The organism is Agromyces cucurbitae (genome assembly GCF_058349945.1).
In genome coordinates this window covers 487,645-600,892 of record NZ_JBYRES010000003.1, presented here as the reverse complement: position 1 = coordinate 600,892, position 113,248 = coordinate 487,645, and the positions used below count along the sequence as shown (strand labels likewise).

At 71.6% G+C, this 113,248-nt stretch carries 102 protein-coding genes, 3 tRNA genes and 1 other RNA gene (2 of these 106 running past the window's edge); 58 read left to right on the top strand and 48 right to left on the bottom strand.

What is annotated here, in order from left to right:
* The 4 genes from cydD to leuS form a co-directional block, all read left to right on the top strand.
* On the top strand, positions 1-813 hold the final stretch of the coding sequence (gene cydD, locus AC3RJ6_RS14060) for a thiol reductant ABC exporter subunit CydD (RefSeq protein ID WP_491427692.1). 819 nt of this gene lie to the left of the window's left edge; only the last 813 of its 1,632 coding nucleotides appear in the window; its start codon lies off the left edge, out of view; it ends in the stop codon at positions 811-813.
* Positions 806-2,497: a thiol reductant ABC exporter subunit CydC gene (gene cydC / locus AC3RJ6_RS14055; RefSeq protein ID WP_491427691.1), complete on the top strand. Its 1,692-nt coding sequence runs from the start codon at positions 806-808 to the stop codon at positions 2,495-2,497. The genes cydD and cydC overlap by 8 nt, the downstream gene beginning before the upstream one ends.
* A gap of 109 nt (positions 2,498-2,606) precedes the next feature.
* Entirely contained in the window at positions 2,607-4,052 is a 1,446-nt protein-coding gene (pabB, locus tag AC3RJ6_RS14050; protein ID WP_491427690.1) for an aminodeoxychorismate synthase component I, read from the top strand.
* Between the two features lie 90 nt (positions 4,053-4,142).
* Entirely contained in the window at positions 4,143-6,716 is a 2,574-nt protein-coding gene (leuS, locus tag AC3RJ6_RS14045) for a leucine--tRNA ligase (protein WP_491427689.1), read from the top strand.
* Positions 6,717-6,797: 81 nt separating this feature from the next.
* Here leuS and AC3RJ6_RS14040 read toward each other — a convergent pair whose 3' ends face one another.
* Both AC3RJ6_RS14040 and AC3RJ6_RS14035 read right to left on the bottom strand, forming a co-directional pair.
* The gene (locus AC3RJ6_RS14040) at positions 6,798-7,244 is read right to left on the bottom strand and encodes a MarR family winged helix-turn-helix transcriptional regulator (protein WP_491427688.1); all 447 of its coding nucleotides are present in this window, start codon (positions 7,242-7,244) and stop codon (positions 6,798-6,800) included.
* 2 nt (positions 7,245-7,246) lie between these two features.
* Positions 7,247-7,582, bottom strand: a complete 336-nt coding sequence (locus AC3RJ6_RS14035) for a VOC family protein (protein WP_491427687.1) — start codon at positions 7,580-7,582, stop codon at positions 7,247-7,249.
* A gap of 112 nt (positions 7,583-7,694) precedes the next feature.
* On the opposite strand from AC3RJ6_RS14035, the gene AC3RJ6_RS14030 reads away from it, so the two are divergent.
* The 4 genes from AC3RJ6_RS14030 to holA all read left to right on the top strand — a co-directional run bounded on the left by AC3RJ6_RS14030 (position 7,695) and on the right by holA (position 12,802).
* On the top strand, positions 7,695-8,555 hold the full coding sequence (locus tag AC3RJ6_RS14030; RefSeq protein ID WP_491427686.1) for a DUF3626 domain-containing protein: 861 nt from the start codon (positions 7,695-7,697) through the stop codon (positions 8,553-8,555).
* Positions 8,556-8,670: 115 nt separating this feature from the next.
* Positions 8,671-9,348 (top strand): ComEA family DNA-binding protein, encoded by a 678-nt coding sequence (locus tag AC3RJ6_RS14025; RefSeq protein ID WP_491427685.1) that lies wholly within the window; start codon positions 8,671-8,673, stop codon positions 9,346-9,348.
* A 1-nt stretch (position 9,349) separates the two neighbouring features.
* Complete coding sequence (locus tag AC3RJ6_RS14020) at positions 9,350-11,752, top strand: ComEC/Rec2 family competence protein (RefSeq protein ID WP_491427684.1); 2,403 nt, start codon at positions 9,350-9,352, stop codon at positions 11,750-11,752.
* A 27-nt stretch (positions 11,753-11,779) separates the two neighbouring features.
* Positions 11,780-12,802 (top strand): DNA polymerase III subunit delta, encoded by a 1,023-nt coding sequence (holA, locus tag AC3RJ6_RS14015; protein ID WP_491427683.1) that lies wholly within the window; start codon positions 11,780-11,782, stop codon positions 12,800-12,802.
* A 349-nt stretch (positions 12,803-13,151) separates the two neighbouring features.
* Here the strand turns inward: holA and rpsT are convergent, their stop codons facing one another.
* From rpsT to AC3RJ6_RS13990, 5 genes are all read right to left on the bottom strand, one after another.
* Positions 13,152-13,412 (bottom strand): 30S ribosomal protein S20, encoded by a 261-nt coding sequence (gene rpsT / locus AC3RJ6_RS14010; protein ID WP_244854288.1) that lies wholly within the window; start codon positions 13,410-13,412, stop codon positions 13,152-13,154.
* 188 nt (positions 13,413-13,600) lie between these two features.
* Positions 13,601-14,956, bottom strand: a complete 1,356-nt coding sequence (gene guaD, locus AC3RJ6_RS14005; protein WP_491427682.1) for a guanine deaminase — start codon at positions 14,954-14,956, stop codon at positions 13,601-13,603.
* A 179-nt stretch (positions 14,957-15,135) separates the two neighbouring features.
* Positions 15,136-15,891 (bottom strand): alpha/beta fold hydrolase, encoded by a 756-nt coding sequence (locus tag AC3RJ6_RS14000; protein ID WP_491427681.1) that lies wholly within the window; start codon positions 15,889-15,891, stop codon positions 15,136-15,138.
* Between the two features lie 2 nt (positions 15,892-15,893).
* Positions 15,894-16,511, bottom strand: a complete 618-nt coding sequence (locus AC3RJ6_RS13995; protein ID WP_491427680.1) for a response regulator — start codon at positions 16,509-16,511, stop codon at positions 15,894-15,896.
* Complete coding sequence (locus tag AC3RJ6_RS13990; RefSeq protein WP_491427679.1) at positions 16,508-17,752, bottom strand: sensor histidine kinase; 1,245 nt, start codon at positions 17,750-17,752, stop codon at positions 16,508-16,510. Before AC3RJ6_RS13990 ends, AC3RJ6_RS13995 begins: the two co-directional genes overlap by 4 nt.
* A gap of 77 nt (positions 17,753-17,829) precedes the next feature.
* On the opposite strand from AC3RJ6_RS13990, the gene lepA reads away from it, so the two are divergent.
* Genes lepA through hemW form a run of 3 tightly spaced genes read left to right on the top strand, consistent with a single transcriptional unit; the run spans position 17,830 to position 21,613 of the window.
* The gene (lepA, locus tag AC3RJ6_RS13985; RefSeq protein WP_491427677.1) at positions 17,830-19,704 is read left to right on the top strand and encodes a translation elongation factor 4; all 1,875 of its coding nucleotides are present in this window, start codon (positions 17,830-17,832) and stop codon (positions 19,702-19,704) included.
* Between the two features lie 35 nt (positions 19,705-19,739).
* Positions 19,740-20,390, top strand: coding sequence for a DUF1990 domain-containing protein (locus AC3RJ6_RS13980; RefSeq protein WP_491427676.1), 651 nt, complete (start codon positions 19,740-19,742; stop codon positions 20,388-20,390).
* A 2-nt stretch (positions 20,391-20,392) separates the two neighbouring features.
* Entirely contained in the window at positions 20,393-21,613 is a 1,221-nt protein-coding gene (gene hemW, locus AC3RJ6_RS13975; protein WP_491427675.1) for a radical SAM family heme chaperone HemW, read from the top strand.
* Here hemW and AC3RJ6_RS13970 read toward each other — a convergent pair.
* Both AC3RJ6_RS13970 and AC3RJ6_RS13965 read right to left on the bottom strand, forming a co-directional pair.
* Positions 21,606-21,986: a DUF4870 domain-containing protein gene (locus tag AC3RJ6_RS13970; protein WP_491427674.1), complete on the bottom strand. Its 381-nt coding sequence runs from the start codon at positions 21,984-21,986 to the stop codon at positions 21,606-21,608. The genes hemW and AC3RJ6_RS13970 overlap by 8 nt on opposite strands.
* A 116-nt stretch (positions 21,987-22,102) precedes the next feature.
* Positions 22,103-22,504, bottom strand: coding sequence for a DUF4870 domain-containing protein (locus AC3RJ6_RS13965; protein ID WP_491427673.1), 402 nt, complete (start codon positions 22,502-22,504; stop codon positions 22,103-22,105).
* Between the two features lie 209 nt (positions 22,505-22,713).
* On the opposite strand from AC3RJ6_RS13965, the gene hrcA reads away from it, so the two are divergent.
* The 13 genes from hrcA (at position 22,714) to leuA (ending at position 36,087) form a co-directional block, all read left to right on the top strand.
* On the top strand, positions 22,714-23,736 hold the full coding sequence (gene hrcA / locus AC3RJ6_RS13960) for a heat-inducible transcriptional repressor HrcA (RefSeq protein WP_491427672.1): 1,023 nt from the start codon (positions 22,714-22,716) through the stop codon (positions 23,734-23,736).
* Between the two features lie 47 nt (positions 23,737-23,783).
* A complete protein-coding gene (gene dnaJ / locus AC3RJ6_RS13955; RefSeq protein ID WP_491427671.1) occupies positions 23,784-24,884 on the top strand; it encodes a molecular chaperone DnaJ in 1,101 nt (366 codons plus the stop codon).
* Positions 24,885-24,894: 10 nt separating this feature from the next.
* The gene (locus tag AC3RJ6_RS13950; RefSeq protein WP_491427670.1) at positions 24,895-25,629 is read left to right on the top strand and encodes a 16S rRNA (uracil(1498)-N(3))-methyltransferase; all 735 of its coding nucleotides are present in this window, start codon (positions 24,895-24,897) and stop codon (positions 25,627-25,629) included.
* Between the two features lie 24 nt (positions 25,630-25,653).
* On the top strand, positions 25,654-26,016 hold the full coding sequence (locus tag AC3RJ6_RS13945) for an HIT domain-containing protein (RefSeq protein ID WP_491427669.1): 363 nt from the start codon (positions 25,654-25,656) through the stop codon (positions 26,014-26,016).
* Between the two features lie 94 nt (positions 26,017-26,110).
* Positions 26,111-27,130, top strand: coding sequence for a PhoH family protein (locus AC3RJ6_RS13940; RefSeq protein WP_491427807.1), 1,020 nt, complete (start codon positions 26,111-26,113; stop codon positions 27,128-27,130).
* The gene (ybeY, locus tag AC3RJ6_RS13935) at positions 27,127-27,588 is read left to right on the top strand and encodes an rRNA maturation RNase YbeY (RefSeq protein WP_491427668.1); all 462 of its coding nucleotides are present in this window, start codon (positions 27,127-27,129) and stop codon (positions 27,586-27,588) included. Before AC3RJ6_RS13940 ends, ybeY begins: the two co-directional genes overlap by 4 nt.
* A gap of 2 nt (positions 27,589-27,590) precedes the next feature.
* Positions 27,591-28,907: a hemolysin family protein gene (locus AC3RJ6_RS13930; RefSeq protein WP_491427667.1), complete on the top strand. Its 1,317-nt coding sequence runs from the start codon at positions 27,591-27,593 to the stop codon at positions 28,905-28,907.
* The gene (gene era / locus AC3RJ6_RS13925) at positions 28,900-29,793 is read left to right on the top strand and encodes a GTPase Era (protein WP_491427665.1); all 894 of its coding nucleotides are present in this window, start codon (positions 28,900-28,902) and stop codon (positions 29,791-29,793) included. The genes AC3RJ6_RS13930 and era overlap by 8 nt, the downstream gene beginning before the upstream one ends.
* A gap of 132 nt (positions 29,794-29,925) precedes the next feature.
* Positions 29,926-31,107, top strand: coding sequence for a sensor histidine kinase (locus AC3RJ6_RS13920; RefSeq protein ID WP_491427664.1), 1,182 nt, complete (start codon positions 29,926-29,928; stop codon positions 31,105-31,107).
* Positions 31,104-31,778: a response regulator gene (locus tag AC3RJ6_RS13915; protein WP_491427663.1), complete on the top strand. Its 675-nt coding sequence runs from the start codon at positions 31,104-31,106 to the stop codon at positions 31,776-31,778. Before AC3RJ6_RS13920 ends, AC3RJ6_RS13915 begins: the two co-directional genes overlap by 4 nt.
* A gap of 120 nt (positions 31,779-31,898) precedes the next feature.
* A complete protein-coding gene (locus AC3RJ6_RS13910) occupies positions 31,899-32,660 on the top strand; it encodes an ABC transporter ATP-binding protein (RefSeq protein ID WP_491427662.1) in 762 nt (253 codons plus the stop codon).
* Positions 32,660-34,057: an ABC transporter permease gene (locus AC3RJ6_RS13905; protein ID WP_491427661.1), complete on the top strand. Its 1,398-nt coding sequence runs from the start codon at positions 32,660-32,662 to the stop codon at positions 34,055-34,057. Before AC3RJ6_RS13910 ends, AC3RJ6_RS13905 begins: the two co-directional genes overlap by 1 nt.
* A gap of 257 nt (positions 34,058-34,314) precedes the next feature.
* A complete protein-coding gene (leuA, locus tag AC3RJ6_RS13900; protein WP_491427660.1) occupies positions 34,315-36,087 on the top strand; it encodes a 2-isopropylmalate synthase in 1,773 nt (590 codons plus the stop codon).
* Positions 36,088-36,201: 114 nt separating this feature from the next.
* Here leuA and AC3RJ6_RS13895 read toward each other — a convergent pair whose 3' ends face one another.
* Positions 36,202-36,888: a trimeric intracellular cation channel family protein gene (locus AC3RJ6_RS13895; protein WP_491427659.1), complete on the bottom strand. Its 687-nt coding sequence runs from the start codon at positions 36,886-36,888 to the stop codon at positions 36,202-36,204.
* Between the two features lie 52 nt (positions 36,889-36,940).
* Here AC3RJ6_RS13895 and recO point away from each other — a divergent pair, with 52 nt between their 5' ends.
* Together recO and AC3RJ6_RS13885 are read left to right on the top strand one after the other, a co-directional pair.
* The gene (gene recO / locus AC3RJ6_RS13890) at positions 36,941-37,762 is read left to right on the top strand and encodes a DNA repair protein RecO (RefSeq protein WP_491427658.1); all 822 of its coding nucleotides are present in this window, start codon (positions 36,941-36,943) and stop codon (positions 37,760-37,762) included.
* Complete coding sequence (locus AC3RJ6_RS13885; protein ID WP_491427657.1) at positions 37,759-38,568, top strand: isoprenyl transferase; 810 nt, start codon at positions 37,759-37,761, stop codon at positions 38,566-38,568. Before recO ends, AC3RJ6_RS13885 begins: the two co-directional genes overlap by 4 nt.
* Positions 38,569-38,610: 42 nt before the next feature.
* Here AC3RJ6_RS13885 and AC3RJ6_RS13880 read toward each other — a convergent pair whose 3' ends face one another.
* The 6 genes from AC3RJ6_RS13880 to AC3RJ6_RS13855 are packed head-to-tail and all read right to left on the bottom strand — an operon-like array spanning position 38,611 to position 42,986.
* The gene (locus AC3RJ6_RS13880) at positions 38,611-40,359 is read right to left on the bottom strand and encodes an ABC1 kinase family protein (RefSeq protein WP_491427656.1); all 1,749 of its coding nucleotides are present in this window, start codon (positions 40,357-40,359) and stop codon (positions 38,611-38,613) included.
* A gap of 52 nt (positions 40,360-40,411) precedes the next feature.
* Complete coding sequence (locus AC3RJ6_RS13875; RefSeq protein WP_491427655.1) at positions 40,412-40,993, bottom strand: PadR family transcriptional regulator; 582 nt, start codon at positions 40,991-40,993, stop codon at positions 40,412-40,414.
* 43 nt (positions 40,994-41,036) lie between these two features.
* Positions 41,037-41,585: a P-loop NTPase family protein gene (locus AC3RJ6_RS13870; RefSeq protein ID WP_491427654.1), complete on the bottom strand. Its 549-nt coding sequence runs from the start codon at positions 41,583-41,585 to the stop codon at positions 41,037-41,039.
* A gap of 31 nt (positions 41,586-41,616) precedes the next feature.
* Positions 41,617-41,790: a hypothetical protein gene (locus AC3RJ6_RS13865; RefSeq protein ID WP_491427653.1), complete on the bottom strand. Its 174-nt coding sequence runs from the start codon at positions 41,788-41,790 to the stop codon at positions 41,617-41,619.
* The gene (locus AC3RJ6_RS13860) at positions 41,787-42,452 is read right to left on the bottom strand and encodes a DsbA family oxidoreductase (protein WP_491427652.1); all 666 of its coding nucleotides are present in this window, start codon (positions 42,450-42,452) and stop codon (positions 41,787-41,789) included. Before AC3RJ6_RS13860 ends, AC3RJ6_RS13865 begins: the two co-directional genes overlap by 4 nt.
* 57 nt (positions 42,453-42,509) lie before the next feature.
* The gene (locus AC3RJ6_RS13855) at positions 42,510-42,986 is read right to left on the bottom strand and encodes an aminoacyl-tRNA deacylase (RefSeq protein WP_491427651.1); all 477 of its coding nucleotides are present in this window, start codon (positions 42,984-42,986) and stop codon (positions 42,510-42,512) included.
* 93 nt (positions 42,987-43,079) lie between these two features.
* On the opposite strand from AC3RJ6_RS13855, the gene dusB reads away from it, so the two are divergent.
* The 3 genes from dusB to dnaG all read left to right on the top strand — a co-directional run bounded on the left by dusB (position 43,080) and on the right by dnaG (position 47,438).
* Positions 43,080-44,249 carry a tRNA dihydrouridine synthase DusB gene (gene dusB, locus AC3RJ6_RS13850; RefSeq protein WP_491427650.1) on the top strand — a complete coding sequence of 390 codons (1,170 nt, stop codon included), beginning with the start codon at positions 43,080-43,082 and terminating at the stop codon, positions 44,247-44,249.
* Position 44,250: 1 nt separating this feature from the next.
* Positions 44,251-45,507 carry a deoxyguanosinetriphosphate triphosphohydrolase gene (locus AC3RJ6_RS13845; protein WP_491427649.1) on the top strand — a complete coding sequence of 419 codons (1,257 nt, stop codon included), beginning with the start codon at positions 44,251-44,253 and terminating at the stop codon, positions 45,505-45,507.
* Between the two features lie 65 nt (positions 45,508-45,572).
* Positions 45,573-47,438 (top strand): DNA primase, encoded by a 1,866-nt coding sequence (dnaG, locus tag AC3RJ6_RS13840; protein WP_491427648.1) that lies wholly within the window; start codon positions 45,573-45,575, stop codon positions 47,436-47,438.
* A 61-nt stretch (positions 47,439-47,499) separates the two neighbouring features.
* Here dnaG and AC3RJ6_RS13835 read toward each other — a convergent pair whose 3' ends face one another.
* The 3 genes from AC3RJ6_RS13835 to AC3RJ6_RS13825 form a co-directional block, all read right to left on the bottom strand.
* Positions 47,500-48,069, bottom strand: a complete 570-nt coding sequence (locus AC3RJ6_RS13835; RefSeq protein WP_491427647.1) for a TlpA family protein disulfide reductase — start codon at positions 48,067-48,069, stop codon at positions 47,500-47,502.
* Positions 48,066-48,551, bottom strand: coding sequence for a hypothetical protein (locus tag AC3RJ6_RS13830; RefSeq protein ID WP_491427646.1), 486 nt, complete (start codon positions 48,549-48,551; stop codon positions 48,066-48,068). Before AC3RJ6_RS13830 ends, AC3RJ6_RS13835 begins: the two co-directional genes overlap by 4 nt.
* A gap of 131 nt (positions 48,552-48,682) precedes the next feature.
* Entirely contained in the window at positions 48,683-50,788 is a 2,106-nt protein-coding gene (locus AC3RJ6_RS13825; protein ID WP_491427645.1) for a hypothetical protein, read from the bottom strand.
* Positions 50,789-51,269: 481 nt separating this feature from the next.
* Here AC3RJ6_RS13825 and AC3RJ6_RS13820 point away from each other — a divergent pair, with 481 nt between their 5' ends.
* From AC3RJ6_RS13820 to AC3RJ6_RS13780, 9 genes are all read left to right on the top strand, one after another.
* The gene (locus AC3RJ6_RS13820) at positions 51,270-52,901 is read left to right on the top strand and encodes an ABC transporter substrate-binding protein (protein WP_491427644.1); all 1,632 of its coding nucleotides are present in this window, start codon (positions 51,270-51,272) and stop codon (positions 52,899-52,901) included.
* 94 nt (positions 52,902-52,995) lie between these two features.
* Positions 52,996-54,090 (top strand): ABC transporter permease, encoded by a 1,095-nt coding sequence (locus tag AC3RJ6_RS13815; protein ID WP_491427643.1) that lies wholly within the window; start codon positions 52,996-52,998, stop codon positions 54,088-54,090.
* A 1-nt stretch (position 54,091) separates the two neighbouring features.
* Complete coding sequence (locus tag AC3RJ6_RS13810; RefSeq protein WP_491427642.1) at positions 54,092-55,165, top strand: ABC transporter permease; 1,074 nt, start codon at positions 54,092-54,094, stop codon at positions 55,163-55,165.
* The gene (locus AC3RJ6_RS13805; RefSeq protein WP_491427641.1) at positions 55,162-56,859 is read left to right on the top strand and encodes an ABC transporter ATP-binding protein; all 1,698 of its coding nucleotides are present in this window, start codon (positions 55,162-55,164) and stop codon (positions 56,857-56,859) included. The genes AC3RJ6_RS13810 and AC3RJ6_RS13805 overlap by 4 nt, the downstream gene beginning before the upstream one ends.
* A complete protein-coding gene (locus AC3RJ6_RS13800) occupies positions 56,859-57,713 on the top strand; it encodes an ATP-binding cassette domain-containing protein (protein ID WP_491427640.1) in 855 nt (284 codons plus the stop codon). Before AC3RJ6_RS13805 ends, AC3RJ6_RS13800 begins: the two co-directional genes overlap by 1 nt.
* A complete protein-coding gene (locus AC3RJ6_RS13795) occupies positions 57,710-58,663 on the top strand; it encodes an NAD(P)-dependent oxidoreductase (RefSeq protein WP_491427639.1) in 954 nt (317 codons plus the stop codon). Before AC3RJ6_RS13800 ends, AC3RJ6_RS13795 begins: the two co-directional genes overlap by 4 nt.
* An 88-nt stretch (positions 58,664-58,751) precedes the next feature.
* Positions 58,752-58,824, top strand: a tRNA-Asn gene (locus tag AC3RJ6_RS13790).
* A gap of 141 nt (positions 58,825-58,965) precedes the next feature.
* Positions 58,966-59,652: an AzlC family ABC transporter permease gene (locus tag AC3RJ6_RS13785; protein WP_491427806.1), complete on the top strand. Its 687-nt coding sequence runs from the start codon at positions 58,966-58,968 to the stop codon at positions 59,650-59,652.
* Positions 59,649-59,954 carry an AzlD domain-containing protein gene (locus tag AC3RJ6_RS13780; protein WP_491427638.1) on the top strand — a complete coding sequence of 102 codons (306 nt, stop codon included), beginning with the start codon at positions 59,649-59,651 and terminating at the stop codon, positions 59,952-59,954. The genes AC3RJ6_RS13785 and AC3RJ6_RS13780 overlap by 4 nt, the downstream gene beginning before the upstream one ends.
* 66 nt (positions 59,955-60,020) lie before the next feature.
* Here the strand turns inward: AC3RJ6_RS13780 and def are convergent, their stop codons facing one another.
* A complete protein-coding gene (gene def, locus AC3RJ6_RS13775; RefSeq protein ID WP_491427637.1) occupies positions 60,021-60,587 on the bottom strand; it encodes a peptide deformylase in 567 nt (188 codons plus the stop codon).
* Between the two features lie 40 nt (positions 60,588-60,627).
* Here def and AC3RJ6_RS13770 point away from each other — a divergent pair, with 40 nt between their 5' ends.
* The 3 genes from AC3RJ6_RS13770 (at position 60,628) to AC3RJ6_RS13760 (ending at position 63,077) form a co-directional block, all read left to right on the top strand.
* Positions 60,628-61,545 carry a DMT family transporter gene (locus AC3RJ6_RS13770; protein ID WP_491427636.1) on the top strand — a complete coding sequence of 306 codons (918 nt, stop codon included), beginning with the start codon at positions 60,628-60,630 and terminating at the stop codon, positions 61,543-61,545.
* A 188-nt stretch (positions 61,546-61,733) separates the two neighbouring features.
* Positions 61,734-62,981 (top strand): glycosyltransferase, encoded by a 1,248-nt coding sequence (locus tag AC3RJ6_RS13765; protein ID WP_491427635.1) that lies wholly within the window; start codon positions 61,734-61,736, stop codon positions 62,979-62,981.
* Between the two features lie 22 nt (positions 62,982-63,003).
* Positions 63,004-63,077: transfer RNA gene (locus tag AC3RJ6_RS13760), tRNA-Ile, on the top strand.
* Positions 63,078-63,120: 43 nt separating this feature from the next.
* Here AC3RJ6_RS13760 and AC3RJ6_RS13755 read toward each other — a convergent pair.
* From AC3RJ6_RS13755 to AC3RJ6_RS13720, 8 genes are all read right to left on the bottom strand, one after another.
* Positions 63,121-64,119: an ATP-grasp domain-containing protein gene (locus tag AC3RJ6_RS13755; RefSeq protein ID WP_491427634.1), complete on the bottom strand. Its 999-nt coding sequence runs from the start codon at positions 64,117-64,119 to the stop codon at positions 63,121-63,123.
* Positions 64,116-65,297, bottom strand: a complete 1,182-nt coding sequence (locus AC3RJ6_RS13750; RefSeq protein ID WP_491427633.1) for a peptidase MATCAP family protein — start codon at positions 65,295-65,297, stop codon at positions 64,116-64,118. The genes AC3RJ6_RS13755 and AC3RJ6_RS13750 overlap by 4 nt, the downstream gene beginning before the upstream one ends.
* Positions 65,298-65,444: 147 nt before the next feature.
* Positions 65,445-66,641 (bottom strand): DNA polymerase IV, encoded by a 1,197-nt coding sequence (gene dinB / locus AC3RJ6_RS13745; protein WP_491427805.1) that lies wholly within the window; start codon positions 66,639-66,641, stop codon positions 65,445-65,447.
* Between the two features lie 157 nt (positions 66,642-66,798).
* A complete protein-coding gene (locus tag AC3RJ6_RS13740; RefSeq protein ID WP_491427632.1) occupies positions 66,799-67,569 on the bottom strand; it encodes a hypothetical protein in 771 nt (256 codons plus the stop codon).
* Positions 67,566-68,774: a globin domain-containing protein gene (locus AC3RJ6_RS13735; protein WP_491427631.1), complete on the bottom strand. Its 1,209-nt coding sequence runs from the start codon at positions 68,772-68,774 to the stop codon at positions 67,566-67,568. Before AC3RJ6_RS13735 ends, AC3RJ6_RS13740 begins: the two co-directional genes overlap by 4 nt.
* A gap of 4 nt (positions 68,775-68,778) precedes the next feature.
* Positions 68,779-69,183: a group I truncated hemoglobin gene (locus AC3RJ6_RS13730; protein ID WP_491427630.1), complete on the bottom strand. Its 405-nt coding sequence runs from the start codon at positions 69,181-69,183 to the stop codon at positions 68,779-68,781.
* A gap of 147 nt (positions 69,184-69,330) precedes the next feature.
* Positions 69,331-69,729, bottom strand: a complete 399-nt coding sequence (locus tag AC3RJ6_RS13725) for a nuclear transport factor 2 family protein (protein WP_491427629.1) — start codon at positions 69,727-69,729, stop codon at positions 69,331-69,333.
* Positions 69,730-69,797: 68 nt separating this feature from the next.
* On the bottom strand, positions 69,798-70,553 hold the full coding sequence (locus tag AC3RJ6_RS13720) for a hypothetical protein (protein WP_491427628.1): 756 nt from the start codon (positions 70,551-70,553) through the stop codon (positions 69,798-69,800).
* A gap of 85 nt (positions 70,554-70,638) precedes the next feature.
* On the opposite strand from AC3RJ6_RS13720, the gene AC3RJ6_RS13715 reads away from it, so the two are divergent.
* Complete coding sequence (locus tag AC3RJ6_RS13715) at positions 70,639-72,399, top strand: bifunctional 3'-5' exonuclease/DNA polymerase (RefSeq protein ID WP_491427627.1); 1,761 nt, start codon at positions 70,639-70,641, stop codon at positions 72,397-72,399.
* Here AC3RJ6_RS13715 and AC3RJ6_RS13710 read toward each other — a convergent pair.
* Positions 72,378-73,031: a PadR family transcriptional regulator gene (locus AC3RJ6_RS13710; protein WP_491427626.1), complete on the bottom strand. Its 654-nt coding sequence runs from the start codon at positions 73,029-73,031 to the stop codon at positions 72,378-72,380. The genes AC3RJ6_RS13715 and AC3RJ6_RS13710 overlap by 22 nt on opposite strands.
* A gap of 227 nt (positions 73,032-73,258) precedes the next feature.
* On the opposite strand from AC3RJ6_RS13710, the gene AC3RJ6_RS13705 reads away from it, so the two are divergent.
* Positions 73,259-73,780, top strand: coding sequence for a DUF3145 domain-containing protein (locus AC3RJ6_RS13705; RefSeq protein WP_491427625.1), 522 nt, complete (start codon positions 73,259-73,261; stop codon positions 73,778-73,780).
* Between the two features lie 187 nt (positions 73,781-73,967).
* Here the strand turns inward: AC3RJ6_RS13705 and AC3RJ6_RS13700 are convergent, their stop codons facing one another.
* From AC3RJ6_RS13700 to aceE, 6 genes are all read right to left on the bottom strand, one after another.
* A complete protein-coding gene (locus tag AC3RJ6_RS13700; protein ID WP_491427624.1) occupies positions 73,968-75,203 on the bottom strand; it encodes a beta-ketoacyl-[acyl-carrier-protein] synthase family protein in 1,236 nt (411 codons plus the stop codon).
* 81 nt (positions 75,204-75,284) lie between these two features.
* The gene (locus tag AC3RJ6_RS13695) at positions 75,285-75,533 is read right to left on the bottom strand and encodes an acyl carrier protein (protein WP_056731598.1); all 249 of its coding nucleotides are present in this window, start codon (positions 75,531-75,533) and stop codon (positions 75,285-75,287) included.
* A 66-nt stretch (positions 75,534-75,599) separates the two neighbouring features.
* Positions 75,600-76,604 (bottom strand): beta-ketoacyl-ACP synthase III, encoded by a 1,005-nt coding sequence (locus AC3RJ6_RS13690; protein ID WP_491427623.1) that lies wholly within the window; start codon positions 76,602-76,604, stop codon positions 75,600-75,602.
* Positions 76,605-76,635: 31 nt separating this feature from the next.
* Positions 76,636-77,556: an ACP S-malonyltransferase gene (locus tag AC3RJ6_RS13685; RefSeq protein WP_491427622.1), complete on the bottom strand. Its 921-nt coding sequence runs from the start codon at positions 77,554-77,556 to the stop codon at positions 76,636-76,638.
* Positions 77,557-77,670: 114 nt separating this feature from the next.
* Positions 77,671-78,879 carry a PucR family transcriptional regulator gene (locus tag AC3RJ6_RS13680; RefSeq protein WP_491427621.1) on the bottom strand — a complete coding sequence of 403 codons (1,209 nt, stop codon included), beginning with the start codon at positions 78,877-78,879 and terminating at the stop codon, positions 77,671-77,673.
* Positions 78,880-78,890: 11 nt separating this feature from the next.
* Positions 78,891-81,617 (bottom strand): pyruvate dehydrogenase (acetyl-transferring), homodimeric type, encoded by a 2,727-nt coding sequence (gene aceE, locus AC3RJ6_RS13675; RefSeq protein ID WP_491427620.1) that lies wholly within the window; start codon positions 81,615-81,617, stop codon positions 78,891-78,893.
* Positions 81,618-81,778: 161 nt separating this feature from the next.
* Between aceE and AC3RJ6_RS13670 the strand changes: the two genes are divergently transcribed.
* On the top strand, positions 81,779-82,249 hold the full coding sequence (locus AC3RJ6_RS13670) for a peroxiredoxin (protein ID WP_491427619.1): 471 nt from the start codon (positions 81,779-81,781) through the stop codon (positions 82,247-82,249).
* 49 nt (positions 82,250-82,298) lie between these two features.
* Here the strand turns inward: AC3RJ6_RS13670 and AC3RJ6_RS13665 are convergent, their stop codons facing one another.
* Positions 82,299-83,000: a hypothetical protein gene (locus AC3RJ6_RS13665; protein WP_491427618.1), complete on the bottom strand. Its 702-nt coding sequence runs from the start codon at positions 82,998-83,000 to the stop codon at positions 82,299-82,301.
* 60 nt (positions 83,001-83,060) lie between these two features.
* On the opposite strand from AC3RJ6_RS13665, the gene AC3RJ6_RS13660 reads away from it, so the two are divergent.
* The 4 genes from AC3RJ6_RS13660 (at position 83,061) to rnpB (ending at position 85,162) form a co-directional block, all read left to right on the top strand.
* Positions 83,061-83,133: transfer RNA gene (locus AC3RJ6_RS13660), tRNA-Val, on the top strand.
* Position 83,134: 1 nt separating this feature from the next.
* Positions 83,135-83,953 carry a Nif3-like dinuclear metal center hexameric protein gene (locus AC3RJ6_RS13655; RefSeq protein WP_491427617.1) on the top strand — a complete coding sequence of 273 codons (819 nt, stop codon included), beginning with the start codon at positions 83,135-83,137 and terminating at the stop codon, positions 83,951-83,953.
* A 37-nt stretch (positions 83,954-83,990) separates the two neighbouring features.
* Positions 83,991-84,728, top strand: a complete 738-nt coding sequence (locus AC3RJ6_RS13650; RefSeq protein WP_491427616.1) for a zinc ribbon domain-containing protein — start codon at positions 83,991-83,993, stop codon at positions 84,726-84,728.
* A 56-nt stretch (positions 84,729-84,784) separates the two neighbouring features.
* An RNA gene (gene rnpB / locus AC3RJ6_RS13645) (RNase P RNA component class A) lies at positions 84,785-85,162 on the top strand.
* 134 nt (positions 85,163-85,296) lie between these two features.
* Here rnpB and ppgK read toward each other — a convergent pair.
* On the bottom strand, positions 85,297-86,049 hold the full coding sequence (gene ppgK / locus AC3RJ6_RS13640; protein ID WP_491427615.1) for a polyphosphate--glucose phosphotransferase: 753 nt from the start codon (positions 86,047-86,049) through the stop codon (positions 85,297-85,299).
* A gap of 49 nt (positions 86,050-86,098) precedes the next feature.
* Entirely contained in the window at positions 86,099-86,962 is an 864-nt protein-coding gene (gene map, locus AC3RJ6_RS13635; RefSeq protein ID WP_491427614.1) for a type I methionyl aminopeptidase, read from the bottom strand.
* An 11-nt stretch (positions 86,963-86,973) separates the two neighbouring features.
* On the opposite strand from map, the gene AC3RJ6_RS13630 reads away from it, so the two are divergent.
* Positions 86,974-87,159, top strand: a complete 186-nt coding sequence (locus AC3RJ6_RS13630; RefSeq protein WP_491427613.1) for an SPOR domain-containing protein — start codon at positions 86,974-86,976, stop codon at positions 87,157-87,159.
* A 43-nt stretch (positions 87,160-87,202) separates the two neighbouring features.
* Here the strand turns inward: AC3RJ6_RS13630 and panB are convergent, their stop codons facing one another.
* Entirely contained in the window at positions 87,203-88,111 is a 909-nt protein-coding gene (panB, locus tag AC3RJ6_RS13625) for a 3-methyl-2-oxobutanoate hydroxymethyltransferase (protein ID WP_491427612.1), read from the bottom strand.
* A 100-nt stretch (positions 88,112-88,211) separates the two neighbouring features.
* On the opposite strand from panB, the gene AC3RJ6_RS13620 reads away from it, so the two are divergent.
* Together AC3RJ6_RS13620 and AC3RJ6_RS13615 are read left to right on the top strand one after the other, a co-directional pair.
* Positions 88,212-89,549, top strand: a complete 1,338-nt coding sequence (locus tag AC3RJ6_RS13620) for a glutamine synthetase family protein (protein WP_491427611.1) — start codon at positions 88,212-88,214, stop codon at positions 89,547-89,549.
* An 8-nt stretch (positions 89,550-89,557) separates the two neighbouring features.
* Positions 89,558-92,572, top strand: a complete 3,015-nt coding sequence (locus AC3RJ6_RS13615; RefSeq protein WP_491427610.1) for a bifunctional [glutamine synthetase] adenylyltransferase/[glutamine synthetase]-adenylyl-L-tyrosine phosphorylase — start codon at positions 89,558-89,560, stop codon at positions 92,570-92,572.
* A gap of 120 nt (positions 92,573-92,692) precedes the next feature.
* Here the strand turns inward: AC3RJ6_RS13615 and glnA are convergent, their stop codons facing one another.
* Positions 92,693-94,117 (bottom strand): type I glutamate--ammonia ligase, encoded by a 1,425-nt coding sequence (gene glnA, locus AC3RJ6_RS13610; protein WP_491427609.1) that lies wholly within the window; start codon positions 94,115-94,117, stop codon positions 92,693-92,695.
* 136 nt (positions 94,118-94,253) lie between these two features.
* On the opposite strand from glnA, the gene AC3RJ6_RS13605 reads away from it, so the two are divergent.
* Positions 94,254-94,688, top strand: coding sequence for an RDD family protein (locus tag AC3RJ6_RS13605; protein ID WP_491427608.1), 435 nt, complete (start codon positions 94,254-94,256; stop codon positions 94,686-94,688).
* A 97-nt stretch (positions 94,689-94,785) separates the two neighbouring features.
* Here AC3RJ6_RS13605 and AC3RJ6_RS13600 read toward each other — a convergent pair whose 3' ends face one another.
* The 3 genes from AC3RJ6_RS13600 to lipB form a co-directional block, all read right to left on the bottom strand.
* Positions 94,786-95,499 (bottom strand): DUF4191 domain-containing protein, encoded by a 714-nt coding sequence (locus tag AC3RJ6_RS13600; protein WP_491427607.1) that lies wholly within the window; start codon positions 95,497-95,499, stop codon positions 94,786-94,788.
* 95 nt (positions 95,500-95,594) lie between these two features.
* Positions 95,595-96,584, bottom strand: a complete 990-nt coding sequence (gene lipA, locus AC3RJ6_RS13595) for a lipoyl synthase (protein ID WP_491427606.1) — start codon at positions 96,582-96,584, stop codon at positions 95,595-95,597.
* On the bottom strand, positions 96,581-97,222 hold the full coding sequence (gene lipB / locus AC3RJ6_RS13590; RefSeq protein WP_491427605.1) for a lipoyl(octanoyl) transferase LipB: 642 nt from the start codon (positions 97,220-97,222) through the stop codon (positions 96,581-96,583). The genes lipA and lipB overlap by 4 nt, the downstream gene beginning before the upstream one ends.
* Before the next feature lie 107 nt (positions 97,223-97,329).
* Here lipB and AC3RJ6_RS13585 point away from each other — a divergent pair, with 107 nt between their 5' ends.
* Positions 97,330-98,997: a hypothetical protein gene (locus AC3RJ6_RS13585; protein ID WP_491427604.1), complete on the top strand. Its 1,668-nt coding sequence runs from the start codon at positions 97,330-97,332 to the stop codon at positions 98,995-98,997.
* Here AC3RJ6_RS13585 and sucB read toward each other — a convergent pair.
* The 3 genes from sucB to AC3RJ6_RS13570 form a co-directional block, all read right to left on the bottom strand.
* Positions 98,994-100,445, bottom strand: coding sequence for a 2-oxoglutarate dehydrogenase, E2 component, dihydrolipoamide succinyltransferase (gene sucB / locus AC3RJ6_RS13580; protein ID WP_491427603.1), 1,452 nt, complete (start codon positions 100,443-100,445; stop codon positions 98,994-98,996). The two genes, AC3RJ6_RS13585 and sucB, sit on opposite strands and share 4 nt — an antisense overlap.
* A gap of 68 nt (positions 100,446-100,513) precedes the next feature.
* Entirely contained in the window at positions 100,514-101,887 is a 1,374-nt protein-coding gene (lpdA, locus tag AC3RJ6_RS13575; RefSeq protein ID WP_491427602.1) for a dihydrolipoyl dehydrogenase, read from the bottom strand.
* Between the two features lie 98 nt (positions 101,888-101,985).
* Entirely contained in the window at positions 101,986-103,458 is a 1,473-nt protein-coding gene (locus AC3RJ6_RS13570) for a leucyl aminopeptidase (protein WP_491427601.1), read from the bottom strand.
* 88 nt (positions 103,459-103,546) lie between these two features.
* On the opposite strand from AC3RJ6_RS13570, the gene AC3RJ6_RS13565 reads away from it, so the two are divergent.
* The 4 genes from AC3RJ6_RS13565 to AC3RJ6_RS13550 all read left to right on the top strand — a co-directional run bounded on the left by AC3RJ6_RS13565 (position 103,547) and on the right by AC3RJ6_RS13550 (position 108,077).
* Entirely contained in the window at positions 103,547-104,473 is a 927-nt protein-coding gene (locus AC3RJ6_RS13565) for a proteasome assembly chaperone family protein (protein ID WP_491427600.1), read from the top strand.
* A gap of 265 nt (positions 104,474-104,738) precedes the next feature.
* Positions 104,739-106,064, top strand: coding sequence for an RNA polymerase sigma factor (locus AC3RJ6_RS13560; protein WP_491427599.1), 1,326 nt, complete (start codon positions 104,739-104,741; stop codon positions 106,062-106,064).
* 7 nt (positions 106,065-106,071) lie between these two features.
* On the top strand, positions 106,072-107,343 hold the full coding sequence (locus tag AC3RJ6_RS13555) for a Mur ligase family protein (protein WP_491427598.1): 1,272 nt from the start codon (positions 106,072-106,074) through the stop codon (positions 107,341-107,343).
* A complete protein-coding gene (locus tag AC3RJ6_RS13550) occupies positions 107,340-108,077 on the top strand; it encodes a type 1 glutamine amidotransferase (protein ID WP_491427597.1) in 738 nt (245 codons plus the stop codon). The genes AC3RJ6_RS13555 and AC3RJ6_RS13550 overlap by 4 nt, the downstream gene beginning before the upstream one ends.
* A gap of 70 nt (positions 108,078-108,147) precedes the next feature.
* Here AC3RJ6_RS13550 and AC3RJ6_RS13545 read toward each other — a convergent pair whose 3' ends face one another.
* On the bottom strand, positions 108,148-108,381 hold the full coding sequence (locus AC3RJ6_RS13545) for a DUF7455 domain-containing protein (RefSeq protein WP_491427596.1): 234 nt from the start codon (positions 108,379-108,381) through the stop codon (positions 108,148-108,150).
* 145 nt (positions 108,382-108,526) lie between these two features.
* Between AC3RJ6_RS13545 and AC3RJ6_RS13540 the strand changes: the two genes are divergently transcribed.
* Positions 108,527-110,605, top strand: a complete 2,079-nt coding sequence (locus AC3RJ6_RS13540) for a DNA gyrase/topoisomerase IV subunit B (protein WP_491427595.1) — start codon at positions 108,527-108,529, stop codon at positions 110,603-110,605.
* A gap of 173 nt (positions 110,606-110,778) precedes the next feature.
* Here the strand turns inward: AC3RJ6_RS13540 and AC3RJ6_RS13535 are convergent, their stop codons facing one another.
* Positions 110,779-113,248, bottom strand: the 3' portion of a protein-coding gene (locus AC3RJ6_RS13535; RefSeq protein WP_491427594.1) for a DNA gyrase/topoisomerase IV subunit A. The gene runs 5 nt beyond the window's last position; only the last 2,470 of its 2,475 coding nucleotides appear in the window; its start codon lies off the right edge, out of view — the gene reads right to left on this strand; the stop codon is at positions 110,779-110,781.

The window sequence follows — 113,248 nt, the reverse complement described above, 5'->3', positions numbered from 1 at the left end:
GCCGGCCTGTTCGTGCTCGTGCTCGCGCCCGAGGTCTTCCTGCCGCTGCGCAACGTCGGCGCGGCGTTCCACGCTTCGGCGGCGGGGGTCACGGCCGCCGGCGACGCCTTCGAGCTGCTGGAGGCGGCCGAGGGCGCGGATCACGACGACCGCCCGCCCGCGTCCGTCGCGCCGGGCGGGGGTGCCGGTCGCCGCCTCGAGCTCGACCGCGTCACCGTGCGACGCGGCGATCGCGTCGTCGTCGAGTCGCTCACGGTCACGGTGCCCACGGGGGCGGTCGCGGCGGTCGTCGGACCGAGCGGCAGCGGCAAGTCGACCCTGTTCGCCGCCCTGCTGGGCTTCGCCCCGTTCGAGGGATCGATCGTGCTCGACGGCGAGACGACCCCCGACGGCGTCCGCGACCGCATCGCCTGGGCGGGCCAGACGCCCATGCTCCTCGCCGGGACGGTGGCGTCGAACGTGCGCCTCGGCGACGAGGCCGCCGACCCCGCGCTCCTCGACGAGGCGCTGCGCATCGCGGGCGTCGACGTGCCCGCAGCGCGCCCGGTCGGCCCCGCCGGCAGCGGGCTGAGCGGCGGCCAGGCGCAGCGGGTCGCGATCGCGCGCGCGGTGCACCGCCTGCTCGCGCGCGACCTGCCGCTGCTCCTGCTCGACGAGCCCACCTCCGCGCAGGACGCGAGCCGGGAGGCGGAGCTCGCCCACGGCCTCGCGCGCCTCGCGGGTACCGGGCGGACGGTGCTCGTCGCGACCCACCGCCCCGCACTCGTCGCGGCGGCCGACCTCGTCATCTCGCCGGAGGCCGCCCGTGTCTGATCGCTCCCGCACCGTGCTCCGCACGAGCATCCCGCCGCTGCGACGACTGCTGCCCGCGGTGCTCTTCGGCATCGCGTCGGGCGGTTCGACGGTCGCCCTGCTCGCGTGCTCCGCCTGGCTCATCGCCCGAGCGGCGGAGCAGCCGCCGGTGCTGTACCTCTCGCTCGCGATCGTGGGGGTGCGCGCGTTCGCCCTCGGTCGCGCGGTGTTCCGCTATCTCGAACGACTGACGGGGCACGACGCGGCCTTCCGCCAGCTCGCCGAGATCCGCACGGGCGTCTTCGAGCGGATGCTGCCGGTCGCGCCCGACGGCATCGCCGACCTGCGTCGGGGGGAGCTGCTCGCGCGCTTCACGGGCGACGTCGACGAACTGCAGAACGTGTCGCTGCGGGTCGTCCAGCCCGTGGCGAGCGCGATCGTCGTGCTCGCCGCGGCCGTCGTCGGCGTCGCGTTCGTCTCGCCCGCCTCGGCGCTCGCGATCGGCGCCTGCCTCGTCGCCGGCGTCGGCACGACGCTGCTCGTGCAACGCGCCGTCGCGTCCCGCGCCTCGCGGCGGCTCGCGCCGCTCCGCGGCGAGCTGCAGGCCGCCGTCGTCGAGCACGCGCAGTCGCTCGAGGCCCTCGTCGCGTTCGATGCGGCCGCGACGAGCCGTCGCCGCATCGAGGAGCTCGGCGACCGGCTCGCCCGGCACACGCGGTCGAACGCCTCGGCCGCCGGGGCCGCTGCGGCCCTCATGACGGCGATCGGCGGTTTCGCCGTCGCCGCGAGCCTCGTCGCCGGGCAGCCGTTGCTCGCCGAGGGCCGCATCGACGGGCCCGCCTTCGCCGTGCTGTGCCTCGTGCCGCTCGCGATCGCCGAGATCGCGGCGGCGCTTCCGCCTGCGACGACGGCATGGCGGCTGGCACGCGTGAGCGCCGAGCGGGTGGCCGGCGCGGTGCCCGACGACGTCCCCGCGGAGATTCCGGCCGCACCCGCCGCGCCCGTTGCGGCTCCGGCGCCCGACGGCCCACCGCGGCTCACGCTCTCGGGAGTCTCCGCGCACTGGCCGGCTGCCCGCGGCGCGGCGCTCACGGGTGTCGACCTCGACCTCGCGCCGGGGGAGCGGGTGCTCGTCCGCGGACCGTCCGGCTCGGGCAAGACCACGCTCGCCCACGTGCTCGTGCGATTCCTCGAGGTGACCGACGGCTCGTACGAGGTCGACGGGGTGGATGCGGCGCGGCTCGACCCGGCCGACGTCCGGCGACTCGTCGGACTGGTCGAGCAGTCGCCGTGGCTGTTCGACGAGGACGTGCGCCAGAACCTGCTCTTCGCCCGGGACACGGCGAGCGACGACGAGCTCGTCGAGGTGCTCGAACGCGTCGGCCTCGCCGACTGGGTCGCCGAGCGCGGCGGCCTCGACGCGACCGTCGGCGAGCGCGGTGCGCTCGTGTCGGGCGGCCAGGCGCAGCGCATCGCGCTCGCGCGCGCGATGCTCGCGGGCTTCCCGGTGCTCGTGCTCGACGAGCCCACCGCCAACGTCGATCGCGAGCAGGCCGACGCGCTCCTCCGCGAGCTGCTCGGCGCTGCGGGCGCGGACCGCACGGTCGTCGTCATCTCGCACACGCCCGTCGACCCGTCGCTCGTCGACCGCGTCGTCGAGATCGACGGCGGGCGCCTGCGCGACTCGGCCCGATCGCGAACGTAGGAGGATCCGCGCGACGCGCCGTCGATCGGGTGCCGGCCCGACGCGACGACGACGGTTCTTCCGACCTCTCGTCCGACCGGCCGCTCGGATCGCGCCCTAGGCTGAGGGGATGCCCCCTCGACTGCGTTCGCGCACGCTGCCGGCGTGGTACGAACCCCGCGCGGTGTTCGCCGACCGCTTCGCCGAGCTCGACCACGTGGTCTGGCTCGACGGCGGCGATGACGACCCGAGCGGGGTGAGCGTGCTCGGCGCCGCGCATGCGGAGAGCCCCGTCGTCACCGCCGACCTCGCGCGCGCGACGGTCTCGATCCGTCGACCGGTCGCGGGCGGCGACGTTGCCGACGAGCGGCGGGGGGCGGTCTTCGAGTTGCTCGCCGACGCCCTCGCGCTGCCGCCCGTCGACCTCGAGCCCGGCGAGCCGGCGCCCGCGCCGATCGGCTGGTTCGGCTGGTTCGGCTACGAGCTCGGTGCCGATCTCGCCGGTGTGCCGGTGGCCGCGGCCGAGACCCCCGACGCGGCCTTCGTCTTCCTCGACCGCGTCATCGTGTTCGACCACGGCGCCCGACGGACGCGCCTCGTCTGGATCGAGTCCGCCGACGCCGACGCGTGGGCCGATGAGCTCGCCGCCGAGCTCTCGAGCGTCGACCCCGACGCCGGTCAGGCGCACGGCGCCGCCTTCGCGTCGGACGTCGGCGGGCGGCATCCGGTCGCCCCGCCCGTCGCCCGCTGGCGGCACGACGCGACGACCTACGCGCGCCTCATCGACGAGTGCCAGGCGGCGATCACACGCGGTGACGCGTACCAGCTGTGCCTGACGAACCGGGTCGACCTCGACGTGCACCCCGACCCGGCGGCGACCTACCTCGCGCTGCGGGCGTCGAGCCCGAGCCACCACGGCGGCTACCTGCGGTTCGGCGAGTTCGCGCTCTGCAGCGCGTCGCCCGAGCAGTTCCTGCACATCGAGCCGTCGGGACTCGTCTCGACGAAGCCCATGAAGGGCACCCGTCCGCGCGACGCCGATCCGGTGCGGGATGCCGCGCTGCGCGACGAGCTCCTCGCGAGCGACAAGGAGCGCGCCGAGAACCTCATGATCGTCGACCTCATGCGCAACGACCTCGGGCGCATCGCCGAACTGGGCAGCGTGAGCGTCGAGGGCCTGCTCGAGGTCGAGGAGTACCGGCACGTGCACCAGCTCGTCTCGACCGTGCGGGCCCGCATCGCGCCGCCCGTGCACGCGCTCGACGTCGTGCGCGCCGCGTTCCCGGCGGGCTCCATGACGGGTGCGCCCAAGCGCAGTGCCATGACGATCCTGCACGGGCTCGAGCAGGGGCCGCGCGGGGTGTACTCGGGCGCGTTCGGATACCTCGGCATCGACGGCGGGGCCGACCTCGCGATGGTGATCCGCTCGATCGTGCTCGCGCCGGGCGGTGCGTCGATCGGCACCGGGGGCGGAATCACCGCGCTGTCGGTCGCCGAGGAGGAGATCGAAGAGACCCGGGTGAAGGCGCGCGCCCTCCTCGCCGCCCTCGGCGAGGCGACGACCCGCGTGGAGTGACTAGTCTTGATATCCGAGTGCGCCGCGGTCCGGCGCGCCCGGAGGACGAGCGGGCGGGAGCCCGCCGAGCGACACACGATTGAGAGTCACGTGGCACACGATCACGACCCCGCGAACGCCGAGCCCGGCGCCTACGACTTCGCCGCGATCCAGGCGAAGTGGCTTCCCGTGTGGGACGAGCTCGAGCCCTTCCGCGCCGGGGCCGACGGCGACACGCGGCCGCGCAAGTACGTGCTCGACATGTTCCCGTACCCCTCGGGCGACCTGCACATGGGCCACGCCGAGGCGTTCGGCTTCGGCGACATCTCCGCGCGCTACTGGCGCCACCAGGGCTTCGACGTGCTGCACCCGATCGGCTGGGACTCGTTCGGCCTGCCGGCGGAGAACGCCGCGATCAAGCGTGGTGCCGACCCGCGCGAGTGGACCTACTCGAACATCGCGCAGCAGAAGGCCTCGTTCCGCCAGTACGCGCCGAGCTTCGACTGGTCGCGCGAGCTGCACACGAGCGACCCCGAGTACTACAAGTGGAACCAGTGGTTGTTCCTGAAGCTCTACGAGAAGGGCATCGCCTACCGCAAGGCCGGCCAGGTCAACTGGTGCCCGAACGACCAGACCGTGCTCGCGAACGAGCAGGTCGTCGACGGACACTGCGAGCGCTGCGGCGCGGTCGTCACGAAGAAGGCCCTCACGCAGTGGTACTTCCGCGTCACCGACTACGCCGACCGCCTGCTCGACGACCTCAACCAGCTCGAGGGCACCTGGCCCGCGAAGGTCGTCTCGATGCAGCGCAATTGGATCGGGCGCTCGGCCGGCGCCGACGTCGAGTTCGAGATCGAGGGCCGGGCCGAGCGCGTGCCCGTGTTCACGACCCGCCCCGACACCCTGTACGGCGCGACCTTCATGGTCGTCGCCGTCGACTCGCCGCTCGCGGCCGAGCTCGCAGGCGGCGCCTCGGCCGAGGTGAAGCAGCGGTTCGAGGACTACCTCGACTCGGTGCGCGCCGAGAGCGACATCGAGCGGCTCGCGACCGATCGGCCGAAGACGGGCGTCTTCCTCGAGCGCTACGCGGTCAACCCGCTGAACGGCGAGCGCCTGCCGATCTGGGCGAGCGACTACGTACTGGCCGACTACGGTCACGGCGCGATCATGGCCGTCCCCGCGCACGACCAGCGAGACCTCGACTTCGCCCGCACGTTCGAGCTGCCCGTGCGCGTCGTCGTCGACACGAACGCGCCGGTGACGGGCGTCATCCCGGTCATCCCGCTCGATGAGCACGGCGACCCGATGCTGCCCGAAGACCTGCCGCCGCTCGATCCGGCCGGTACGGGCGTCGCCCTCACGGGCGAGGGGCGCCTCATCAACTCGGGCCCGCTCGACGGCCTCTCGAAGTCGAACGCGATCCGTCGCGCGATCGAGATCCTCGACGAGCGCGGCACCGGCCGGGCGGCGAAGAACTTCCGCCTGCGCGACTGGCTCATCTCGCGCCAGCGGTTCTGGGGCACGCCGATCCCGATCATCCACTGCGCCGAGTGCGGCGAGGTGCCGGTGCCCGAGTCGGAGCTGCCCGTGCGCCTGCCCGAGGCGGCCGGCCTCGACCTCAAGCCGAAGGGCTCGAGCCCCCTCGGTGCGGCCGAGGACTGGGTGAACGTCGCCTGCCCGAACTGCGGCGGTGCGGCCAAGCGCGACTCCGACACGATGGACACGTTCGTCGACAGCTCGTGGTACTACCTGCGCTACCTCAACGCGAACGACGACACCCAGGCGTTCGACCCGGCGCAGGCCGAGAAGTGGGCGCCCGTCGACCAGTACGTCGGCGGCGTCGAGCACGCGATCCTGCACCTGCTGTACTCGCGGTTCATCACGAAGGTGCTGTTCGACCTCGGGTACCTGAGCTTCACCGAGCCGTTCACGTCGCTGCTGAACCAGGGCATGGTGCTCATGGACGGCTCGAAGATGTCGAAGTCGAAGGGCAACCTCGTCGAGTTCGCCTCCGAGCTCGCCGCCCACGGCACCGATGCGCTGCGCGTCACCCTCGCCTTCGCGGGTCCGCCCGAGGACGACATCGACTGGGCCGACGTGTCGCCGGTCGGTTCGGCGAAGTTCCTGGCGCGCGCGTGGCGCATCGCCGGCGAGGTGACCTCGGCCCCCGGGGTCGACTGGTCGACGGGCGACCGCGCCCTGCGCCGGGTGACGCACCGGCTGCTCGCGGATGCCCCGGGACTGGCGGAGTCGTACAAGTTCAACGTGATCGTGGCGAGGCTCATGGAGCTCGTGAACGCGACGCGCAAGGCGATCGATTCGGGCCCGGGCGCCGGCGACGCGGCCGTGCGCGAGGCGGCCGAGGTCACCGCGATCGTGCTCGACCTGTTCGCGCCGTACACGGCCGAAGACATGTGGCAGCGGCTCGGCTACGAGCCGACCGTCGCGCTCGTGCCGTGGCGCAAGGCCGACCCCGCACTGCTCGTCGAAGACCGGGTCACCGCGATCGTGCAGGTCGACGGCAAGGTGCGCGACCGGCTCGAGGTGTCGCCGAAGATCACGGCCGACGAGCTCGAGCAGCTCGCCCGCGGCTCGGCCGCCGTGGTGCGCACGATCGGCGAGCGCGAGATCGTCAACGTCATCGTGCGCGCGCCGAAGCTCGTCAACATCGCGACGCGGGGCTGACCCCGGCGATCGCGCGGCGGTGCGGCCCCGGGTGCGACGTCGTCGCGATCGCGTGGTCGGCAGCGTCGTTCGGCTACCCGGTCACTCGACCGCCGCGCGGAGGCGCGCCAGGAGGGCGACGGCGTCGTGCAGCTGCGCGGCGTCGACGCTCGCGGCGGTCTGCTCGGCCCAACGACGACGGCGCGGCTCGATGCGGTCGAGCGCGGCACGGCCGCGCGGCGTGAGCTCGACGAGGAACGTCCGCCGGTCGTCGCCGTCGGTGCGCGAGAGGTGGCCGCTCCGTTCGAGGCGCGCGACGCTCTCGCGGACCGACTGCCGGGTGAGGCCTCGCCGTCGGGCGATCTCTGCGGGGGTCGAGGGTCCGCCCTGCAGCGCTCCGAGGATGAGCCAGCGTGCGGCGCTCAGCTCCTCCGAACGGGTGATCTCGTCGCCGACCGCGAGGAGGCGACCCGACAGCGCGAAGACATGGTCGACGAGCCGGGTGAGCAGCACGTCGGGCGGGTCGGGCGGCATGGACGGCTCGGCCATGGTCATCGGCTGAGGCAGACGAGGTGGCCGTCGGGGTCGCGCAGCACCGCCATCCGTTCGCCCCAGGGCTGCTGCGCGGGCGGGTCGACGACGGTGCCGCCGGACCGTGCCCAGCGCTCGCAGGTCGCGTCGAGGTCGTCGACCTGGAAGCCGAGCGCGACGCCGAGGTCGCTCGGACGGCTCGGTCGCTCGTGCAGCAGGATCTCGACGGCCCCGTCGGTCACGCGCGTCATGCCGTGGACCTGCTCGGCGGTCAGGCCGAGCACGTCCCGGTAGAAGCCGAGCGCAGCCTCCACCGACGCGACCGAGACGATGACGCGATGCAGTGCGATCTTCATGCCGCCATTTTGACAAGTACCTGTCGAACTGGTCAAGCTGCCGACGGCGATCGGACCTCGCCGGTCGTGTCACACGGCGTCGACCGGTGGAACCCGCTGCCAGAATGGCGGGATGGAACCGAACCCCGCCGCTTGGCACGACGCCCTCGCCGCCGTCGCCGACCGTGCGAAGCCGGGCAGGCGGTTGCCCGACTCCGCCCGCCTCGTACTGCACTTCCACCCCGACTCCGACCTGCACGGCACGCCGGTGCTCCGCCGGATCCTCGAAGAGGGGCGCTACACCTCGCAGTTCGTGACGGGTACGAGCAACGGCGGGCTGACCGCCGTCCCCGGCGGCGACCGATGGAACTGGGAGAGCCGGCTGTTCGCCGGCGCGTACGACGGGCACGATGCGCGACTGCGTCCGATCTACGGCGCGCTGCTGCTCGACGGCGACCCGTACGGCGCCGCGCCGCGATTCGGCTCGGCCTACCTGCGCCTTCGTCCCGACACCCTGCGGCGCGCGACGTTCACGTACCCCGACAGCGCGTTCGAACCCGAGCTGTTCGGCGTCGCCGACCGGATGGGCCTCATCGACGACTTCTTCGCCGACGAGATCGATGAGCTGCTCAACCGATACATCGAGGCCCAGGTCCACGGCGGCATCTCGGTGCCCGGTGACGTCGAAGCGCTCGTGGTGGACCCGAGCTTCGACGACGATGCGACGCTCGCCCTCGCCGAGGCGGCGGACCTCGCGGTCGAGCGCCATCCCGGCTATCGCCTCGAGCTCTCGATCGTCGAGGCGAATCCCGAGTACCGGGGCGAGGACACGGTCGAGACGGCCCGTTCGATCGCGACCGACGGGGTGCTGACGCCGGCGGTGATCGGTCGCGCGCGGAGCGCCGGCGATCTCGACCCGCAGCTCGTGAAGTACGTCTGGCACCATCTGGCGCGGTTCGGCCGCGAATGGCCCCGGGTGGCCGAAGCGGCCTGAGCGCGGACGGGACGAGCCGGACGACTCGTCCTCGACAGTTGCGATCGCCCGCCGACTCTGCACGTCGGCGGGCGACCCTGCCGCGGCGACCGCCGCTCGCCCATAGCGTGCGACCATGCCGCCCCACGCCGCACCGGATCCGTCGGACGCGCTCGACCCCTCCGCCCGCCGGGCTTCGCCGCGGGTGCGCTTCGGCGTGGGTGCCGCGGTCGTGCTGTTCATCGCGGCGGTGGTGGTCGCCGCGGTGATGTCGTTCGCGGCGTCGGGCGGCGGCGAGCAGGGCGAGGTCGGGTTCGACGGCGGCGGGTCGGGTGCGCCGGCCGGCGCTGATGCGTCGGTTGCGACCGCCGCGCCGCCCGTCGTGCTCGTGCACGTGCTCGGCGCGGTGGCGAATCCCGGGCTGGTCGAACTCGACGAGGGTGCGCGTGTCGTCGACGCGATCGCGGCCGCGGGCGGGCTCACCGCAGACGCCGATCCGGCCGGCGTCAATCTCGCCCGGGCGGTCGCCGACGGCGAGCAGTTGCTCGTGCCGAAGGCGGGCGAGGTCGTGGCCGGCGCGACGCAGGCCGGGGGAGCGGCAGGTGCGGGCGGCGCGGGCGACGGAAGGGTGCACCTGAACACCGCAGGCGTCGCGGAGCTCGACACGCTGCCGCGCATCGGCCCCGCGCTCGCGCAGCGCATCGTCGACTGGCGCGAGGCGAACGGTCCGTTCACGAGCACCGACCAGCTCCTCGACGTCGCCGGCATCGGCGACGCCGTGTACTCGGGACTCGTCGACCTGGTGGCGCTCTGACATGCCTGCGCTTCGGCTCGCGGCACCGGCGTGCGCGGCGTGGATCGGTGCGTGGCTCGTCGTCGCAGCCCCCGACGCCGGGCTCGACCCGGGCCTCGTCGTCCTGGCGGCCTGGGCGTGCGCCGGGGTCGCGCTCCTCGCCCTGCTCGTCACGCGACGACCGCTCCTCGCAACCGTGCTGGTGTGCGTCGCGGCGATCGCGCTGGTCGCGTCGAGTGCGGCGCTCGCGCTCGGCGCACGCAGCGCGTCCCCGCTCGCTGCGGCTGCCGTCGATCGCGAGACGCTCCCCGTCGTCGTCGAGCTGACCGCCGCACCGCGGCGACTGGTGACGATGTGGGGCACCGGCCCCGTCTCGTCCGGTGCGGGTCGCGGCGACGCCGTTCCCACGGGCACCGCTGCGGACGCGGGCGGTGCGGGTGCGCAGGCTCCGCCGCAGACGGCGACGCTCCGCATCGAGGGCCGTCTCGTCGAGGTCGCCGGCCGGGTCGTCCGGCCGGTGGGCGTGAGCGGCATCGTCGACGCGGTGCCCACCGATCTCCAGCTCGGCGCGCGCCTCGCGTTCGACGCGCGTGCGACGAGCTCGCCGAGCGTCGAGGCCACGGCGTTCGACCTGCACGCCGACGGCGCGGTCGCGGTGGAGCGGCCGCCGCCGTGGCTCGCCTGGAGCGGCGACCTGCGCACCCGGTTCGCCCTAGCGGCCGCCGCGCTCGACGGTGACGGCGGTGCGCTCGTGCCCGGTCTCGCGATCGGCGACACGAGCGCCGTCGGCGACGAGCTCGACGACGACATGAAGGCGAGCTCGCTGAGTCACCTCACCGCCGTGTCCGGCGCGAACTGCGCGATCATCACCGCGGCCGCGTTCGCGGCGGCCGCGGCGCTCGGCCTCCGCCGAGGCGCGCGGGTGGTCGTGGCGCTCCTCGCCCTGGCTGCGTTCGTCGTGCTCGTCACCCCCGAGTCGAGCGTCGTCCGCGCAGCCGTCATGGCCGTCGTCGTGCTCGCCGCCCTCGCGGCCGGCCGCCCCGGCGGAGGCGTCGCGGCGCTCGCGCTGGCGGTCGTCGTGCTGCTCGTCGTCGACCCGTGGTACGCGCGCGACTACGGGTTCGCGCTGTCCGTGGCAGCGACCGCGGGCCTGCTCCTCCTCGCGGCACCGCTGTCCCGGGTGCTCGCCCGCGTGATGCCGACCCCGCTCGCGCTCGTGCTCGGGGTGCCGCTCGCCGCCCAGCTCGCCTGCCAGCCGGTACTCGTACTGCTCGATCCCGCGATCGCGATCTACGGCGTGCCGGCCAACCTGCTCGCAGCTCCGGCGGCGCCCATCGGCACAGTGGCGGGCCTCGTCGGATGCCTGCTGCTGCCCGTGCTGCCGTCGGTCGGCTTCGCGGCGTTGCAGGTCGCGTGGTGGCCCGCGCAGTGGATCGCCGTGGTCGCGCATACGGCGGCGTCGCTGCCCGGCGGGCGGCTCGCCTGGCTGCCGGATGCCGCGGGGGCGGTGCTGCTCGCCGGCTGCACGGCGCTCGCGCTCAGGCTCGTGATCGGTCCGCCGCTCGGGCGCAACCGGCGCGTGCTCGTCGCGGCGATCCTCGTGACGAGCGTCGCGGTCGCGGTCGGCCTGGCCGGGGGCGCGCCGCTCGTCGCGCGGGCGATGCGTCCTTCCGACTGGGACGTCGTCGCCTGCGACGTGGGGCAGGGCGACGCGACGCTCGTGCGCTCGGGCGGGGCCGTGGTCCTCATCGACGCCGGTCCCGATGCCGCGGCGCTCATGAGATGCCTCGACTTGTTCGGCGTCGAGCGGCTCGACCTCGTCGTGCTCACGCATTGGGACGCCGACCACGTCGCCGGATCGCCGGCGATCACGGGCAGGGCCGACCTGCTGCTGCACGGCCCGCTCGACGGCGACCGGTCGGCACGCGTGCTCGATCCGCTGGTCGCGGCAGGCACCCGCACCGTCGAGGCGACGGCGGGCATGCACGGCACGCTCGGCGCCTCGGGCTGGCGGGTGCTGTGGCCCGAGCCCGGGGCGACGCCGGGCAACGATGCGAGCGTCATCGTCGACCTGGTGGCCCCGGGCTTCCGAGGCGTCTTCCTCGGCGACCTCGGCGAAGCGGCGCAGGACCGCATGGTGCGGTCGGCGACGATCGGCGACGTCGACCTCGTCAAGGTCGCCCATCACGGCTCCAACGACCAGAGCGGCCGCCTCTACGACGAACTGCACGCCGCCGCCGGCCTCATCGGCGTCGGCGCCGACAACGGCTACGGGCACCCGACGGAGCGGGCGCTCGACCTGCTCGAGCACTCCGGCACAGCGGCCCTCCGCACCGACGAGCGGGGTTCGATCGCGCTCGTGGCGTCGGGCGACGGCTTCCAGGTCTGGAGCGAACGGGGCGGCGACGTCGGCGGCTCCCCGTAGACTTGACGGGCGGAAACGGAGGCACGGGTGGCAGCACGCGGTGGCGCAGCAGCGCGCACGAAGGTCGCGATCCCGCAGCTCGCCTGGCACGCCGTTCGGCCCGCGCCGATCGTGCTGGTGTCCGGTGCCGAGGACGTGCTCGCCGAGCGCGCGATCGGGCTGCTGCGCGAGTTCCTGCGCTCCGAAGATCCCGCGCTCGAGGTGAGCGACCTCGAGGCCGACGGCTACCGGCGCGGCGAACTGCTGACCCTGGCGAGCCCGTCGCTCTTCGGCGAGCCCCGGCTCATCCGCGTGAGCGCCGTCGAGAAGGCGAGCGACGACTTCCTCCTCGACGCGCTCGAGTACCTCGAGCAGCCCGACGACTCGACGACGCTCGTGCTGCGCCACCGCAGCGGCGTGCGCGGCAAGAAACTGCTCGACGCGATCCGGGCGGGCACGGGCGGCGGCGTCGAGGTCGTCTGTGCCGAGCTCAAGAAAGACGCCGAGAAGCAGGACTTCGCGGCGGCGGAGTTCCGGGCCGCCGGTCGCAAGGTGAGCCCCGGCGCGCTTCGAGCGCTCGTCGGCGCGTTCAGCGACGACCTTCGCGAGCTCTCGGCCGCGTGCCGGCAGCTCATCGCCGACGCGCCCGGCGACATCTCCGAGGCCGTCGTCGACCGGTACTACGGAGGGCGGGTCGAGACGAACGCCTTCGCGGTCGCCGACGCGGCGATCGCCGGGCGTCACGGCGAGGCGCTCATCGCGCTGCGGCATGCCCTCGACAGCGGCGCCGACCCCGTGCCGATGGTCGCCGCCTTCGCGATGAAGCTGCGGACGATGGCGAAGGTCTCGGGCTCGCGCGGCAGCGGCGCCCAGCTCGCGTCATCGCTCGGCATGGCGCCGTGGCAGGTCGACCGGGCGCGGCGAGATCTCGCCGGCTGGACCGACGAGGGGCTCGGCGTCGCGATCGAGACGCTTGCCGCGACCGACGCGGCGGTCAAGGGCGCAGAGCGCGACCCGGTGTTCGCGCTCGAGCGCCTCGTGGGCGTCGTCTCCGCGCGCGGACGCCGCTGACACATCGCCCGCGTCGCCCGCGCCCGCTCGTCGGGAGGCCGGTCGCGTCGTCCGTCACGTACCGCCGTCGTCCATCGAGCGTGCCGTCGTGGCCCGTTTTCGGGCGTCGAGTGCACCTTCGGCGCAGTGGGCGGCGTCGACTGCTCGGGTGAGGACTGGGGCGGTCGGCATCGTCCGTCGAGCGTGCCGTCGTAGCCCGTTTTCGGGCGTCGAGTGCACCTTCGGCGTGGCGTGAGCGGGCGGCGTGGCGTGCGCGGGCGGCGCGGCGTGGGGGCGGCGTCGTGCCGAGGCATCCCGGAGACGACGAAGGCCCCGCCGGAGCGGGGCCTTCGTACGGAATTGCTGCGACTCAGAGCGCGGCGGCCTGCTTGGCGATCGCCGACTTGCGGTTCGCGGCCTGGTTCTGGTGGATGACACCCTTCGACACGGCCTTGTCGAGCTTGCGCGAGGCGACGCGCACGGCGGCGGTGGCCTTCTCCTTGTCGCCCGAGGCGATGGCCTCGCGGGCGGCGCGGACGACGGTCTTGAGCTCGCTCTTGACGGCCTTGTTGCGCTCTTCGGCCTTGCGGTTGGTGCGGATGCGCTTGATCTGCGACTTGATGTTTGCCACGTGAAATCTTTCGTTCGTGCGGGTACGGGAGGTGCCGTGAACGGTAGAGGGGCCGCCACGGCGTCTCGTGCGGGGTGGGACCCACACGGAAGCCAACACACAACACTACCAGTTCGCCCGGCGGCCCACCAAAGCGAGCCGGCCGGGCGCGTCGAGGGCTGCCTCGGCGGAGGCGCGCCCGCTGGCCGTCAGTCGTGCAGCGGAACCGGGTCGGTGAGCGCCGACGCGCCCTCGTCACCGAGTGCCGACGACCGCGCGTGCACGAGGTCCCCGCCGACCCACGTCGCCGCGACGTCGTAGGTCGTCGCGAGCGCGAACGTCCGGGCGAGCACGTCGCCCGCCGACTCCGAGCGCGACAGCACGATGTCGAACGCCGAGCCCGGCGCCGGGCGCACGTGGATGGCGTCGAACTGCATGCCGACCCCGAGGTGTCCGACCCCGTCGAGTCCGAGCGCCTCGGCACCGGCGAGCGTCGCGAGATAGAGCAGGTGCGCGGGCTCGAGCTGCACGCCGTCGGCGCCGAGCAGCATCTGCATGAAGTACGCCTGGATGCCGTCCTTGAAGAGGCTGAACCCGTTGCCGGCGCCGACGTCGGTGCCGAGCGCGACCCGCACCCCCGCGTCGAGGTGGCGGCGCAGCGGGAACAGGCCGCTGCCGAGCGCCGAGTTCGAGGTGGGGCAGTGCGCGACCGACGCGCCGACCTCGCCCATGCGCTCGAGCTCGGGCGCCGTCGTGTGCACGCTGTGCGCGTACACCGAGCGGCGGTTCACGAGGCCGTGGTGGTCGTACGTGTCGAGGTAGTCGCGCCGCGCCGGGAAGAGCCCGGCGACGGTCTCGACCTCGGCGAGGTTCTCGTTGAGGTGCGACGTGAACCAGAGGTCGTCGCGCGAGGCGAACGTGTCGCCGCACGCGGCGAGCAGCTCGTCGGAGGCCGACAGCGAGAACCGCGGCGTGACCGCGTACCGCAGGCGACCCCGGCCGTGCCACGCGTCGATGAGCTCCGCCGCCTCCGCCCGGGCGCGGTCGGGCGTCGTGTAGAGCCCGTCGAGCAGCATGCGGTCGCCGACCACGAGCCCGCTCGTGATGCGGAGGCCCGACGACGCGGCCGCGCCGAAGAACTCGTGCATCGCCCCGGCGAAGTGCGAGCCGAAGACGAGGGCGCTCGTCGTGCCTGCCGAGGCGAGCGCGTTCAGGAACTGCGGCGCCACCTCGCGCGCGTAGGCGTCGTCGGCGAAGCGCGTCTCCTCGGGGAGCGTGTAGCGGTCGAGCCAGTCGAGCAGCGGCAGGCCGAGCCCCGCCATCGAGCGCAGCTGCGGGAAGTGCACGTGCGTGTCGACGAGCCCGGGCAGCAGCACGCCGTCGCGCAGGTCGATGACCGTCGCGTCGGGGTGCAGCCGGGACGCCTCGTCGAACGCGCCGCGGAAGCGGACGACGCCGCCCTCGACGACGATCGCGATGTCGGCGTCGTACCTCGCCTCGCCGCCCTCGAACGGGCTGACGGGCGTGTCGACGACGGTCGCACGGTAGAGCTGGGAAGGAACCATCGTTGGGACCACCTTTCGGCCCCGCCTGCTGATGCGAATCGCTGCGCATCGGCCGGCGTTGCCTGACCGATGCATGGTTCGACACTGAATGTGCGGCGCATCGGTTATCCATGCGAACGACGCGCCGACGCCACGCTACGTGCTGCGAGCCCCGAGGGCAAGCGTTTCGGGCCGAGTGGTCATCGACGCCCGCGGGCGGCGCGTCGTCCGAGCTCGGCGACCGCCCCGAGCACGACGGCCGTGAACCCGTCGGCGGCCGTCAGGCTGACGAGGTGCGTCGCCCCGGGCACGACGACGAGCCGGGCGTCGTGCGCCGCACGCAGGAGCCTCCGCTCCTGGAGCCTGAAGTGGTCGTAGCGCCCGTTCACGAACCAGATCGGCACCTCGACGACCTCGAGCGCGGCCACGGGGTCGAGGCGTCCGACCTCGGCGAGCGCGGGCGCCATGACGTCGAGCGCGACGCCGCCGGCGACCACGTCGGCGACCGCATCGGGCGCGAGGAAGAGCGCGGCCGTGGCGTCGTTGAGCCATCGCCCGCGGTCGGGCAGGCGGGCGATGCCCGCGGCGATCGCCCGGTACGCGGCGAGGCCGGGCCCGTGGGGCAGCGTTCCGCAGGCGGCCGCGACGAGGCCGTCGAGGCGATCGGGATGCCTCGCCGCGAACTCGATCGCGAGGTAGCCGCCGAGGCTCAGGCCGACGAGGAGTCGCGGCGGCGCGGCATCCGTGCCGGCCGGAGCGGGGTCGGGGTTCAGCGCCCGGTCGATGGCCTCCATCGCGGCGTCGATCGTGAACGGCTCGCCCATGCGAGTGCCGTGGCCGGGCAGGTCGATCGCGACGGCGGCGAGGCCGCGCGACGCGAGCGCGGCGACCTGCCGCCGCCACATCGTGGCCGAGGTGCGGATGCCGTGCACGAGCACGACGCGGGCGGCGACCATGCTCACCCCGCCCTGATCGCCCCGATCTCGCGCGCCCGGGCGACCGCGGCCGTGCGGGAGCCCACGCCGAGCTTCGTGAAGATGTGCACGAGGTGGGACTTCACGGTGGCCTCGCTGAGGAAGAGCGCCTTGCCGATCTCGCGGTTCGTGCGTCCTTCGGCGACGAGGGCGAGCACCTCGGCCTCGCGCACCGTCAGCCGCTCGCCGGTCGCGCGCGAGGCGTCGAGCTTCGCTGCGAGCTCGGGCGCGAGAGCCCGGTCGCCCTCGGCGGCGGCGCGCACGGCCGCGATGAGCGTCTCGGGCGGCGCGTCCTTCAGCAGGTAGCCGCTCGCGCCCGCCTCGATCGCGCCGAGGATGTCGGCGTCGGTGTCGTAGTTCGTGAGCACGAGCACCCGTGGACCGTCGGGCTCGGCGCGCAGCCGGCGGGTCGCCTCGGCGCCCTGCATCGCACCGGGGAACTGCAGGTCCATGAGCACGAGGTCGACGTGCCGGCCGAGGCGCACGGCGTCCTCGGCGGTGGCGGCCTCGCCGACGACGTCGAGGTCGGCCTCGCGCTCGAGCATCGCGCGGATGCCCGCGCGCACCACGGGGTGGTCGTCGGCGAGGAGGAGCCGGATCATGCGCGCACCACCGGGATGCGGATCGACAGGGCGGTGCCCTCGCCCGGCGCGGACTCGATGTCGAATCGACCGCCGAGCTCTTCGGCGCGTCGGCGGATCGAGCGGAGGCCGTACTCGCCGGGCGCCGTGCCGTCGGTGCCCGCGCCCGCCGCGCGTCGAGCCGCCGCATCGACGTCGAAGCCCACGCCGTCGTCGACGACGTCGAGCGCGACCTCGTCGCCGAGGTAGCTCAGCGTGAGCGAGCACGCCCTGGCATCGGCGTGCTTGACGACGTTCGCGAGCGAGCCCTGTGCGATGCGCAGCAGCGCCGCGTCGACGGCCATCGGCAGCACGATCGGGTCGCCGCTCGTCGCGAAGTCGACGCGCGTGTCGGCGCCCGACTGCCTGGCCTGGTCGTCGACCGCCTCCACGAGCCGGCGGAGGGCGGCGGGGAGGGTCTGCTCGTCGAGCGAGGGCGGCGTGAGCTCGCGGATGAACCGGCGCGCCTCGCCGAGGTTCTCCGCGGCCGTCTCGCGGGCGAGCACGAGCTTGTCCCGCACGCCCTCGTCGGCGACGTCGCGTTCGGCGGCGTGCAGCAGCATCTGGATGCTCGAGAGGCCCTGCGCCAGCGTGTCGTGGATCTCGCGGGCGAGGCGTTCGCGCTCGGCGAGCGTGCCGGCTTCGTGACTGGCGGCGGCGAGCTCCTCCCGCGTCGCGATGAGGTCGAGGATGAGCGCCTGGCGCTCACGGGTCTCCTCGGCCATCGCGCGGTAGCCGAGCCCGATGACGATCGCGACGCCGGCGCTGATGAGCGGGCCGAGGATCGAGCCGACCTCGTAGCCGAGATGGCTCGCCGTGCCCCAGACCGAGATGCCGAAGGTGACGACGACGAGCGGCACCGCGATCGGCGCCGCGAGCACGTGCAGCTCGAGGAAGAAGAGCGGGAAGGCGAGGAAAGCCGCATCGGGCGTGAGCGCCGACATCGCGACCCAGAGCGAGAGCAGCATCACGAGCCAGAGGACGCGGGCCCATGTGGGCAGGTGGCGGTGCGCCGTCGCGACGCCCGCGCCGTAGCAGGCGAGGAAGGCGACGGCCAGCACGGTGATCGGCACCTCGTCGGCCGAGTCGGAGAGGAGCGCCCGCACCACGACGAAGAGCGTGAGGCCGACGACGAGCAGGTGCAGCCCGAGCCGGAGCGCGATGAAGACGGGCCGCAGCGCCGAATCGGTGCTGCGCGCCTCGATCCCCGCGGTCGTGCTCATGCTGCGAGCGTAGCCGCGGCGGGTCGTCCGAGGCATCCGTCGAAAGTCTGAGCCGAAGTCGTGGGAGAATCGACAGGATGTCTCCGAGAGCTGTGAACCCGCCGGTGCCCGCCGCCACCGACCCGTCCGCGATCCGCAACTTCTGCATCATCGCGCACATCGACCACGGCAAGTCGACGCTTGCCGACCGCATGCTGCAGATCACGGGCATCGTCGCCGACCGCGACATGCGCGCGCAGTACCTCGACCGCATGGACATCGAGCGCGAGCGCGGCATCACGATCAAGAGCCAGGCCGTGCGCATGCCGTGGCAGGTCGAGGATGCCTCGGGCCAGAGCCGCGCGTACGCGCTCAACATGATCGACACGCCCGGTCACGTCGACTTCTCGTACGAGGTCTCGCGATCGCTCGCGGCGTGCGAGGGCGCGATCCTGCTGGTCGACGCGGCGCAGGGCATCGAGGCCCAGACGCTCGCGAACCTCTACCTCGCGCTCGAGAACGATCTCGAGATCATCCCCGTGCTCAACAAGATCGACCTGCCGGCGGCCGAGCCCGAGAAGTACGCGCGCGAGCTCGCCGACCTCATCGGCGGCTCGCCCGACGACGTGCTCAAGGTGTCGGGCAAGACGGGCGTCGGCGTCGAGGAGCTGCTCGATCGCGTCGTCGAGCGCATCCCCGCCCCGGTCGGCAACGCCGACGCGGCGCCCCGGGCGATGATCTTCGACTCGGTCTACGACAGCTACCGCGGCGTCGTCACGTACGTGCGAATGGTCGACGGCCAGCTGAACCCGCGCGAGCGCATCCAGATGATGTCGACGAAGGCGACGCACGAGATCCTCGAGATCGGCGTGAGCGCGCCCGAGCCGCAGCCCACGAAGGGCCTCGGCGTCGGCGAGGTCGGCTACCTCATCACGGGCGTGAAGGACGTGCGCCAGTCGAAGGTCGGCGACACCGTCACGACCGCGGTGAAGCCCGCGACCGAGGCGCTGCCGGGTTACACGGAGCCGCTGCCCATGGTGTTCTCGGGCCTCTACCCGATCGACGGGAGCGACTACCCCGAGCTGCGCGAGGCGCTCGACAAGCTCAAGCTCTCCGACGCGGCGCTCGTCTACGAGCCCGAGACCTCGGTCGCGCTCGGCTTCGGCTTCCGCTGCGGGTTCCTGGGCCTGCTCCACCTCGAGATCGTCAACGAACGGCTGCGTCGCGAGTTCGGGCTCGACATCATCACGACGGCGCCGAGCGTCGTCTACGAGGTCACGACCGAAGACAAGAAGACGGTCACGGTCACGAACCCGAGCGAGTTCCCGACCGGTGCGAAGATCGCCGAGGTGCGCGAGCCCATGGTGAAGGCCGCCATCCTCGCCCCGAAGGACTACGTCGGCACGATCATGGAGCTGTGCCAGTCGCGCCGCGGCACGCTGCTCGGCATGGAGTACCTCGGTGAAGACCGGGTGGAGATCCGCTACGACATGCCGCTCGGCGAGATCGTCTTCGACTTCTTCGACCAGCTGAAGTCGAAGACGGCCGGCTACGCATCGCTCGACTACGAGCCCTCGGGCGACCAGGCGGCCGACCTCGTCAAGGTCGACATCCTGCTGCAGGGCGAGCAGGTCGACGCGTTCAGTGCGATCGTGCACCGCGACAAGGCGTATGCGTACGGCGTGCTCATGACGGGCCGCCTGCGCGAGCTCATCCCGCGGCAGCAGTTCGAGGTGCCGATCCAGGCCGCGATCGGTGCCCGCATCATCGCCCGCGAGTCGATCCGGGCGATGCGCAAGGACGTGCTGGCCAAGTGCTACGGCGGTGACATCAGCCGCAAGCGCAAGCTCCTCGAGAAGCAGAAGGAGGGCAAGAAGCGCATGAAGATGGTGGGCCGCGTCGAGGTGCCGCAGGAGGCCTTCATCGCCGCGCTGAGCGGTGACACCGAGACGAAGAAGGACGCCAAGAAGTAGCGCCCGGCCCCCGGGGCGCGAAGGACGAAACACGGATGACTCGCAGAAGCACGTTCACCGACCAGTCGGTCACCTACGGCGCGATCGGCGCGACCCTCGACCCCGACTTCCTCCGCTACCCGCCGGTCGGGCTCCGCCCGGCCGAGGACGCGGTACGGCTCGGTTCGGGCCAGGAGCGGTTCGACCGTTCGGCCGAGGCGCTCATGACCTGGGGCGTCCAACGCGGCGCGGGCTTCACCGTCGCCGACGTCTCCGCGGGCACCGGCGCCCAGTACCCGGGCATCGTCTTCGACCCGACCGGCGCGCCGCTCACCGAGCAGCCGGCCCCCCGCACCGAAGACCGGTTCGGCGTCGACGGCACCCCGTACATCGCCGCGGGCATGACCGCGACGCTCGTCCGCAAGCGCCGGTTCGGCATCGCGAAGACGCCCGTCCTCGTCGTCTACGTGATCGACGAGCCGAACCGCATCGGCTTCGCCTACGGCACGACGGGGCACGGAGCCGAGACGGGCGAGGAGTCGTTCATCCTCGAGCACCGCGACGACGACACGGTGTGGCTCACGATCCGGTCGATCCTCGCGACGGCGGGCGGCGCGCGCGCCGTGCTGTCGCCGTCGACCCGACGGCGCCGCCGCGAGCTCACGCGCCGCGAACTGCGGGCGCTCCACCCCGCGGGCGGCGCGTAGAGGTGGGTTCGGCGCTGCCGCTCGGCGATCCCGCACCGGCCGACGGGATGCTTCCGCCGCAGGCGGCCGCGGGTGCCGCCGACCGCGCGTTCGGCGTCTACGTGCACGTGCCGTTCTGCCGCGTCCGCTGCGGCTACTGCGACTTCAACACGTACACCTCCGACGAACTGCGGGGCGCCCGGCAGGCCGACTACGCGGGCCAGGCGATCGACGAGATCCGGATGTCGCGCCGCGTGCTCGAGGCATCCGGCGTCGTCTCACGGCGCGCCGACACCGTGTTCTTCGGCGGCGGTACGCCCACCCTGCTGCCGGCCGGCGATCTCGTCGCGATGCTCGGCGCCGTCCGCGACGAGTTCGGCCTCGCCGAGGGGGCCGAGGTCACGACCGAGGCGAACCCCGACTCGGTCGGGCCCCGCGAGCTCGCCGAGCTCGCCGCCGGCGGCTTCACCAGGGTGTCCTTCGGCATGCAGTCGGCCGTTCCGCACGTGCTCGCGGCGCTCGAGCGCACGCACGACCCCGAGCGGGTGCCGCAGGTCGTCGCCTGGGCCCGGGAGGCCGGGCTCGACGTCAGCCTCGACCTCATCTACGGCACGCCGGGGGAGTCGCTCGACGACTGGCGGCGGAGTCTCGAGCACGCGATCGCGCAGCAGCCCGACCACCTGAGCGCCTACGCGCTCATCGTCGAGGACGGCACGAAGCTCGCGCGGCAGATCCGCCGCGGCGAGCTCGCCGAGCCGAGCGACGACCTCGAGGCCGACATGTACGAGCTCGCCGACGAACGGCTCGCCGCCGCCGGGTACGAGTGGTACGAGGTCAGCAACTGGGCTCGCGGCGACGAGCACCGCTCGCGGCACAATCTCGGCTACTGGCGCGGCGACGACTGGTGGGGCATCGGGCCGGGGGCGCACAGCCACGTGGGTGGCGTGCGCTGGTGGAACGCCAAGCATCCGTCGGCGTACGCCGACCGACTGGCCTCGGGCGTCTCGCCCGCCGTCGGGCGCGAGGTGCTCGACGGGCCGACGCGGGAGACCGAGCGGGTGCTCCTCGCGACCCGGATCCGCGAGGGCCTCGAGATCGCCTCGCTGCACGCGGGCGGGCGGCACGCCGTCGCGGGGCTCATCGCCGACGGCCTCGTCGACGCGAAAGCCGCCCTCTCCGGCGTGCTGACGCTCACGCGGAGAGGGCGGCTCCTGGCCGACGCGGTCGTGCGACGACTCAGCTGACGAACTTGATCGACAGCGGGTAGGTGTACGGCTGGCCCTGGTTGGCCTTCACCGCGGCGATGATGCTGAAGATGATCGTCACGACCCAGACGGCGATGAGGATGAAGATGCCGATGATCACGAACGTCAGGATGCTGCCGACCACGTAGGCGATCGCCATGGTGATCTGGAAGTTCAGCGCCGTCGCGGTGTGCTCGCGGATGAACGGCCCCTTGTCCTTGAGGATCAGGTAGCCGATGAGCGCGGGCACGAAGCTGAAGAAGATGCCGCCGATGTGGATCAGCGTCGCCCACAGCTTCTCGTCGGAGGGGCTCAGCGGCTTGTTCTGCTCATAGGGATTCGCGGGCGGGGGAGGCGGGGTGCCCTCGGACATGTTCTCTCCTTGATCGGGCCGCCGGACGGCGGCGCAGGGTCGGTGTCATGCTGGCACAGACGAGCGCGCCGCGGAAGGGTTCCCGCGGCGCGCTCGGCAATACGTCGGCGAACCGGCTACTTGATGAGCCGGATCGCGAAGGGGTAGCGGTAGTGCACGCCGTCCTTCGCCGTGAGGTAGGCGAGGATCGAGAACACGATCACCGTCACCCAGAGCGCGGTCGGCAGGAGCCATGCGACGTAGCTCCAGAAGCCGAAGGTCACGAGCAGCAGCACCGAGTTCACGATGACGATCGCGATGTACGCGAGCACGGCGGTGATCTGGAAGTTGAGGCCCTCCTTCGCCTCGACGTTCGTGAACGGACCGCGGTCCTTGAACACGAGCCAGATGATGAGCGAGGGCAGCGGTCCGAGGATGCCGCCGAGCTGGGCGAGCGAGCCCCAGAGCACGTCCTGCTCGTGGGACAGCGGAGCCGCGGGCTGCGGCGCGGCGGCGGAGGGCGGGGTGGAGTCGCTCATGGGCAGGCCTTTCGGGCGGGGTTTCGAGGGGGAGTCCGGGCGCGCCGGAGGATGGGCGGCGCGCGGGACATCCATACGGTAGCGCCCGGCCCGGCACGCGGCAACGACGCCGGGTCCAGACGTCTCACCGGATGTCGCGATATGATTGGCAGTCGGGCCGGTCGAGTGCCAACACTCGTCGGGCGGCGGTGCCGACGAAAGCGAGGGTCATGGTCTCCGAACGCAGTCTCGCCGTGCTCCGCGCGATCGTGCAGGACTACGTCGCCTCGCGTGAACCCGTCGGCTCCAAGACGATCGTCGAGCGGCACGCGTTCGGCGTCTCGGCGGCGACGATCCGCAACGACATGGCCCTCCTCGAAGAGGAGGAGCTGATCGCGGCCCCGCACACCTCGTCGGGTCGCATCCCGACCGACAAGGGGTACCGCGTCTTCGTCGACCAGCTGACCGAGGTGCGACCGCTGACCGCGGCGCAGCGACAGGCCATCGAGACGTTCCTCGGCGAGTCGAGCGACCTCGACGAGTTGCTCGCCCGCACCGTGCGCCTCATCTCGCAGCTCACGAAGCAGCTCGCCGTCGTGCAGTACCCCAGCTTCGCGAGCGCCCGCGTGCGCCACGTCGAGCTCGTCGCGCTCGCGCCGACGCGCGTGCTCTGCATCCTCATCGCCGATTCGGGCCAGGTCGAGCAGCGGCTCGCCGAGCTCGCGGAGCCCGTCGACGACGAGACGCTCGCCTCGCTCCGGCACCGGTTGAACGAGCTCGTCGCCGGCACGACGATGACGGATGCCACCGAGCTGCTGTCGGGCGAGATCGACGCCGTCGACCGCCGTCATGCTGCCGTGCTGCACACCCTCGCCGCGACGCTCGCCGACCAGGCGCGACAGCAGCGCAGCGACCGGCTCGTCGTCGCGGGCGCCGCGAACCTCGTGCGCACCGAACAGGACTTCGCCGGGTCGATCCTCGGCGTCATCGAGGCGATCGAGGAGCAGGTCGTGCTGCTCAGGCTCTTCGGCGAGATGGCGACCGACGAGCACGCCGTCGCCGTGCGCATCGGCCGCGAGAACGCCTCGTTCGGGCTCGGCGAGACGTCCATCGTCTCGAGCGCGTTCGAGATCCCGGGTCGCGACATCTCGCGCCTCGGCGTCGTCGGGCCGACCCGCATGGACTACTCCAACAGCATGGCGGCCGTCCGCGCCGTCGCCAGATACCTCTCCCGCACGCTCGGCGAGAACTGACCCGCCGCCGCCTGTTCCGGCGGCGCAATCGAAAGGACAAGCCCTCCGTGGCCGACCATTACGAGGTCCTCGGCGTCTCCCGCGACGCCACCCCCGACGAGATCAAGAAGGCCTACCGCCGTCTCGCGCGAGAACTCCACCCCGACGTGAATCCCGGCGCCGAGGCATCCGAGCGCTTCAAAGAGGTGACGCACGCGTACGACGTGCTCTCCGACCCGAAGCAACGGCAGCAGTACGACCTCGGCGGCGGCCAGGGCGGCTTCAACGGCCAGGGCTTCGGCGGATTCGGCGACATCTTCGAGACGTTCTTCGGTGCGAGCCAGCAGAGCCGCGGACCGCGGTCGCGCCGCGAGCGCGGGCAGGACGCCCTGATCCGGGTCGAGGTCGGACTCGACGAGGTGATCTTCGGCACCCACCGCGACATCGAGGTCGACACCGCCGTGCGCTGCGAGACCTGCCAGGGCTCGTGCTGCCAGCCGGGCACCTCGCCCGTGACGTGCGACATCTGCCACGGCTCGGGCCAGATCCAGCGCCAGGTGCGCTCGCTGCTCGGCAACGTCATGACGTCGAGCCCGTGCGGCACCTGCCGCGGCTACGGCACGATCATCGCGACGCCGTGCGCGACGTGCCAGGGGCAGGGCCGCGTGCGCGCCCGTCGCACCGTGCCGGTCGACATCCCCGCCGGCGTCGACACGGGCGTTCGCCTGCAGATGCCCGGATCGGGCGAGGCGGGGCCCGCGGGCGGCCCCAACGGCGACCTGTACCTCGAGATCAAGGTCAAGAACCACGACGTCTTCAGCCGCAACGGCGACGACCTGCTCGCCACGCTCGAGGTCGCGATGGCCGACGCGATCCTCGGCACGACGGCGACCATCCCCGGTCTCGACGGCGACGTCGAGCTCGAGGTGAAGGCGGGCACGCAGAGCGGCGAGATCCTCACCGTGAAGGACCGCGGGGTCACGAAGCTCCGCGGCAACGGGCGCGGCGACCTCAAGATCGGCGTGCAGGTGGTGACCCCGACGAAGCTGTCGTCGAAGGAGCGCGACCTGATCTCGCAGTTCGCGGCGTCGAAGAAGTCGCCGAAGCCCGAGCTCAGCCACTTCCAGCAGGGGCTCTTCGCCCGCCTGCGCGACCGGTTCCTGGGCTGAGCGGGCGGCCATGAGCAGCCTGTACCTCGACGAGTCGCTCGACCTCGGCGCGCTCGCGCCGGGCGCAGAGGTGCGGCTGACCGGCGACGAGGCGCGGCACGCCGTGACGGTCGCCCGCATCCGCACGGGCGAGCGCGTCGCGATCGGCGACGGTCGCGGCGTGATCGTGCGCGGCACGGTCGTCGCGACCGAGTCGCGCGAGCTCGTGCTCGTGGCCGAGGAGGTCGTCGTCGAGGAGCGCCCGGCGCCCGCGATCACGCTCGTGCAGGCGCTCGCGAAGGGCGACCGCGACGAGATGGCGGTGCAGGCGGCGACCGAGCTCGGCGTCGACGCCGTGATCCCCTGGGCCGCAGCCCGCTCGGTCTCGCGGTGGGACGGACCGAAGGCCGAGAAGGGTCGCCGCCGGTGGGCGACGATCGTGCGCGAGGCCGTGAAACAGTCGATCCGTGCGTGGATGCCCGAGGTGAGCGAGATCACGACGACCGCGGGACTCGCCGGGCGCCTCGCCGGATGCCGCGTGCTCGTGCTCGAACCGACCGCCGGCGTCGCGCTCACCGAGCTCGAGCCCGACGGCCGCGACGTCGCCCTCGTCGTCGGCCCAGAGGGCGGCATCGCACCGGCCGAGCTCGAGCGGCTCGTCGAGGCGGGCGCCGAGCCCGTGCGGCTGGGCGCATCGGTGCTGCGCACCTCGACGGCGGGACCCGCCGCGATCGCGGTGCTCAGCGTCGCGCTCGGCCGCTGGTGAGCGATCCGTCGGTACGATGGTGGAATGACCGACTCGCGCGCTGAACCGACCGTCTTCGAACGCATCGTCGCGCGTGAGATCCCCGCCCGCATCGTCGCCGAGACCGAGCGGGTGATCGCGTTCCACGACATCGCGCCGCAGGCGCCCGTGCACGTCGTCGTCACGACGAAGACGGGCGACTACCGCGACGTCGTCGAGCTGGCCGCGGGCGACCCCGTCCTGCTCGCCGAGCTCGTCGCCGTCGCACGCGACGTCGCGGGCGACCTCGCCGACGGCGAGTTCCGCCTCGTCTTCAACACCGGTGCCTCGGCCGGCCAGACCGTGTTCCACGTGCACGCGCACGTCCTCGCCGGCCGGCTCGAGGAGGGCGCGCTTGCCGGAGCGTGAACCGGCCGAACGGGCCGAATCGACGACGTCGCCGGGCACCGAGCGCCCCGCGACCGGCGCCGACGAGGAGCGCCTCCGCATCGACGGTGTGCAGATGGTCCGCCTGCTCGGGCCCCAGGACCGCCTGCTCACGTCGATCCAGCGCGAGTACCCGGGCGTCGAGGTGCACGTTCGCGGCAACGAGATCGCCATCCGCGGCGACGCCGACGCACGGCGCAAGGTGCGCCGGCTCATCGAAGAACTCCTGGAGCTCGTGCGCAACGACCAGGATCCCACCCCGACCGAAGTGAGGAGCTCGGCCCGCATGCTCGACGCCGATCCCGACGCGAAGCCCTCGGAACTGCTGGGACAGGTCATCGTCTCCAGCCGCGGCAAGGCCATCCGACCGAAGACCGAGGGCCAGCGGGCCTACGTCGACGCCATCGACGAGAACACGATCGTCTTCGGCATCGGCCCCGCCGGCACCGGCAAGACCTACCTCGCCATGGCGAAGGCCGTGCAGGCGCTCCAGCGCAAGGAGGTGAGCCGCATCATCCTCACCCGCCCGGCCGTCGAGGCGGGCGAGCGGCTCGGATTCCTGCCCGGCACGCTGACCGACAAGATCGACCCGTACCTGCGGCCGCTCTACGACGCGCTCAACGAGATGATGGATCCCGAGCTCGTGCCGAAGCTGCTCGCCTCGGGCACGGTCGAGGTCGCCCCGCTCGCGTACATGCGCGGGCGCACGCTCAACGACTCGTTCGTCGTGCTCGACGAGGCGCAGAACACGACGCCCGAGCAGATGAAGATGTTCCTCACCCGCCTCGGCTTCGGCTCGAAGATGGTCGTCACGGGCGACGTGACGCAGATCGACCTGCCCGGTGGGGCGTCGGGGCTGCGGCTCGTCACGCGCATCCTCGACCGCATCGACGACATCCACTTCGCGAGGCTCACGAGCGACGACGTCGTGCGGCACACCCTCGTCGGGCGCATCGTCGACGCCTACACCGAGTTCGACCAGCGGCAGCAGGCGCAGCGATTCGAGCGCGCCGAGGCCCGCGAGTTCGCGAACCGCGCCGAACGGCGCGGCCACGCCGGTCCCCGCGACCACCTGCCGAGAAAGGGCAAGTCTTGAGCATCGAGATCAACAACGAATCCGCGATCGAGGTCGACGAGGCCGCGATCCAGCGGCTCGCGGTGTACGCGCTCGACGCCATGCACGTCCACCAGGACGCCGAGCTCGCGATCGTGCTCGTCGACGAGGGCGCCATGGAGCAGCTCCACGTGCAGTGGATGGACGAGCCCGGCCCGACCGACGTCCTGAGCTTCCCGATGGACGAGCTGCGGCCCGGCACCGAGGACGCACCGACCCCGCCGGGGCTGCTCGGCGACGTCGTGCTGTGCCCGCAGGTCGCCGAGTCGCAGGCCCGCACGGCGGGGCACTCGCTCCTCGACGAGCTGCTGCTGCTCACGACGCACGGCATCCTGCACCTGCTGGGCTTCGACCACGCCGAGCCCGACGAAGAGAAGGAGATGTTCGGCATCCAGCGCGACATCCTCGTCGGATTCTCCATGCAGGAGCGCCGCCGCTGACCATGCTGCCCTGGCTCTTCCTCGGCGCGGCGTTCGTGCTCGTCGCCTTCGGCGGCCTCATGGCCGCCGTCGACGCGGCCGTCGGCGTGTCGAGCCGGGCCGACCTCACCGACCTCGCGCTCGTGTCGCGCGCCAAGCGGTCGCTGCTCGCGATCGCCGACGACACGGGCGCGCACGTCAACGCCGTCAACTTCGTGCGCATCGTCTCGGAGACGACCGCCGCGGTGCTCGTGACGCTCGCCTTCACGTTCTTCATCGACGACATCTGGCTCGTGCTGCTCTGCGCGGCGCTCATCATGACCGCGGCGTCGTTCGTGCTCGTGGGCGCGAGCCCGCGCAGCGTCGGCCGCGCCCACGCGCCCGCCGTGCTGCGGATCACCGCACCGCTCGTGCACTTCCTGCGCGTGCTCATCGGCCCCTTGGCCGGTGCGCTCGTCTCGCTCGGCAACCGCGTGACGCCCGGCCGGCTGCGGTTCGCCGGCGTCTCGAGCGAGGAGCAGCTGCTCAGCATGGTCGACGAGGCCGCCGAGCTCGAGGTGCTCGAGGAGGGCGACCGCGAGCTCATCCACTCGATCTTCGAGTTCAGCGACACCGTCGTGCGCGAGGTCATGGTGCCGCGCACCGACATGGTGACGATCGACGCGACGGCGCACCTGCCGCACGCGATGGCGCTGTTCCTCAAGGCCGGGTACTCGCGCATCCCCGTCATCGCGCGCGACGCCGACGACGTGACCGGCATCCTGTACCTGCGCGACCTCGCGAAGCTCGGCTTCGAGCGCCCGCTCGACGCGGAGGGGCTCACCGTCGGCGAGCTCGCCCGGCCCGCGACGTTCGTGCCCGACTCGATGAAGGCCGACGCGCTGCTGCGGCAGATGCAGCTCGAGTCGACCCATCTCGCGATGGTCGTCGACGAGTACGGCGGCATCGCGGGGCTCGCGACGCTCGAGGACCTCATCGAGGAGCTCGTCGGCGACATCTCCGACGAGTACGACCGAGAGGCCGCCCAGGTCGAAGACCTCGGCGAGGGGCGCTACCGGGTGAACGCGCGGCTCCCGATCGACGAGCTCGGCGAGCTGTTCGGGCTCGATCTCGACGACGAGGACGTCGACTCGGCGGGAGGCCTCCTCGCGAAGGAGCTCGGCCGGCTGCCGCAGCCCGGCGAGCGCGCGAGCGTCTCGGGCCTCATCCTCGAGGCCGAGCGCACCGAGGGGCGGCGCAAGCGCATCTCGACGATCCTCGTCGAGGCCGACCAGGCCCTCATCGACGCCCATACCGCGTTCGACGGGGGCGAGACCGTGGAGAGGAACCACCGTGACTGAGTACCGCGCCGGATTCGTGTCGTTCGTCGGACGACCCAACGTCGGCAAGTCGACGCTCACGAACGCGCTCGTCGGCGAGAAGGTCGCGATCACGAGCTCGAAGCCGCAGACGACCCGCCGCGCGATCCGCGGCATCGTGCACCGCGAGCACGGGCAGCTCATCCTCGTCGACACCCCCGGCCTGCACCGGCCGCGCACGCTGCTCGGCGAGCGCCTCAACACGCTCGTGCAGTCGACCCTCGGCGACGTCGACGTCATCGCGTTCTGCGTGCCGGCGAACGAGGCGATCGGCCCGGGCGACCGGTTCATCAACGAGCAGCTCGACCAGTACCCGCACGCGAAGAAGGTCGCGATCGTCACGAAGACCGACGCCACGTCGAAGGCGAAGGTCGCCGAGCAGCTGCTCGCCGTGTCCGAGCTGCGCGACTGGGCCGCGATCATCCCCGTGTCCGCGCCGCGCGGCGAGCAGCTCGACGTGCTCGTCGCCGAGCTGCTCTCCCTCATGCCCGAGTCGGGGCAGCCGCTCTACCCGGCCGAGGCGCTCACCGACGAGGACCTCACCGACCGCATCGCCGAGTTCGTGCGCGAGGCGGCGCTCGAGGGCGTCTCCGACGAGCTGCCGCACTCGATCGCCGTGACCGTCGACGACCTCGTCGAGCGCGACGACAAGGACCTCGTCGAGGTGTACGCCAATCTCTTCGTCGAGCGCGACAGCCAGAAGGGCATCATCATCGGCAAGGGCGGCGCCCGCCTCAAGGAGGTCGGCGCAGCGGCGCGCGGGCAGATCGAGCAGCTGCTCGGTCGCAAGGTCTACCTCGCCCTCCACGTGAAGGTCGCGAAGGACTGGCAGCGCGATCCGAAGCAGCTCGGTCGCCTCGGGTTCTGAGGGGCACCGATCTCCGGTGGTCCGGGGGAGCGGTCGCAGCGCGCGCACCGAGACTCGCGACGCCGTACCTCTCGAGGATGATTCCCGGCCGGTGAGCCGGTCGCGGCGCCCGCGAGCACGTACGGTGGATCGGTGACCACCAGGATCAGCCGCGCGAAGCTCACGACCGACATCGTGCTCGCCGGCGTGTTCGGGCTGGCCTGCCTGCCGTTCGCCCTGCTCGGCGGCGTCTACGACCTCGTGCTGCTCGTCGTGTTCGCGGCGGCACTCGCGGTGCGCCGGTACGACCCCGGTTGGTCGCTCGCGATCGCGTGGGCCGGTGCGCTCGCGCAGATGCTGCTGCTGCGCGACCTGCAGCTCTACGACGCGGCCGTGCTGGGCGTGCTCTACTCGACGGCGGCCCACGGCGGACGGGTCGTGAAGTGGCTCGGGCTCGGTTCGGCGGGCGTCGGCGCCGTGTTCGCGACGGCGTACCTCGCGGTCGTGAAGCCGCTCATCAACGGGGCGCCGCAGGATCCGGTGACGACGCTGCTCATGACGGGCGTGCTCTTCGTCGCCTCGATCGCGGTGCTCGTGCTCGCCTGGACGGCCGGCCTGCTCGTGCGGGCCGTGCGCGACACGCGCGAGGTGCGGCGCCGGGAGGAGGTCGCGAACCGTGAGCGCGAACTCGCCGAGTACCGCTACGTCGTCGAGCAGGAGCGCAACCGCATCGCCCGCGACATGCACGACGTCGTCGCGCACTCGCTCGCGGTCGTGATCGCCCAGGCCGACGGCGCCCGGTTCGCGGCCCGCACGCGGCCCGAGTCGGCGGTCGACGCCCTCGGCACCATCGCGGGCGTCGCCCGCGGCGCACTCGGCGACGTGCGGATGCTGCTCGCCGAGCTGCGCCACCACGAGACCGAGTCCCCGCAGCCGGTGCTCGACGACCTCGGCACCCTGCTCGAGCAGGTGCGCGCCGCCGGGCTCGACGTCCGCCTCGACGAGCAGGGGGTGCGCCCCGAGCTCGGCACCGGTCAGCAGATCGCCGTCTACCGCATCGTGCAGGAGGGGCTCACGAACGCACTGCGGCACGGCGACGTGACGCAGCCGGTCGAGCTCCGGCTGCGCTGGGACGAGGGCGGCGTCGCCGTCGAGCTCGTCAACGCGCGCCGCGCCGACGTGCCGCCGCCCGACTCGCACGCATTCCGCCACGGCATCCCCGGCATGCGCGAGCGCGCGCAGCTCGCCGGCGGTACCCTGCAGGCGGTGGCCGGCGACGACGGCGTGTTCCGGCTCACCGCCCGCATCCCCGCCCGCACCGGAAGGACCGCATGACGATCCGCGTCGCCCTCGTCGACGACCAGGCGCTGTTCCGCGCCGGCGTCCGCATGCTCGTCGAGTCGCAGCCCGACCTCGAGGTCGCCGGGGAGGCCGGCGACGGCAGCGCCGCCGTCGCGCTCGCGGCGACCGAACGTCCGGATGTCGTGCTCATGGACGTCCGCATGCCGCTGATGGACGGCATCGGAGCGACCGAGCGCATCCTCGCGGAAGCCGATCGCGACGGCCGCCCCGCCCCGCGGATCCTCGTGCTCACGACGTTCGACCTCGACGAGAACGCGGCCAGGGCCATCCGGGCGGGCGCGAGCGGGTTCGTGCTGAAGGACGCGGATCCCGACTTCCTGCTCGCCGCGATCCGCACGGTGCACCAGGGCAACCAGGTCATCGCGGCCTCGGCGACACGGGCGCTCTTCGCGCATGTCGGCGCCGCGTCCGGCCGGCGTGCGGCGCCGCCCGCGTGGAACGACCTCACGCCGCGCGAGCGCGAGATCTTCGCCCTGGCGGCGCGCGGCCTCTCGAACGCCGAGATCGCGTCGGGTGAGTTCCTCTCCGAGGCCACCGTGAAGACCCACGTCAGCCGCATCCTCGCGAAGCTCGGCCTGCGCGATCGCGTGCAGCTCGTCGTCTTCGCGTACGAGCACGACCTCTCCGACCCCGCGGCCGGGTGACGCCCACGTCGCGAGCGTCGCGGCAGTCGGCAGGCTGATCCGAACGTCATCCTCGAGGATGACGCGGGCAAGCCCTCAGCCGGATGAGGCCGGCCCTGCGGCATCCGTAGCGTCGAAGACATGCAGATCCAACCCTCCGACCTCGGTCTCATCGCCCGCGTCGCCGGCCTCGTCAAGCGCTACGGACAGGGCGCCGGCACCGTCACCGCACTCGACGACGTCTCGCTGGGCCTCCGCCGCGGCGAGTTCACCGCCATCATGGGGCCGAGCGGCTCCGGCAAGTCGACCCTCATGCACATCATGGCCGGGCTCGACTCGCCGAGCGCGGGCCGGGTCTGGCTCGGCGACACCGACATCACCGGGCTCGGCGACTCGGCGCTCACGGTGCTGCGCCGCCGCCGCATCGGCTTCGTGTTCCAGTCGTTCAACCTCGTGCCGACGCTCGACGTGCGCGGCAACGTGATGCTGCCGTTCGAGCTCGACGGCCGTCGCCCGACGAACGACGAGCGGGCCTGGATCGACGAGCTCTTCGCGACGCTCGGTCTCGGTGAGCGGCTGACGCACCGCCCGCACGAGCTCTCGGGCGGACAGCAGCAGCGCGTGGCGATCGCGCGGGCGCTCGCCACCCGACCCGATCTCGTCTTCGCCGACGAGCCGACCGGCAACCTCGACTCGCGCACGGGACGCGAGGTGCTCGGGCTCCTCGCCTCGGCGAGCGCGACCTACGGCCAGTCGATCGCGATGGTCACGCACGACCCGGTCGCCGCGAGCCACGCCGACCGCATCCTGTTCCTCGCCGACGGCCGCATCGTGCGCGACGCGGGACGTTCGACGCCCGAGGAGATCTCGTCGTTCATGCTGTCGATGGAACTGGCGGCCTGATGCGCACCCGGTTCAAGGACCAGTGGCCGACGCTCCTCGTTGCGACGATCGCGGGAACCTTCGGCGTGCTCCTCCTGCAGGTGACGGGCCTCCTGGCCGCGGCGATCCGGGCCGACGACGTCACGGGCGAGAGCGACACCGTCGCACTCATGCTCGGCGTGCTCGCGACGGTGTTCATCGTCATCGCCGTCTACGTGAGCGCGATCGTCACCACGAACACGGTCGCGACGGTCGTCGCGGGGCGTACTCGCGTGATCGCGCTCCTTCGCCTCATCGGTTCGAGCGCCCGCGCCCAGCGCGCCCATATCGCGAAGGAGGGGCTCGTCATCGGCTTCGCGGGTGCGGCGATCGGCATCCTGCTCGGCACGGCATCGGCATACGGCCTCGCCCGTTTCGCGGTCGCGAGCGGGATGCTGCCCGAGACCGAGTACGACTACCTCAACGTCGCGGTCGTGCTGCCTGCGATCGCCGTCGCGCTCACGACCTGGCTCGCCTCGTGGGTCGGCTCACGGCGGGTGCTCAAGGTGCGCCCGGCCGAGGCGATCGGCAACGCGAACCCGCAGAGCCAGGAGGCCGTCGGCCGTCGGCGCGGCCGCAACATCACGGCGGCGGTGCTCGTCGTGGTGGGGGTGGCCATGCTCGCGGTCGGCGTCGTCGTGGGGCTCACCCGTCCCGAGGGCGTGCTCATCGGCATGGTCGGCGGCATCGTCTCGTTCACGGGCGTCGTGCTCGGCGCCGACGTCGTGATGCCGCCCGTGCTGCGGCTCGTCGGGCGCCTGTTCGGTCGCTCGCCCGCCGCACGCCTCGCCGCCGAGAACGCGGTGCGCAACCCCGAGCGCAGCTCGCGCATGACGATCGGCCTCGTCATCGGCGTCACGCTCGTCACGACGTTCTCCGTCACGATGGAGTCGTACCGCGCGATGATCCTCGCCGCCCAGAAGGCGCAGCCCGAGGTGTTCGCGGGCATCGAGCCGATGTTGAACGCGACGATCGCGGTCTTCACGGTGCTCATCGGCTTCAGCGCGCTCATCGCGGCGATCGGTATGGTCAACACCCTGTCGCTCAGCGTGCTGCAGCGCTCCCGGGAGCTCGGCCTGCTGCGCGCGCTCGGCTTCGACCGGCGGCAGCTGCGTCGCATGATCGTCGTCGAGAGCGCGGCGCTCACCGTCGCCGCGACGCTCACCGGCCTCGTGCTCGGCTTCGGGTACGGCTGGGCCGGCGCCCAGGCCCTGCTCGGAGGTGCGCAGGGTGAGCCGGTGTTCGTCTTCCCGGGCATCCCGTGGGTGATGATCGGGGTCCTCATCGTCGCAGCGGGCGTGCTCACGCTCGCCGCGTCCATCGCTCCGGCCCGGCGCGCCATGCGCGTCTCGCCGGTCGCAGCCCTCGCGGTCGACTAGGGGCGTCGCGAGGCGGGGAAGGGCGGGCGGATGCCTCGGGGGAGGCATCCGCCCGCTTCACCGTGCCGCCCGACGAACGTCGCCGAGCTGCGCACGACGTCACACGCGTGCGCGCCCGGCGCGCGGATGTTAGCCTTGTCGCGTGCTTCACGGCCTGCTTCTCCTTAGCTGCCGCAGCGAGTCCTAGTTCTCAGGCCTCCCTCGCTGCGGAGTTCGTCGTCGGCTGAATAGATCCGAAAAGCGAGAAGAGCACCCAAATGCAGAACACCCAGAAGCCCTCGGCGATGCCCGTCCACCGGTACCGCCCCTTCCACGAGCAGATCTCGGTCGAGCTGCCCGATCGCACGTGGCCGTCGAAGCGCATCGAGGTCGCGCCGCGCTGGTGCGCCGTCGACCTGCGCGACGGCAACCAGGCGCTCATCGACCCGATGAGCCCCGAGCGCAAGCGCATCATGTTCGACCTGCTCGTCAAGATGGGCTACAAGGAGATCGAGGTCGGCTTCCCGAGCGCGAGCCAGACCGATTTCGACTTCGTGCGCCAGCTCATCGACGAGGGGGCGATCCCCGACGACGTCACGATCCAGGTGCTGACCCAGGCGCGCGACCACCTCATCGAGCGCACCTACGAGGCGATCGCCGGCGCGAAGCAGGCGATCGTGCACCTCTACAACTCCACGAGCGTGCTGCAGCGCGAGGTCGTGTTCCGCACCGACAAGCAGGGCATCATCGACATCGCACTGCACGGCGCCCGCAAGTGCCGTGAGATGGAGCGCACCGTTCCCGGCACGACCGTCTACTACGAGTACTCGCCCGAGAGCTACACGGGCACCGAGCTCGAGTTCGCCGTCGACGTCTGCAACCAGGTGCTCGACGTCTTCGAGCCGACGGCCGAGCGCAACGTCATCATCAACCTGCCCGCGACCGTCGAGATGGCGACGCCGAACGTCTACGCCGATTCGATCGAGTGGATGAGCCGGCACCTGAAGTACCGCGAGAACGTCATCCTCTCGCTGCACCCCCACAACGACCGCGGTACGGCGATCGCCGCCGCCGAGCTCGGCTACATGGCCGGCGCCGACCGCATCGAGGGCTGCCTGTTCGGCAACGGCGAGCGCACCGGCAACGTCGACCTCGTCGCCCTCGGCATCAACCTGTTCACGCAGGGCGTCGACCCGCAGATCGACTTCAGCGACCTCGACGAGATCAAGCGCACGGCCGAGTACTGCAACCAGCTGCGCGTGCACGAGCGCAGCCCGTGGGCCGGCGACCTCGTCTACACCGCCTTCTCGGGCTCGCACCAGGACGCGATCAAGAAGGGCTTCGAGTCGATGGAGGCCCGCGCCGACGAGGCCGGCGTCGCCGTCGACGACCTCGAGTGGGCCGTGCCGTACCTGCCGGTCGACCCGAAAGACCTCGGGCGCAGCTACGAGGCCGTCATCCGCGTCAACTCGCAGTCGGGCAAGGGCGGCGTCGCCTACCTGCTGAAGACCGACCACGCACTCGACCTGCCGCGACGGCTGCAGATCGAGTTCTCGGGCGTCGTGCAGGCGAAGACCGACGCCGAGGGCGGCGAGGTGTCGAGCGATGACATCTGGCGCATCTTCAACGACGAGTACCTGCCGGCCCCGGCCGACCGACCCGACGAGAAGTGGGGCCGGTTCGAACTGCTGGGCCTGCGCACCGAGAGCGCCCTCGACGGCGTCGTGAACGTGCGCGTGGGCCTGCGCGACGGCGACGAGCGGGTCGACGCCGACGCGAGCGGCAACGGCCCGATCTCGGCGTTCCTCAACGTGCTGGGCGCCGAGGGCGTCGACGTCAAGCTGCGCGACTACGTCGAGCACACGCTCTCGGCGGGCGGCGACGCCCAGGCCGCCGCGTACGTCGAGCTCGAGGTCGAAGGGCGCGTGCTGTGGGGCGTCGGCATCGACGCCGACATCTCGACGGCCTCGCTGAAGGCGGTCGTCTCGGCCGTGAACCGCGCGCTGCGCACGACCGTCGTGGAGCCCGAGCCCGCCCTCGCCGGCGTCTGACCCCCGCGATTCCCGTCCACTCCGTTCCGGGGGTGCATTTCCGCAAGTCGGGCTGCTCGACGGCCCTGAGACCTGCGCACGAGCACCCCCGGAACGAAACGAGGCGAGGGCGCGTCAGCGACGCACGACCGGCAGCACGCCCGTCTCGGTCGCGACCTTGCGACGGTAGAGCATTCGCTGTTCTGGCAGCGAGAGGTCGAAGATCACCGCGAGCCAGCGGATCACGCTCGTGACGACGACGCACACGATGCCCCCGATGAAGAGCGGCACCCCGAACACGTCGAGGAGCGCGAGCACGAGGCATCCGGCCGCGGCCGCGACCGCGTAGAGCGAGCCGACGTGCATGATGGCGACGGGCAGGCTCATGAGCATGTCGCGCAGGATGCCGCCGCCGACCGCGGCGGCGACGCCGACGAACACGGCCGGCAGGATCGGCAGGCCGAGCCCCAGCGCCTTCGACGTGCCGAACGCGCCGAACATGCCGATCACGATCGCGTCGAGTCCGACGATGACGCCGTTGAGCCGCTGCAAGGGCCCCGCGAGCAGCATGCCCACGAGCGCCGCCGCGACCGCGGTGACGAGGTACCAGTTGTTCTGGAAGGCACCGATCTGCACGTTGAGCAGCAGGTCGCGGATGGCCCCGCCGCCGAGGCCCATCACGATGCCGACGATCGCGACGCCGAGCAGGTCGAGCCGCCGCTCGCCGCGGAATCCCGAGGCGAACAGGGCGCCCTGCACGCCGCCGAGTCCGACCGCGGTGAGGTCGAGCCAGAGGGGGATGGTGAACTGGGCGGTTTCCACGCTCACAGTGAATCACGGATGCCCCGCCCCGCAGTGATGGGAGAATCGAAGGGTGCCCGTGTACCGAGATGAAGCCGTCGTGCTGCGCACCCACAAGCTGGGCGAGGCCGACCGAATCGTCACCCTGCTGACCCGGCAGCACGGCAAGGTGCGCGCGGTCGCGAAGGGCGTGCGCCGCACGGGCTCGAAGTTCGGCGCACGGCTCGAGCCGTTCATGGTCGCCGACCTGCAGCTCTACGAGGGCCGCAGCCTCGACGTCGTGACGCAGGCCGAGTCGCTCGGCTCGTACGGCGCCGACATCTCGCAGGACTATGCGGCCTACACGGCCGCGAACGCGATGGTCGAGACCGCCGACAAGCTCACCGAGGCCGAGGGCTCGCTGCAGCAGTACCTGCTGCTCGTCGGCGCGCTGCGCTCGCTCGCTCGGCGTGAGCACGGCCCCGCGCTCACGCTCGACTCCTACCTGTTGCGCGCACTCGCCCTCGCGGGCTGGGCGCCGAGCTTCGGCGACTGCTCGCGCTGCGGGCGGCCCGGCGAGCACACGGCCGTGGTCGTGCAGCTCGGCGGCGTGGTCTGCGACGACGAGTGCGCCCCGCCCGGCACGCCGCGCATCGCCCGATCGACGGTCGAGCTCCTGGGCGCGCTGCTCTCGGGCGACTGGGCGATGGCCGAGGCCGCGCCCGAGCGCGACCGCAACCAGGCGTCGGGCATCGTCGCGGCCTACACCCAATGGCACCTCGAGCGGGGTCTGCGATCGCTGCCCCACGTCAGCCGCGAGGCATCCGCCCCGGCCCCCGGCGTCGCGCCGCCCGAGGCGACCGACCCGAACGAGCTGCCCACCCGACCCGCCGAACCAGGAATGGCCACCACGTGAGTCCCAAGCCCTACACCCACCGCGACGCCGTGCCGTACCGGCCGATCGACTGGACGGGCATCCACCCGCCGGCTTTCCCGAAGGGATCGGTGCCGGCGCACGTGGCGATCGTCATGGACGGCAACGGCCGCTGGGCCAACCAGCGCGGGCTCACCCGCATCGAGGGGCACAAGGCGGGCGAGGCGGCGCTCCTCGATGTCGTCGCGGGCGCGATCCAGGCGGGCGTCAAGCACCTCTCGGTCTACGCGTTCTCGACCGAGAACTGGAAGCGCTCGCCCGACGAGGTGCGCTTCCTGATGGGCTACAACCGCGACGTGCTCCACCGCCGTCGCGACCAGCTCAACGAGTGGGGCGTGCGCATCCGCTGGGCGGGGCGCAAGCCACGCCTCTGGAAGTCGGTCATCGAGGAGCTGCAGTTCGCCGAGCGGCTGACCGCCGGCAACGACGTGCTCACGCTCACGATGTGCGTGAACTACGGCGGGCGCAACGAGATCACCGACGCCGTGCGGCAGATCGCCGACGACGTCGCCGCCGGCCGGCTGCGCCCGTCGGCGGTGAGCGAGAAGCAGATCGCCAAGCGCCTCTACCAGCCCGACATGCCCGACGTCGACCTCTTCGTGCGCTCGTCGGGGGAGCAGCGCACCTCGAACTTCCTGCTCTGGCAGTCGGCGTACGCCGAGATGGTGTTCCTCGACACGCTGTGGCCCGACTTCAGCCGCACCGACCTGTGGCAGGCCATCGAGCTCTACGCCCGCCGCAACCGCCGCTTCGGCGGGGCGGTCGACGCCCCGACCGTCAGCGGCTGAGCCGCGTCGCGGGCCGCCGTGCGCCGGCACGGCGTCGGCGCGTCAGCGCGAGCGCCGCCGCATCCGATTCACGACGCCCGCGAACAGGGCGTGCGCGAGCGGCAGCACCGACAGCGCCATGAGCGTCCAGCCGAGCGCGGGGTTCGCACCGACGAGCAGCGCACCGCCGATGACGAGCGCCGCGAACAGCACCGCCGACACCACCCGGCGCGCGACGCCTTCGAGCCGGTCGAGCCGGCGCTCGAGGCGCGACGTGTCGAACGACATCCGCCCCTGGTCGGCCTTCGTGATGAGGGCGTCGACCCGCTGCGGCATCCCCCAGAGGATGCCGGCGCTCGTCATCGCCTGCCCGAGCAGGTCCTGCGCGAGGCCGCCGCGCTCCTCGTTCAGGAGCTGCCTCGCGTAGGGCTCGACCGCGTCCCAGACGTTGAACTCGGGATCGAGCGAGCTGCACATGCCCGAGGTGAGTGCGACCGCACGGATGAGCAGCAGCAGGTGCTCGGGCAGCTGGAAGGGGAGCGAGCGCATGACGTCGCCGAACTCGACGCCGAAGTCGCGGAACTCGCGGGGGTCGACGTGCTTGAGCTGGGCGAACCCCATGCCGCCGAACCGCTCGAAGAGCTGCGAGAGCGCGCGCTCGAGCTCCGCCGTGTCGGCCGAGGGCATGAGCACGCCGATCTCGTGCGCCGCCGCGATCATGCCGGCGCCGTCGCGTGCGGCGACGGCGATCACGAGGGTGCGCAGTCCGCCGCGCAGCTCGGCGGGCACCTCCGCCATCATGCCGAAGTCGACGAAGGTCAGGCGCCACGGGATGCCGCGGGCCGACGCGTCCCGATCGCCGGCGCCGGCCGCGCCCCCGGCTGCCGCGTCGGCGGCGGCCCGGGTGAGCGGCGTCACGAAGATGTTGCCCGGATGGGGGTCGGCGTGCACGAAGCCGTGCGTGAACACCTGGTCGAACATGACCTCGGCGAAGACGCCCGCCACGTCGGCGGGGGCGATGCCGGCGGCGCGGAGCGCGTCGGTGTCGTTGATCTTGATCGCCGTGACGTCTTCGAGCGTCAGCACGCGGCGGGTGGTCCGCTCCCAGGCGACGGCCGGTGCGTACACCCGCGCCTCGTCCGCGAACGCCTCCGCGAAGCGCTCGGCGTTCTGCGCCTCGTGCAGGTAGTCGATCTCCTCGTGGCTCGTCTGCGCGAACTCCTCGACGAGCGCGGGGGCGTCGACGTGATCGGAGACGACCCGCACGCGCCGAAGCCACCCGGCCACGCGTCGGAGCGCCGCGAGGTCGACGGCGACGATCTGGTCGATGCCGGGCCGCTGCACCTTGACGACGACGTCGGCGAACCCGGTGTCGGACGCGTCGGTCGGCGAGAGCCGCGCCCGGTGCGCCTGGCCGAGCGACGCGGCCGCGACAGGCACGGCGTCGAATCGGGCGTACACCTGCTCGAGCGGCGCGCCGAGCTCGGCCTCGGCGAGCTCGCGGATCGCGGGGAACGGCACAGGCGGCACTTCGTCCTGCAGGCCCTCGAGCTCGGAGGTGATCTCGGGCGGCAGCACGTCGAGTCGCGACGACATGAACTGCCCGACCTTGATCATGAGGCCGCCGAGCTCGACGGCGAGGGTGCGGAAGCGCTCCGCGAGCCGGCGCATGCGGCGTTCGCGCGTGCGGTCGGCGACGGCCGAGAACCCGATCTTCGGTAGCACGAGCTCGTACCACCAGAGCTGCACGAGCTGCCGCGCGGCGAATCCGAGGATTCTGCGGGATCGGGCGCGGTGGGCACCGTCGGTCATGCCGTCATCCTCTCGCAGTGCGACGGATGCGGCATTCCGCGCCGCACCCCGATCAGTCCTCGGCCAGGATCGCGTAGAGCTTGCGCCGCGCCTCGTCGAGCACGGTCACCGCCTGCTGCAGCTGCTCGGGCGTGCCGGTGCGGCCGAGCTGGGCCGCGGCCGCGGCGAGTTCGACGCCGGCCTTCGAGAGCGCCCGGTGCGCGCCGCCCTGCACCGACGGCGACTCCCAGGGTGCCGGTCGGTCTGCGCCGGCCGCCGCCTCGTCGCGCCCGGCCTCGGTGAGCGAGTAGGTCTTGCGCCCCTGGAGCTCGGTGGCGGTGATCAGCCCCTCGTCGGCGAGCAGCTGCAGGGTCGGGTAGACCGAGCCCGCGCTCGGCTTCCACGAGCCGCCGCTGCGCTCCTCGATCTCCTGGATGATCTGGTAGCCGTGCATCGGCTGCTCGGCGAGCAGCGCGAGCACCGCCGCGCGCACGTCGCCGCGGGCCATCCGCTTCATGCCGGGGCGCTGGTCGAACGAGGAGCGGAACTGCTCCATCGCCTCCCAGAGAGCCGCCCCGGGGTTGCCGGGCGCGCCGAAACCCGGTGCGCCGAAGCCGTGGCCGCCGAATCCGCCGGTCGGGCGATTGCCGTTCATGATGACCTCCCGCGATACGCGAACGATACTCAACGATATATCGCTAGCTGTCCGAAGGGAAGGCCTGCGCGAGCCACGCGTCGGCGTCGCTCGGCCGGCGCAGGCGCACGACCTCGAGGGCGGGATTCGCGGCGGCGGCCGACGCGACGAGCGCCGCCCGCGTGCCGTGCGTGCGCCACGCCCAGCGGATGATGTGCTCGGGATCGGAGAAGATCGTGTGCAACGGCGCTTCGACGTTGCCGTTCCAGAGTTCCTCGCGGCGCAGGCGGCGCCGCACGGTTCGCCGGGTCACCTGTCGCATCACGCGCCACCGCGAGTAGTCGAGGAAGACGAGCAGTTGCGCGCGTTCGGCGAGCAACGGCTGCACCTCGCCGTACTGCCACTCGGTCACCCACCCGTCCTGCGCGGTGAACCGGTCGACGTCGTCGACGAAGCTCGGCCTCGGGGTCCAGTCGGCACCGTGGAAGAGGGCGTCGATCTCCTGGTAGGGCAGCCGGGCCGCGGCAGCGATGCGCCGCGCGAGCGTCGTCTTCCCGGCACCGCTCGCGCCGGCGACGAGGATGCGGCGCGGCGGCGCGGGGGAGTCGGACATCCGTCCACTCTAGGCGGGGACGTCCGCCCGGCTACTCCGCCGAGAGGCCCGGGATGTAGCAGACGTCGCCCTCGCAGACCATGGCGCCCGCAGCGCCCGGCAGCAGGGTGAACGGCGACGCGGATGCCTCGGACGCGCCCGCCACGGACGTCGACGCCGCGCTCGGCGCCGTGCCCGCGGCATCCGCCTCGAGCTCGCGGCTCACGCGGCGGCGCCGTCGCGTTCGCCGGCGACCTGGGTGAGCACCTGGCCGAACACCTCGGCGGGCTGCGCACCCGAGACGCCGTACTTGCCCTCGAAGACGAAGAACGGCACGCCGTTGATGCCGTAGGCGCCGGCCTGGGCGATGTCGGCCTGCACGTCGGCGGCGTAGCGACCCGACTCGAGCGCCTCGCGCGCCGCGTCGCCGTCGAGACCGGCCTCCACGGCGAGCTCCACGAGCTCGTCGATGCGGCCGACGTGGCGACCGTCGGTGAAGTAGGCCTGGAAGAGCACCTCGGAGAGCTCGAGCTGACGGCCCTGCGACTTCGCGAAGTGCAGCAGCTCGTGCGCCTTGAGCGTCTTCGTGTGCTTGAGCGCGTCGAAGTCGTAGTCGAGGCCGGCGTTCGCGGCGACGCCCGTGACGTGCTGCAGCATCTGCTGGACGCGGTCGGCCGGCAGGCCCTTGTGCTTCGCGAGGAAGTCGACCTCGCTGCCCTCGAAGTCGACGGGCGTGTCGGGCGCGAGCTCGAACGAGTGGTACTCGATCTCGACGTCGGGCGCCTCGTCGCCGAGGGACGCGATGCCCGCCTCGAGGTGGCGCTTGCCGATGTAGCACCACGGGCACGCGATGTCGGACCAGATGTCGATCTTGATGGGAGTACTCACGATGGATGCGAACGCATCGGGTGCGCCGGGCATTCCCGAAACGGTCGCTCGTCTCCGCTACTCGGGGTCGCTGAGGTCGGCGACCGTCGCGTCGAACGCGGCGATGAGCGCGTCGGCGTCGACGAACAGGCTGCGGCCGTGCTCGCCCGCGCCCATCGACACCCGGCGGCCGGCGACGGACTCGTCGACGTAGACGGGCCAAGCGGTGGTCGAGCCGAGCGGCGTGATCGTGCCGCGCTCGTAGCCCGTCGCGGCGAGCGCGAGCGAGGCATCGGGCAGTTGCAGCTTGTTGACGCCGACGAGGGCGCGCAGCTTCGGCCAGCTGATCTTGCGCCCGCCGGGCACGAGTGCGAAGAGGTAGGTGTCGTCGCTGCGCTTCACGACGAGCGACTTCACGATGTCGCCGGGGGAGATGCCCATGAGCTCCGCCGCCTCCTCGAGGCTTCGCGCGGCCGGCCGCTCGATGATCTCGACGTCGAGGCCTCGCGCCTCCGCGTCCGCCCGCACCCGCTCGGCACCCGTGAGCTCCGTCATCTCGTCCTCCTCAACCGGTCGTCTGCTCGAAATCCTAGGCTCGCAGCCGGCCGACGGGCGCCGCGCCGCAGAACTCTGGGAGAATCGACGGTGATGTCTTCCACCACCCTCACCCGCGGTCCGCTCGCGATCGGCGACCTCGCACTCGACGTGCCCGTCGTGCTCGCGCCGATGGCGGGCATCACGAACACCGCGTTCCGGCGGCTGTGCCGCGAGTTCGGCGCCGGTCTCTACGTCTCCGAGATGATCACGTCGCGCGCGCTCGTCGAGCGCACGCCCGAGTCGATGCGCCTCATCACGCACCACGAGTCCGAGACGCCCCGCTCGATCCAGCTCTACGGCGTCGATCCGAAGACCGTCGCCGAGGCGGTCACGATGCTCGTCGCCGAAGATCGCGCCGACCACATCGACCTCAATTTCGGATGCCCCGTGCCGAAGGTCACCCGCAAGGGCGGCGGCTCGGCCCTGCCGTGGAAGACCGGGCTCTTCCGCGACATCGTCGAGGGGGCGGTGAAGGCCGCCGGCGACAAGCCGCTGACGGTGAAGATGCGCAAGGGCATCGACTCCGACCACCTCACCTACCTCGAGGCCGGCCGCATCGCCGAGGGTGCGGGCGTCGCCGCCGTGGCGCTGCACGCGCGCACCGCAGCCGAGTTCTACTCGGGCCAGGCCGACTGGTCGGCGATCACGAAGCTGAAAGAGACGGTGACGAGCGTCCCGGTGCTCGGCAACGGCGACATCTGGTCGGCGGGCGACGCGCTGCGCATGGTCGACGAGACCGGGTGCGACGGCGTCGTCGTCGGGCGCGGATGCCTCGGGCGCCCGTGGCTCTTCGGCGACCTCGCAGCCGGCTTCCGCGGCGAGCTCGCCGACGGCGACGAGGCGCTCTTCCGGCCGTCGCTCGGGCAGGTGGCGCAGACCTTCCGCCGGCACGCCGAGCTGCTCACCGAGTTCTTCGACAGCGAGGAGCGCGGCTGCCGCGACATCCGCAAGCACGTGGCGTGGTACTTCAAGGGCTACCCCGTCGGCGGCGACCTGCGAGCGCGCCTCGCGACCGTCGAGTCGCTCGCGATGCTCGACGACCTGCTCGGCACACTCGACTGGTCGATGCCGTACCCGGGCGAGGGTGCAGAGGGCCCGCGCGGGCGGGCGGGCACGCCGAAGAACCCGGCGCTGCCCGAGGGGTGGCTCGACTCGCAGGAGCTCGTGGGCCACGACCGGGTGACCCTCGTCGACGCCGAACTCGACACGAGCGGCGGCTGAGGTGGCGGCGCGACTCTTCGGCGGGTACGAGGCCGCCGACACCGAGCGACTGCTGCCCGAGGAGCACTCCTCGCGCCGCAGCGACTTCGCGCGCGACCGCGCGCGCCTGCTGCACTCGAGCGCCCTGCGCCGGCTCGCCGCGAAGACCCAGGTGCTGAGCCCGACGGCGGGCCTCGACTTCGCCCGCAACCGGCTCACGCACTCGCTCGAGGTGGCGCAGATCGGCCGCGAGCTCGCCGACAACCTCGCGCTCGATCCCGACGTCGTCGACACGGCGTGCCTCGCGCACGACCTCGGTCACCCGCCGTTCGGCCACAACGGCGAGAAGGCGCTCAACACGTGGGCGGCCGACATCGGCGGCTTCGAGGGCAACGCGCAGACGCTGCGCCTGCTGACGCGGCTCGAGCCGAAGGTGTTCGGCGCCGACGGGCGCAGCTACGGCCTCAACCTGACGCGCGCGAGCCTCGACGCGAGCTGCAAGTACCCGTGGCCCGAGGCGTCGGGCGTCGCCGACCCGTCGGGCCGGCAGAAGTTCGGCTTCTACCACGACGACGTCGCCGTGTTCGAGTGGCTGCGGGCGGGCGCGCCCGAGCGGCGGCTCTGCATCGAGGCGCAGGTCATGGACCTCTCCGACGACATCGCCTACTCGGTGCACGACTTCGAGGACGCGATCGTGAACGGCTACATCGACGTCGCCGCGCTCGGCGCCCGCGTCGACCACGACGAGCTCGTGAGCTCGATGTACGAGTGGATCGGCGGCGCGATCCCGCACGACGAGCTCATCGCGGCGTTCGACCGGCTCGACTCGCTCGACGTCTGGCTCGACGAGTGGTCGGGCGGTCGCCGCGACCACGCGCGGCTCAAGAACCTCACGAGCCAGCTCATCGGCCGCTTCGCCCACGCTGCGACCGAGGCGACGCGCTCGGCGTTCCCGCTCGCGAGTCTCATCCGGTTCGACGCCGACGTCGTCGTGCCCCGCGAGATCCAGGCCGAGATCGCCGTGCTCAAGGGCATCGTCGCGGCGTTCGTGATGTCGCGCAACACGCGCCAGCCGATCTACCGGCAGCAGCGCGAGGTGCTCGCCTCGCTCGCCGACGTGCTCTACGAGACCGGCGAGCAGCACCTCGACACCGGCTTCGCGGAGGACTGGGCCGCAGCGCCCGACGACGACGCCCGCAAGCGCGTCGTCGTCGACCAGGTCGCGAGCCTCACCGACCAGTCGGCGCTCAGCTGGCACGAGCGGCTCGTGCAGCGCTGACCCCGCCGGTTCCCGACGCCCCTTCGCTCGCCCGGCGAGCTCGACCCACTGAATAGGATGTGACCATGGCCGGCCGGATTCGACAGAGCGATGTCGAAGAGGTGAAGGCCCGCACGAACATCGCCGACATCATCGGCGAGCACGTGAGCCTGAAGTCCGCGGGCGTCGGATCGCTGAAGGGCCTCTGCCCCTTCCACGACGAGCGCAGTCCGAGCTTCAACGTGCGGCCCGGCGTCGGCTACTACCACTGCTTCGGCTGCGGAGAGTCGGGCGACGTCTACAGCTTCCTGCAGAAGATGGACCACGTCACGTTCACGGAGGCCGTCGAGCGCCTCGCGGGTCGCATCGGCTACGAGCTGCACTACGAAGACGGCGGGCCGGCCGCCGACCACGGCAACCGCGCCCGGCTGCTCGCCGCCAACCAGGCCGCGGCCGAGTTCTTCGTCGAGCAGCTCGTGCAGCCCGCCGCCGACGTCGGTCGCCGCTTCCTCGGCGAGCGCGGCTTCGACGCCGAGGCGGCCCGCCGGTTCGGCGTCGGCTTCGCGCCGAAGAGCTGGGACGCACTGACCGACCACCTCCGCGGGCGCGGCTATTCGCCCGAGGAGCTCGCCGCCGCCGGCCTCGTCTCGCAGGGCGACCGCGGCGTGTACGACCGGTTCCGCGGCCGGCTGGTCTGGCCGATCAGAGACGTCACGGGCCAGACCGTCGGCTTCGGCGCGCGGCGCCTGCTCGACGACGACAAGGGGCCGAAGTACCTCAACACCCCCGAGACGGCGATCTACCACAAGGCGCAGGTGCTCTACGGGCTCGACCTCGCCAAGCGCGACATCTCCCGCACGCAGCGGGTCGTCGTCGTCGAGGGCTACACCGACGTCATGGCCTGTCACCTCGCGGGGGTGACGGCGGCCATCGCGACGTGCGGCACGGCGTTCGGAGTCGACCACATCAAGGTGCTGCGCCGGGTGCTCGACGACTCGGGCGTGGGTGAGGTCGTGTTCACGTTCGACGGCGACGAGGCCGGGCAGAAGGCGGCCATGCGCGCCTTCGCCGAGGAGCAGCGCTTCGCCGCCCAGACGTTCGTCGCGGTCGCCCCCGACGGGCTCGACCCGTGCGACCTGCGCCTCGCCCGCGGCGATGCCGCAGTGCGGTCGCTCGTCGACACGAAGGTGCCGATGTTCGAGTTCGTGATCCGGCACACCCTCGCCCGCTACGACCTCGAGACGGTCGAGGGCCGGGTCTCGGCGCTTCGCGCGGCGGCCCCGGTCGTCGCCGACATCCGCGACGCGTCGATCAGGCCCGGCTACACGCGCGAGCTCGCGCGCATGCTCGGCATGGAGCTCGGCGAGGTCACGCGGGCCGTCCGGGGTGCGGCTGGGCGCGGCGATCGCGCGTCCGGGAACGGCCGCGGCGAGGCATCCGCCCCCGCGCCGGCGGCGGCGCCCGACGGGCCCGAACGGCCGTTCTCGATCACCGCCCTGCCGCGCGATCCGTCGACGAGGCTCGAGCGCGACGCGCTGCAGGCGATGCTGCAGTTCCCCGAGCGGGTCGGCGACGACCTGCTGCGCCATGCGGTCGACTGCCGCTTCGGCGATGCGACCCTCGGCGTGGTGCGCGACGGCATCGCGTCGGTGCTCGGATCGACCGATCCCGTCGTGCGCGTCGATCGCGTCATCGCCGAGGTGCCGCAGCCGTTCGCGGGCGTCGTGCAGCAGCTCGCGGTGCTGCCCGTGCCGCAACGCAGCGACGCCGAGCTCGACGCGTACGTGCGCGGCGTCGTCAGTGCGCTCGTCGACCGCGAGCTGCTGCGCCAGAAGTCCGAGCTGCTCGGCCGGCTGCAGCGGCTCGACCGCGCCGACCAGGCGACGTTCGCCGCGCTGCAGCGTGCGCTCGTCGAACTCGAGCAGGAGCGGCGGGCGCTGCGCGAGGAGTAGCACGCGCCGCGACGGCGGCCGGGTGTCCCCGCGGGTCGGCTCGCCCGAGCTGCTCGGCCCGTCAGCCCGCAGCGACGACGATCTCGTCGAGCTCGGCGCGGATCCGGTCGGCGTCGGCGCCCGTCGGCCACAGCTTGACGAGGTGGCCCTCGGCGTCGATGAGTGCCGTCACGGGCGGTTCGGTGACGGCGAACGACCGCCAGATCTGCAGGTCGGGGTCGACGAGCACCGGCTGCGCGACGTCGTGGTCGTCGAGATACCGCTCGAGCGCGGCGGGGTCCTCGTCGCCCGAGACCTGTGCGATGGCGACGTCGTCGCCGTACTCGTCGGCGATCGTCGCCAGCACCGACTGCTGCTCGGCGCACGTCGTGCACCAGCTCGCCATGAACTGCACGATCAACGGTCGCCCGGCGGCGAGCGCTTCGAGGTCGACGTCGGTCCGGTCGACGAGGCGGCCGTCGATCGCGGGGGCGTCGGGTGCCCCGTCGACGGCGGTGTAGGAGGCCTCCGCGGGCGGCGGCCCGGGCAGGCGGTCGGCTCCGCCCCTCGGACCCGCTGCGGCGCAGGCCGCGGTCGAGAGTGCGAGTGCGGCGGCCAGGGCGACCGCTGCGGCGGTCCGTGCGGGTATCATCCTGCTCCTTCGGGATTCGGGGCGACCGACGCGAGCGGCGGTACGAAGATCATGGTCGAGTCGCCGCCGGAGACGTACTCGCCCGCGGTGTCGCCGTCGATGGCGACGGTGTAGTCGCCGTCGGCGAGGTCCGCTGCGTCGAGCGCGAACCGGCAGAAGGTCGGAATGCGCGGCGCGTCGCCGTAGTCGATGTCGTCGACCTTCACCGCGTCGCCGTCCCCGAGGACGACCGAGTAGGCGACGCGGCCGTCGTCGTCGGTCAACGTGAGCTCGGCGCCCCGGTGGAAGTCGAGATACGGACGCGCGCCCGAGCACGTCGCGCCGAGTTCGCGGAGGCTCCCGTCGCGGATCACGAGCTGGAGCGCGTCGGACCGCTCGCCGGCACCGCCGGCGTCGCCCGCGGGGGCGCAAGCGGTGAGCGCGACGGCCGAGAGCGTGACGGTGATGCCGAGCGCCGCGCGCCGGAAGGGTCGGGAGGTCATGGCGTCTCCTGCGCCCGCACCGAGGCGGGCGTCGTGTCGTGGGTGGTCCGACGGGGGAGCGGCGCCGACCGGGGCGACGCGGTGCCGGAACCGGGTTCCGGCACCGCGCGCCCCGATCGGCGCCCGGCGGCTCAGCGCGCGCTGCCCGGTGCGTCGAGCTCGCAGGTGATCGTCTCGGTCGCCGTCGGGTCGTTCTCGCTCGTCGCCGTCACGGTGACGGTCGCGTCGCGCGAGGCGTCGGCTCCGCGCGAGGCGTAGACGGGCAGGGTGATCGTCTCACCCGCGGCCGCCGCGACCACGCTGCTCGGCGTGTGCACCGACCAGCCACGGCCCTCGATCGAGGTCGCGAGACGGTAGACGTCGCTGTTCGCCCGCTCGTCGTCGACGGCGTCGCCGGTGTTCGTCAGCGGCACCTCGCACTGCGCGATCGCGATGCCCTCGGCCTGCGCCTGGCCCTGCAGCGAGGCGAGGTTGCCCTTCACCACGGCCGTGCCCAGATCGACGCCGCGGGCCTGCGGGCCGGCGGAGACGGTCGAGCGGACGGCGACGTCGTACGACAGGATGCCGTCGTCGTCGCGCTGCACGTTCAGGATGTAGAAGTGCAGCCCGTTGGCCTCGTCGACGTACTCGTACTCCGAGCCCGAGTCGTTGCCGGCGTGGAACAGCGCGTCGTTCAGCTGCCGCTGGTCGCCGCGCGTGATCATGATGGGCGTGCCGTCGGGACGGACGTAGTCGACCGTGTCGATGTTCTGCGGGTTCGCGTCGATCGTCCAGATGAACGGATTGCGGTCCTGGTTCTTCGTCTTCGCGATCATCACGCCGTGGTCGGGCTGGAACGAGTCCGTGCCCATCCGGTCGATGACCTCCAGCGTGTAGTTGTCGAACGACCCGCCGTCGCAGTCCCACTGCGCCTTCCGCGTGCAGCTGCCGGTCGAGTTGTCGGCGGCCGCCGAGTCGGGCTTGTCGAAGACCAGGTTGATGCCCATGAGCTCACCCGGGCGCATCACCGCGCGCGAGGTGAGCTCGGTGACGATCGACCCGGCCGCGTCGACGTCGGCCTCCTGCAGGTTGAGGTAGTTCTCCGCGTCGATGATGCCGAGCTTGATCCGGTTGCGCAGCGCGACACCGGCCGGCTGCGAGCCGCCGGCGACCGAGGGGACGCTCCACCGCTGGTGGGTCCCGCCGGGGCCGTTGAACGAGCCTCGTGCGAGCACGTCGAACGGGCCGCTCGTGTCGCGGAGCGGGCCGCCGTCGTCGGCATCCTTGCCGTACGGGTTGCCGTAGTTGTCGGAGATGCCGAGGATGTGCGAGAACTCGTGCGCGAACGTGCCCATGCCCGAGGACTCGGCCTGCGTCGAGTTGCCGGCGCGACCGTTCGACGGGAAGTTCGCGTTCGGCCAGTGGTTGATCGCCGCCTGCCACGACGTCCACGGGATGTAGCGCGTCTTCGCCCAGTTCGCCATCGGCTGGCCGTTCTGGTCGAGCGCCTGGCCGTTCTCGTCTCGCGGCGGGCCGAAGTCGTCGGTCACGTCCTCGGGCGACTCGAACAGCATCTGCCCGAACTCCTCCCAGGTCGACGACTCGTCGTGCCCGGCCGTGATGTAGAACACCTGGTCGAACTCCTTGAGCGGGTCGGGCACGCCCAGGTCGGCGCCCCACAGCGCCAGCGCGTCGGTGCGCAGCACCTTGTCGCACGACTCGCCCTGCGGGCAGAACGCCGGGTTCGGCTTGTTGAAGGAGTCGTTGAGGCCGTACTCCTCGATGTTGCCGGGCAGCTGATACGGGCCGAACGCCTCCATCTGCACGCTCAGCCGGCCGCCCGACTGCTCCATCCAGTAGTCGTTGATCGTGCGGCCGTGGTTGAGCTCGTTCGGCGTGTTGAGCAGGTCGAGGTAGAACTGCGGCACGTCCTCTCGGTCGAGCCCGTTCGCGAGCCCCGAGGGGTCGCCGAACGGGTGCGAGCCCTCGGGCTGCGTGACGAGGAACGGCTGGTTCTCGAAGTCGAGCAGCACGATCGCGCCGTTGAACTGGCGGTCGGACCCCTCGGTGTCGTTCGCCCAGTCGGTGCCGGGGACGCCGACGTAGTCGTCCCACGTCATGTCGTCCATGTTCTCCCAGTGCTGGGGATCGACCGGGTCGAGCACGGCGGGGTCGAATGCGTCCGGTGGTGCCGCCATGGCAGCGCCGTTCGAGACCGTGGCCAGCGTGATGACGCCGAGGGCCGCCGCGACGGCCATACCGCCTCGCCGGAGTCCTGTTCTGCGTCGGTGTTGGTGCGGTGACACGTGAACCTCCCAGATCGTTACTCGCGGGACGATGCAGCCCGCATGCGTCACACATTCAGACGGCACATAGCCGCCGGCTAGGTGATTCCCCGGATCCTTTCACCGACGTCGTGCCGGGCGACAGGCTTTCGGCGGTTTTCGACGAGTGGGAGATTCCGATGGTTAAGCATCGGAAATTCCCATCATTGGGTTCGGGACGGCGCCGGGGCGACGTCTGCCCGACCGCCGCGGCGATGCGCCAGAACGGCGGAATTCCGCGTCTTCGCGTGCTCCGCGACGATCCGTTGCGTCGAAGATTGCAGATCAATAAACATTACGGTTCCCGACCGTCCGTCCCTGCAGCGTCGCCGACGGGTGTGCTACCTCTGAGATACGAGTACGCGCCGTGGAAGCCGCGGCGCGCTTCAGTCCTGACAGGAAGAGGTAGACGGATATGACATCCGCATCCAAGAACGGCCGCCGCGCGCTCATCGCGGTTGCCGGGCTCTCGGCCGCCACGCTCGCCCTCGCGGGCTGCTCGGCCGGCGGCGGCAATGGCGACGGCGGCTCCTCGAGCTCGACCATCACGGTCGGCACGACGGACAAGGTCACCGCGCTCGACCCGGCCGGTTCGTACGACAACGGCTCGCTCGCCGTGCAGACCCAGGTGTTCCCGTACCTGCTGAACACCGACTACAACAGCACCGACGTCGTGCCCGACCTCGCCGAGACCGCCGAGTTCACCGCGCCGACCGAGTACACGGTCACGCTGCCCGCCGGCCTCAAGTGGGCCAACGGCAACGACCTGACCTCGTCCGACGTGAAGTTCTCGTTCGACCGTCAGCTGAAGATCGCCGACCCGAACGGCGCGTCGAGCCTGCTCTACAACCTCGACTCGGTCGAGACCCCCGACGACACCACGGTCGTGTTCCACCTCAAGGCTGAGAACGACCAGGTCTTCCCGCAGATCCTCACGAGCTTCCCCGGCGCGATCGTCGACGAGGAGTCGTTCTCGGCCGACGCGCTGACGAGCGACGACGACATCGTCGCGGCCAACGCCTTCGGCGGCCCGTACGCGATCAAGAGCTACGACTTCAACAACCTGATCTCGTTCACGAAGAACCCGAACTACAAGGGCCTCCTCGACCCGGCGGCGACCGACACGGTCAACCTGAAGTACTACGCCGACTCGTCGAACATGAAGCTCGACGTGCAGGAGGGCGGCATCGACGTCGCCTACCGCAGCCTCTCGGCGACCGACATCGACGACCTCAAGGGCAACGACAACGTGAAGGTCGTCGACGGCCCCGGTGGTGAGATCCGCTACATCGTCTTCAACTTCGACACGCAGCCGTACGGTGCGAAGACCGCCGAGGCCGACCCGGCCAAGGCGCTCGCCGTCCGCCAGGCGCTCGCCGACCTGATCGACCGCGACGCGCTCAGCGAGCAGGTCTACAAGGGCACCTACACCCCGCTGTACTCCTACGTGCCCGAGGGCCTGGCCGGCGCGATCGAGCCGCTCAAGGACCTCTACGGCGACGGCCAGGGCGGTCCCGACGCCGAGAAGGCGAAGAAGACCCTCGAGGACGCGGGCGTCGCGACGCCGGTCGAGCTGCACCTGCAGTACAACACCGACCACTACGGCCCCGGCTCGGGTGACGAGTACGCGCTCATCAAGGACCAGCTCGAGGCCGACGGCCTGTTCACGGTCGACCTGCAGTCGACCGAGTACGTCCAGTACTCGAAGGACCGCGTCGCCGACGTGTACCCGGCCTACCAGCTCGGCTGGTTCCCGGACTACTCCGACGCCGACAACTACCTCACGCCGTTCTTCCTCATCGAGAACTTCCTGAGCAACCACTACGCCAACCAGGAGGTCAACGACCTCATCCTGCAGCAGGCCGTGACGCCTGACGCGGCGGAGCGCACGAAGCTCATCGAGGAGATCCAGAACAAGGTCGCGGCCGACCTGTCGACCGTGCCGTTCCTCCAGGGCGCGCAGGTCGTCGTCACCGGCACCGACGTCGACGGCGCCATCCTCGACGGCTCGTTCAAGTTCCGGTTCGCCCCGCTCACGAAGGGCTGAGCCGCCGGATAGAGTCGCTTCCAGCGATGAACACGGGTGGCCCGCGTCGTGAGCGGGCCACCCGCCTTCGAGTCCCACCCCCGATTGGCGAACATTGACCTCAACGACGACGGCCCCCGCCACCGGCGCTGAGCCCGCTCCGAAGCGATCCCCGAGATCGTCGGGCGGCCCCAGCCTCGGCCGCTACATCATCATCCGCGCACTGCTCATCATCCCGACGGTGTTCATCCTCGTGACGCTCGTCTTCCTGCTGATGCGCACGACGGGCGATCCCATCACCGCGAAGTTCGGCGGACAGCTGCCGCCCGACCAGCTCGCCGAGCGCATCCACGCGGCGGGCTTCGACCGGCCCCTCATCGTGCAGTACCTCGAGTATCTCGGCCAGCTGCTCACGGGCGACTTCGGCACGACGCTCACCAACAACCGCCCGGTCACCGAGGTGCTCTTCACCTACGGCGCCGCGACGATGGAGCTCGCGTTCTACTCGCTCATCGTCGCGTTCCTCATCGGCATCCCCGGCGGCCTGATCGCCGCCTACTTCCGCGACAAGGGGCAGGATGCCTCGCTGCGCGTCTTCGCCATCCTCTGCTACGCGACCCCGGTGTTCTTCTCCGGCCTGCTGCTGAAGCTCGTCTTCTCGGTGTGGCTCGGCGTGCTGCCGGTCAACGGACGCGCCTCGACGGGTGCGACGATCGCGATGGACACGTTGCCGAACCCCACCGGCTTCTACACGATCGACGCGCTCATGACGGGCGACCCCGCCGTGCTCGGCGACGTGCTCGCGCACGCCGTGCTGCCGTCCATCGCACTCGGGCTCCTGACCGCCGGCATCTTCCTGCGACTCGTGCGCACGAACGTCATCGGCACCCTGTCGACCGACTACGTCGACGCGGCCCGTTCGCGCGGTGTGAGCGAGTACCGGCTCGTGCGCAAGCACGCCTACCGCCCCGCGCTCATCCCGATCATCACCGTCATCGGCCTCCAGATCGCGCTCCTGCTCGGCGGCGCGGTGCTCACCGAGACGACCTTCGAGTGGAAGGGGCTGGGCTTCATGCTCGCCGAGTTCCTGAAGGCGCGCGACTTCGTCGCGGTGCAGGGCATCGTCGTGCTGCTCGCCGTGATCGTCGCGCTGACCAACTTCATCGTCGACATCATCGCCGCCTTCATCGACCCGAGGGTGAGGTACTGAGATGACCGCGATCACTGCTCCCGCGGCGCCGAAGCGGCGCCTCCGCGACCGGCTGCCGGTCGTCCACCAGCTCCGCCAGAGCGTGGGCCTCCAGCGCGGCATGCTCGTCGCCGGCCTCGTCATCACGGCGCTGTTCGTACTCACGGCCCTGCTCGCCCCGTTCATCTCGCCGTACGGCTACGCGCAGCTCCGCGGGCCAGACGGCCGGTTCGGCGCGCAGCAGCCGCCGTCGGCCGAGCACCTGCTGGGCACCACCTCGGGCGGCTTCGACGTGCTGTCGCGCGTGCTCTGGGGTGCGCAGACGGCGCTCTTCGTCATCGTCGTCGCCGTCGTCTGCTCGCTCTTCATCGGCGTGCTGCTCGGCCTGGTCTCGGGCTACTTCGGCGGCTGGTTCGACCGCGTGCTCGTGGTCGTCTGCGATGCGATCTACGCCTTCCCCTCGCTCCTGCTCGCGATCTCGCTCTCGATCGTCATCTCGGGCGGCCAGTCGAGCCTCTGGGGCGGCATCCTCGCCGCCGCGCTCTCGATCACCGTGGTGTTCATCCCGCAGTACTTCCGGGTGATCCGGGCAGAGACCGTCCGCATCAAGGCCGAGTCGTACGTCGAGTCGGCGAAGGTGCTCGGCGCCCCGCACGCACGCATCATGTTCCGGCACGTCCTGCGCAATGCCACCCGGACGCTGCCGCTCATCTTCACGCTCAACGCGTCGGAGGCGATCCTCACGCTCGCCGGCCTCGGCTTCCTCGGCTTCGGCATCGAGCCGACCGCCGCGGCGGAGTGGGGCTACGACCTCAACAAGGCCGTGGCCGACGTGACGAGCGGCATCTGGTGGACGGCGCTGTTCCCCGGCCTCGCGATCGTGCTCGCCGTGCTCGGCATCACGCTCGTCGGCGAGAGCCTCAACGACCTCGCCGACCCGCGCCTGCGCGGCCGTCGCAGGGTCGCCCAGTCCGCCGGCGAGGTCGCCGAGACCTCGGTCGTGCCGGGCGGCACGCTCGTCGCGGGCCCCGGGGGACTGCGCGGGCTCGAAGACGAGGCCACGTTCGACGAGCACGGAATCGAGGTCGAGCGATGAGCACGACGAACACAGTGGTCAGCATCGAGGGCCTCGGCGTCTCCTTCTCGACCGACGCCGGCGCCGTGAAGGCGGTCGACGACGTCTCGCTGCACGTCGAGCGCGGCGAAGTGCTCGCGATCGTGGGCGAGTCGGGCAGCGGCAAGACCGTGACCGCGAAGACGATCCTCGGCCTCCTGCCCGAGACGGCGACCGCGAGCGGCGCCGTGATCCTGTCGAACAAGGCGGGCACGGGCAGGCACGACGTCGTCTCGGTGCCGAAGCGCAAGCTCCGCGACATTCGCGGTGCGGACGTGGCGATGGTCTTCCAGGAGCCGTCCACGGCGCTCAACCCCGTGTACACGGTGGGGTGGCAGATCATCGAGGGACTGCGGGCGCACTCCGACCTCTCGAAGGCGGAGGCGCGCACGAAGGCGATCGACGTGATGCGACGGGTCGGCATCCCCGATCCCGAGACGCGCATCGACCACTACCCGCACCAGTTCTCGGGCGGCCAGAAGCAGCGCATCGTCATCGCGATGGCGCTCGTGCTCGACCCCGGACTCATCGTCGCCGACGAGCCCACGACCGCGCTCGACGTGACGGTCCAGGCCGAGATCCTCGACCTGCTGCGCCGCTGCCGCGACGAGTTCGGCATGGGCATCGTGCTCATCACCCACAACATGGGCGTCGTCGCCGACCTCGCCGACCGGGTGGCGGTCATGTACCAGGGCAAGGTGGTCGAGCAGGCCGACGCCGCGACGCTCTTCGCCGCGCCCACGGCCGACTACACGAAGGCGCTGCTCGCGGCCGTTCCGTACGTCGGCACGGGCACGGCGAAGGCCGAGGCCCGTGCGGCCGCCCGCCCCGAGGGCTGGGTCGAGGCGACCCCCGTCGTCGAGGCGAAGGGCCTCGAGATCGTGTACCCGGGCCGCTTCGGACGTCCGGGCTTCCGCGCGGTCGGCGGGGTCGACTTCGTGATCCGCCCCGGCGAGGTGCTCGGCCTCGTCGGCGAGTCCGGCTCGGGCAAGACGACGATCGGCCGTGCGATCGCGGGCCTGACGAAGGCGACGGGCGGCTCGCTCCGCGTGCTCGGCCACGAGATGAACGGCATCCGCGAGCGGGAGTTCCGTCCCGTGCGCAGCCGTATCGGCTTCGTCTTCCAGGACCCGGCGTCGAGCTTCAACCCGCTGCTGACGATCGCCGAGTGCGTCGCCGAGCCGCTCGTCGTGCACGGTCGTGCCGCGAACGCCGGGGCTGCGCGCAAGCGCGTCGACGAACTGCTCGAGGCGGTGCAGCTGCCCCGGGCCTACGGCGACCGCTATCCGCACGAGCTCTCGGGCGGCCAGCGCCAGCGCGCGAGCCTGGCCCGGTCGCTCGCGCTCGAGCCCGAGCTGCTCATCGCCGACGAGCCGACGAGCGCGCTCGACGTGTCGGTGCAGGCGCGCGTGCTCGAGCTGTTCGACGAGCTGCAGCGCGAGTTCGGGTTCGCCTCGCTGTTCATCAGCCACGACCTCGCGGTCGTCGACCTGCTGGCCGATCGCATCGCCGTGCTCTATCGTGGGGAACTCGTCGAAGAGGGCACGGGCGCCGAAGTGCTCGGCGCTCCGCGCGATCCCTACACGCAGCGGTTGCTCGCCTCCCTGCCCGTGCCCGACCCGGTGGCGCAGGCCGAACGTCGAGAGGAACTGCGCCGGCTCCGAGAGGCTGACTGATGCATCGCACCGCCCACGGCTACCCGGTCGTGCTGAGCGACCTGTCGATCGAGTACCCGCCGCACGGGGCGAGCCCGGCGCACGTCGCACTCCACGGCGTGTCGCTGACGCTCGCCCCGGGCGAGGTGCTCGGCCTGCTCGGCAGCGCCGGCAGCGGCAAGTCGACGCTCGCGAAGGTGATCTCGGGCGTCGCGCTCGAGCCGCGGTCGGCCGAGGTGCGACCGGTGATCACGGGTGGTGAGGCGACCGTGCTCGGGCGCGGGTTGCGTCGACTGCCGAAGCGAAAGGTCTCCGAGTTCCGGTTCCACGTGGGCTACCTCGCGCAGGATGCGTCGTCGACGCTGCCGAGCGACCGCAACGTGGCCGAGATCATCGGCGGACCGATCCTCGAACGCGACCACCGCTACAACCGCAAGGCGCTCGCCACACGCGTGGCGACGATGCTCGACGGCGTGCGGCTGCCCCTCGGCATGCTCGACAAGTACCCCTTCGAACTGTCGAGCGGGCAGCGCCAGCGGGTCGCGCTCGCGCGGGCGCTCGTGCTCGGGCCGCCGCTGCTCGTCGCCGACGAGCCGACCGCGGGCATCGACCTCAGCGTCCGCGACGCGGTCGCCCAGTTGATCGGCGACCTGCGCGACCACCACACGTTCTCGGCGGTGATCATCAGCCACGACCTGCCGGTGCTGCGCAGCACCGCCGATCGCATCGCGGTGCTCGACCGCGGCGAGCTCGTGGCGATCGGCACGATCGACGAGGTGTTCGACGATCCGCGGCATCCCTACGTGATGGCGCTGGCCGGCGCCCTCGACGACGGGCACGCGATCATCGACGACCTGGCCGAGCCGCTGGCATGACGGATGCCTCGGGCCGTCCCGGTGCACGCGCACCGATCGCGGTCGTGCCCGAGGCGTCGTCGGTGCTCGTCGACGCGGTCGAACGCGCGGGCGGGGTGGTCGGCCCGCTCGACGCGAGCACGCGCGGCATCGTGTGGAGCGCCTCGGCCGGCGGCGCCGACCTCGTCGACGCGCTGCGACGTGCGCCCGACGTTCGCTGGGTGCAGCTGCCGTGGGCCGGCGTCGACGGCTTCGCCGACGTGCTCGCCGGCGCGCGGGGCGACGGGCGCGCCTGGACGAGCGGCAAGGGCGTGTACTCGCGACCGGTCGCCGAGCACGCGCTCGCGCTGACGCTCGCGCTGCTGCGGCGGCTGCCGCGGCGTGCTCGCGCCGCCGAGTGGCGTCGCGACCAGTCGAGCCGCAGCCTGTTCGGTGCCCGTGTCGTCGTGCTCGGCGCCGGGGGCATCGCCCGCTCGCTGCTGAGCCTTCTGGAGCCGTTCGGCGCGCGCGTCACGATCGTGCGCCGCGGCGTCGGCGACGTCGCGGGGGCCGAGCGCACGGTGACGACCGAGCGCCTCGTCGAGGTCGCGGCCGGTGCCGACGTGCTCATCGTCGCCGCGGCCCTGACCGACGAGACCCGCGGCCTCGTCGATGCCGACGTGCTCGCCGCGCTCGCCCCCGGCGCGGTGGTCGTCAACGTCGGTCGCGGTCCGATCATCGACACCGGCGCGCTCATCGCGGGACTCGAGGCCGGGCGCCTCGGGGGAGCGGGCCTCGACGTGACGGACCCCGAACCGCTGCCCGCCGGGCACCCGCTGTGGGGCGCACCCGACTGCCTCGTCACGCCGCACGTGGCCGACGCCCTCGTGACGACGCCGGCCCTCCTCGCCGACCGCGTCGAGCACAACGTCCGCGCCTTTCTCGGCGACGGCGAGTTCGCCGGGCTGGTCGACCTCCAGGCCGGCTACTGAGGCCGTCTCGTCCCCGCGCTCCGTCGAGGCTTCCTCGAATTGGGAGACTGGCCGACGGTTTGCTAGAGTAACGGTGCTGAACAAGCGATCCTCCATAGCTCAATTGGCAGAGCAATCGGCTGTTAACCGATAGGTTCTTGGTTCGAGTCCAAGTGGGGGAGCAAGCGAAGGCCGTCCGGGTGATCCGGGCGGCCTTCTTCTCTTCGGGAGGCGTGGTGGACGAGCGGGCGGATGCGTCGGCGGACGAGCGCGCCGAGACCCCCGCCTCATCCGGCACGGCCGACGCGGCGCGCCGGGCGGCGATCCGCGACGGGTTCGCCGTCGGCATCGCGACGGCGGCCTACGGCATCTCCTTCGGCGCGCTCGCGGTCGCGGCGGGGCTCGACATCTGGCAGACCTGCTTCCTCAGCCTCGTCATGTTCACGGGCGGCTCGCAGTTCGCGCTCGTCGGCGTGCTGGCCACCGGCGGCGTCGCAGCCGGCTGGTCGGCCATCGCCACCGCCGCCATGCTCGGCATCCGCAACGTCGTCTACGGCATGCGCATGAAGCCGGTCGTCGACGCGCCGCGCACCGACGGCGGCCGCGCGAGCCTCTGGCGCACCGTCGCGGCCGCGTGGATCACGATCGACGAGTCGACCGCCGTCGCACTCGCCCAGTCGACGAATCGAGCCGCCAAGGTCGGGTTCTGGGTCACCGGAGTCGTGATCTTCGTCGGCTGGAACCTCACGACCTTCGTCGGTGCGCTCATCGGCGACGCCCTCGGCGACACGAGCGCGTGGGGTCTCGACGCGGCGGCCGCGGCAGCGTTCCTCGGCCTGCTGTGGCCTCGGCTCAAGCGCGTGCAGGCGGGCGCCGTCGCGGTCGCGGCCGCGCTCGTCGCGACGATGACGACGCCCGTGCTCATGCCCGGCCTGCCGGTGCTCGTGGCGGCGCTCGTCGCGGTCGTCGTCGGCTGGTTCGACCTGTTCTCGAGGAAGCGCGCGGCATGACGACCTGGCACATCATCCTCATCGCCTCGGCCGCGACGCTCGCCCTGAAACTCTCCGGGCACCTCGTGCCCGCGGGCTTCCTCGAGCGCGAGCGTCCGGCGCGAATCGCCGACCTGCTCACCGTCGCGCTGCTCGCGGCGCTCATCGCCGTGCAGACGCTCGGCGCCGGCCAGCAGATCGTCGTCGACGCCCGGGTGCCCGCCCTCATCGTGGCTGCCGCGCTCTACGCGCTGCGGGTGCCGTTCGTGGTCGTCGTCTTCGTCGCCGCCGCAGTGGCGGCGGGCATCCGGGCGTTCACCTGATCGGATGCCGCGGGCGGGCGCTCGCGCACCTGTGATGCATGCCGCTCGAGGCATCCGCCTCGGCGCTCACCCCTCGAGGTCGTCCACTCCGGGCATCCACGAGACGCCGGGGCGCCCCCACCCGAGCTTCTTGGTGATCTTCGCGACGATCTTGCGGTCGGGGTACGAGAGCCGGTCGATGTAGAGGGTGCCGTCGAGGTGGTCGTACTCGTGCTGGAAGATGCGGGCGAGCCAGCCGTGCGCATCGATCTCGAAGGCGTTGCCGTCGAGATCGGTCGCGCGCAGCAGCGCGCGCTCGGCTCGCCGCAGGCCGAACCGCTCGCCGGGGAACGAGAGGCAGCCCTCCGACTCGTCATCGAGGTCGGGATCGCCCGGCGGGGGCGGCGAGATCAGCAGCTCGGGATTGATGGCGACGCCGCGCCAGCGCGTGCCCTGCTCGTCGACCCACCCGTACGTGAACAGGCGGAGGCCGACGCCGACCTGCGGTGCGGCGAGGCCGACTCCGGGCGCCTTGTCCATCGTCTCGAACATGTCGGCGACGAGTTCGCGGATCTCGTCGTCGATCTGCTCGACGGGCTTCGCGGGGGAGTGCAGCACCGGATCACCGGAGATGCGAATGGGGAGCACGGCCATTCGCCAAGGATATCGGGCGTCGAACAGGTAGGGTCGTTGCGTGAATCCCGACCTGAGCGACCTCGCGGAGCAGATCCCGCTCGACCCTCAGACGTTCATCGGCATCCCGCTGGCGCTCGTCGGCGCCATCTTCCTGTCGCTCGGGGCGCAGTTCCAGCATCGGGGCGTCGTGAAGGTCGAGTCGCACACGAGCGACACGCTCGGCAAGGGCCTCGACCTGCGCCAGCTCGGCCTGCTGCTGGCCCGTCCGTCGTGGGTGCTCGGCACCCTCATGCTCGGGCTCGCGATCGTCTTCCAGCTCGCGAGCCTCAAGTTCGCCCCGATCATCGTGGTGCAGCCGCTCGGTGCCATCGGGCTCGTGATCACGTCGATCGTGAACTCGCGGGTCAACCACGTGAAGCTGGGCCACAAGTCGATCGTCGCGATCATGATGTGCGTCGGCGGTGTCTTCCTCTTCGTCGGCGTCGCCGCCTTCACCGCCGTCGACAAGCCCGTCACCGACGCGCAGCTCGTCATCATCCTGCTGATCCTGCTCGTCGTGCTGCTCATCGCGCTCGTGACGTTCCTCTGGTTCCGCAAGAAGATCAGGGCGATCTACTACGTGGTCATGGCCGGCGTGCTCTACGGCTTCGTCGCGACGCTCGCGAAGGTCGTGCTCGGGGCGATCGAGCAGGGGGACTTCGGCTGGCTCAGCATCCTGTGCATCATCGGCCTGTTGTCGGCGACGGCGCTCGGCGCGTACTTCGTGCAGAACGCCTACGCGTCGGGCCCGCCCGACCTCGTCATCGCCGGACTCACGGTCGTCGACCCGCTCGTCGCGGTCGTGATCGGCATCGCCGTGCTCGGCGAGGCCTCCCAGGCTCCGCCGTGGGCGCTGGTGATCTACGTCCTGTCGGGTGCGGTCGCCGTGTGGGGCGTGTTCCGGCTCGCCAAGAACCACCCGCAGACCCGGCTCTGACCGCCCGCCGGGGGATCCGCGGCCGAGCCGGCCGGCGGATCGTGCCGGCTTCCGACATGCGCACCCGGCACCCGTTCGGCTGCGCTGCGTAGACTATGGTCGGATTCAGTCCGCCGCGCTCATCTCCTGCGCCGCGGTACTCGACGGGACCGACCGTCCCGCCCGACAACTGTGAGGAACCACGACCCGTGTCTGACACCCCCGGTGCGAGTACGCCCGCCGGCCCCACGCCCGACCGACCCCTCAAGATCCTGATCGGTGCCGACACGTTCGCTCCCGACGTCAACGGCGCCGCGCGATTCGCCGAGCGCCTCGCCGCGGGTCTCGTCGAGCGCGGTCACGAGGTGCACGTCATGGCCCCCGCTGCGAGCCGCAAGCACGGCACGTGGAAAGAGGTGCACGAGGGGCAGGAGATCACGGCCCACCGTCTCTACAGCTGGCGCTGGTACCCGCACGACTGGCTGCGGTTCGCGCTGCCGTGGCGCATCAAGCAGAACAGCGCCCGCGTGATCGATGCGGTGAAGCCCGACGTCGTGCACTTCCAGTCGCACATCGTCGTCGGCCGCGGGCTCTCGGTCGAGGCCGAGAAGCGCGGCATCCGCATCATCGGCACGAATCACTTCATGCCCGAGAACATGCTCGAGTTCACGATGCTGCCGAAGGCGTGGCAGGAGTGGGCGACCGGACTCGCCTGGAAGGCGGCGCGGCGATCGTTCAGTCGCGCCGAGGCGGTGACGACGCCGACCCGCAAGGCGGCGCGGTTCCTCGAGGAGCACACCGGCCTCGAGGGCGTGCACGCGATCTCGTGCGGCATCGACGCCCACAAGTACTCGCCGAGCTGGGAGCCGCGCACCGAGAATCGCATCCTGTTCGTCGGGCGCGTCACCGGTGAGAAGCAGATCGACGTGCTGCTGCGTGCGGCGAAGCTCCTGCCGGCCGAGCTCGACGCGAAGATCGAGATCGTGGGCGGCGGCGACCAGCTGAAGAACCTGCAGCACCTCGCGGCAGAGCTCGGCATCGCCGACCGGGTCACCTTCACGGGCCGGGTCACCGACGAGCAGCTGCGCGACGCCTATCATCGCGCCTCGGTGCTCGCGATGCCGTCGATCGCCGAACTGCAGTCGATCGTGACGATGGAGGCGATGGCGTCGGCGCTGCCGGTCGTCGCCGCGAATGCGATGGCGCTGCCGCACCTCGTGCACGACGGCGAGAACGGCTACCTCTTCGAGCCGTCGAACCCCGAAGACCTCGCGGCGAAGCTCCGCACGGTGCTCGAGGCCCCCGAGGCCGAGTACCGCGCGCTCAAGGAGGGGTCGATCCGACTCATCGCCGCGCACGACATCCAGCGCACGCTCTCGACGTTCGAGAGCCTGTATCGTGGGAGGCCGGTGACCGATCCGGTCACCGATGCCGCGCCGGCCGCGACGTCCGAGTGATGCACGTCGCGCCGCACGGCGCGGGGCGGTAGCTCAGCTGGTCAGAGCAGTGGACTCATAATCCATCGGTCACGGGTTCAAGTCCCGTCCGCCCTACCGTGGATCGAGATCGGTGAGCTGACGCATCGACGGGCACTGGTCAGGATGCCGGGCTCGCGCGGTGCTCCAGGGCTTCGATGACGGTCTCGGCGATGTCGATGTCGTAGAGCCGCTCGACGCTCTGGAACCCTCCGGGACTCTCCGCGTTGATCTCCACCACGTGGTTGCCGATCACGTCGATACCGACGAGGAACATTCCGTCGGCGACGAGCTTGTCGCTCATCGCCTCGACGATGCCGAGCTCGGCCTCGCCCACGTCGAGGGGCACCGAGTGCCCGCCCGTGCTGATGTTGGCGCGCGGGTCGTTGCCGGTGGGCACGCGCCGGAAGGCGGCCGGCCTGCCGTCGCGCTCGAGAAGGCGGCCCTCCAGCAAGAAGATCCTGGCATCTCCGTCCTTCGTTCCGTCGATGAACTCCTGCGCGAGGGCGTAGCCGTCCTGCAGGACGGCCTCCGTCATCTGCGCGAGGTTGGTCTCTCCGGGGCCGTCGATCATGAAGACGTTGCGGCCCTTGGCACCGTACAGCGGCTTGACGACGCAGTGGCCGACCTCGTCGACGAACCGCTCGATCGCCTGAGGGTTCCGGGTCACGAGCGATCGCGGCCGCACGGTCTCGGGGAACTCCTCCAGGTAGAGCTTGCTCGTCGCTCGATGGAGGGTGTTCGGGTCGTTGACCACGGTCACACCCCGGTCGGCGAGCATCTGTCCGAACACCACGCCCATCGGGCTCGCCCACGGGCGCTCCTGCAGGTCGTCGATCGACTCGTTGCGCAGCACGAGCGCATCCAGTTCATCCATGACGATCCGCTCCGCGTCGCGCGCCTTGATCCGCTCCATGAAGCTCGCCAGGGTGTCGTCGCTCATCCACTTGGCGGCGCGAGCCCTCGCCGCGAACAGGCCGTCGCTACTGCCGAGCTCGAGGTCCCCGACACCGACGTACCAGGTCTCGTGCCCGGACCTGGCAGCGGCTCTGGCGAGTCGGGTGGTCGTGTACTCGTCCACCTCGGTATCGACGTCGTTGACGAGGAATGCGAGTCTCATGCGGCCACGTCTCCCTCGTAGAGATCGGCGACCGTCGCGCCCGCGCGCAGCCGCTCGAGTCGCTCCTGCGCACCGGGCACATCCAGCCAACGGGGTCGAACCCATGGCGCGTGGAGCACCTCCCGGTCGAGCAGGTCCTGCACGAGGGGGATGTGATCCAACGCGAGCTTGCCGACGAGCAGGACCTCGAGACGACTGCCGTCGGCCAGGGCATCGAGGATGCGCGCGATCCCGCGCAAGTAGATCGCATCCTTCACCGACCCGCCGCCGACGACGACCCGGATGGCGATGGACCATGCGGTCCGTACCGGGATGCGGTGGTCGGTCCGCAGTGACTCGAAGATGTCCAGGAAGCCGGCGCCGTCGAGCATCTCGCCGACCGCGACCACGCGAGCGGCGAGCACGCGCAGCCGCCGCGGGTCGAGCCCGCCGGTCAGGTACTCGGCGAGCACGGCGAGGCCCTCCTGCGTCTCGTCGTACCCCGGCAGCCCGATGGTCAGCAGTGTGAGCGGCTGCCGGGCGCCGTTCTGGTAGGTCACGACGTGGGTCCCGATCTCGTGGTGGAGCAACGGCTCGACCCGGTCGGCCCGGAAGGCGGCGGACTCGGGGATGAGCAGCCGGCCGAACGACACCATCAGCTCGGAGATGTCGTCCCGCACCTCGACGCGCACCGGGAAGTCCGGGTACACGGATCGGTAGCGCTCGAACTCCGCGCGGGCCGCGTCGGCGAACGCCCCGGCCGTGACGGTCTGCGTGCTGGGCGCCTGCGGTGGAATGGTCTGCAGCAGTTCCTCCGCCGCCGCGGCCAGGGGAGGGGCCACCGTGCCGTACAGCTGGAGCGACCCGTAGAGGAACCGCGACGTGTCGCGGTCCTGCAGCGCGGTGATCTGCCGGGCGATCTCGTCCCGCTTCGCCCGGAAGAGCGTGTGCAGCGCCGTGTCGTCGACGTTCTCTACTTCGAGGTCGTAGAGGTCGCGCTGTGCGAGGTCCGGTTCGAAGTCCAACGGCCGCAGGCGCAGCGTGGGGGCGGTGCCGAAGTCACTGCGTTCGAAGTCCGCCCACGCCTCCGCAGCGTTGAGCGGCGTGAGGTTCACGAGCAGGTTCACGCGGCGCTCGATCTCGGTGAGCCGGGCGTCGATGTCGAGTGCGGGCGCCAGCCCTTCGGAACGTGATGACATCTCACGAAAGTATCAATGCGCTTTCGGCCGCCCCAACCCCTTGCACAACTCGAGCTTGTCGGTCTCGGGGTGCGGCGCCGAGCGTGCAGTCGGTACCGCCGGCGGCTGCGTGCACGCGCTCGCGACCGCCCGCTCGCGTGCACCGGTTCATTCGTGTTCGGGCAGCAACGGCGGTGCCCAGCCCGGCTCGCGACCGAGGTGCGTGCCCCTGGTGACGGACGCTGCCCCGAACCGATCGCGCACCGCATCGAGCACCGAGTCGAGGCGGACCCCGTCGTCCCAGTCGATCGGGAGCTCGGGCTGAAGGCTGTCGGCGCGCGCCAGTTGCGCCAGCGAGATGCCGATCAGGGTGATGCCGCGCTCGGCGATCTCGGGCAGCGCGCCGGTGAGCAGGTCTCGCGCGACCGCGAGCAGCACCGAGGTGCGGTCGGTCCCGGAACGGAGCGTGCGCGATCGGGTCGCCTTCGCGAAGTCGCCGTAGCGGAGACGGAGGACGACGGTGCGGCACGCCCGGTCTCGGTCGCGGAGGCGACGTGCGAGCCGATCCACGATCTGGGTGAGGATGACGTCGAGCTCATCGGCTGAGCGCGGGCGGCTGCCGAGCGCGTGCTGCGATCCGATGGAGCCGCGGCGTTGCGTGGTGTCGACCGGGCGCGGGTCGCGCAGCCGGGCGAGCGCGTGCACGTGCGCTCCGGTCGCCTTGCCGAGCAGCCGCTCCGCCGTCGCGGCCTCGAGCTCGGCCAGCTGCCCGACGGTTCGGATGCCGAGCCGATGCAGCTTCTCGGCGGTGACCGCGCCGACGCCCCAGAGCCGCTCGACCGGCAGCGGGAGCAGGAACTCCTGCTCCCGGTCGGGGGCGACGACGAGCAGCCCGTCGGGCTTGCTGACCGCACTGGCCACCTTCGCGAGGAACTTGGTCCGCGCGATGCCGACCGAGATGGCGAGCCCCACCTCCGTGCGGACGCGCGCACGCAGACGCACCCCGATCTGCTCGGGCGTGCCCGCGATACGACGCAGCCCGCCGACCTCCAGAAACGCCTCGTCGATGGAGAGCCCCTCCACGAGCGGCGTCGTGTCGCGGAAGATCTCGAACACGGCTCGACTGGCCGCCGAGTACGCCTCCATCCGCGGTGGCACGACCACCGCATCGGGGCACAACTCGCGCGCCTGCCGGCCGCCCATCGCGGTACGCACCCCACGGGCTTTCGCCTCGTAGCTCGCCGCGAGCACCACGCCGCCGCCGACGATGACCGGTCGGCCACGCAGTCGGGGCGCATCACGCTGCTCGACCGAGGCGTAGAACGCGTCGAGATCGGCGTGCAGCACGGTCGCCTCGCCTCGCATCCCGTCCTCCTGCCGATCGACCGTCACGCGGATCGTCTCATGCACCGGCGACACGGGATGCATCGCCCCACGGGCGGCGTGGGTCGGAGTCGGCTCTTCGAGAACGGGCGTACGGTCAGCCGTCAGCGGCGGGCGAGCCCACGGCGAGGCTCGCCGATCAGGGCTTGATGTACGTCTGACGCTGGAGCGCCGGCTCCGGCGGCACAGCGGGCAGCCAATCGGGTTCCTCGTCGACGGGCTCGATATCGGCATCGTCGTCGTCGGCTGCGGCGGTCGCGATGGATTCACCGTCGGGGCGCGGCAGCGAGCCGAGCCGGTCGACCTGCTCGGCGAGCGCCTCCAGCACCGAACGGAGCTGCACCTGGGCGACCTGCGCATACGTGCGCACGTACTCGATCTCGGGCATCGCCGCCGTCGGCGCAGTCGTGCCCCCTGCGGCACCGACGGGAGCTGCGGCGGCGTGCGCGTCCTCCGCCCGTGCCGCGCGCTCGAGCACGTCGCGGTACTCCTCGCGCGCCGCGAGCACGAGGTCGCGCGCGTACTGCTCCGCATCCGCGACGGCCTTGTCGGCGATGGTCTGCGCCTGCGAGAGCAGGTCGACCGCGCCGAGCGTGACCTCTTCGTCGTGCTTCGCGTCGGCCGTCGCGCTGAGCCTCGCGTTCTCGGCGCGCAGCTCCTCGACCTCGCGTCGGTCGTGCTCCACGGCCGAGCGGACGGCATCGATGGCCTCGTTCAGTTCGACGAGGAACTCCTCGATCTCGGCGCGATCGTAGCCGGCGCCGATGTGCCGGACGGTGAACCTGGCCGGGTCCGTCTTGGGGAGGCGGGCGATCGCACGCGAGAGGTCGACCTCCTGCGCAGCGGGCGGAGTGGGGGCCGCCTCCGGCACGGTCTCGGGCTGGGGCTCGTTCTCAAGATCGGGAGTCATCGGGCACTTCCCATTCGTTCGGCGGACAGCGCGGTCGGCTGCCCATCTCGGATGCCGTTGCGGCCTTCCAGGCTCTCCTCGTCGAGCGTCGTGAACAGCTCGTATCGGAGATCGACCGACTCGACGCCGGCGTCGCGGAGTCGGGCGAGCGTGTGCTTGACCATCGCGGGCGAGCCGCACACCATCGTGAGGGCGTCGGGGCGGAGGCCCTCCGCAACGGCCGCGTCGCCGACGAGGCCCTTCCGTCCGGGGTAGCTCGGGTCGTCCGAGACGACGGGCGTGTAGGTGAACCACGGGCGCCCCGTCAGGCTCTGCAGCAGGCGGTGCTCGTAGAGGTTCCACGGCACGCGCGCGCCGTGGAACAGGTGAACGTTCGGCGCGGAGCCGGTCTGCTGCCAATGCAGGTCGATGCGCTCCAGGTGCGAGCGGAGCGGCGCGAACCCCGTTCCGCCGGCCACCATCAGGAGATCACGGTCGTGCTCCTCGGGCTCCAGCGTGAGTTCGCGCCCGACGGGTGCCCCGAGGCGCAGGACGTCGCCGACCTTGAGCTTGCGTACGATCGCGCTCGACACCTGGCCGCCGGGCACGAGCTGCACGTGGAACTCGAGCGTCCCGTCGGCCCGCGGCGCGTTCGCGATGCTGAGGTAGCGCCAGAGACGCGGCGCGTACGGGGTCTCGACCGCGACCGACTGGCCGGGCTCGAAGCGGAGCTCCGGCTCGGGGCGCACCTGCACGACCGCGAGCTCCATGTTGCGGCGCTCGACCGCGATGACGTGCCCTTCCCACGAGGCGGGACTGGTCTGCTCCGACTCCTCGGCGGCCTGCACCATGACGGTGGCGATCAGGCCGTACGCCGCGGCCCAGTCCGCGGCGAGCTCCGGCGTCCACTGGTCGCCGAGGAAGTGCTTCAGGGTCGTGAGCAGCGAGAGTCCCACCGCGTCGTAGTGCTCGGCGACGACCTGGAATCGCCGGTGGTCCCGGCCGAGCTGCTGGATGAACTCCGTCACCTCGTCGAGCTGGTCGACGTTCGAGACGATGCGGCCGAGGGCACCGACGAGCCGGTCGCGCTGAGCCGCCATCGAGACGGGGAACATGGCCCGCAACTCGGGATGCGTGTAGAAGAGATGCGAGTAGAAGAAGAGCGGCACCTCGTCGCCGAGCGTCTCGGCGAGCGACCAGGTATGCTTCAGCGCGACGGTGTCCACGTGATCAATCGTTGGTCGCGGAGACCTCGACGATGTCGGGCTGCGTCGCCGCGACTGCCGCCACCGTCCGCTCGACGATCTCGGCCGGCACGCCGGCTTCGGTCAGTGCGGCCACCAGATGACCGGCGACGGCGCCGAAGTCGTCGGCCGAGATGCCCATTCCGGAGTGCGCCTTGCGCAGGTCGCGACCCTCGTAGACGATCGGACCGCCCATCACGTTCGACACGAGCGCGACCTGGTGCCGCTTGAGCCGCACCATCTCGATGCCGTCGAAGTAGCGCACGAGGCGCTCGTCGCCGAGCACCAGCTCGTAGAAGCGGTCGACCACCGCGCTGATCGCGGGCGCACCTCCCACTGCCGCGTAATCGCTCGGGGCCTCGGGCTCGGTCTGGATGGTGGGGGAACTCATCGTCGGGTCCAATCATCGCCGGTAGGGGGGTGTGGCTCTACTTTCCTAGCAGACCGGGTCGCGCCGAATCAAAGCCGATCGGTCGAAGACGCGCTCGAACATGCGTCGCGCGACGGCTGTCGACGTCGACGCCGCACCGGGCTGCGCTCAACCCTCGAGGGTGTCGCCGTGCCGGTGCGCGACCCGCCACTCGCCGCCTTCGCGGCGGTACACCTGCGTGGCACGGAGTGTGTAGCTGCGCCGGATTCCGTCGACCGAGGCGGTCGTGTGCTCGAGGGCGACCGTGTACGCCGCGTCCCCGATCACGTCCACCGCCTGGAGCTCGACGTCGTACGCCACGCAGTCGGAGAAGCTGCGAGCGAGATATCCGAACAGCTCGTCGACCGCGCGCACGCCGATGGCGGTGCGCCACGCGCCGTACACGGAGACGGGCTCCGTGCGCGACCAGATCGCGCGGCGCGGCCCCGTGTCGCCGTTGTGCAGCGCGAGCTCGGCATCGTGCAGGGTCGTGCGGAACCAGTCGACGAAGTCCGTCGTGTCGCTCATGACGACAGTGTCCTCCGTCGGCGGTCCGTCGTCCACCGATCGGCGCGGTCGTCGCCGGCCGATCGTCGTCAGCGACCGACGACGGCCGGAACCTCGAGCGCGCGCACGGCGTCGTCGCCGCGGATGCGCCGCATGCGCGCGACGACCTCGTCGGCCACCGTCGCCGTGATGCTCCGGCAGACGACATCATCGGGCCCGAGTGCGTCGAGACCGCCGCCGCGGACCCGGATCACCCGCCAGCCGACCTCGCGGAGCGCCTCGTCCTTCTCCAGGTCGGAGGCCTCTTTGAGCCCGAGATGGGCGCGGCGCGACCGGCCGGGATCGTCGTACTCCACCGCGATGCGCAGCTGCGGCACGATGATGTCGGGCCAGACCTCGGTGCGGCCGAAGAACGTGCGGGCGACGCGGACGGCGTTGACGCGGTGGTGCAGCCGGATGCGCTCCCCGAGCAGTGCGCGCAGGCGCTGCTCGGTCGCCGACGTGCGGGTGCGCAGGCCGGGATTCATGAAAGCGACCCCGGCCTCGCGGAGCGCGCCGGGTGCGTGCGCGTTCGAGCGGCACTTGGCGCACCCGGTGCCGGTGAGCTGCTCGGCGATCGTCGCGCGATATCGATCGTGCCCGCGATCGCAGCGCCATTCGTACTCGGCGCCGATCTTCGTCTCGGCGGCGAGCCGGGCTCGCCCGGCCGGCGCCGCCCGGCCCAGCAGTTCACTGCGTGAGCGCTGGGTCTCGGCGATGAGCATGCACACCGGGCAATCGCGGCTGATCGTGTAGGCGTCGTCGCCCGACGCGCCATGGCCGCACCGGAACCTCACGCCGGCCACGGCAGCCGCTTGTCGTTCGTCATGCCGTCGAGTCTCGCGCCGACCGCCGACATCCGATGTCGGAGGTCGGCGCGAGAATGGGGGAGTGCGAATCGCGGTCGGAGCCGACGGGCGCGACCGGGTCGCCCTCGTCGATCTCGACGACCCCGGCGCACGCGCCGAGTCGCTCGACTCGGCCGACCTGCCCGCACGCGTCTCGGTGCTCGAGGGCGGCGCGCCCAGGTGGGTCTGGAGCGATACGAAGCACTGGTACCCGGCGCTGCTCGCGGCAGGGGTGCGGGTCGAACGCTGCCATGACCTGCTCCTCTGCGGTGCCGTCCTCGAGGGTTCGGCCGATGCCCGCACTGCGCGTGAGGCCGAGCAGCCGCGCCCGGGGTGGCTCGAGGCCGCGCCGAACCTCTCCGGTCGCGTCCCGGGCGCCGCGGCCGCGGCGACGCAGCCGGGCACCGGAGTCACCGCGCTGTTCGAGCTCGGCGAGTCGCTCGACGGCGCCGCGGCCGCCACCGATCCCTCGGCCGTTCCGCTCGTCGACGTCGTCGCCGAGTACCGGCGGCAGGAGCGGCTGACAGCCGCGAGCACCCGCCCCGGTGCGATGCGCCTGCTGCTCGCCGCCGAGTCCGCGGGCGCACTCATCGGCGCCGAGCTGCGCGCTGCGGGCCTCCCGTGGAGCCGGGCCGAGCACGAGCGCATCCTCGAGTCCGAGCTCGGCGCACGGCCCGAACCCGGGTGGAAGCCCGAGCGCATGCTCGTGCTCGCCGCCGAGGTGCGCGCGGCGCTCGAGCAACCGTCGGCCAACCTCGACTCCCAGGCCGAGCTGCTTCGCGCCCTCCGCAACGCCGGCATCCAGGTCGACTCGACCGCGAAGTGGGAGCTCCGCGAGCACGACCACCCGGCGATCGCGCCGTTGCTCGCGTACAAGCGCTCGGCTCGCCTCCTGAGTGCCAACGGCTGGGCGTGGCTCGACGAATGGGTCGTCGACGGGCGCTTCCGTCCCGACTACGTGCCCGGCGGCACGGCGACCGGGCGATGGGCGACGTCCGGCGGGGGCGCGCTGCAGCTGCCCAAGAACGTGCGCGGGGCCGTGGTCGCCGATCCCGGGTGGACCCTCGTCGTCGCCGACGCCGCCCAGCTCGAACCGAGGGTGCTCGCCGGACTCGCCCGTGACGAGGCGATGGCCACCGCGGCCCGTGGTCGCGACATCTATCGCGGCATCGTCGACGACGGCGTCGTCGAGACGCGCGACCAGGCGAAGATCGCGATCCTCGGCGCGATGTACGGGGCGACGACGGGCGACAGCGGGCGTCTCGTGCCGAGGCTCGCTCGGGCGTATCCGCGGGCGATGGCGCTCGTCGACCGCGCGGCCGCGACCGGCGAGCGGGGCGCCCAGGTCACGACGAACCTCGGGCGGTCCTCGCCGACCCCGCCGGCGTCCTGGCACGCTGCCCAGGCGCACGCGAGCGAGCCAGACGCGACCGCCGCCGACGAACGGCGCGCCCGCAGTGTGGCGCGCGACTGGGGCCGGTTCACGCGAAACTTCGTGGTGCAGGGCAGTGCCGCCGAGTGGGCCCTCTGCTGGATGGCGGCGCTGCGCACACGCCTCGCCGCGCTGCCGCCGGCGTCGACGAAGGCGGTTCGATCGGGCCCCGCCTTCGAGGCGAGCCCGCACCTCGTCTACTACCTGCACGACGAGATCATCGTGCATACGCCGACCGAGCAGGCCGAGGTCGTCGCGCGCACGGTTCGCGAGTGCGCGGAGGGCGCGGGCCGCCTGCTCTTCGGCGACTTCCCCGTCGACTTCCCGCTCGACCTCGCGATCGTCGACAGCTACGCGATGGCCGACGGCTGACCGGCCTCAGCGCCGGCGGCTTCCGACGGCGGCGCGGGTCGGCGGCCGCGCCTGGGCCGCTCGGTCGACGGTTCGAGCTGAAGTGATGATCCGGATGCCACGGCCGACGTCGCGGTGGCGAGCCAGTCGAGGGCGGACCGGGCGCGCGCCGCCTCCGCCGCCGTGGCGAGTCGTTCCAGCTCGGCCGTCCTGTAGGCGGCCGGGTCGCCGTCTCGTGCGGGGTGCGGCTTCGTCTCCGGTGACCCGGCCGCGACCGCAGCGAGTCGCGCCTGCCACCTGGTGAGTTCGGCGGTCATGACGGCATGCTCGTCGACGCCGGGCAGCGACGCCGCGATCAGCACGCGATCGATCGTCTCCTCCAGCGGGTCGCTGCCCGAGGCATCCGCCCCATCGAGCCACGCGTGCGCCGCTGCGGTTCCGGCCGAGGTGAGGCGGTGGAGCGGCAGCCCGTCCGACGTCGTGCCGGCCGGCTCGATGAGCCCGGCCTTCGTCAGGCGCTCGAGCGTCGCGTAGCTCTGCCCGACGTTGATGCGCCGTCGGCCGCCCGTGCGGGTCGCCAGCGCGCCATGGAGTTGGAAGCCGTAGGCGGGACCGGTCAGCAGCAGGGCGAGGAGCGCTTCTCGGACGGCCATCGGCGGCTTCCCTTCGCAGAGAGTGAATACCTCACCGAGCATAGTGTTGCCGCCTCTACGCCGTCCGCCGAGAAGGGGGCGAACCGGCGGGCCGGCGTGAACCCTTGTGAGCCGGCCGGTTCCGGGGCATAATCGGCGTTGCGGCCGATGCCGCCACAATCGAACACCGGCCACCCGCCGTTCCGAGGTCGTAGGGGAAGACGCACCTCACGAGAACGGAGATCGAGATGGCAGAGACGGTCGCGCCGGCCGCACGCGCCGCGCGAGGTGTGCTGTTCGTGCATTCCTCGCCGCGGGCGCTCTGTCCGCATGTCGAGTGGGCCGCCGGTCGGGCGCTCGGGGTGCCGGTGAACTTCGACTGGCAGGACCAGCCGGTGCTTCGCGGTACCCAGCGTGCCGAGTACTACTGGGAGGGCGAGCCGGGCAGCGGTGCCCGCATCGCCTCCGCGCTGCGCGGTTGGGAGCAGCTGCGGTTCGAGGTGAGCGAGGATGCCACGCCCGGCAGCGACGGCGCACGGTGGATGCACACGCCCGAGCTCGGCGTGTTCTTCGCGCAGACCGACTCGGCGGGCAACACGGTCGTGCCGGAGGACCGGATCCGGTACGCGATGGAGGTCGGCGGCTACGACTCCCACGAACTGCATCGCGAACTGCGACTCGCGCTCGGGCAGGCGTGGGACGACGAGCTCGAGCCGTTCCGGCACGCGAGCGATTTCGCCCCGGTCGTCTGGCTGCACCAGGTCGGGTGAGGTCGGGATGATCGACATGCCACGACGCCGTTCCCCTCCGCCTCCGGGGTGAGGTGACCGCGGGCCGGCTGCGGCGCGACGCGGAGGTCGGAAGGGGGATCCCCGGCAGACGTACGAGCGAAGCGGACGGCCCGACGACGACGAAGGCCCCCGGCGCACGCGCCGGGGGCCTTCGAGGTCTTCGCGATCAGGCCGAGCGGAACGCGACGACCGCGTTGTGGCCGCCGAAACCGAACGAGTTCGAGATCGCGAGCTGGTCGCCGCTGCCGAGATCCTGCGTCTTCCCCGAGACGCGGAACGGCACCTCGGGGTCCTGCTCGGTGATGTTGATCGTCGGCGGCGCCACGCGATCGCGCAGGGCGAGCACCGTGAAGATCGCCTCGAGCGCGCCCGTGCCGCCGAGGAGGTGCCCGGTCGAGGCCTTCGTGGCCGAGACGGGGATCTCGTCGACGCGGTCGCCGAAGACGGCCTTGAGCGCCTGGTACTCGTTCGGGTCGCCGACGGGCGTCGACGTCGCATGCGCGTTGATGTGCGTCACGTCGTCGGGCGAGGCGTCCGCCTGCTCGAGCGCGAGCCTGACGGCGCGGGCGGCACCGCGACCCTCGGGGTCGTTCGCCGTGATGTGGTACGAGTCGGCGGTGACGCCGCCACCGGCCACGTAGGCGTAGATCTTGGCGCCTCGGGCCTTGGCGTGCTCCTCGGTCTCGAGGATCAGCACGCCGGCGCCCTCGCCCATGACGAAGCCGTCGCGGTCGACGCTCGTCGGACGCGAGGCCGTCGCGGGGTCGTCGTTGCGCTTCGAGAGCGCCTGCATCGAGGCGAACGAGGCGATCGTGATGGGGTGGATGGCCGATTCGGTGCCGCCGGCGATGACGACGTCGGCCAGGCCGTCCTGCAGGTGCTCGATCGCGTTGAAGATCGACTCGGTGCTCGAGGCGCAGGCGCTCGCGACCGTCGTCGCGAAGGCCCGGGCGCCGAAGTGCAGCGAGAGGTTGCCCGAGGCCGAGTTCGGCATGAGCATGGGCACGGTCATCGGGAGGACCCGGCGCGGGCCCTTCTCGCGCAGGGTGTCCCACGCGTCGAGCAGCGTCCAGACGCCGCCGATGCCGGTCGCGAAGTCGACGCCGAGTCGCTCGGGATCGACCTCGGGGCTGCCCGCGTCGGCCCATGCCTCGAGCGCGGCGACGAGGGCGAGCTGCGACGACGGGTCGAGCCGCTTGGCGACCGGACGCTCGAGCACGGTGTCGGGGCGCACGAGTGCCTCGGCGGCGAAGGTGACGGGCAGCGAGTACTCGGCCACCCAGTCGTGCTCGAGGGTGCGCGCGCCAGACACGCCGGCGAGCAGCGCGGTCCAGCTGTCGGGGGCGGTGCCGCCGATCGGCGACGACGCGCCGATACCCGTGACGACGATGTTCTTGGTCATGACGAAAACACTCCGGGGAGGAAGACGAAGGGGACGGATCGAGCGGGCCGGGACGGTGCCGCGGCCCGCTCGTCGCAGCGACTAGGCCTGGGCCTTGACGATGAAGTCGACGGCGTCGCCGACGGTCTTGAGGTTCTTGACCTCCTCGTCGGGGATCTTCACGTCGAACTTCTCCTCGGCGTTGACGACGATCGTCATCATCGAGATCGAGTCGATGTCGAGGTCGTCGGTGAACGACTTGTCCAGCTCAACCGTGTCGGTCGCGATGCCGGTCTCGTCGTTGATGAGCTCGGCCAGGCCGGCAAGCACTTCTTCGGTGGACAATGCCATGGTTCTTCTCCTTGAGGGGTGTCTCGTTTGACCGAGAGACAGTCTAGATGGACAGGGGTCGGCGGTTCAGGGCAGAACCACCACTTGGGCGCCGAACACGAGTCCGGCGCCGAAGCCGATCTGGAGGGCGAGGCCTCCGGAGAGCTCGGGGTGCTCCTCGAGCAGTCGATGGGTCGCGAGCGGGATCGACGCGGCCGACGTGTTGCCGGTGGTCGCGATGTCGCGAGCGATCACGACGGACTCGGGCAGCTTCAGCTGCTTCGCGAACTCGTCGATGATGCGCATGTTCGCCTGGTGCGGGATGAACGCGGCGAGGTCGGCACTCGTGACGCCCGCGGCGTCGAGGGCCTGCTTCGCGACCTTCGCCATGTCCCACACGGCCCAGCGGAAGACGGTCTGGCCCTCCTGCCGGAGCGTCGGCCATTCGGACGCGCCGTCGCGGAATTCGACGAGGGTGCTGTTCATGCCGACCGCGCCGGCCTTCGAGCCGTCGGAGCCCCAGACGGTGCGCGCGATGCCGGGCGTGTCGCTCGGGCCGATGACGGCCGCGCCGGCTCCGTCGCCGAGCAGGAACGAGATCGAGCGGTCGGTCGGGTCGACGACGTCGGAGAGCTTCTCCGCGCCGATCACGAGCGCATAGTGCGCCGCACCCGCGCGGATGAGCGCGTCGGCCTGCGCGATCGCGTAGGCGTAGCCAGCACAGGCCGCGTTGGTGTCGTAGGCCGCCGCGGGGTTCGCGCCCACGTTGTCGGCGACGACCGCGGCCATCGAGGGCGTCTGCTGCACGTTCGAGATCGTCGCGATGATCACGAGGTCGATGAGCTCGGGCGCGACGCCCGAGCGCTCGATCGCCTCCTTCGCCGCGGCGGTCGCGAGATCGACGGCGAGCACGTCGGCGCCGGCCCGGGTGCGGGTCACGATGCCGGTGCGCTGCTGGATCCACTCGTCGGACGAGTCGATCGGGCCGACGAGGTCGTCGTTCGGCACCGCGTGCTCGCCGCGCGCCGCCCCGAGCGCGTAGATGCGCGTGTAGGCGGGTCCGTGCGACTGCTGGAGGGTTGGTCTCGTCATGCTCGGCTTTCTCGTAGTGCGGCGAAGCGGATCAGGCGGCCTGATCGATGAGTTCGATGGCGGCGGGAAGGTCGTCGGGCGTCTTGACGGCAACCGTCGGCACGCCCTTCAGGCCGCGCTTGGCCAGTCCGACGAGTGCGCCGGCGGGAGCGAGCTCGATGATGCCGGTGACGCCGGCCTCGGCGAACGACTCCATGCAGCGGTCCCAGCGAACGGGCGAGGAGACCTGGCCGACGAGCAGCTCGAGAAACTCGGCGCCCGACGACACGGTGCTGCCGTCGCGGTTCGTCCAGATCGGCAGGGTGGGATCGGCGGGGGAGAGCTGCTCGGCGACGGCGGCCAGCTTCTCGACCGCGGGGCGCATGTATCGCGTGTGGAAGGCGCCGGCGACCTGGAGCGGGATGACGCGAGCGCCGGCCGGCGGCTCGGCCTTCAGCTGCTCGAGGGCGTCGACGGCTCCGGCGACGACGATCTGCCCGCCGCCGTTGAAGTTCGCGGGTTCGAGTCCGAGCTCGTCGAGACGGGCGAGGAGCCCGTCCTCGTCGCCGCCGAGCACGGCGCTCATGCCGGTCGGTTCGAGTCTGGCCGCCGCGGCCATCGCCCGACCGCGTTCCGCCACGAAGCGGATCGCGTCCGTGTCGGTGAGGACTCCGGCGCCGGCGGCAGCGGTGATCTCGCCGACCGAGTGGCCCGCGATGCCGCCGATGCGCGAATCGCGGCCCTCGGCGAGCAGTGCGTCGAGCGTGAGCAGGCCGGCCGCGACGATGAGGGGCTGCGCCACCGCGGTGTCGCGGATGGTGTCGGCATCGCTCACGGTGCCGTGCGCCGCGAGGTCGACACCGGCGGCGGCCGACAGCGCCTCGAGGCGCTCGGCGAAGCCGGGCTCGGCGAGCCAGGGGCTGAGGAATCCGGGGGTCTGAGAGCCCTGTCCAGGGCAGACGACGACGATCACCACCCCAGTCTGCCAATCACGGGACGAACTGTGGTGTGCACACGCCACAAGCTCTTCGCCCAACCGTTGTGCCGACCGCACAGCCGTCGCAGGTGCAGGTCGGCGCGGAGGCGATCAGGAGGAGCGGCGGGGAGCGTGGTCGTGGTCGCTCATCGACCCGATGATGAGCGCGGACTGCAGGATGAGCGCCTCACGCGCGCCCGTGGCATCCCACCCGATGACGTCGGAGACCCGCTTCAAGCGGTACCGGACGGTGTTCGGATGGACGAAGAGCTCGCGAGCCGTCGCCTCGAGGGAGCGCCCGTTGTCGAGATAGCTCCAGAGCGTCGTGAGCAGTTCGGTCGAGTGCGCCTGCAGCGGCCGGTAGATGCGGTGCACGAGCGTGGCCCTTGCGAGGGGGTCGCCCGCGAGGGCGCGTTCGGGCAGCAGGTCGTCGGCGTGCACGGGGCGGGGCGCGTGCCGCCACGAGCGGGCGACCGCGAAGCCCGCGAGCGCCGCCTTCGCGCTCTTCGACGCGTCGACGAGGTTCGGCACGGCGTGGCCGAGCACGAGGTGGCCCGGGCCGAAGTGCGGCTCGAGCTGGGCAGCGATCTCCATGAAGGTGAGCGCGGGGGAGGTGCCGATCGACTCCTCGCCGTCGGCGGAGAGCGGATCGGCCCGGCCGATGACGAGCACGAGGCGGTTGCCCTGCACGCCGATGAGCACGTCGGCGTGCATGTGCCGGGCCGCACGACGCACGTGGTCGACGTCGAGCTGCTTCGGCGCGGTGCCCACGAGAACGGCGACCTCGCCGTGGCCGTGCCAGCCGAGCGCCGCGATGCGGCTCGGCAGCTCGTCGTCGGCCTCGCCCGAGAGGATCGAGTCGACGACGAGCGCCTCGAGCCGTGCGTCCCACAGCCCGCGCGCCTCGGCGGCCCGCGCATACACGTCGGCGGCGGCGAACGCGATCTCCCGCGAGTACAGCAGGATGGCCTCGCGCAGCGGCTCGCCGCCGTCCTTCACGCGCTCTTCGACGACCTCGACCACCACCCGGATGAGCTGCAGCGTCTGCTGCAGGCTCACCGAGCGGAGGAGCTCCCGCGGGGCCGCACCGAACACGTCGGCGGCGATCCACGGGGTCGACCGCGGGTCGTCGAACCACGCGATGAACGAGGAGATGCCGGCTTGGGCGACGAGGCCGACGGCGGAGCGACGGCTCGGGGGCATGTCGCCGTACCACGGCAACGTGTCTTCGAGTCGTTTGAGCGTCGCGGTCGCGAGCTCACCCGCGATGGTCCGCAACCATGCGAGCGTCTCCGCCTTCGTCTTCGGCCTCGTCGCCACCTCGCTGCCCGCTAGCTCTCGCCGCCGGCCGTTCCGGTCGTGCCCGCGTTCACGTCGTGCAGCCGGTACTTCTCGATCGCCTGGGCCGGCAGCGAGCGGTCGACCTCGCCGCGCTCCGCGAGCTGCTGGAGCGTGCGGACGACCACCGACGGTCCGTCGATCTTGAAGTAGCGGCGTGCGGCGGCGCGCGTGTCGGAGAACCCGAAGTCGTCGGCGCCGAGCGTCGCGAACTCGCCGGGCACGTAGGCACGGATCTGGTCGGGCACCGAGTGGGCGTAGTCGGAGACGGCGACGAACGGACCCTGCACCCCGGTGAGCTTCTGCGTCAGGTACGGCACCCGGCGCTCGGCGTCGGGGTTCAGGAAGTTGTGCTCGTCGGCGGCCACGCCGTCACGGCGGAGCTCCGACCAGCTGGTCACGCTCCAGACGTCGGCCGAGACGCCCCAGTCGTCAGCGAGGAGCTGCTGCGCCTCGAGGATCCATGGCACGGCGACGCCCGATGCGAGGAGCTGCGCCTTCGGGCCGGCGACGCCGGACTCCGAGAGGCGGTGGATGCCGCGGATGATGCCGTCGACGTCGACCCCTTCGGGCTCGGCCGGCTGCACGATCGGCTCGTTGTACACCGTGAGGTAGTACATGACGTTCGGGTCGGCGTGCTGGCCGCCGTACATGCGCTCGAGGCCCGAACGCATGATGTGCCCGATCTCGTAGCCGTACGCCGGGTCGTACGACACGACCGCGGGGTTCGTCGCCGCGAGCATGGGCGAGTGGCCGTCGGCGTGCTGCAGTCCCTCGCCCGTGAGCGTCGTGCGACCCGCGGTCGCGCCGATGATGAAGCCGCGCGCCATCTGGTCGCCGGCGGCCCACATCGCGTCGCCCGTGCGCTGGAACCCGAACATCGAATAGAACACGTAGATCGGGATGAGCGGCTCGCCCTGCGTCGAGTACGAGGTGCCGATGTTGGTGAACGCGGCGAGTGCGCCGGCCTCGTTGATGCCGACGTGCACGATCTGGCCCTGCGGGCTCTCCTTGTAGGCCAGGAGCAGCTCGCGGTCGACCGAGGTGTAGTGCTGGCCGTTCGGGTTGTAGATCTTCGCGGTCGGGAAGAACGCGTCGATGCCGAACGTGCGGGCCTCGTCGGGGATGATCGGCACGATGCGGTTGCCGAAGTCCTTCGAGCGGATCAGGTCCTTCAGGAGCCGCACGAACGCCATGGTCGTGGCGATCTCCTGCGTGCCCGAGCCCTTCTTCGCGATCGCATAGGCCGAGTCGTCGGGCAGCGTCACCTGCGTGTACTTGGCGCGGCGCTCGGGCGTGTAGCCGCCGAGCTCGCGGCGACGCTCGTGCAGGTACTGGATCGCCGGGTCGGACTCGCCCGGGTTGTAGTACGGCGGCAGGTACGGGTTCTCCTCGAGCTGCGCGTCGGTGATCGGGATGCGCATCGAGTCGCGGAACGTCTTGAGGTTCTCGAGCGTCATCTTCTTCATCTGGTGGGTCGCGTTGCGGCCCTCGAAGGCGGGACCGAGGCCGTAGCCCTTGATGGTCTTCGCGAGGATGACGGTCGGCTGGCCCTTGTGCTCGGTCGCGGCCTTGAAGGCGGCGTACACCTTGCGGTAGTCGTGGCCGCCGCGCTTGAGGCCCCAGATCTCGTCGTCGCTCAGGTCCTTCACGAGCTCGAGCGCACGCGGGTCGCGGCCGAAGAAGTTCTCGCGCACGTAGGCGCCCGACTCGGCCTTGTACGTCTGGTAGTCGCCGTCGGGCGTGACGTTCATGAGGTTGCGCAGCGCGCCCTCGTGGTCGTTCGCGAGCAGCGAGTCCCACTCGCGGCCCCAGACGACCTTGATGACGTTCCAGCCGGCGCCGCGGAAGAAGCTCTCGAGCTCCTGGATGATCTTGCCGTTGCCGCGCACCGGACCGTCGAGTCGCTGCAGGTTGCAGTTGATGACGAACGTGAGGTTGTCGAGGCCCTCGTTCGCGGCGACCTGGAGCTGTCCGCGGCTCTCGACCTCGTCCATCTCGCCGTCGCCGAGGAACGCCCACACGTGCTGGTCGGACGCGTCCTTGATGCCGCGGTTGGTGAGGTACTTGTTGAGCTGCGCCTGGTAGATCGCGTTGATCGGCCCGAGGCCCATCGACACGGTCGGGAACTGCCAGAACTCGGGCATGAGCCGCGGGTGCGGGTAGCTCGAGAGGCCGTTCGGGGCGTGCGACTTCTCCTGGCGGAAGCCGTCGAGCTGGTCGCTCGAGAGACGGCCCTCGAGGAAGGCGCGGGCGTACATGCCGGGGGAGGCGTGGCCCTGGTAGAAGACCTGGTCGCCGCCGCCGGGGTGGTCCTGCCCGCGGAAGAAGTGGTTGAAGCCGACCTCGTAGAGGGCGGCGCTCGACGCGTAGGTCGAGATGTGCCCGCCGACCCCGATGCCGGGGCGCTGCGCGCGGTGCACGAGCATGGCCGCGTTCCAGCGGATCCACGCACGGTAGCGGCGCTCGGTCTCCTCGTCGCCGGGGAACTCGGGCTCGTTCTCGGGCGCGATCGTGTTCAGGTAGTCGGTGGTGGGCACCATCGGCACGCCGAGGTGCAGTTCCTTCGAACGCTTGAGCAGGCTGAGCATGATCTCACGCGCCCGCTGGTGGCCCTTCTCGGCGACGAGCGAGTCGAGCGACTCCGCCCACTCGTTCGTCTCCTCGGGATCCGAGTCCATCGCCTCGACCGAGTAAGGATCCTGGTCGTTGACAGTCACACTCGACCTCTCTTCTCTGCAGGGATCACCTGCCTGGTGTGGACGTGCGCACGCCGAGGCTGACCGCCTCGCGGTCGCATGGCACCCCGCCATCCTAATGAGTCTCGGCGGGAATCGGGGCCGGTAGGATGATGGGCCGTTCCGATCGGAGGAAGCCGTCCATGATCCTCGCTCCCGGCGCCGTCGCGCCCGACTTCGACCTCGTCGACCAGCACGGTCGCACCGTGCGCCTCGCCGACTTCCGCGGCGTGAAGCCCGTCGCGCTGGTGTTCTTCCCGCTGGCCTTCTCCGGCATCTGCCAGGGCGAGCTGTGCGAGCTGCGCGACAACTTCGCGATGTTCGCCGACGAGGCGGTCGAGCTCATCGGCGTGTCGGTCGACTCCAAGCACACGCTGCGCGCGTGGAGTGAGACGCAGGGTTACGAGTTCCCGCTGCTGGCCGACTTCTGGCCGCACGGCGAGGCCGCCGCGGCGTACGGCGCGTTCGATGGCGAGCACGGCATCGCCGCGCGCGCCACCTTCCTCATCGGCGCCGACGGGGTGATCGTCGACAGCTTCGCGACGCCCAAGGGCGAGGCCCGCCCGCTCGACCGGTACCGCGAGGCCCTCGCATCGCTCCGGTCGGCGGCCTGATCGATCCGGATGCCCCGTCGCCAGGCCCGCGCGTCGCGCGCGACCCGGTTCAGGCGAGGATGTTGACCGCGCGCGAGATCACGAGCGCGAGCAGCACGAAGCCGGTCAGCGCCTGCACCGCCATGAGCAGCTTCGTGCGCGTGCGCAGCGGCATCGCGTCGGTCGGGCTGAAGGCGACGGTGTTCGTGAACGAGACGTACAGGTAGTCGACGAATCCGGCGCGCCAGTCCGCCCGCCTGGTCGAGCCCTTCGCGACCTCGGGCGCGGCATCCGCCTGGTCGTCCTGCGGGAACGCGAAGTCCGCGAGCGGGAGCTGCCCCCGATCCTGGGTGCCGCGAGAGACGGGCCCGCCGCGATCGAGCTCCCAGAACAGCAGGCCGAACGCGATGATGTTCGTCACCCAGACCTGCCCGGCCTCGAGCAGGACCTCGGCACCCTCCGCGCTGCCGTCCAGGAGGCGGGCGATGACGCCGACGACGCTGACCTGGTTGACGACGACGAGCACGATGGCGAACGTGATCGCGAGCGCGCGCGACCACTGCGTCTCGCGATCGAGCCGGTGGGGGTTCACGACGAAGAGCGGGACGGCCATCAGGGCGAGCGCGACGAGCGCGATCGTGCGCACCGTCGCCGTGCCCGGCTGGGGCACCGAGGCCACGAGCACGGCAGCGACGACGATGCCGAGGAACGCCGGCCATCGCGTCTCTGCACGGCGTTCCTGTGCGGCGGAATGCGGGGCATCGCTCGACATGAGCCGAGTGTACGACCGCGCGCGGCCTAGGATGGGGTGAGCGCGCGGCCCGCCGTGCGAGGGCCTTTAGCTCAGTTGGTAGAGCGCCACGTTTACACCGTGGATGTCGTCGGTTCGAGCCCGGCAGGGCCCACATGTCACTGGTTCTCGCCGAAGTGCTCGCCGTCACCGAACGTCTGTGGCCGGCGGCCGGCGCGGAGGCGTGGGACGCATCGGGGCTCGTGTCGGGCGCCCTCGACGCCCCGGTTCGCCGGGTGCTGCTGTCGGTCGACGCGGTCGCCGCGACGGTCGACGAGGCCGTCGAGTCCGGCGCGGACCTCTTGATCGCGCACCATCCGCTGCTGCTGCGCGGGGTGACGACGGTCGCGGAGGACCGCTACAAGGGCGCACTGCTCGCCCGGCTGATCCGCGCCGACTGCGCGCTGCTCGCCGCGCACACGAACGCCGACGTCGTCGCGAGCGGCACCTCCGCGGTGCTGGCCGAACGGCTCGGGCTGCTCGAGCAGCGCCCGATCGAGGCATCCGACGACGGCGTGACGGGCCTCGGGCGCGTGGGCCGGCTCGCCGAGCCGACCACGCTCGGCCGGCTCGCGCGCCGGCTCGCCGAGCTCCTGCCGGCGACCGCGACCGGCGTGCGCGCGGCCGGCGGCTTCGACGACCCGATCGAGACGGTCGCCGTGTGCGGCGGTGCGGGCGACTCGCTGCTCGGCCACCCGGCCGTGCGCGCCGCCGACGCCTACGTCACGGCCGATCTCCGGCACCATCCGGCCTCGGAGGCGCGCGAGCAGGCGGCGATCGGCGGCGGCCCGGCACTCATCGACGTCTCGCACTGGGCGAGCGAATGGCTCTGGCTCGACGTCGCCGCGAATGAGCTGCGTGAGGCACTGCCCGGGCTCGAGATCGTCGTGAGCGAGCTGCGCACCGACCCCTGGGACTTCCAGGTCGTGCAATGATGACGAGTCCAGCCCCGACCCCCACGAGGAGCACCACGTGAAGGCCACGCCCGCCGACCAGCAGGAACTGCTGCGGCTCCAGTCGATCGACACCCGCCTCCAGCAGCTCGCGCATCGCCTCGGCGCCCTGCCCCAGACCGCTCCGCTCGCCGAACTCGCCCAGCGCGAGACCGCCGTGCGCGGCACCCGCGCGGAGGCGGTCGGCACGCTCGAGGACGCGCGGGCCGAGCTCACCCGCCTCGAATCCGATGTGGCGCTCGTCGAGGCGCGCATCGCGCGCGACACCGACCGCCTGCAGCACACCTCGTCGGTGAAGGACGTGCAGGCGCTCGAGGCCGAGCTCGCCTCGCTCGCGAAGCGGCGCAGCGACCTCGAAGACCAGGAGCTCGTCGTGATGGAGCGCGTCGAGGAGGCCGAGGTCGTCGTCTCGAGCATCGACCTGCAGCGCGCTGCGATCGAGTCGGAGGTCGCCGAGCTCGAGGCCGAGCGCGATGCGGCGGCGGGCGGCATCGGCACGGAGCGCGAGCAGACCGAGCGCGACCGCGAGGTCGTGGCCGAGGGCGTGCCGGCCGAGCTCCTCGCCTTCTACGAACAGCGCCGCGTGCGCGGCGGCGGCGTCGGCGCCGCGCTCCTCCAGCACCGCACGTGCGGGGGCTGCACGATGACACTCACCGGCTCCGACCTCGAGCAGGTGCGCCGTGCCGCACCCGACGACGTCGTGCAGTGCCCCGAGTGCGACCGCATCCTCGTGCGCACCGACGAGTCAGGCCTCTGACCGACCGATGCCCGCCGGGCTCGCCCGGGCTTCTCGCGCTAGACTGCAGGGGCGAGTGGGTCGGCAAGACGGTCGCGTCGCACGGCTCCGGTCGTGCGCCGAGGAACGTCCGGGCTCCACAGGGCAGGACGGTGGGTAACACCCACCCGGGGCGACCCGCGAGACAGTGCCACAGAAAGCAGACCGCCTCCCGCGCGAGCGGGCGGTAAGGGTGAAACGGTGGGGTAAGAGCCCACCAGCGGCCGGGGTGACCCGGTCGGCTCGGTAAACCTCGTCCGGAGCAAGGCCAGACAGGGAACCATGGGGCGGCCCGCCCCGTTCCCGGGTAGGCCGCTGGAGGGCTGCGGCGACGCAGCTCCGAGAGAGATGGCCGTCCAGCCGCGAGACGCAAGGCTCGCGGTCAACAGAACCCGGCGTATCAGCCGGCCCGCTCGCACCATGAGGCGTGGCGCCGCCTGAAGCGCTCGCGCCGGCGATCGCCGGCGGCGGCACGCCGGATGGTGATGCGGGCGTCGCGTCCAGCGAGGATCAGTCGCGGGCGGCCGGGACTTCGCGCTCCGAGGCGGACCTACCCCGCCGCGAGCGAGGCCGCGCCGATGATCCCCGCGTTGTTGCGGTGGCGGGCCGGCACGATCGGCGTCTTCAGGTCGAGCAGCGGCAGGAACTGCTCGTGGTGCTTCGAGACCCCGCCGCCCACGACGAACAGGTCGGGGGAGAAGATGAACTCGACGTGGGCGTAGAAGCGCTGGAGCCGTGCGGCCCAGTCCGGCCAGTCGAGCGACTCGCGCTCCATCGCCGAGTAGGCCGCGCGCTTCTCTGCCTCGGTGCCGTCGAGCTCGATGTGCCCGAGCTCGGTGTTGGGCACGAGGACGCCGTCGTAGAGGAAGGCCGACCCGATGCCGGTGCCGAGGGTCGTGAGGATCACGAGGCCGTCGGCGTCGACGGCCGCGCCGTATCGCGATTCGGCGTAGCCGGCGGCATCCGCGTCGTTGATGAAATGGATCTCGCGCCCGAACGTGTCCTCGAAGAGCTCCTCGGCGGGGAGGCCGATCCACTCCTTCGAGATGTTCGCCGCCGAGAGCGTGCGCCCGCGCTTCACGATCGCCGGGAAGCAGACGCCGAGCGGCAGTGAGTCGTCGAAGTCGGCCGACAGGCGGTCGAGCAGTTCGGTCGTCGCGGTGAGGATGTCGGCGGGCCGGCCGCCCTCGGGGGTCTTGACCTTGATGCGGTCGGATCGGAGCGTCCCCTCGACGAGGTCGACGACCGCGCCCTTGATGCCCGTGCCGCCGATGTCGATGCCGATCGCGAGTTCCGTGGCCATGGCCCTCACACTATCGCGGCGCCGCTCGACGAACGTGCCCGCCGGGCCCTCAGGGCAGCGTGAGGATCTCGGCGCCGCGCTCGGTCACGACGAGCGTGTGCTCGAACTGCGCGGTGAGCGAGCGGTCGCGCGTGACGACCGTCCAGTCGTCGGCCCAGACGTCCCACTCGACGGTGCCGAGCGTGAGCATCGGCTCGATCGTGAAGACCATGCCCTCCTCGATGACCGTCGTCGCGTTCGGGTCGTCGAAGTGCGGGATCACGAGTCCGGTGTGGAAGGCGCGGCCCACTCCGTGGCCCGTGTAGTCCCGTACGACGCCGTAGCCGAAGCGCTTGGCGTACGCCTCGATCGCGCGGCCGATCACGTTGACCTGGCGGCCGGGGGCGACGGCCCGGATGCCGCGGGCGAGCGCCTCGCGGGTGCGCTCGACGAGGAGCGTCGCCTCGTCGCCCGCCTCGCCCACGAGGAACGTGTGGTTGAGGTCGCCGTGCATGCCGTCGAGATACGCGGTGACGTCGAGGTTGACGAGGTCGCCGTCGTCGAGCACCGTGTCGTCGGGGATGCCGTGGCAGATGACCTCGTTGACCGAGGTGCAGCTCGACTTCGGGTAGCCGCGGTAGCCGAGGGTCGACGGGTACGCACCGTGCCCGACGACGTACTCGTGCACGATGCGGTCGAGCTCGTCGGTGGTGACGCCCGGCCGGATCGCCGCGGCCGCCGCCTCGATCGCACCCGCCGCGATGCGCCCGGCCGCACGGATGCGCTCGACCTCGTCGGACGAGTACCGGTCGCCGCGCCTGTTCGGCGACGGCGCCCGGCGGCCGACGTACTCGGGTCGCGCGATCGTCGCGGGCACCGCGCGGGCGGGGGAGAGTCGTCCGGGGGTCAGGTGGCCGGCGGCGTCTTTGGGCATAGGATCAGCCTATGACCGAGAACGTCGAGCACATGTTCTGGTACAACCTCAAGACCGGCGAGGTCGAGCAGGGTTTCGTCTCGCAGTCGATCGACCGGGTCGGCCCGTTCGAGACGCGCGAAGAGGCCGAGCGGGCGCTCGAGATCCTGCGCGCCAACAGCGCGAAGTGGGCCGAGGAGGACGCCGCCGACGACTGAGCGTCGTCGGCGGTCGATTCGGCGCGCAGCGCGAGTCGGAGCCCTACTCGAACGAGTGCTCGGCCGTCGGGTACGCCCCCGACTCGACGTCGGCGCGCCACGCGTTCGCGGCGTTGCTCAGCACGCTCGCGAGGTCGGCGTACTTCTTGACGAAGCGCGGCACCCGTCCGGTCGTGAGGCCGGCCCAGTCGGTCCACACGAGCAGCTGCCCGTCGGTGTGCGGGCCCGCGCCGACGCTGATGGTCGGGATCTCGAGCATCTCGGTGACCTGGCGGGCGGCCTCGGCCGGCACCATCTCGAGCACGACCGCGAACGCGCCGGCCTCCTGCACCGCGCGCGCGTCGGCGAGCAGTTGGTCGAGGCCCTCGCCGCGCCCCTGGATGACGTGTCCGCCGAGCCCGTGCTCGCTCTGCGGCGTGTAGCCGATGTGGGCCATCACCGGGATGCCCGCGTGCACGATCCGCCGGATCTGCTTCGCGCTGCGCTCACCGCCCTCGAGCTTCACGGCGTGCGCGCCGGTCTCCTTCATGAAGCGCACCGCCGTGTGCAGCGCCTCCTCGGGGCCGTTCTCGTACGACCCGAACGGCATGTCGGCGATGACGAACGCCCGCCTGACGGCTCCGGCGACGGCGCGCGTGAGGGGGATGAGGTCGTCGACCTTGACGGGCAGCGTCGTCTCGTAGCCGAGCACGTTGTTGCCGGCCGAGTCGCCCACGAGCAGGAAGTCGATGCCCGCCTCGTCGAAGATGTGCGCGGTGAGCTGGTCGTAGCTCGTGAGCCCCGTGATCTTGATGCCGTTGCGCTTCGCGTTCTGGAAGTGCCGGGTGCGCACCCGCTTGGGACCCCCGGCCGCGGCGGCACCGCCGTACGGGTTCTGCTCGGCCGTCGAGTCGGCGGCGTTGCCGGTTGCGGGGGACACGTCGGATGCTGAGGTCTGGGGCTCGCCTGACATGCCGCCATCCTCGCACATCGCACCGACCCGATCCGCGGCCCGGGGCGCGGCTCCGCGAGGCCCGGTGCCGGTACGCTGGGATCTGCGAGAGAGGGTGTGGATGGATAAGCAGCGCGACTTCGTTCTTCGCACGATCGAGGAGCGAGGGGTCAAGTTCGTCAGGCTCTGGTTCACCGACGTCGTCGGCACCCTGAAGTCGGTGGCGATCGCCCCGGCCGAGGTCGAGGGGGCGTTCACCGAAGGCATCGGGTTCGACGGCTCGGCGATCGAGGGGCTCAGCCGCACCTACGAGTCCGACCTGCTCGCCTACCCCGACCCGTCGACGTTCCAGACGCTGCCCTGGCGCGGCGACATCGACCCCACCGGCCGCATGTTCTGCGACATCACGACGCCCGACGGCGAGCCCGCCGTCGCCGACCCGCGCAACGTGCTCAAGCGCACGCTCGAACGGGCCGCCGAGCGCGGATTCACGTTCTACACGCACCCCGAGATCGAGTTCTACCTGCTGCGCTCGTCGAAGTTCGGCGACGAGGGGCCCATCCCCGTCGACTCGGCGGGCTACTTCGACAACGTGCCCGGCGGCACCGCGCACGACTTCCGCCGCCGCTCGGTGCGCATGCTCGAAGACCTCGGAATCTCGGTCGAGTTCAGCCACCACGAGGCCGGCCCCGGACAGAACGAGATCGACCTGCGGTACGCCGACGCATTGACGACCGCCGACAACATCATGACGTTCCGCACCGTCGTGAAAGAGGTGGCGATCGAGCAGGGCGTCTACGCCACGTTCATGCCGAAGCCCTTCTCCGAGTACCCCGGGTCGGGCATGCACACCCACCTCTCGCTCTTCGAGGGCGACACGAACGCCTTCTACGAGCCGGGCGCCCAGTACCAGCTCTCGAAGATCGGCCGCCAGTTCATCGCGGGCCTGCTCAGGCACGCGAACGAGATCTCGGCCGTGACGAACCAGTTCGTGAACTCGTACAAGCGCCTGTGGGGCGGCGACGAGGCGCCGAGCTTCATCTGCTGGGGCCACAACAACCGCTCCGCGCTCGTCCGGGTGCCGCTCTACAAGCCCAACAAGGGCCAGAGCGCGCGCGTCGAGTACCGTGCGATCGACTCGGCCGCGAACCCCTACCTCGCGTTCTCGCTGCTGCTCGCCGCGGGCATGAAGGGCATCGAAGAGGGCTACGAGCTGCCGCCCGAGGCGGAGGACGACGTGTGGGCGCTCACCGACAGCGAGCGGCGCGCACTCGGCTACCACCCGCTGCCGGCGAGCCTCGACCACGCGATCGAGTACATGGAGGGCTCCGAGCTCGTCGCCGAGACGCTCGGCGAGCAGGTCTACAACTACGTGCTCGCCAACAAGCGGCGCGAGTGGCGGGACTACCGCTCGCAGGTCACGCCGTTCGAGCTGCACCGCAACCTCGAGATCCTCTGAACGCGGGGATGTCTCGACAGGCGCCGACCCTCGGCCGACTCGCACGCGCCGGCTTCGACGACCTCGACCGTGCATCGACCGGTCTCGCCGACCTGGCCGAGGCCACGGGCGTCGAGGGCGAGGCGCTCCTCGCAGCCCTCGGCACCGCGGCCGACCCCGATTCGGCACTGACCGAACTCCGCCGGCTCCACGATCGTGCACCCGGCGCGGTCACGGCGGTCCTCGCCGAAGCGCCCTCGGCCGAGCGGCTCGCGCGGCTGGTCGGCGCCTCGCGCGGGCTCGCCGACTTCCTCGGACGGCACCCCGACGAGATCGAGCTCCTGCACGCGCTGCCGGTTCCCCCGCCTTCGGCCGCCGAAGCGCGGTCGCTGCTCGTCGCGGCGATCGATGCCGTGCCCGCTGAGCGGGCCGACGACGCCGACGCCGTCGCCGCGGCGATCCGCGTGCGCTACCGGCGGCTGCTCACCGGAGTCGCCGTGTACGACCTGACCCGCAACGACGCGGTCGACATCGTCGACGTCGTCGCCGCGGGCCTCGCCGACCTCGCCGGTGCAGCCCTCGATGCGGCGCTCGCCGGTGCGAGGCGGCTCGTCTCGCGCGCAGAGGGCGCCCCCGCAGCACCGGGCCGGTACCCGGCGGCCGAGGTCGCGGCGACCCGCCTCGCCGTCATCGGGATGGGCAAGGCCGGTGCGCGCGAGCTCAACTACGTGAGCGACGTCGACGTCATCTTCGTCGCCGAGTCGGCCGACGAGGAGGTCGTCTCGACGCCGCGAGCGATCGAGATCGCGACGCGGCTCGCGATGGTCACGATGCGGCTCATCCACGAGCCGGGCATCGAGCCGCCGCTGTGGGAGGTCGACCCGAACCTTCGCCCCGAGGGCAAGGACGGCGCGCTCGTGCGCACCCTCGACTCCCACCTGCAGTACTACGAGCGGTGGGCCAAGAGCTGGGAATTCCAGGCCCTCCTGAAGGCACGGCCGCTCGCGGGCGATCTCGAACTCGGCGATCGATACGCCGCCGGGGTCGCGCCGATGGTCTGGGCGAGCTCCGGCCGTGAGGGATTCGTGGAGTCCGTGCAGCGCATGCGGGAGCGGGTCACCGAGCACATCCCCGCCGACGAGGTCGACGTCCAGTTGAAGCTCGGCCCCGGCGGCCTCCGTGACATCGAGTTCACCGTGCAGCTGCTGCAGCTCGTGCACGGCGCGACCGACGACTCGATCCGGCAGGCCGGCACGCTGCCCGCCCTGACCGCCCTCGCCGAGGCCGGCTACGTCGGCCGCGAGGAGGCGGGTGAGTTCGCCCGCGACTACCGCCTGCTCCGGGTGCTCGAGCACCGGCTGCAGCTCGAACGGCTGCGGCGCACTCACCTCATGCCGCGCGACGCCGACGCGCTGCGCGTGCTCGCGCGGGCGTCGGGACTGGGCCGCGACGCGTCGGAGCTCACGAGGGTATGGCAGTCGACGCGACAGCGGGTGCGGGGCCTGCACCAGCGCCTCTTCTACCGCCCGCTGCTCTCGGCGGTCGCGGCACTGCCCGCGTCGGGCCTCGAGCTCACGAGCAGCCAGGCCGAGGCGCGCCTCGCGGCGATCGGCTTCCGCGACCCGCGTGGCGCCCTCGCGCACATCGGCGCCCTCACCTCGGGCCTCTCGCGCCGGGCGACGATCCAGCGGCACCTCATGCCCGTGCTGATCTCCTGGTTCGCCGAGGGAACCGACCCCGACTTCGGCCTGCTCTCGTTCCGACGGCTGAGCGATACCCTCGGCACGACCCACTGGTACCTGAGGCTGCTGCGCGACTCGTCCGACGCGGCGCTGCGCCTGACCCGGGTGCTCTCCGGTTCGCGCTACGCGGCCGAGCTCCTCGAGCGCGCGCCCGAAGCGGTCGCCTGGCTCGAAGACCTCGACGAGCTCCGTCCGCGCTCGCTCGGCGCACTCCAGGACGAGACCCGTGCCGTCCTCAGCCGGCACGGCGAGGCCGACGACGCGGCGAAGATCTTCCGCGCCATCCGCCGGCGCGAGATGCTCCGGCTCGCCCTCGCGGGAATCCTCGACGTGTGCACCGTCGAGGAGCTGGGACACGGGCTCAGCGACCTGACCGAGAACCACATCGCCGCACTCGTCGCGGCCATCAGGGGCGAAGCACCCGACGGCATCGAGTTCGCCGTGATCGGCATGGGTCGCTTCGGCGGCCGCGAGCTCGGCATCGGCTCCGACGCCGACATCATCTACGTCTACCGCTCGACGGGCGCCGAACCCGACGCCGCCCACTCGAGCGCGCTCCGCATCGTGAGCGAGCTCGTGCGGCTCTCCGAGGACGCGCGGCTGCCGTTCGAGCTCGATGCCGACCTGCGACCCGAGGGCCGCAACGGCGTCGTCGCACGCTCGCTCGACGCGTACCGCGCCTACTACTCCCGGTGGTCGCTGACCTGGGAGGCGCAGGCGCTCCTGCGCGCCAGGGGCGTCGCCGGCGACCGCGCGCTCATCGACGACTTCACCGAGCTCGCCGACACGGTTCGCTACCCGAGCGAGATCGCCGAGCAGGAGGTCCGCGAGGTCAAGCGCATCAAGGCGCGCGTCGAGAACGAGCGGCTGCCGCAGGGGGCCGACCCCACCCGCCACCTGAAGCTCGGGCGCGGCTCGATCTCCGACGTCGAGTGGTTCGTGCAGCTCGTGCAGCTGCAGCACGGGGCCGCGATCCCGGCGCTGCGCACGACCTCGACGCTCGAGGCGCTCGAGGCGTCGACCGCCGCCCGGCTCATCGACGAGTCCGATGCCGAGACCCTCAGGGCGGCCTGGGTGTTCTCGTCCCGTGCCCGGTCGGCGCTGACGCTCTGGCTCGACCGCACGACCGACGTGCTGCCGGTCGAGCGCTCGCAGCTCGAGGGCGTCGCTCGCATCATGGGCTACCCGGCGGGTTCGGCGACGCAGCTCGAGCACGACTACCTGCAGCTCACGAGACGTTCGCGCGCGGTCTTCGAGCGCGGCTTCTACGGACTCGAACCCCGCCGGGAGCCGACCGTCTGAGCGTGCGCAGCCCGGCTCGTGCACCCGCGGCGAGTCGGCACGCGGCATCCGGCCGTGGATGGCCGAAGGGCCGCCCCGCGTGCGCGGAGCGGCCCTTCGACTGCAGCAGGGGGCTGCGAATCAGACGCCGTAGTACAGCTCGAACTCGAACGGGTGCGGACGCTGGGCGAGGGGCTTGAGCTCCTTCTCGCGCTTGTAGTCGATCCAGGTCTCGATGAGCTCCTTGGTGAACACGCCGCCCTCGAGGAGGAAGTCGTGGTCGGCCTCGAGCGCGTCGAGCGCCTCGCCGAGCGAACCCGGCACCTGCGGGATCGCCTTGGCCTCCTCGGGCGGGAGCTCGTAGAGGTCCTTGTCGACCGGCTCGTGCGGCTCGATGCGGTTCTTGATGCCGTCGAGGCCCGCCATGAGCTGCGCCGCGAACGCGAGGTACGGGTTGCCCGAGGCATCCGGCGCGCGGAACTCGATGCGCTTCGCCTTCGGGTTGGTGCCCGTGATCGGGATGCGGATCGAGGCCGAGCGGTTGCCCGCCGAGTAGACGAGGTTGACGGGGGCCTCGAAGCCCGGCACGAGGCGGTGGTACGAGTTCACCGTGGGGTTCGTGAAGGCGAGCACCGCGGGCGCGTGCTTGAGGAGGCCGCCGATGTACCAGCGCGCGATGTCGCTGAGGCCGCCGTAGCCCGCCTCGTCGTAGAAGAGCGGCTTGCCGTCGTTCCAGAGCGACTGGTGGGTGTGCATGCCCGAGCCGTTGTCGCCGAAGAGCGGCTTCGGCATGAACGTCGCCGTCTTGCCCCACTGCTCGGCGGTGTTCTTCACGATGTACTTGAACTTCAGGATGTCGTCGGCGGCGTGCACCATCGTGTCGAAGCGGTAGTTGATCTCGGCCTGGCCGCCCGTGCCGACCTCGTGGTGCGAGCGCTCGAGGATGAGCCCCGCGTCGATGAGCTTCAGGCAGATGTCGTCGCGCAGGTCGGCCTGCTTGTCGACGGGGGAGACGGGGAAGTAGCCGCCCTTGTACGGCGTCTTGTTGCCGAGGTTGCCGCCCTCCTCCGTGCGGCCCGAGTTCCACGCACCCTCTTCGGAGTCGACCGAGTAGAAGCTCGAGTGCTGGTTCACCTCGTAGCGCACGTCGTCGAAGATGTAGAACTCCGCCTCGGGGGCGAAGAACGCGGTGTCGGCGATGCCGGTCGAGGCGAGGTACTTCTCGGCCTTCTTGGCCACCTGGCGCGGGTCCTTCGCGTAGATCTCGCCGTTGCGCGGGTTGTAGATGTCGAACACCATCACGAGCGTGCGCTCGGCGCGGAACGCGTCGATGTACGCGGTGGACACGTCGGGGATGAGCTGCATGTCGGACTCGTGGATGTTCGCGAACCCGCGGATCGAGGATCCGTCGAACAGCTGGCCGACGGTGAAGAACTCCTCGTCGACCGTGGAGGCCGGGATGTTGAAGTGCTGCTGCACGCCGGGCAGGTCGGTGAACCGGATGTCGAGGAACTTGACATCCGTCTCTTTGATGAACTTGAGCACTTCGGACGAATCACTGAACATGTGACGGATCTCCAGGGGGCGGGTCGAACAGATGGACTTGCACAGCCAACGGAGACGGTATCCGGGCGCCGTTTCCCGACCGTGACCGGAATGTTTCGGCCATGTTACGCCCATGCCCGCTCGGTAGACTCGTCTGGTGCCCGACGCGAAGCCCCAGACATTCGGAGACCTCGAACCGAGCCGGTGGCCCGGCGAACGACTCGGCCTCCCCGATCACGGGCGAGGCTCGGTCGCCCGCGCCGGCCGGAGGATCGCCGCGATCTTCATCGACTGGGGCAGCGCCATGCTCATCGCGCTCCTGTTCACGCCGTACGAGTCGGTCGCCTACACCTGGGTCGTGCCGCTGGTCTTCGCGGTGCTGCAGATCGTGTTCATCCCGACGATCGGCGGCAGCATCGGGCACCGCCTGCTGGGCATGCACGTGGTGCCGCTCGAGGGCGGCTGGGTCGGCCCCTGGCGACCCGTCGTGCGCACGGCCCTGCTCGTCATCGTCGTGCCGGCACTCGTGTGGGACTCCGACCAGCGCGGCTTCCACGACAAGGTCGCGGGCACGGTGCTGATCCGGGCCTGACCGCGCCGCGGCATCCGGCCCCGCACCGCCCGCGTGAACGACGACGCGGCACCCGCCTGCGAAGACGGATGCCGCGTGGTGGAGCGTGTACGCGCGCTCAGCGCATCTTGCCGCGCTGCGGGCGGACCTTCATCGGGTCGATGCCCTTCGGGATCGGCAGCGAGGTCTGCAGCGAGTTGAGGCGGTTGGTCACCGCGAGCACCTCGGGCTTGGTGAGCGCCTTCTTGGTCTTGCGGAGCGTCGAGGGGAGCTTGTAGAGCTCGACCGAGCCCTCGTCGTGCCCGACCGAGATGAGGGTGATCGGCACGTTCGGCAGCACCCGGGCGACCTTGCGCTGCTCGTCTTCGAGCATGCGCTTGGTGCGGGAGGCGGGGCCCTCGCTGATGAGCGCGACACCGCCGCGGCCGACCGCGCGGTAGACCGCGTCCTGCGTCTTGCCGTTGACGGCGACGGGCATCTCGTTGCCGACCCAGGCGCCGCGGAGGCCGCTGCGGAGCACGGCGCCGACCGCACCGGGCTGGCCGTCGATCTGCGCGTAGGCGGCGCGCTCGGCCCGGCGGCCCAGCACGACGAGGGCGAGCAGGAGACCGGCGAGCACGCCGGCGACGATCCACAGCGCGATCGTGAAGCCGTTGCCCTCGCTCAGCCACAGCGCGAGCGCGAGACCGGCGAGCACGGGCACGAGGAACGCGAGGAGCATCAGCCACTGCGCGGTCGGGTCGTAGCGGCGGGTCATCTGGAAGACCTGCCACATCTGCTTGAGCCGGCCCGGCTCCTTCTGAGCCTTCGATGCGTCCTTCGTGCGTGCCATGGTGTCTAGGATACCGGCGCGCGGGGGTCGCTCGGACCGCGCTGAGCACGGTCGAGCGACCCCGGCGCCCGGTCGGACGGCGCGCGGCCGAGGGGTCAGCCCACGGCCTGGGCGAAGCCGAGCGAGGCGTCGGCGAGGTGCGAGAGCTCGGCCGGCAGTTCGCGGCCCTTCGCCTGCATCGACTGGGCCCAGAGCCGACCCGCGCGGTACGACGAGCGCACGAGCGGGCCGGAGAGCACGCCGAGGAAGCCGATCTCCTCGGCCTCCGCCTTGAGCTCGACGAACTCCTCGGGACGCACCCATCGGGCGACCGGCAGGTGCCGCGGGCTCGGCCGGAGGTACTGCGTGAGCGTGATGATGTCGGTTCCCGCGTCGTGCAGGTCGTGCAGCGCCCGGGAGATCTCCGACCGCTCCTCGCCCATGCCGAGGATGAGGTTGGACTTCGTGATGAGCCCCGCGTCGCGGCCCTGCGTGATCACGTCGAGCGAACGCTCGTAGCGGAACGCCGGGCGGATGCGCTTGAAGATGCGCGGCACCGTCTCGACGTTGTGCGCGAAGACCTCGGGCCGTGCGTCGAAGACCTGCTGCAGCAACTCGGGCTCGCCGTTGAAGTCGGGCACGAGGATCTCGACGCCGGTGCCCGGCGACTGCCGATGGATCTCGCGGATCGTCTCGGCGTAGAGCCAGGCCCCGCCGTCGGGCAGGTCGTCGCGCGCGACGCCCGTGACGGTCGAGTACCGCAGCTGCATGCGCACGACCGACTCGCCGACGCGTCGCGGCTCGTCGGCGTCGAAGTCGGCGGGCTTGCCGGTGTCGATCTGGCAGAAGTCGCAGCGCCGCGTGCACTGCGAGCCGCCGATGAGGAAGGTCGCCTCGCGGTCCTCCCAGCACTCGTAGATGTTGGGGCAGCCGGCCTCCTGGCAGACCGTGTGCAGGTCTTCGCTCTTCACGAGCGACTGCAGCGCCCGGTACTCGGGGCCCATCTTCGCGCGGGTCTTGATCCACTCGGGCTTGCGTTCGATGGGCGTCTGGGCATTGCGGACTTCGAGGCGCAGCATCCTGCGCCCCTCGGGAGCGGTGGTCATGCGGCCAGCGCCTCCTCGAACTCGAGGCGGAGACGGGCGCTCACGGCGTCGACGAGGTCGGCGGGGGTCATGCTGCGGCCGAGCTCGCGGCTCACGGTCGTGACGCCGGCGTCGCGGATGCCGCACGCGACGATGCGTTCGTACGGTTCGAGCGAGTTCGAGCAGTTGAGGGCGAACCCGTGCATCGTGACGCCGTCGGCGACGCGGATGCCGATGGCCGCGATCTTGTTCTCGAAGCCGGGCGAGCCGACCCAGACGCCCGAGCGGCCGTCGACGCGACGGCCGTCGACGCCGGCGTCCCGCAGGACGTCGATGAGCACGCCCTCGAGGCGGCGAACGTAGCCGACCACGTCGATCGGCGCGGCGAGATGGAGGATCGGATACCCCACGAGCTGGCCCGGTCCGTGCCAGGTGATCTTGCCGCCGCGGTCGACGTCGATGACGGGCGTTCCGTCGGTCGGCCGTTCGTCGGGAGCGGTGCGCTTCCCGGCGGTGTAGACGGAGGGGTGCTCCAGAAGGAGGACGGTGTCGGGGCGTTCGCCCGCGACGACCGCGCGATGGACGGCGCGCTGAAGGTCGAGACCCTCGATGTACGGCACGGAGTTGGCGCTTAGCCCCGTGACGACGATGTCGAGCATTCGGCCAGTCTAGGCGACTTCTCCTCCCCACTCGTGGATGCCGCGGTGCGGTGCACAGCGGCGGCCGGGACCGCGGGTTCCCGGAAGCGTGCGGGGAGACTGCCGGGATGAGACGTTCAGCGAAGACGACGGCGCAGCCGCACCTGCGCGCCACCGAGGGCGGGAACGCAGCCGACGCCGGCGGCGGTGACGTGAACGATGCGCCCTCGTCGGGGGAGCTCGATGCCGGCGTGGTCGCCGGCTACCGGCTCCTCAGGCGGGTCGCGACGGGGGAGCGCGCCGACGTGCATCTCGCGGTCGAGGCTGCGGGCGCGACCGGCCCCGACGCCGAAGGCGGCGGCGTCGGTCGTCGGCCGGTCGTGCTGCGGGCGTACCGCCGTGGCGCCGCCGATGACGCCATCGGCACCGAGATCGCGGCGATGGGCGCGGATGCCTCGGGCACGTTGCCCGATCTGATCGATCTCGCCGTGCTCGACGACGGTCGGCGCGTCCTCGTCGTCGAGCGCGTCGGCGGGCCGACGCTCTCGCGACTCATCGGCGAGCGGGTGCTCGACCCGGGTGAGGCGACCACGATCCTCGCGCCGCTCGTGGCGGCCGCCGCGGGGCTCGCGGACGCCGGCTTCGTGCACACCCGCCTCACGACGAGCGACGTGCTGATCGACGACACCGGTCGGCCGCGCCTCATCGGGCTGGGTGCCCTGCGCGCGCTCGACGACGCGGGCGGCGCCGTCGCCAGGACCGAGCTGCTGCGCGAGGGGCATCGGCGCATCGCCGCCCTCATCGACGACGTCGCGCGCTCCACGCGCCGGCCCGGTGCATTCGAACCGGCCGCGGCGATCGCTCGCGCCGGTGCCGAATCCCGACCGTTCGCGAGATCGGAGGGCGGGGTCGAGCGGGCGCTGTTCGCCGCGGCGCCGGCCGTGCCGCTGCGGGACGGCCCCAGCCCGCGGGTGCGCGACTCGCTGCCCACGAGGCTCGGACCGGCGGCGGCGGTCGCCGCGTTGCCTGGCGCCACCGGCGACGACGCCGATCCCGGCGACGAGCATGCCCACGGCGCCGTTGAGCGTGCCCACGGGTGGCGCGCCGCACTCGGCGAGCTCGCGCAGCTGCCCGTGCCGATCGTCGATCGACTCGCCGGATCAGCCGACGTCGCGCCTGTCGGGGCGCTCGGGCGTCGGTTGCGCGCCTTCGTCGCGGGCCGCCGGCGGCTGCTCGTCGTCGGCAGCGCCGTCGGCGGTGCGGCGCTCGTCCTGCTGCTGACCCTCATCCCGCCGTCGGCGGTCGCCGAGGCACCGCACCGCCCCGACCGAGCGGCGGCCACCGGCGCGCCGCCGACGGCTGCGCCGGAGCCGCGCGCGGCCGGCCCAGAGGCCACGGCCGGCCCTGGGGCGACTGCCCATCCGGCCGCGGTCGACGGCGGTCGGGGCGCCGATGCCGGTGCCGATGCCGCGGCGGATGCCGATCCCGTGGTCGCCGCCGTCCGACTCATGATGCGGCGTGCGGAGTGCCTGGCGACGATCGACGCGGGATGCGTCGCGCAGGTCGACCAGCCGGGTTCGGCGCTCGAGCGCGCCGATCTGGAGCAGCTCGCAGCGGCGCGAGAGGGTGCGGCGCCCGACGTGCCCGCGTACGCGCTCGAGGAGCTGTCGGTGGCCGCGGAGATGGGCGAGGCCGTCCTCCTGCAGCTGCCCTACGCCGACGGGCAACGCGAACCGGCCTCGCTCCTCGTGATGAGGGGCGAGGCCGGTTGGCGACTGCGAGAGCTGTTCGACTAGATGCCGAGGTCGGCCTCGAACGCGCCCTCCTCGAGGCGCTCCTTCACCGCGGTGAGGAAGCGCGCGGCGTCGGCACCGTCGATGATGCGGTGGTCGTACGACAGCGCGAGGTAGACCATCGAGCGGATCGCGATCGCGTCGGCGCCGTCCTGGCTGACGACGACCGGGCGCTTCACGACGACACCCGTTCCGAGGATCGCCGACTGCGGCAGGAAGACGACGGGCGTGTCGAACAGCGCGCCGCGCGAACCGGTGTTCGTGAGCGTGAAGGTGCCGCCGGCGAGCTCGTCGGGCTTCAGCTGGTTGTTGCGGGTGCGATCGGCGAGATCGGCGATCTGCGCGGCGAGACCGGCGATGTCGAGGTCGCCCGCATTGCGGATCACCGGAGTGAGCAGACCGCGCTCGGTGTCGACCGCGATGCTCATGTTCTCCTGCGCCGGGTAGACGATGCTGTCGCCGTCGACCGTCGAGTTGATGATCGGGTACGCCTTGAGCGCCTCAGCGGCGGCCAGGCCGAAGAACGGCAGGAACGAGAGCTTGTTGCCGGTCTTGGCGAGGAAGTCGGCCTTGACGCGGTCGCGCAGACGCGCGATGCGGGTCACGTCGACCTCGACGACCGTGGTGAGCTGCGCGGTCGAGGTCATCGAGACCACGGCGCGCTCGGCGACGACCTTGCGCAGGCGCGTCATCGGGACGGTCGTCCCGCGGAGGGGCGAGGTCTCGAGCGGCTGGCGCGCGGGCGCCGCGGCGGGCGCGGCCGGAGCAGTCTGGGCCGAGATGACGTCCTGCTTGCGGATGCGTCCGCCGACGCCCGTGCCCGTGACGGTCGCGAGGTCGACACCCTGCTCGTTCGCGAGCTTGCGGACGATCGGGGTGACGTAGCCCGAGGGGCCGGCGTGGGCGCCGGTCGACGCGGCCGGTGCAGCGGGCGCCGCGGGTGCAGCGGGAGCTGCAGGCGCGGCCGGCGCCGGAGCGGCAGCGGGCGCCGCGGCCGGTGCAGCGGGCGCTGCCGGAGCAGCGGGCGCGGCCGGCGGGGCGGCGACAGGCTCGGGAGCCGGCGCAGGCGCCGCAGGTGCGGCCGGCGGCGCCGCGACGGGCTCGGGTGCGGGAGCCGGCGCGGCCGGCTCGGCTGCGGGCGCGGCCGGCTCCGCGGGAGCGGCAGGCGCCTCGGCCGGTGCGGGGGCGGCGGCCTCGGGCGCGGCGGCGGCCGAACCGTCGCCGATCGTGACGAGGGCGGTGCCGACCTCGACGGTCTCGTCCTCCTGGACGAGGATCGCCTCGATGACACCCGCAACGGGCGACGGGATCTCGGTGTCGACCTTGTCGGTCGAGACCTCGAGCAGCGGCTCGTCGACCTCGACACGGTCGCCGACATTCTTCAGCCAGCGGGTGACCGTGCCCTCAGTGACACTCTCGCCGAGTGCCGGGAGGCTGACGGATTCGCTCATGCGCTTGTCTCCTTCACAGCGTGGGAACGCGTTCTAGCTTATTGCAGTCGTGGGTTCGGGCAGCGGGCTCAGATGGCGTGCAGCGGCTTGCCGGCGAGCTTGAGCACGGCCTCGCCGAACGCCTCGCCCTGGGTCGGGTGCGCGTGGATGAACGGGGCGATGTCCTCGGGGTACGCCTCCCAGTTCACGGCGAGCTGCGCCTCGGCGATGAGCTCGCCGACGCGACCGCCGATCATGTGGACGCCCACGATGGGGCCGTCGTTCACGCGGACGACCTTGATCGAGCCGCCCGTGCCGAGGATGCTCGACTTGCCGTTGCCGGCGAGGTTGTAGTCGAACGAGCTGATCTGCTCGGCACCGAACTTCTCGGCCGCCTTGGCCTCGGTGTAGCCGACCGAGGCGACCTCGGGCTCGCAATAGGTGATCTTCGGGATGTTCACGTCTTCGACGATGATCGGGTTCAGGCCCGCGATCTCCTCGGCGACGAAGATGCCCTGCTGGTAGCTGCGGTGCGCGAGCTGGAGGCCGGGCACGATGTCGCCCGCGGCGTACACGCCCGGGACGCTCGTCTGGAGGCGCTCGTCGGTGATCACGAAACCGCGGTCGATCGTGACGCCGACCTCTTCGTAGCCGAGGTTCTGGGTGACGGGGCCGCGGCCGACGGCCACGAGCAGCAGGTCGGCCTCGTACGTCGTGCCGTTCTCGAGCGTGACGACGACGCCCTGGTCGTTCTGGGTCACGCCCTGGAAGCGCACGCCGAGCGAGAAGTCGATGCCGCGCTTGCGGAACGCGCGCTCGAGCTGCTTCGAGACCGACTCCTCCTCGTTGGGCACGAGGTGGGGGAGCGCCTCGATGATCGTCACCTCGGCGCCGAACGAACGCCACACGCTCGCGAACTCGACGCCGATGACGCCGCCGCCGAGCACGGCGACCTTGTTCGGTACGAAGTCGAGCTCGAGGGCCTGCTCGCTCGTGATGACCCGGCCGCCGATCTCGAGGCCGGGCAGCGAGCGCGAGTAGGACCCGGTCGCCAGCAGCACGTTCTTGCCGACGTAGCGGTCGTCGCCCACCTGGACGGTGTTCGACGAGACGAGGCGACCCTCGCCCTCGACGACGAGGATGCCGCGCGCCTTCAGGAGGCCCTGCAGGCCCTTCCACTTGCTCGAGACGATGCCCTCGCGGTACGCGGTGACGCCGCCCATGTCGATGCCCTCGAACGCGGTCTTCACGCCGTACTTCGCGGACTCCTTCGAGACCTCCGCGACCTCGGCGGCGTGCAGGAGCGCCTTCGTGGGGATGCAGCCGCGGTGCAGACACGTGCCGCCGAGCTTGTCCTTCTCGATCACCACGGCGGTGAGGCCGAGTTCGACGGCGCGGATCGCGGCCGCATAGCCCGCGCTGCCTCCGCCGAGGACGACAATGTCAAAGTTCTGCTCGGACAACCGCAATCTCCCTTGCGCACCTGATCTGCGACACGGACTGCCGAAGGCGTGTCGCCTCGGCAGGCGTTCGGGCGACGTTCTCGCCCTGAACGACCTTACTACCTGGCAGCGAGGTCCTCGCCCAGCCGGACGAGCGTGCGGACGGCCGCTCCGGTGGCGCCCGTTCCGGTGAAGCCCCAGCCTCCGCCCGAGTTGTGCGACGGCCCCGCGATGTCGAGGTGCGCCCACGGGATCCGCGTCTCGGTGCCCTCCCGGTTGCCGACGAACTCCTGCAGGAACACGCCCGCGAGGAGCATCCCCGGCACGGTCTGGCCGAGCTTCGTGTTCGCGAGATCGGCGACGTCGGACTTGAGCAGCGGCATCAGGTCCTTCGGCAGCGGCATCGGCCAGACCGCCTCGTCGACGCCGTCGGCGGCACGTCGGACGTCGGCGACGAGGTCGTCGTCGCCGAGCAGGCCGGAGATGCGATTGCCGAGCGCGACCATCTGCGCGCCCGTGAGGGTCGCGACGTCGACGATCGCGTCGGGCTGCTCCTCGCTCGCGGCGACGAGGCCGTCGGCGAGCACGAGCCGGCCCTCGGCATCGGTGTTGAGGACCTCGACGGTCTTGCCGCCGCGGATCCGGAGGACGTCGTTCGGGCGCGTCGCCGTGCCGGAGGGCAGGTTCTCGGCGAGGCACAGCCAGCCCGTGACCCGGATCGGGACGCCGAGCTCGGCGAACGCGATGATCGCCGAGAGCACCGCGGCCGCGCCGGCCATGTCGGTCTTCATGCCCACCATCGAGAGCATGGGCTTCAGCGAGAGGCCGCCCGAGTCGAAGGTGATGCCCTTGCCGACGAGGGCGAGATGGCTGGATGCCTCGGCCGGCGCCCATTCGATGCGCACGAGCCGCGGGCCGCGACTCGAACCCTGGCCGACGCCGAGGATCCCGCCGAACCCGTCGGCGGCGAGCGCGCGTTCGTCCCACACGGTGGCGGTCACGCCGACCTCGGCGGCGGCCGCGACGGCGAGTTCGGCGAAGCTCGCCGGGAAGAGCTCCGAGGGCGACGTGTTCACGAGGTCCTTCGTGCGGGCCATCGCCGTGACGACGGCGCGCACGCGGTCGAGCCCGACCGTCCCGGCGTCGAGCGCGGTGTGCAGGTCGATGCGCGAGATGCGCGGCTTGGCGTCGCTCCGGTACTCGTCGAAGGCGTACGCGCCGAGCGCGGCGCCCTCGAGCAGTGCTGCGGCGGCGCCGGCGTCGTCGATCGCGACCGTGACCGAGACCGACTCGGCCTTGCCGAGGCGGCGGACGGCGGCACCGGCGGCGAGACGGAGGCTCGCGGCATCCGCGTCGTCGCCGACACCGGCCACCGCGACGACACCCGGACCGCCGTCGGCGCCCGGCAGTCGTGTCAGCTCGTCCGCTGCGCCGGTCGCGCCGAGCGCGAGGAGCTGGGGGAGCACCCAGTCGAAGCCCTCGGGAGCGAGCAGCTCGGGCCCGTCGCCGCCGGTCCGGGCGATGAGGACGACGGCATCGGTGTCGGCGGAGGCGGCAGGGGCGTCGGTGACGGAGAGCACGGGAACGGTCATGGCTCCAGATGTTACGTGTTCGCTCTGGGCATGCTCCGACCGGTCCCACCGCGGCGGGTGGCCCGCGCCGCGTCAGTAGGCTGGAAACATGCGCGATCCACGATCCCTGTACGAGCTGAACTCCGAGGTCCGCGTGCCCCCGGGGCTCCCGCTCGTCGCCGGGCTCACGGGCTTCACCGATGCGGGCGGGGCGGTCGCGCAGACCACCGAGTACCTGCGCGAGACCCTCGAGACGACCACGGTCGCGACCTTCGACGTCGACGAGCTGCTCGACTACCGGGCGCGCCGCCCGATCATGCTCTTCGAGGGCGACCACTTCACCGAGTACACCCCGCCGCGGCTCGCCCTCGAGCTCGCGAACGACGAGCTGGGTCGGCCGTTCCTCTTGCTCACGGGCTTCGAGCCCGACTTCAAGTGGGACCGGTTCACCGCGGCGGTGCTCCACCTCATCGAGGAGCTCCAGGTCTCGTCGACGACCTGGGTCAACGCCATCCCGATGCCGGTGCCGCACACCCGGCCGATCCGCACGACCGTCAGCGGCAACCGCGAGGAGCTCGTCGAGACGATGTCGGTGTGGCGGCCGACGACGCAGGTGCCGGGCAACGCCCTGCACCTCGTCGAGTACCGGCTGGTCGAGCTCGGGCACCCCACCACCGGGTTCGTGCTCCTGATCCCGCACTACCTGGCCGACACCGAGTACCCCGCCGCGGCGGTCGCGGCGCTCGAGGCCATCAGCGCGGCGACGGGGCGCATCTTCCCCACCGACGCGCTCCGCGAGCAGGGGAGGGACTTCGTCGCGCGGATCGACGAGCAGGTCGCCGAGAACGCCGAGCTCGCGAAGCTCGTCGGCACGCTCGAGCAGCGGCACGACGCCTACATGGAGGGGACCACGCTGCGGTCGCCCCTCACCGACGAGGACGGCGAGCTGCCGAGCGCCGACGAGATCGCGGCCGAGCTCGAGAAGTTCCTCGCGTTCCGCCACGGTCGCGACGAAGATCCGCCGCGCGGCGCCTGAGCGGCGCCCGCCCTCCCGGGAATGACCGGCCGCCCGTCGACGTTGACAGAAGGTGAGCGGCGGGGTGTCGAGCGTGCGCGCAGGCAGTCAAGGGTCTGTATAATTAAGGCAGGACCCGTTCGGGTTCGCGGGCACGACCGAGGTCGCGCCATCCACGCGGACTTGACATGGGTCCTCATAGTGTCCGAAAACGACCGGACCGACTGCACGAGCCGCGCCTTCCGAGAGGGCACACGCCGAGCGACGGTAGGAGAGGTTCAAACGTATGGCAACGACGAAGGCGAAGGCCGAGGCCGAGGCTGAGAAGCCGGCCGCGAAGCGCCAGACCGCCGCGAAGTCGACTGCGACGAAGGCGCCCGCGAAGGCGCCTGCCGCGAAGGCGGCGGCGAAGAGCACGACGGCGTCGAAGACGCCGCGCACGAGCACGGCGAAGAGCGCCGCCAAGCCCCGCACCAAGGCGAAGGGCAAGGCGGCCGACGACGACGAGGACGACGAAGAAGAGGTCGAGCTCGAGGAGGTCGAGGTCGAGGTCGCCGAGGGCGGCGACGACGAGGCCGCCGACGACGACGAAGAGGCGAAGCCCGTCGCGGTGGAGCCGCACCCGACCGGTGCGCTCGTGCTGCGCGCATCCGACGACGAGGACGAGGTGCCGGTCTACTCGTCGACCATCACCGGTGCGACGGCCGACCCGGTCAAGGACTACCTCAAGCAGATCGGCAAGGTCGCGCTCCTGAACGCGGCCGAAGAGGTCGAGCTCGCGATGCGCATCGAAGCGGGCCTCTTCGCCGAAGAGAAGCTGTCGGCGATGAGCGACACCGAGAAGCGCTCGCAGCTCGGTCGCGAGCTGCAGTGGGTCGCGAAGGACGGCCAGCGCGCCAAGAGCCACCTGCTCGGCGCCAACCTGCGCCTCGTCGTCTCGCTCGCCAAGCGCTACACGGGTCGCGGCATGCAGTTCCTCGACCTGATCCAGGAGGGCAACCTCGGCCTCATCCGCGCGGTCGAGAAGTTCGACTACACCAAGGGCTTCAAGTTCTCGACCTACGCGACGTGGTGGATCCGCCAGGCGATCACGCGCGCGATGGCCGACCAGGCCCGCACGATCCGCATCCCGGTGCACATGGTCGAGGTCATCAACAAGCTCGCCCGCGTGCAGCGGCAGATGTTGCAGGACCTGGGTCGCGAACCCACGCCCGAGGAGCTGAGCCGCGAGCTCGACATGACCCCCGAGAAGGTCATCGAGGTGCAGAAGTACGGCCGCGAGCCCATCTCGCTGCACACCCCGCTCGGTGAGGACGGCGACAGCGAGTTCGGCGACCTCATCGAAGACACCGAGGCGGTCGTCCCGGCTGACGCGGTCGGCTTCACGATGCTGCAGAAGCAGCTCGAGTCGCTGCTCGACTCGCTGAGCGAGCGCGAGGCGGGCGTCATCCGCATGCGCTTCGGCCTCGGTGACGGCATGCCCAAGACCCTCGACCAGATCGGCGACACGTTCGGCGTCACGCGCGAGCGCATCCGCCAGATCGAGTCGAAGACGATGGCGAAGCTCCGCCACCCGTCGCGGTCGCAGTCGCTGCGCGACTACCTCGAGTAGGCCGCCGGTGGGAGCTGGATCACTGCGTTACGCACCGGCGATCCTCGTCGGCAGACTCACCCGATTCGCCGCCCGGCTGCGCAAGCCGGGCGGCGGCTCTGCGGTTCCCGGGCTGGTCGTCAACCGCATCGCGCCGAACTACCTGAAGCGCACCCTGTCGGGCTTCCCGCAGGGGCTCGTGGTGGTGTCGGGCTCGGCCGGCAAGTCGACGACGACGAAGATGCTCGTCGCGATCCTGCGCGAGCACGGCGTCGATGTGTTCACGAACCCGTCGACGGCGAACATCAGCCAGGGCCTCACCTCGGCCCTGCTCGAGCAGGCCGACTGGCGGGGGCGCGTCCCCGGCGACGTCGCCGTGCTCGAGATGGACGAGGGCCACGGCGCGCTCGTCATGCAGGGCGTCGACGCCCGCGTCGTCTGCCTCACGAACGTCATGGTCGACCAGATCGACCGTTTCCACGACTCCGAGATGGTCGCCGGCATGCTCGCGCGCATCGCGGCACGGGCGGGGGAGTCGGTCGTCGTGAACGCCGACGACGCCTACCTCGAGCGGCTCGCCGCGAAGGTCGGACCCACGGTGGCGGTGCGGCGCTTCGGCGTCTCGCAGGCCGTGCTCGATGCGGCGCCTCGCGGCCTCGGCTACACCGAGACGGCCGGCCGACGCCTCGACGCCGCCGACGGCGTCGTGATCGAGGAGGTGAACGGCCGCGAGCTCGTGCTGCTCGACGGCGCTCATCGCGTGACGGCCGGGCTGCCGGCGCGGGGCACCCATTACGCCGTGGATGCGGCGGCCGCGTACTCGACCGCGAAGGCCGTGCTCGGCGAGCGCTTCTCCTCCGACGTCGCCGCTGCGGCGCTCACCGCGATCCCGGCCGTGTTCGGCCGGGGCGAGCGGGTGACGGTGCGTGGCCAGGAGGTCGAGTTCGTGCTCGTGCAGAATCCCGCGAGCTACCAGCTCAACGTCGACAGCGTCGAACCCGGTACGAGCGACATCCTGTTCGCGATCGGGTCCGACGTGCGCGATCCCTCATATTTCTGGCCCGCGGATGCCTCGTCGCTCGGTCGCGTCTCGATCGTCAGCGGCTCGAAGGCGGCCGAGGCGGCGCTCATGCTCGCATACGACGGCGTCGAGATCGACCGGGTCGAGCCCGACCTCGGCCGGGCGCTCGACGACTTCCTCGCCGCACCGTCGCCCGCCTCGGGCGTGAAGACCATCGTCTTCTCGGCGGACTCGATGCGCCGAACCCGCGCGCACCTCGGATTGACGGGTACCGAATGAGCCTCACGATCGTCTCGCTGCTGCCGACGCTGCAGAACACCAACGGCGACGCGCAGAACGCGCAGGTGCTCGCCGTGCGCGCCCGTTGGGCGGGTCTCGACGCCGTCGTGGTTCCCGTCGACGACGCGTCCGCGCTGCCCGAGCGGGTCGATGCGGTCGTGCTCGGGTCGGGCAGCGACGCCTCGCTCGAGGAGAGCCGGTCCCGCCTGCTCGAGCTGCACGACGAACTCCGGCGGTGGGGCACCGAAGGCGTCCCCATCCTCGGCGTCGGCACCGGCTGGGAGCTGCTCAGCTGGGGAATCGAGACCGCCGGAGGACGCAGCGTCGAAGGACTCGGCATCCTACCGGGGCGAGCCGTTCCCCGAGCCGATCGCGTGACGGGCGACCTCATCGTGCGCTCCCCGGCGTTCGGAACGCTCGTGGGCTTCGAGAACCATGCCCGCGACTACGTCGGCGCCGAGGGATCGCCGCTCGGCCGGGTGCTCTCCGGCGACGGCAACGGACGCGACTCCGGCCAGGAGGGCGTCGTCATGGGCTCGGTGTTCGGCACGCACCTGCACGGGCCCGTGCTCGCGAAGAATCCGACGTTCGCCGATCGGCTGCTCGAGACGATGGCCGAGCGCGCCGGGCTCGGCTACGAGCCGGGCGGGCGGGCGGCGGAGGCCGACGGCTACGCGTCGTCCGCGCGGGCGGCCCAGGCGCACGCCGCGGGCGTCGAGACGCCCGTCGGCTGAGCGAGCGCGCCGAAGACGACGAAACGCCCCGGCTCGGCCGGGGCGTTTCTCGTTCGATCCGCGGTGGTCGTCAGCGACGGTCGTCGACGAGGAGGCGGTCGCTCTCGTCGTGCCAGCTCTGCGCGATCTGCGAGAGCTTCTCCTGGTGCTTGCGCCCGTGGTGGGCGCAGAACAGCAGTTCGCCGCTCGCGACGACGACGCGGATGTAAGCCTGGGCGCCGCAGGCGTCGCAGCGGTCGAGCGCCGTGAGCTCGTAAGGGGTCTCGGCTTCGACCGCACCGGTGGTCTCGGTGTACTGGGTCATGGCTCCTCCTCCGTGCTCATGCTCGATGTTCCGTTCATCAATGAAAACACGCGCGAGAGCGGGAGACTTCCGTTCGGCCGGGCATTTCGCTCAGCGCGTAGCGCCTGCGCGTCGGTGTCGGTCGCGCTCACTAGGCTTGGTCGACGTGAGTTCCGACTATTCCGCCCGCCACCTCTCCGTCCTCGAAGGACTCGAGGCGGTGCGCAAGCGCCCCGGCATGTACATCGGCTCGACCGACTCCCGCGGCCTCATGCACTGCCTGTGGGAGATCATCGACAACTCGGTCGACGAGGCGCTCGCCGGCCACGGCACCGAGATCGGCGTGCTCCTGCACGCCGACGGCAGCGTCGAGGTGCGCGACCGCGCCCGAGGCATCCCCGTCGACGTCGAGCCGAAGACGGGGCTGACGGGTGTCGAGGTCGTGTTCACCAAGCTGCACGCCGGCGGCAAGTTCGGCTCGGGCTCGTACGCGGCCTCGGGCGGCCTGCACGGCGTCGGCGCATCGGTCGTGAACGCCCTCTCCGAGCGGCTCGACGTCGAGGTCGACCGCGACGGCAAGACCTACGCGATGTCGTTCCACCGCGGCGAACCGGGCGTGTTCGCCGATACCGACGGGCCGTCGCCCGATGCGCCGTTCACACCGTTCGAGGAGCGCAGCGAGCTGCGCGTCGTCGGCAAGGTGAAGAAGGGCGTCACGGGTACGCGCATCCGCTACTGGGCCGACCGGCAGATCTTCACGAAGGGCGCCGAGTTCCAGACCGACGACCTCATCGGCCGTGCGCGCCAGACCGCCTTCCTCGTACCCGGTCTCGCGATCGACGTCACCGACGAGCGCGGCGAGACGCCGCACACGACCTCGTTCCAGTTCGACGGCGGCATCTCGGAGTTCGTCGAGCACCTCTCGCCCGACTCGCCCATCACCGACATCTGGCGCCTCACCGGCACGGGCAGCTTCACCGAGACCGTGCCGGTGCTGAGCGAGGGCGGCGCGATGGTGCCGACCGAGCTCTCGCGCGAGTGCGAGGTCGACATCGCGCTGCGCTGGGGCACGGGGTACGACACGGTGATGCGGTCGTTCGTCAACATCATCGCGACCCCGAAGGGCGGCACGCACCAGGCCGGCTTCGATCAGGGGCTGCTGAAGTTCCTGCGCCAGCAGGTCGAGCAGAATGCCCGGCGGCTCAAGGCCGGCAACGACAAGCTCGAGAAGGACGACGTGCTCGCCGGCCTCACCGCCGTCATCACGGTTCGGCTCCCCGAGCCGCAGTTCGAGGGCCAGACGAAGGAGGTGCTCGGCACCCCCGCCGTGCGCAGCATCGTCTCGAACGTGCTGACGAAGGAGTTGAAAGGGCGTTTCGCATCCACGAAGCGCGACGACAAGGCCCAGTCGGCGCTCCTGCTCGACAAGGTCGTCGCCGAGATGAAGTCGCGCATCTCCGCCCGCGCCCACAAAGAGACGCAGCGGCGCAAGAACGCGCTCGAGAGCTCGTCACTGCCGGCGAAGCTCGTCGACTGCCGGTCGAACGACGTCGCGCACTCCGAGCTGTTCATCGTCGAGGGCGACTCCGCGCTCGGCACGGCGAAGCTCGCCCGCGACAGCGAGCACCAGGCCCTGCTGCCGATCCGCGGCAAGATCCTCAACGTGCAGAAGGCCAGTGTCGCCGACATGCTCGGCAACGCCGAGTGCGCATCGATCATCCAGGTCATCGGTGCCGGCTCGGGCCGCAGCTTCGACCTCGCGCAAGCCCGCTACGGCAAGGTGATCCTGATGGCCGACGCCGATGTCGACGGGGCGCACATCCGCACCCTGCTGCTCACCCTCTTCTTCCGCTACATGCGGCCGATGATCGAGGAGGGTCGCGTGTTCGCCGCGGTGCCGCCCCTGCATCGGGTCGTCGTGATGAACCCGGGATCGAAGCCGAACGAGACGATCTACACGTACTCGGAGGCGGAACTGGCGGCGGTGCTCGCCGGACTCGACAAGCAGAAGAAGCGGTACCAGGACCCGATCCAGCGCTACAAGGGCCTCGGCGAGATGGACGCCGACCAGCTCGCGACGACGACGATGGACCGTCGTCACCGCACGCTGCGCCGGGTGGGCATCGGCGACGCGGAGAACGCGGGTCGCGTGTTCGAGCTGCTCATGGGCAACGACGTGGCACCGCGCAAGGAGTTCATCATCGAGAGCTCCGACGCGCTCGAGCGCGACCGCATCGACGCCTGAGTCGACTCCGCCGCCCCACTTCGGCAGCGAGTCGCCCCGCGCGGTCGTCCCACCTCATCTGAGGCGATCGGGCGACGTCGGCCATCCCATGAGTCGGGCGACCAGACCCGTGTACGACGAAGGCCGCCCCGATCGGGGCGGCCTTCGTCGTACACGGAGGTTCGGTGCTGCACTCAGCCGATTCGTCGGCCGACGGCGGCGACGACGGCGCTGAGCGGCTGGCCCGAGGCATCCCGCTTCGCGCCCGAATCGGGCAGCTCCCGGGCCGAGCCGTCGGCGCCGACCGCGAGCGGCGGGGTCGGGCCGACCCACGCGAGGTGCAGGGCGTCTTCGCCCTTGAGGAACCGCTGCGAGCGCACCCCGCCCGTCGCGCGACCCTTCGCCGGGAACTCGGCGAACTCGCTGACCTTGGCGCTGCCCGGGTCGGTGCCGAGCAACGTGTCGCTCGACGCCGCGACGGTGACGACCACGGACTCGGCGGCGAGGGCGGCGGGCACGCTCGTGAAGTGGATCACATGCGAGCCCGAGCCCAGGTTGATGCCGGCCATGCCGCCGGCCGGGCACCCCTGCGGACGGACGGACGACGCGGGGAAGCGGAGCAGCTGCGAATCGGAGGCGACGAAGACGAGCTCGTCGCCCTCGTCGCCCTGCACCGCGCCGACGACCTCGTCGCCCGCCTTGAGCCCGATCACCTCGAACTCGGGCTTGTTCGGGTAGGCACCGGTCGCGACGCGCTTGACGACACCCTGCTTCGTGCCGAGCGCGATGGAGCGTTCGCCGTCGAGCGCGACGATCGCGAGCACCTTCTCGTCGCGGTTCGGCAGCGCGAGGTAGTCGCCCACCTTCACGCCGGCGCCGAGCTGCACCGAGGTCGGCGGCAGCATCGGCAGGTCGACCGGGGTGAACCGGATGAGCCGGCCGAGGCTCGTCACCGCACCGATCTCTGAGCGGCTCGTCGTGTCGAGCGTCGAACGGATCGCATCGTGCTTGCTGCGGCGGGCGGGCGGTGTGATCGTGGGTGCGCCGTCGGGGCCCTCGGGCAGGTCGACCCGCGCGATGCGGCCGGTCGCGGAGAGGAACACCCGGCAGGGCACATCGGCGACCTCGAGCACGGCCGCGGCGCGCTTGGCGGCCGCGCCGGCGATCGACGGCCGGGCGTCGGTGAGCAGCGTGCGGCGAGGGGTGCCGTAGCGTTCGGCGACCTCGGCGAGCTCGTCGGAGACGAGGGCCTCGATGCGATGGCGGCTCGCGAGGAGGGCCTCGAGCTCCTCGATCTCGGCGCGCAGCCGATCGCGCTCGGCCTCGAGCTCGATGCGGGAGAACTTCGTCAACCGGCGCAGCTGCAGCTCGAGGATGTACTCGGCCTGCACCTGGCTGAGGTCGAAGACCTCCATCAGGCGCGTGCGCGCCGCGGCCGTGTCGTCGCTCGACCGGATGACCTGGATGACCTCGTCGATGTCGAGGATCGCGATGAGCAGGCCGTCGACGAGGTGGAGGCGCTCGCGACGACGCGCGAGCCGGTACTCGGAGCGGCGCGTGACCACGGCGATGCGGTGGCCGACGTAGACCTGCAGGAGCTCGCGAAGGCCGAGCGTCTGCGGGCCGCCGTCGACGAGCGCGACGTTGTTGATGTTGAACGAGTCCTCGAGCGGGGTGAGCCGGTAGAGCTGCTCGAGCACGGCGTCGGGGCTGAAGCCGGTCTTGATGCCGATGACGAGGCGCAGGCCGTTCGCACGGTCGGTGAGGTCGGTGACGTCGGAGATGCCGTTGATCTTCTTGGCGTTGACGCCGTCCTTGATCTTCTCGATGACCTTCTCGGGGCCGACGAGGTAGGGCAGCTCCGTCACGACGAGGCCGGTCTTGCGCGCCGTCAGCTGCTCGACCGATACCTTGGCCCGGGTCTTGAAGCTGCCTCGACCGGTCGCGTACGCGTCTTTGATTCCCGAAAGCCCGACGATCGTGCCGCCGGTCGGCAGGTCGGGGCCGGGCACGAACTCCATGAGCTCGTCGAGGGTCGCGTTCGGGTGCGCGATGAGGTGTCGCGCCGCGCCCACGACCTCGATGAGGTTGTGGGGCGCCATGTTGGTCGCCATGCCGACCGCGATGCCGCTCGCGCCGTTCACCAGCAGGTTCGGGTACGCGCTCGGCAGCACTTCGGGCTGGGTCAGCTGGTTGTCGTAGTTCGGCACGAAGTCGACCACGTCTTCGTCGAGGCCCTCGGCCATCGCGAGCGCGGGGGAGGCGAGGCGGGCCTCGGTGTAGCGCGGGGCGGCCGGGCCGTCGTCGAGCGAGCCGAAGTTGCCGTGGCCGTCGACGAGGGGCACCCGCAGCGTGAACGGCTGCGCCATGCGCACGAGGGCGTCGTAGATCGCCGTGTCGCCGTGCGGGTGCAGCTTGCCCATCACCTCGCCGACGACGCGGGCCGACTTCACGTGGCCCTTGTCGGGCCGAAGGCCCATCTCGGTCATCTGGTAGATGATGCGGCGCTGGACGGGCTTGAGCCCGTCGCGTGCGTCGGGAAGGGCGCGCGAGTAGATCACCGAGTACGCGTACTCGAGGAACGAGCCCTGCATCTCGGTGGCGACGTCGACGTCTTCGATGCGCTCGACGATCGGTTCGTCGGCGGGCTGGGATTTCGCTCGG

What these genes read in the sequence shown, in the direction of transcription:
- pabB (WP_491427690.1), top strand. Translation starts at nt 2,607, where the DNA reads ATGCCCCCTCGACTGCGTTCGCGCACGCTGCCGGCGTGGTACGAACCC.
- AC3RJ6_RS14040 (WP_491427688.1), bottom strand. Translation starts at nt 7,244, where the DNA reads ATGGCCGAGCCGTCCATGCCGCCCGACCCGCCCGACGTGCTGCTCACC.
- AC3RJ6_RS14035 (WP_491427687.1), bottom strand. Translation starts at nt 7,582, where the DNA reads ATGAAGATCGCACTGCATCGCGTCATCGTCTCGGTCGCGTCGGTGGAG.
- AC3RJ6_RS14030 (WP_491427686.1), top strand. Translation starts at nt 7,695, where the DNA reads ATGGAACCGAACCCCGCCGCTTGGCACGACGCCCTCGCCGCCGTCGCC.
- AC3RJ6_RS14025 (WP_491427685.1), top strand. Translation starts at nt 8,671, where the DNA reads ATGCCGCCCCACGCCGCACCGGATCCGTCGGACGCGCTCGACCCCTCC.
- AC3RJ6_RS14020 (WP_491427684.1), top strand. Translation starts at nt 9,350, where the DNA reads ATGCCTGCGCTTCGGCTCGCGGCACCGGCGTGCGCGGCGTGGATCGGT.
- guaD (WP_491427682.1), bottom strand. Translation starts at nt 14,956, where the DNA reads ATGGTTCCTTCCCAGCTCTACCGTGCGACCGTCGTCGACACGCCCGTC.
- AC3RJ6_RS14000 (WP_491427681.1), bottom strand. Translation starts at nt 15,891, where the DNA reads ATGGTCGCCGCCCGCGTCGTGCTCGTGCACGGCATCCGCACCTCGGCC.
- AC3RJ6_RS13995 (WP_491427680.1), bottom strand. Translation starts at nt 16,511, where the DNA reads ATGATCCGGCTCCTCCTCGCCGACGACCACCCCGTGGTGCGCGCGGGC.
- AC3RJ6_RS13990 (WP_491427679.1), bottom strand. Translation starts at nt 17,752, where the DNA reads ATGAGCACGACCGCGGGGATCGAGGCGCGCAGCACCGATTCGGCGCTG.
- lepA (WP_491427677.1), top strand. Translation starts at nt 17,830, where the DNA reads ATGTCTCCGAGAGCTGTGAACCCGCCGGTGCCCGCCGCCACCGACCCG.
- AC3RJ6_RS13980 (WP_491427676.1), top strand. Translation starts at nt 19,740, where the DNA reads ATGACTCGCAGAAGCACGTTCACCGACCAGTCGGTCACCTACGGCGCG.
- AC3RJ6_RS13970 (WP_491427674.1), bottom strand. Translation starts at nt 21,986, where the DNA reads ATGTCCGAGGGCACCCCGCCTCCCCCGCCCGCGAATCCCTATGAGCAG.
- AC3RJ6_RS13965 (WP_491427673.1), bottom strand. Translation starts at nt 22,504, where the DNA reads ATGAGCGACTCCACCCCGCCCTCCGCCGCCGCGCCGCAGCCCGCGGCT.
- hrcA (WP_491427672.1), top strand. Translation starts at nt 22,714, where the DNA reads ATGGTCTCCGAACGCAGTCTCGCCGTGCTCCGCGCGATCGTGCAGGAC.
- AC3RJ6_RS13950 (WP_491427670.1), top strand. Translation starts at nt 24,895, where the DNA reads ATGAGCAGCCTGTACCTCGACGAGTCGCTCGACCTCGGCGCGCTCGCG.
- AC3RJ6_RS13945 (WP_491427669.1), top strand. Translation starts at nt 25,654, where the DNA reads ATGACCGACTCGCGCGCTGAACCGACCGTCTTCGAACGCATCGTCGCG.
- AC3RJ6_RS13940 (WP_491427807.1), top strand. Translation starts at nt 26,111, where the DNA reads ATGGTCCGCCTGCTCGGGCCCCAGGACCGCCTGCTCACGTCGATCCAG.
- AC3RJ6_RS13930 (WP_491427667.1), top strand. Translation starts at nt 27,591, where the DNA reads ATGCTGCCCTGGCTCTTCCTCGGCGCGGCGTTCGTGCTCGTCGCCTTC.
- AC3RJ6_RS13915 (WP_491427663.1), top strand. Translation starts at nt 31,104, where the DNA reads ATGACGATCCGCGTCGCCCTCGTCGACGACCAGGCGCTGTTCCGCGCC.
- AC3RJ6_RS13910 (WP_491427662.1), top strand. Translation starts at nt 31,899, where the DNA reads ATGCAGATCCAACCCTCCGACCTCGGTCTCATCGCCCGCGTCGCCGGC.
- AC3RJ6_RS13905 (WP_491427661.1), top strand. Translation starts at nt 32,660, where the DNA reads ATGCGCACCCGGTTCAAGGACCAGTGGCCGACGCTCCTCGTTGCGACG.
- leuA (WP_491427660.1), top strand. Translation starts at nt 34,315, where the DNA reads ATGCAGAACACCCAGAAGCCCTCGGCGATGCCCGTCCACCGGTACCGC.
- AC3RJ6_RS13880 (WP_491427656.1), bottom strand. Translation starts at nt 40,359, where the DNA reads ATGACCGACGGTGCCCACCGCGCCCGATCCCGCAGAATCCTCGGATTC.
- AC3RJ6_RS13875 (WP_491427655.1), bottom strand. Translation starts at nt 40,993, where the DNA reads ATGAACGGCAATCGCCCGACCGGCGGATTCGGCGGCCACGGCTTCGGC.
- AC3RJ6_RS13870 (WP_491427654.1), bottom strand. Translation starts at nt 41,585, where the DNA reads ATGTCCGACTCCCCCGCGCCGCCGCGCCGCATCCTCGTCGCCGGCGCG.
- AC3RJ6_RS13855 (WP_491427651.1), bottom strand. Translation starts at nt 42,986, where the DNA reads ATGACGGAGCTCACGGGTGCCGAGCGGGTGCGGGCGGACGCGGAGGCG.
- dusB (WP_491427650.1), top strand. Translation starts at nt 43,080, where the DNA reads ATGTCTTCCACCACCCTCACCCGCGGTCCGCTCGCGATCGGCGACCTC.
- dnaG (WP_491427648.1), top strand. Translation starts at nt 45,573, where the DNA reads ATGGCCGGCCGGATTCGACAGAGCGATGTCGAAGAGGTGAAGGCCCGC.
- AC3RJ6_RS13835 (WP_491427647.1), bottom strand. Translation starts at nt 48,069, where the DNA reads ATGATACCCGCACGGACCGCCGCAGCGGTCGCCCTGGCCGCCGCACTC.
- AC3RJ6_RS13830 (WP_491427646.1), bottom strand. Translation starts at nt 48,551, where the DNA reads ATGACCTCCCGACCCTTCCGGCGCGCGGCGCTCGGCATCACCGTCACG.
- AC3RJ6_RS13825 (WP_491427645.1), bottom strand. Translation starts at nt 50,788, where the DNA reads ATGGCCGTCGCGGCGGCCCTCGGCGTCATCACGCTGGCCACGGTCTCG.
- AC3RJ6_RS13820 (WP_491427644.1), top strand. Translation starts at nt 51,270, where the DNA reads ATGACATCCGCATCCAAGAACGGCCGCCGCGCGCTCATCGCGGTTGCC.
- AC3RJ6_RS13810 (WP_491427642.1), top strand. Translation starts at nt 54,092, where the DNA reads ATGACCGCGATCACTGCTCCCGCGGCGCCGAAGCGGCGCCTCCGCGAC.
- AC3RJ6_RS13805 (WP_491427641.1), top strand. Translation starts at nt 55,162, where the DNA reads ATGAGCACGACGAACACAGTGGTCAGCATCGAGGGCCTCGGCGTCTCC.
- AC3RJ6_RS13800 (WP_491427640.1), top strand. Translation starts at nt 56,859, where the DNA reads ATGCATCGCACCGCCCACGGCTACCCGGTCGTGCTGAGCGACCTGTCG.
- AC3RJ6_RS13795 (WP_491427639.1), top strand. Translation starts at nt 57,710, where the DNA reads ATGACGGATGCCTCGGGCCGTCCCGGTGCACGCGCACCGATCGCGGTC.
- AC3RJ6_RS13780 (WP_491427638.1), top strand. Translation starts at nt 59,649, where the DNA reads ATGACGACCTGGCACATCATCCTCATCGCCTCGGCCGCGACGCTCGCC.
- def (WP_491427637.1), bottom strand. Translation starts at nt 60,587, where the DNA reads ATGGCCGTGCTCCCCATTCGCATCTCCGGTGATCCGGTGCTGCACTCC.
- AC3RJ6_RS13755 (WP_491427634.1), bottom strand. Translation starts at nt 64,119, where the DNA reads ATGAGACTCGCATTCCTCGTCAACGACGTCGATACCGAGGTGGACGAG.
- AC3RJ6_RS13750 (WP_491427633.1), bottom strand. Translation starts at nt 65,297, where the DNA reads ATGTCATCACGTTCCGAAGGGCTGGCGCCCGCACTCGACATCGACGCC.
- dinB (WP_491427805.1), bottom strand. Translation starts at nt 66,641, where the DNA reads ATGCGAGGCGAGGCGACCGTGCTGCACGCCGATCTCGACGCGTTCTAC.
- AC3RJ6_RS13740 (WP_491427632.1), bottom strand. Translation starts at nt 67,569, where the DNA reads ATGACTCCCGATCTTGAGAACGAGCCCCAGCCCGAGACCGTGCCGGAG.
- AC3RJ6_RS13730 (WP_491427630.1), bottom strand. Translation starts at nt 69,183, where the DNA reads ATGAGTTCCCCCACCATCCAGACCGAGCCCGAGGCCCCGAGCGATTAC.
- AC3RJ6_RS13725 (WP_491427629.1), bottom strand. Translation starts at nt 69,729, where the DNA reads ATGAGCGACACGACGGACTTCGTCGACTGGTTCCGCACGACCCTGCAC.
- AC3RJ6_RS13710 (WP_491427626.1), bottom strand. Translation starts at nt 73,031, where the DNA reads ATGGCCGTCCGAGAAGCGCTCCTCGCCCTGCTGCTGACCGGTCCCGCC.
- AC3RJ6_RS13705 (WP_491427625.1), top strand. Translation starts at nt 73,259, where the DNA reads ATGGCAGAGACGGTCGCGCCGGCCGCACGCGCCGCGCGAGGTGTGCTG.
- AC3RJ6_RS13700 (WP_491427624.1), bottom strand. Translation starts at nt 75,203, where the DNA reads ATGACCAAGAACATCGTCGTCACGGGTATCGGCGCGTCGTCGCCGATC.
- AC3RJ6_RS13695 (WP_056731598.1), bottom strand. Translation starts at nt 75,533, where the DNA reads ATGGCATTGTCCACCGAAGAAGTGCTTGCCGGCCTGGCCGAGCTCATC.
- AC3RJ6_RS13690 (WP_491427623.1), bottom strand. Translation starts at nt 76,604, where the DNA reads ATGACGAGACCAACCCTCCAGCAGTCGCACGGACCCGCCTACACGCGC.
- AC3RJ6_RS13670 (WP_491427619.1), top strand. Translation starts at nt 81,779, where the DNA reads ATGATCCTCGCTCCCGGCGCCGTCGCGCCCGACTTCGACCTCGTCGAC.
- AC3RJ6_RS13665 (WP_491427618.1), bottom strand. Translation starts at nt 83,000, where the DNA reads ATGTCGAGCGATGCCCCGCATTCCGCCGCACAGGAACGCCGTGCAGAG.
- AC3RJ6_RS13655 (WP_491427617.1), top strand. Translation starts at nt 83,135, where the DNA reads ATGTCACTGGTTCTCGCCGAAGTGCTCGCCGTCACCGAACGTCTGTGG.
- ppgK (WP_491427615.1), bottom strand. Translation starts at nt 86,049, where the DNA reads ATGGCCACGGAACTCGCGATCGGCATCGACATCGGCGGCACGGGCATC.
- map (WP_491427614.1), bottom strand. Translation starts at nt 86,962, where the DNA reads ATGCCCAAAGACGCCGCCGGCCACCTGACCCCCGGACGACTCTCCCCC.
- AC3RJ6_RS13630 (WP_491427613.1), top strand. Translation starts at nt 86,974, where the DNA reads ATGACCGAGAACGTCGAGCACATGTTCTGGTACAACCTCAAGACCGGC.
- panB (WP_491427612.1), bottom strand. Translation starts at nt 88,111, where the DNA reads ATGTCAGGCGAGCCCCAGACCTCAGCATCCGACGTGTCCCCCGCAACC.
- AC3RJ6_RS13620 (WP_491427611.1), top strand. Translation starts at nt 88,212, where the DNA reads ATGGATAAGCAGCGCGACTTCGTTCTTCGCACGATCGAGGAGCGAGGG.
- AC3RJ6_RS13615 (WP_491427610.1), top strand. Translation starts at nt 89,558, where the DNA reads ATGTCTCGACAGGCGCCGACCCTCGGCCGACTCGCACGCGCCGGCTTC.
- glnA (WP_491427609.1), bottom strand. Translation starts at nt 94,117, where the DNA reads ATGTTCAGTGATTCGTCCGAAGTGCTCAAGTTCATCAAAGAGACGGAT.
- AC3RJ6_RS13600 (WP_491427607.1), bottom strand. Translation starts at nt 95,499, where the DNA reads ATGGCACGCACGAAGGACGCATCGAAGGCTCAGAAGGAGCCGGGCCGG.
- lipA (WP_491427606.1), bottom strand. Translation starts at nt 96,584, where the DNA reads ATGACCACCGCTCCCGAGGGGCGCAGGATGCTGCGCCTCGAAGTCCGC.
- lipB (WP_491427605.1), bottom strand. Translation starts at nt 97,222, where the DNA reads ATGCTCGACATCGTCGTCACGGGGCTAAGCGCCAACTCCGTGCCGTAC.
- AC3RJ6_RS13585 (WP_491427604.1), top strand. Translation starts at nt 97,330, where the DNA reads ATGAGACGTTCAGCGAAGACGACGGCGCAGCCGCACCTGCGCGCCACC.
- sucB (WP_491427603.1), bottom strand. Translation starts at nt 100,445, where the DNA reads ATGAGCGAATCCGTCAGCCTCCCGGCACTCGGCGAGAGTGTCACTGAG.
- AC3RJ6_RS13570 (WP_491427601.1), bottom strand. Translation starts at nt 103,458, where the DNA reads ATGACCGTTCCCGTGCTCTCCGTCACCGACGCCCCTGCCGCCTCCGCC.
- AC3RJ6_RS13565 (WP_491427600.1), top strand. Translation starts at nt 103,547, where the DNA reads ATGCGCGATCCACGATCCCTGTACGAGCTGAACTCCGAGGTCCGCGTG.
- AC3RJ6_RS13560 (WP_491427599.1), top strand. Translation starts at nt 104,739, where the DNA reads ATGGCAACGACGAAGGCGAAGGCCGAGGCCGAGGCTGAGAAGCCGGCC.
- AC3RJ6_RS13550 (WP_491427597.1), top strand. Translation starts at nt 107,340, where the DNA reads ATGAGCCTCACGATCGTCTCGCTGCTGCCGACGCTGCAGAACACCAAC.
- AC3RJ6_RS13545 (WP_491427596.1), bottom strand. Translation starts at nt 108,381, where the DNA reads ATGACCCAGTACACCGAGACCACCGGTGCGGTCGAAGCCGAGACCCCT.